The organism is Pseudomonas fluorescens (genome assembly GCF_902497875.1).
Taxonomy (GTDB): Bacteria; Pseudomonadota; Gammaproteobacteria; order Pseudomonadales; family Pseudomonadaceae; genus Aquipseudomonas; species Aquipseudomonas fluorescens_BR.
The window spans coordinates 57,672-173,014 of sequence record NZ_CABVHY010000004.1 but is presented as its reverse complement, the minus strand read 5'-3'; the positions used below and the strand labels follow the sequence as shown (position 1 = coordinate 173,014).

At 57.0% G+C, this 115,343-nt stretch carries 98 protein-coding genes, 9 pseudogenes and 1 riboswitch (2 of these 108 cut by a window edge); of the genes and pseudogenes, 57 read left to right on the top strand and 50 right to left on the bottom strand.

The window, feature by feature from the left end; all coding sequences use genetic code 11:
- From F8N85_RS05280 to F8N85_RS05255, 6 genes are all read left to right on the top strand, one after another.
- Positions 1 to 370: the 3' portion of a TauD/TfdA dioxygenase family protein gene (locus F8N85_RS05280; protein ID WP_150802608.1), read on the top strand. The gene continues 479 nt to the left of window position 1, outside the view; only the last 370 of its 849 coding nucleotides appear in the window; its start codon lies off the left edge, out of view; the stop codon is at positions 368 to 370.
- Between the two features lie 72 nt (positions 371 to 442).
- Positions 443 to 1,495: a 3-keto-5-aminohexanoate cleavage protein gene (locus F8N85_RS05275; RefSeq protein WP_150802607.1), complete on the top strand. Its 1,053-nt coding sequence runs from the start codon at positions 443 to 445 to the stop codon at positions 1,493 to 1,495.
- A gap of 101 nt (positions 1,496 to 1,596) precedes the next feature.
- Positions 1,597 to 2,928, top strand: a complete 1,332-nt coding sequence (locus tag F8N85_RS05270) for an MFS transporter (RefSeq protein ID WP_150802606.1) — start codon at positions 1,597 to 1,599, stop codon at positions 2,926 to 2,928.
- A complete protein-coding gene (locus F8N85_RS05265) occupies positions 2,925 to 3,590 on the top strand; it encodes a DsbA family oxidoreductase (protein WP_150802605.1) in 666 nt (221 codons plus the stop codon). The genes F8N85_RS05270 and F8N85_RS05265 overlap by 4 nt, the downstream gene beginning before the upstream one ends.
- The gene (locus F8N85_RS05260; RefSeq protein WP_150802604.1) at positions 3,587 to 3,913 is read left to right on the top strand and encodes a Rieske (2Fe-2S) protein; all 327 of its coding nucleotides are present in this window, start codon (positions 3,587 to 3,589) and stop codon (positions 3,911 to 3,913) included. Before F8N85_RS05265 ends, F8N85_RS05260 begins: the two co-directional genes overlap by 4 nt.
- Entirely contained in the window at positions 3,910 to 4,920 is a 1,011-nt protein-coding gene (locus tag F8N85_RS05255) for a YeiH family protein (protein WP_150802603.1), read from the top strand. Before F8N85_RS05260 ends, F8N85_RS05255 begins: the two co-directional genes overlap by 4 nt.
- Positions 4,921 to 5,163: 243 nt before the next feature.
- Here F8N85_RS05255 and F8N85_RS05250 read toward each other — a convergent pair whose 3' ends face one another.
- Complete coding sequence (locus F8N85_RS05250) at positions 5,164 to 6,177, bottom strand: AraC family transcriptional regulator (RefSeq protein ID WP_150802602.1); 1,014 nt, start codon at positions 6,175 to 6,177, stop codon at positions 5,164 to 5,166.
- Between the two features lie 382 nt (positions 6,178 to 6,559).
- Here F8N85_RS05250 and F8N85_RS05245 point away from each other — a divergent pair, with 382 nt between their 5' ends.
- The 10 genes from F8N85_RS05245 to F8N85_RS05195 all read left to right on the top strand — a co-directional run bounded on the left by F8N85_RS05245 (position 6,560) and on the right by F8N85_RS05195 (position 20,696).
- The gene (locus F8N85_RS05245; protein ID WP_150802601.1) at positions 6,560 to 7,126 is read left to right on the top strand and encodes an RBBP9/YdeN family alpha/beta hydrolase; all 567 of its coding nucleotides are present in this window, start codon (positions 6,560 to 6,562) and stop codon (positions 7,124 to 7,126) included.
- A 128-nt stretch (positions 7,127 to 7,254) separates the two neighbouring features.
- Entirely contained in the window at positions 7,255 to 9,267 is a 2,013-nt protein-coding gene (locus tag F8N85_RS05240) for a DUF1302 domain-containing protein (protein ID WP_150802600.1), read from the top strand.
- Positions 9,268 to 9,306: 39 nt separating this feature from the next.
- Positions 9,307 to 10,665, top strand: a complete 1,359-nt coding sequence (locus F8N85_RS05235) for a DUF1329 domain-containing protein (RefSeq protein ID WP_150802599.1) — start codon at positions 9,307 to 9,309, stop codon at positions 10,663 to 10,665.
- Positions 10,666 to 10,791: 126 nt separating this feature from the next.
- Complete coding sequence (locus F8N85_RS05230) at positions 10,792 to 11,865, top strand: WD40/YVTN/BNR-like repeat-containing protein (protein WP_150802598.1); 1,074 nt, start codon at positions 10,792 to 10,794, stop codon at positions 11,863 to 11,865.
- Between the two features lie 31 nt (positions 11,866 to 11,896).
- Complete coding sequence (locus F8N85_RS05225) at positions 11,897 to 14,362, top strand: efflux RND transporter permease subunit (RefSeq protein WP_150802597.1); 2,466 nt, start codon at positions 11,897 to 11,899, stop codon at positions 14,360 to 14,362.
- A gap of 98 nt (positions 14,363 to 14,460) precedes the next feature.
- A complete protein-coding gene (locus tag F8N85_RS05220) occupies positions 14,461 to 16,239 on the top strand; it encodes an acyl-CoA dehydrogenase C-terminal domain-containing protein (RefSeq protein ID WP_150802596.1) in 1,779 nt (592 codons plus the stop codon).
- A gap of 50 nt (positions 16,240 to 16,289) precedes the next feature.
- Positions 16,290 to 17,936 carry a fatty acid--CoA ligase gene (locus F8N85_RS05215; protein WP_150802595.1) on the top strand — a complete coding sequence of 549 codons (1,647 nt, stop codon included), beginning with the start codon at positions 16,290 to 16,292 and terminating at the stop codon, positions 17,934 to 17,936.
- A gap of 238 nt (positions 17,937 to 18,174) precedes the next feature.
- Positions 18,175 to 19,497, top strand: a complete 1,323-nt coding sequence (locus F8N85_RS05210) for a DUF1329 domain-containing protein (protein WP_150802594.1) — start codon at positions 18,175 to 18,177, stop codon at positions 19,495 to 19,497.
- A gap of 748 nt (positions 19,498 to 20,245) precedes the next feature.
- The gene (locus tag F8N85_RS05200) at positions 20,246 to 20,437 is read left to right on the top strand and encodes an antitoxin (protein ID WP_150802593.1); all 192 of its coding nucleotides are present in this window, start codon (positions 20,246 to 20,248) and stop codon (positions 20,435 to 20,437) included.
- Positions 20,427 to 20,696, top strand: coding sequence for a type II toxin-antitoxin system RelE/ParE family toxin (locus F8N85_RS05195; protein WP_150802592.1), 270 nt, complete (start codon positions 20,427 to 20,429; stop codon positions 20,694 to 20,696). The genes F8N85_RS05200 and F8N85_RS05195 overlap by 11 nt, the downstream gene beginning before the upstream one ends.
- A gap of 59 nt (positions 20,697 to 20,755) precedes the next feature.
- Here F8N85_RS05195 and F8N85_RS34845 read toward each other — a convergent pair whose 3' ends face one another.
- Positions 20,756 to 21,121, bottom strand: a complete 366-nt coding sequence (locus tag F8N85_RS34845) for a hypothetical protein (RefSeq protein ID WP_224795648.1) — start codon at positions 21,119 to 21,121, stop codon at positions 20,756 to 20,758.
- 139 nt (positions 21,122 to 21,260) lie between these two features.
- Between F8N85_RS34845 and F8N85_RS34840 the strand changes: the two genes are divergently transcribed.
- From F8N85_RS34840 to F8N85_RS05180, 3 genes are all read left to right on the top strand, one after another.
- The gene (locus tag F8N85_RS34840) at positions 21,261 to 21,563 is read left to right on the top strand and encodes a group II intron maturase-specific domain-containing protein (RefSeq protein ID WP_224795640.1); all 303 of its coding nucleotides are present in this window, start codon (positions 21,261 to 21,263) and stop codon (positions 21,561 to 21,563) included.
- Positions 21,564 to 21,922: 359 nt separating this feature from the next.
- Positions 21,923 to 22,588, top strand: coding sequence for a c-type cytochrome (locus tag F8N85_RS05185; protein ID WP_150802591.1), 666 nt, complete (start codon positions 21,923 to 21,925; stop codon positions 22,586 to 22,588).
- Positions 22,585 to 23,568 carry a c-type cytochrome gene (locus F8N85_RS05180; protein WP_224795639.1) on the top strand — a complete coding sequence of 328 codons (984 nt, stop codon included), beginning with the start codon at positions 22,585 to 22,587 and terminating at the stop codon, positions 23,566 to 23,568. The genes F8N85_RS05185 and F8N85_RS05180 overlap by 4 nt, the downstream gene beginning before the upstream one ends.
- Positions 23,569 to 23,781: 213 nt before the next feature.
- On the opposite strand, the gene F8N85_RS05175 is transcribed toward F8N85_RS05180, so the two are convergent.
- Positions 23,782 to 24,687 carry a LysR substrate-binding domain-containing protein gene (locus tag F8N85_RS05175; protein ID WP_150802590.1) on the bottom strand — a complete coding sequence of 302 codons (906 nt, stop codon included), beginning with the start codon at positions 24,685 to 24,687 and terminating at the stop codon, positions 23,782 to 23,784.
- Positions 24,688 to 24,809: 122 nt separating this feature from the next.
- Here F8N85_RS05175 and F8N85_RS05170 point away from each other — a divergent pair, with 122 nt between their 5' ends.
- The 8 genes from F8N85_RS05170 to F8N85_RS05135 all read left to right on the top strand — a co-directional run bounded on the left by F8N85_RS05170 (position 24,810) and on the right by F8N85_RS05135 (position 32,054).
- Complete coding sequence (locus tag F8N85_RS05170) at positions 24,810 to 25,637, top strand: transporter substrate-binding domain-containing protein (protein ID WP_150802589.1); 828 nt, start codon at positions 24,810 to 24,812, stop codon at positions 25,635 to 25,637.
- A 44-nt stretch (positions 25,638 to 25,681) separates the two neighbouring features.
- Positions 25,682 to 26,401, top strand: coding sequence for an amino acid ABC transporter permease (locus tag F8N85_RS05165; RefSeq protein ID WP_150802588.1), 720 nt, complete (start codon positions 25,682 to 25,684; stop codon positions 26,399 to 26,401).
- Positions 26,401 to 27,201 (top strand): amino acid ABC transporter permease, encoded by an 801-nt coding sequence (locus F8N85_RS05160; RefSeq protein WP_150802587.1) that lies wholly within the window; start codon positions 26,401 to 26,403, stop codon positions 27,199 to 27,201. The genes F8N85_RS05165 and F8N85_RS05160 overlap by 1 nt, the downstream gene beginning before the upstream one ends.
- Before the next feature lies 1 nt (position 27,202).
- Positions 27,203 to 27,952, top strand: coding sequence for an amino acid ABC transporter ATP-binding protein (locus F8N85_RS05155; protein WP_150802586.1), 750 nt, complete (start codon positions 27,203 to 27,205; stop codon positions 27,950 to 27,952).
- Positions 27,953 to 27,979: 27 nt separating this feature from the next.
- On the top strand, positions 27,980 to 28,990 hold the full coding sequence (locus tag F8N85_RS05150) for a C-terminal binding protein (RefSeq protein WP_150802585.1): 1,011 nt from the start codon (positions 27,980 to 27,982) through the stop codon (positions 28,988 to 28,990).
- A 49-nt stretch (positions 28,991 to 29,039) separates the two neighbouring features.
- A complete protein-coding gene (locus tag F8N85_RS05145) occupies positions 29,040 to 29,705 on the top strand; it encodes an RraA family protein (protein ID WP_224795638.1) in 666 nt (221 codons plus the stop codon).
- A 105-nt stretch (positions 29,706 to 29,810) separates the two neighbouring features.
- Positions 29,811 to 30,746, top strand: a complete 936-nt coding sequence (gene lhpI, locus F8N85_RS05140) for a bifunctional Delta(1)-pyrroline-2-carboxylate/Delta(1)-piperideine-2-carboxylate reductase (protein WP_150802584.1) — start codon at positions 29,811 to 29,813, stop codon at positions 30,744 to 30,746.
- Positions 30,747 to 31,412: 666 nt separating this feature from the next.
- Positions 31,413 to 32,054: a dTMP kinase gene (locus F8N85_RS05135; protein ID WP_150802583.1), complete on the top strand. Its 642-nt coding sequence runs from the start codon at positions 31,413 to 31,415 to the stop codon at positions 32,052 to 32,054.
- Between the two features lie 357 nt (positions 32,055 to 32,411).
- Here the strand turns inward: F8N85_RS05135 and F8N85_RS05130 are convergent, their stop codons facing one another.
- Entirely contained in the window at positions 32,412 to 32,915 is a 504-nt protein-coding gene (locus tag F8N85_RS05130) for a hypothetical protein (RefSeq protein ID WP_150802582.1), read from the bottom strand.
- 321 nt (positions 32,916 to 33,236) lie between these two features.
- Between F8N85_RS05130 and F8N85_RS05125 the strand changes: the two are divergent.
- Positions 33,237 to 33,454, top strand: a pseudogene (locus F8N85_RS05125) (IS5/IS1182 family transposase); the annotation flags it as partial.
- A 677-nt stretch (positions 33,455 to 34,131) separates the two neighbouring features.
- On the opposite strand, the gene F8N85_RS05120 reads toward F8N85_RS05125, so the two are convergent.
- The 7 genes from F8N85_RS05120 to F8N85_RS05090 are packed head-to-tail and all read right to left on the bottom strand — an operon-like array spanning position 34,132 to position 38,783.
- Positions 34,132 to 35,136, bottom strand: a complete 1,005-nt coding sequence (locus tag F8N85_RS05120; RefSeq protein WP_150802581.1) for an ArsJ-associated glyceraldehyde-3-phosphate dehydrogenase — start codon at positions 35,134 to 35,136, stop codon at positions 34,132 to 34,134.
- Between the two features lie 35 nt (positions 35,137 to 35,171).
- The gene (locus tag F8N85_RS05115; RefSeq protein ID WP_150802580.1) at positions 35,172 to 35,678 is read right to left on the bottom strand and encodes a cyclin-dependent kinase inhibitor 3 family protein; all 507 of its coding nucleotides are present in this window, start codon (positions 35,676 to 35,678) and stop codon (positions 35,172 to 35,174) included.
- Between the two features lie 13 nt (positions 35,679 to 35,691).
- Positions 35,692 to 36,408, bottom strand: coding sequence for an arsenical resistance protein ArsH (gene arsH, locus F8N85_RS05110; RefSeq protein ID WP_150802579.1), 717 nt, complete (start codon positions 36,406 to 36,408; stop codon positions 35,692 to 35,694).
- Positions 36,409 to 36,412: 4 nt separating this feature from the next.
- Positions 36,413 to 37,474, bottom strand: a complete 1,062-nt coding sequence (gene arsB / locus F8N85_RS05105; RefSeq protein WP_150802578.1) for an ACR3 family arsenite efflux transporter — start codon at positions 37,472 to 37,474, stop codon at positions 36,413 to 36,415.
- Positions 37,475 to 37,489: 15 nt separating this feature from the next.
- Positions 37,490 to 37,960 (bottom strand): arsenate reductase ArsC, encoded by a 471-nt coding sequence (locus tag F8N85_RS05100; RefSeq protein WP_150802577.1) that lies wholly within the window; start codon positions 37,958 to 37,960, stop codon positions 37,490 to 37,492.
- Positions 37,961 to 38,005: 45 nt separating this feature from the next.
- Positions 38,006 to 38,362, bottom strand: a complete 357-nt coding sequence (locus F8N85_RS05095; protein WP_150802576.1) for a metalloregulator ArsR/SmtB family transcription factor — start codon at positions 38,360 to 38,362, stop codon at positions 38,006 to 38,008.
- Positions 38,363 to 38,369: 7 nt separating this feature from the next.
- Positions 38,370 to 38,783, bottom strand: coding sequence for an arsenate reductase ArsC (locus F8N85_RS05090; RefSeq protein ID WP_150802575.1), 414 nt, complete (start codon positions 38,781 to 38,783; stop codon positions 38,370 to 38,372).
- Positions 38,784 to 39,130: 347 nt separating this feature from the next.
- On the opposite strand from F8N85_RS05090, the gene F8N85_RS05085 reads away from it, so the two are divergent.
- From F8N85_RS05085 to arsA, 3 genes are all read left to right on the top strand, one after another.
- A complete protein-coding gene (locus tag F8N85_RS05085) occupies positions 39,131 to 39,478 on the top strand; it encodes an ArsR/SmtB family transcription factor (protein WP_150802574.1) in 348 nt (115 codons plus the stop codon).
- A 37-nt stretch (positions 39,479 to 39,515) separates the two neighbouring features.
- Entirely contained in the window at positions 39,516 to 40,601 is a 1,086-nt protein-coding gene (locus F8N85_RS05080; protein WP_150802573.1) for a flavin-containing monooxygenase, read from the top strand.
- Positions 40,602 to 40,863: 262 nt separating this feature from the next.
- A complete protein-coding gene (arsA, locus tag F8N85_RS05075; RefSeq protein WP_150802572.1) occupies positions 40,864 to 42,639 on the top strand; it encodes an arsenical pump-driving ATPase in 1,776 nt (591 codons plus the stop codon).
- A 54-nt stretch (positions 42,640 to 42,693) separates the two neighbouring features.
- On the opposite strand, the pseudogene F8N85_RS05070 reads toward arsA, so the two are convergent.
- A pseudogene (locus F8N85_RS05070) lies at positions 42,694 to 43,846 on the bottom strand (TrkH family potassium uptake protein).
- A 237-nt stretch (positions 43,847 to 44,083) separates the two neighbouring features.
- On the opposite strand from F8N85_RS05070, the gene F8N85_RS05065 reads away from it, so the two are divergent.
- The 4 genes from F8N85_RS05065 to F8N85_RS05050 all read left to right on the top strand — a co-directional run bounded on the left by F8N85_RS05065 (position 44,084) and on the right by F8N85_RS05050 (position 45,727).
- A complete protein-coding gene (locus F8N85_RS05065) occupies positions 44,084 to 44,416 on the top strand; it encodes an ArsR/SmtB family transcription factor (RefSeq protein WP_150802571.1) in 333 nt (110 codons plus the stop codon).
- Entirely contained in the window at positions 44,406 to 44,840 is a 435-nt protein-coding gene (locus F8N85_RS05060) for a YeeE/YedE family protein (RefSeq protein WP_150802570.1), read from the top strand. Before F8N85_RS05065 ends, F8N85_RS05060 begins: the two co-directional genes overlap by 11 nt.
- 2 nt (positions 44,841 to 44,842) lie before the next feature.
- A complete protein-coding gene (locus F8N85_RS05055; protein ID WP_150802569.1) occupies positions 44,843 to 45,262 on the top strand; it encodes a DUF6691 family protein in 420 nt (139 codons plus the stop codon).
- A 99-nt stretch (positions 45,263 to 45,361) separates the two neighbouring features.
- On the top strand, positions 45,362 to 45,727 hold the full coding sequence (locus F8N85_RS05050) for a YidH family protein (protein ID WP_150802568.1): 366 nt from the start codon (positions 45,362 to 45,364) through the stop codon (positions 45,725 to 45,727).
- Positions 45,728 to 46,246: 519 nt separating this feature from the next.
- Here F8N85_RS05050 and F8N85_RS05040 read toward each other — a convergent pair.
- The 4 genes and pseudogenes from F8N85_RS05040 to F8N85_RS05025 all read right to left on the bottom strand — a co-directional run.
- Positions 46,247 to 46,495 (bottom strand): annotated as a pseudogene (locus tag F8N85_RS05040) (inorganic diphosphatase); the annotation flags it as partial.
- Positions 46,496 to 46,529: 34 nt separating this feature from the next.
- On the bottom strand, positions 46,530 to 46,853 hold the full coding sequence (locus tag F8N85_RS05035) for a DUF190 domain-containing protein (RefSeq protein WP_150802565.1): 324 nt from the start codon (positions 46,851 to 46,853) through the stop codon (positions 46,530 to 46,532).
- 10 nt (positions 46,854 to 46,863) lie between these two features.
- Complete coding sequence (gene crcB, locus F8N85_RS05030; RefSeq protein ID WP_150802564.1) at positions 46,864 to 47,247, bottom strand: fluoride efflux transporter CrcB; 384 nt, start codon at positions 47,245 to 47,247, stop codon at positions 46,864 to 46,866.
- Between the two features lie 142 nt (positions 47,248 to 47,389).
- A riboswitch (Fluoride riboswitch) is annotated at positions 47,390 to 47,451 on the bottom strand.
- A 239-nt stretch (positions 47,452 to 47,690) separates the two neighbouring features.
- Positions 47,691 to 48,149: a hemerythrin domain-containing protein gene (locus F8N85_RS05025; protein ID WP_150802563.1), complete on the bottom strand. Its 459-nt coding sequence runs from the start codon at positions 48,147 to 48,149 to the stop codon at positions 47,691 to 47,693.
- Between the two features lie 319 nt (positions 48,150 to 48,468).
- On the opposite strand from F8N85_RS05025, the pseudogene F8N85_RS35700 reads away from it, so the two are divergent.
- Positions 48,469 to 48,567: pseudogene (locus tag F8N85_RS35700) on the top strand (serine dehydratase); the annotation flags it as partial.
- Between the two features lie 444 nt (positions 48,568 to 49,011).
- Here F8N85_RS35700 and nhaA read toward each other — a convergent pair.
- Positions 49,012 to 50,179 (bottom strand): annotated as a pseudogene (nhaA, locus tag F8N85_RS05015) (Na+/H+ antiporter NhaA).
- A gap of 393 nt (positions 50,180 to 50,572) precedes the next feature.
- On the opposite strand from nhaA, the gene F8N85_RS34835 reads away from it, so the two are divergent.
- The 3 genes from F8N85_RS34835 (at position 50,573) to F8N85_RS05005 (ending at position 54,696) form a co-directional block, all read left to right on the top strand.
- Positions 50,573 to 50,923 carry a hypothetical protein gene (locus tag F8N85_RS34835; protein ID WP_224795636.1) on the top strand — a complete coding sequence of 117 codons (351 nt, stop codon included), beginning with the start codon at positions 50,573 to 50,575 and terminating at the stop codon, positions 50,921 to 50,923.
- Positions 50,878 to 51,063: a hypothetical protein gene (locus tag F8N85_RS35695; protein ID WP_224795645.1), complete on the top strand. Its 186-nt coding sequence runs from the start codon at positions 50,878 to 50,880 to the stop codon at positions 51,061 to 51,063. Before F8N85_RS34835 ends, F8N85_RS35695 begins: the two co-directional genes overlap by 46 nt.
- A gap of 2,262 nt (positions 51,064 to 53,325) precedes the next feature.
- Positions 53,326 to 54,696 carry a class I SAM-dependent methyltransferase gene (locus tag F8N85_RS05005; protein ID WP_224795635.1) on the top strand — a complete coding sequence of 457 codons (1,371 nt, stop codon included), beginning with the start codon at positions 53,326 to 53,328 and terminating at the stop codon, positions 54,694 to 54,696.
- Between the two features lie 51 nt (positions 54,697 to 54,747).
- Here the strand turns inward: F8N85_RS05005 and F8N85_RS05000 are convergent, their stop codons facing one another.
- Complete coding sequence (locus F8N85_RS05000; RefSeq protein ID WP_150802562.1) at positions 54,748 to 55,380, bottom strand: trimeric intracellular cation channel family protein; 633 nt, start codon at positions 55,378 to 55,380, stop codon at positions 54,748 to 54,750.
- A 198-nt stretch (positions 55,381 to 55,578) separates the two neighbouring features.
- Between F8N85_RS05000 and F8N85_RS04995 the strand changes: the two genes are divergently transcribed.
- The 3 genes from F8N85_RS04995 (at position 55,579) to F8N85_RS04985 (ending at position 57,034) form a co-directional block, all read left to right on the top strand.
- Positions 55,579 to 56,007 carry a hypothetical protein gene (locus F8N85_RS04995; protein WP_150802561.1) on the top strand — a complete coding sequence of 143 codons (429 nt, stop codon included), beginning with the start codon at positions 55,579 to 55,581 and terminating at the stop codon, positions 56,005 to 56,007.
- On the top strand, positions 55,989 to 56,648 hold the full coding sequence (locus F8N85_RS04990) for a hypothetical protein (RefSeq protein WP_150802560.1): 660 nt from the start codon (positions 55,989 to 55,991) through the stop codon (positions 56,646 to 56,648). The genes F8N85_RS04995 and F8N85_RS04990 overlap by 19 nt, the downstream gene beginning before the upstream one ends.
- Before the next feature lie 200 nt (positions 56,649 to 56,848).
- On the top strand, positions 56,849 to 57,034 hold the full coding sequence (locus F8N85_RS04985; protein WP_150802559.1) for a ribbon-helix-helix protein, CopG family: 186 nt from the start codon (positions 56,849 to 56,851) through the stop codon (positions 57,032 to 57,034).
- A 53-nt stretch (positions 57,035 to 57,087) separates the two neighbouring features.
- Here the strand turns inward: F8N85_RS04985 and F8N85_RS04980 are convergent, their stop codons facing one another.
- Positions 57,088 to 58,758 (bottom strand): SulP family inorganic anion transporter, encoded by a 1,671-nt coding sequence (locus tag F8N85_RS04980; RefSeq protein ID WP_150802558.1) that lies wholly within the window; start codon positions 58,756 to 58,758, stop codon positions 57,088 to 57,090.
- A 141-nt stretch (positions 58,759 to 58,899) separates the two neighbouring features.
- Between F8N85_RS04980 and F8N85_RS04975 the strand changes: the two genes are divergently transcribed.
- The gene (locus tag F8N85_RS04975; RefSeq protein WP_150802557.1) at positions 58,900 to 59,130 is read left to right on the top strand and encodes a hypothetical protein; all 231 of its coding nucleotides are present in this window, start codon (positions 58,900 to 58,902) and stop codon (positions 59,128 to 59,130) included.
- Positions 59,131 to 59,595: 465 nt separating this feature from the next.
- Here F8N85_RS04975 and F8N85_RS34825 read toward each other — a convergent pair.
- Positions 59,596 to 60,017: pseudogene (locus tag F8N85_RS34825) on the bottom strand (group II intron reverse transcriptase/maturase); the annotation flags it as partial.
- A gap of 553 nt (positions 60,018 to 60,570) precedes the next feature.
- Here F8N85_RS34825 and F8N85_RS04965 point away from each other — a divergent pair.
- The 4 genes from F8N85_RS04965 (at position 60,571) to F8N85_RS04945 (ending at position 65,358) form a co-directional block, all read left to right on the top strand.
- Complete coding sequence (locus F8N85_RS04965) at positions 60,571 to 61,815, top strand: malic enzyme-like NAD(P)-binding protein (protein ID WP_150802556.1); 1,245 nt, start codon at positions 60,571 to 60,573, stop codon at positions 61,813 to 61,815.
- A 365-nt stretch (positions 61,816 to 62,180) separates the two neighbouring features.
- Positions 62,181 to 62,942: a YoaK family protein gene (locus F8N85_RS04960; RefSeq protein WP_150802555.1), complete on the top strand. Its 762-nt coding sequence runs from the start codon at positions 62,181 to 62,183 to the stop codon at positions 62,940 to 62,942.
- 203 nt (positions 62,943 to 63,145) lie between these two features.
- Complete coding sequence (locus F8N85_RS04955) at positions 63,146 to 63,976, top strand: universal stress protein (protein ID WP_150802554.1); 831 nt, start codon at positions 63,146 to 63,148, stop codon at positions 63,974 to 63,976.
- Between the two features lie 368 nt (positions 63,977 to 64,344).
- Complete coding sequence (locus tag F8N85_RS04945) at positions 64,345 to 65,358, top strand: isocitrate dehydrogenase (protein WP_150802553.1); 1,014 nt, start codon at positions 64,345 to 64,347, stop codon at positions 65,356 to 65,358.
- Positions 65,359 to 65,465: 107 nt separating this feature from the next.
- Here the strand turns inward: F8N85_RS04945 and map are convergent, their stop codons facing one another.
- The 3 genes from map to F8N85_RS34815 form a co-directional block, all read right to left on the bottom strand.
- Entirely contained in the window at positions 65,466 to 66,233 is a 768-nt protein-coding gene (gene map / locus F8N85_RS04940; protein WP_150802552.1) for a type I methionyl aminopeptidase, read from the bottom strand.
- A 406-nt stretch (positions 66,234 to 66,639) separates the two neighbouring features.
- The gene (locus F8N85_RS04935) at positions 66,640 to 66,870 is read right to left on the bottom strand and encodes a hypothetical protein (RefSeq protein ID WP_150802551.1); all 231 of its coding nucleotides are present in this window, start codon (positions 66,868 to 66,870) and stop codon (positions 66,640 to 66,642) included.
- 1,126 nt (positions 66,871 to 67,996) lie between these two features.
- Positions 67,997 to 68,263 carry a hypothetical protein gene (locus F8N85_RS34815; RefSeq protein WP_224795634.1) on the bottom strand — a complete coding sequence of 89 codons (267 nt, stop codon included), beginning with the start codon at positions 68,261 to 68,263 and terminating at the stop codon, positions 67,997 to 67,999.
- Positions 68,264 to 68,426: 163 nt separating this feature from the next.
- Between F8N85_RS34815 and tnpB the strand changes: the two genes are divergently transcribed.
- The 4 genes and pseudogenes from tnpB to F8N85_RS35690 all read left to right on the top strand — a co-directional run.
- Positions 68,427 to 68,675 (top strand): IS66 family insertion sequence element accessory protein TnpB, encoded by a 249-nt coding sequence (gene tnpB / locus F8N85_RS04920; RefSeq protein ID WP_224795633.1) that lies wholly within the window; start codon positions 68,427 to 68,429, stop codon positions 68,673 to 68,675.
- A 183-nt stretch (positions 68,676 to 68,858) separates the two neighbouring features.
- Positions 68,859 to 70,328, top strand: a complete 1,470-nt coding sequence (gene tnpC, locus F8N85_RS04915) for an IS66 family transposase (protein WP_191636111.1) — start codon at positions 68,859 to 68,861, stop codon at positions 70,326 to 70,328.
- Between the two features lie 327 nt (positions 70,329 to 70,655).
- Positions 70,656 to 71,066, top strand: a pseudogene (locus tag F8N85_RS04910) (transposase); the annotation flags it as partial.
- A gap of 161 nt (positions 71,067 to 71,227) precedes the next feature.
- Positions 71,228 to 71,456, top strand: a pseudogene (locus F8N85_RS35690) (IS3 family transposase); the annotation flags it as partial.
- Between the two features lie 44 nt (positions 71,457 to 71,500).
- Here F8N85_RS35690 and F8N85_RS04900 read toward each other — a convergent pair.
- The 5 genes and pseudogenes from F8N85_RS04900 to F8N85_RS04880 form a co-directional block, all read right to left on the bottom strand.
- Positions 71,501 to 73,186: a methyl-accepting chemotaxis protein gene (locus F8N85_RS04900; RefSeq protein WP_150802549.1), complete on the bottom strand. Its 1,686-nt coding sequence runs from the start codon at positions 73,184 to 73,186 to the stop codon at positions 71,501 to 71,503.
- A gap of 63 nt (positions 73,187 to 73,249) precedes the next feature.
- Complete coding sequence (locus F8N85_RS04895) at positions 73,250 to 74,317, bottom strand: HD-GYP domain-containing protein (RefSeq protein WP_150802548.1); 1,068 nt, start codon at positions 74,315 to 74,317, stop codon at positions 73,250 to 73,252.
- The gene (locus F8N85_RS04890) at positions 74,301 to 77,780 is read right to left on the bottom strand and encodes a PAS domain S-box protein (protein ID WP_150802547.1); all 3,480 of its coding nucleotides are present in this window, start codon (positions 77,778 to 77,780) and stop codon (positions 74,301 to 74,303) included. The genes F8N85_RS04895 and F8N85_RS04890 overlap by 17 nt, the downstream gene beginning before the upstream one ends.
- 484 nt (positions 77,781 to 78,264) lie before the next feature.
- Positions 78,265 to 78,390: pseudogene (locus tag F8N85_RS04885) on the bottom strand (hypothetical protein); the annotation flags it as partial.
- Between the two features lie 128 nt (positions 78,391 to 78,518).
- On the bottom strand, positions 78,519 to 79,427 hold the full coding sequence (locus tag F8N85_RS04880) for a universal stress protein (protein ID WP_150802712.1): 909 nt from the start codon (positions 79,425 to 79,427) through the stop codon (positions 78,519 to 78,521).
- 249 nt (positions 79,428 to 79,676) lie between these two features.
- On the opposite strand from F8N85_RS04880, the gene F8N85_RS04875 reads away from it, so the two are divergent.
- The 5 genes from F8N85_RS04875 to F8N85_RS04850 all read left to right on the top strand — a co-directional run bounded on the left by F8N85_RS04875 (position 79,677) and on the right by F8N85_RS04850 (position 83,772).
- On the top strand, positions 79,677 to 80,081 hold the full coding sequence (locus tag F8N85_RS04875; RefSeq protein ID WP_150802546.1) for a hypothetical protein: 405 nt from the start codon (positions 79,677 to 79,679) through the stop codon (positions 80,079 to 80,081).
- Between the two features lie 195 nt (positions 80,082 to 80,276).
- On the top strand, positions 80,277 to 80,765 hold the full coding sequence (locus F8N85_RS34810) for a hypothetical protein (RefSeq protein WP_224795632.1): 489 nt from the start codon (positions 80,277 to 80,279) through the stop codon (positions 80,763 to 80,765).
- A gap of 291 nt (positions 80,766 to 81,056) precedes the next feature.
- A complete protein-coding gene (locus F8N85_RS04860) occupies positions 81,057 to 81,281 on the top strand; it encodes a hypothetical protein (protein ID WP_150802545.1) in 225 nt (74 codons plus the stop codon).
- A 196-nt stretch (positions 81,282 to 81,477) separates the two neighbouring features.
- Positions 81,478 to 82,818 (top strand): putrescine-ornithine antiporter, encoded by a 1,341-nt coding sequence (potE, locus tag F8N85_RS04855; RefSeq protein WP_150802544.1) that lies wholly within the window; start codon positions 81,478 to 81,480, stop codon positions 82,816 to 82,818.
- 48 nt (positions 82,819 to 82,866) lie between these two features.
- Complete coding sequence (locus F8N85_RS04850) at positions 82,867 to 83,772, top strand: amino acid ABC transporter substrate-binding protein (RefSeq protein ID WP_150802543.1); 906 nt, start codon at positions 82,867 to 82,869, stop codon at positions 83,770 to 83,772.
- Between the two features lie 547 nt (positions 83,773 to 84,319).
- Here the strand turns inward: F8N85_RS04850 and F8N85_RS04845 are convergent.
- A complete protein-coding gene (locus tag F8N85_RS04845) occupies positions 84,320 to 85,288 on the bottom strand; it encodes a DNA-binding protein (RefSeq protein WP_150802542.1) in 969 nt (322 codons plus the stop codon).
- Between the two features lie 181 nt (positions 85,289 to 85,469).
- On the opposite strand from F8N85_RS04845, the gene F8N85_RS04840 reads away from it, so the two are divergent.
- On the top strand, positions 85,470 to 86,417 hold the full coding sequence (locus tag F8N85_RS04840; protein ID WP_150802541.1) for a site-specific integrase: 948 nt from the start codon (positions 85,470 to 85,472) through the stop codon (positions 86,415 to 86,417).
- A 335-nt stretch (positions 86,418 to 86,752) separates the two neighbouring features.
- Here F8N85_RS04840 and cueR read toward each other — a convergent pair whose 3' ends face one another.
- The 21 genes from cueR to F8N85_RS04735 all read right to left on the bottom strand — a co-directional run.
- Positions 86,753 to 87,253, bottom strand: a complete 501-nt coding sequence (gene cueR, locus F8N85_RS04835; protein ID WP_150802711.1) for a Cu(I)-responsive transcriptional regulator — start codon at positions 87,251 to 87,253, stop codon at positions 86,753 to 86,755.
- Positions 87,254 to 87,349: 96 nt separating this feature from the next.
- Complete coding sequence (locus tag F8N85_RS04830; protein WP_150802540.1) at positions 87,350 to 89,908, bottom strand: heavy metal translocating P-type ATPase; 2,559 nt, start codon at positions 89,906 to 89,908, stop codon at positions 87,350 to 87,352.
- A gap of 84 nt (positions 89,909 to 89,992) precedes the next feature.
- A complete protein-coding gene (locus F8N85_RS04825; protein ID WP_150802539.1) occupies positions 89,993 to 91,474 on the bottom strand; it encodes an efflux transporter outer membrane subunit in 1,482 nt (493 codons plus the stop codon).
- On the bottom strand, positions 91,471 to 94,647 hold the full coding sequence (locus F8N85_RS04820) for an efflux RND transporter permease subunit (RefSeq protein WP_150802538.1): 3,177 nt from the start codon (positions 94,645 to 94,647) through the stop codon (positions 91,471 to 91,473). The genes F8N85_RS04825 and F8N85_RS04820 overlap by 4 nt, the downstream gene beginning before the upstream one ends.
- A complete protein-coding gene (locus F8N85_RS04815; protein WP_150802710.1) occupies positions 94,644 to 95,810 on the bottom strand; it encodes an efflux RND transporter periplasmic adaptor subunit in 1,167 nt (388 codons plus the stop codon). Before F8N85_RS04815 ends, F8N85_RS04820 begins: the two co-directional genes overlap by 4 nt.
- A gap of 247 nt (positions 95,811 to 96,057) precedes the next feature.
- On the bottom strand, positions 96,058 to 97,212 hold the full coding sequence (locus F8N85_RS04810) for an iron-containing alcohol dehydrogenase (protein ID WP_150802537.1): 1,155 nt from the start codon (positions 97,210 to 97,212) through the stop codon (positions 96,058 to 96,060).
- 17 nt (positions 97,213 to 97,229) lie between these two features.
- Complete coding sequence (locus F8N85_RS04805) at positions 97,230 to 98,384, bottom strand: iron-containing alcohol dehydrogenase (protein WP_150802536.1); 1,155 nt, start codon at positions 98,382 to 98,384, stop codon at positions 97,230 to 97,232.
- Positions 98,385 to 98,393: 9 nt separating this feature from the next.
- The gene (locus tag F8N85_RS04800) at positions 98,394 to 99,041 is read right to left on the bottom strand and encodes an ATP-binding cassette domain-containing protein (RefSeq protein WP_150802535.1); all 648 of its coding nucleotides are present in this window, start codon (positions 99,039 to 99,041) and stop codon (positions 98,394 to 98,396) included.
- Complete coding sequence (locus F8N85_RS04795; RefSeq protein ID WP_150802534.1) at positions 99,038 to 99,832, bottom strand: ABC transporter ATP-binding protein; 795 nt, start codon at positions 99,830 to 99,832, stop codon at positions 99,038 to 99,040. The genes F8N85_RS04800 and F8N85_RS04795 overlap by 4 nt, the downstream gene beginning before the upstream one ends.
- Positions 99,829 to 100,773, bottom strand: coding sequence for a branched-chain amino acid ABC transporter permease (locus F8N85_RS04790; RefSeq protein WP_150802533.1), 945 nt, complete (start codon positions 100,771 to 100,773; stop codon positions 99,829 to 99,831). The genes F8N85_RS04795 and F8N85_RS04790 overlap by 4 nt, the downstream gene beginning before the upstream one ends.
- Entirely contained in the window at positions 100,773 to 101,672 is a 900-nt protein-coding gene (locus F8N85_RS04785; protein WP_057005333.1) for a branched-chain amino acid ABC transporter permease, read from the bottom strand. The genes F8N85_RS04790 and F8N85_RS04785 overlap by 1 nt, the downstream gene beginning before the upstream one ends.
- Before the next feature lie 71 nt (positions 101,673 to 101,743).
- On the bottom strand, positions 101,744 to 103,063 hold the full coding sequence (locus F8N85_RS04780; protein WP_150802532.1) for an ABC transporter substrate-binding protein: 1,320 nt from the start codon (positions 103,061 to 103,063) through the stop codon (positions 101,744 to 101,746).
- Positions 103,064 to 103,093: 30 nt separating this feature from the next.
- Positions 103,094 to 104,425: an ABC transporter substrate-binding protein gene (locus tag F8N85_RS04775; RefSeq protein ID WP_150802531.1), complete on the bottom strand. Its 1,332-nt coding sequence runs from the start codon at positions 104,423 to 104,425 to the stop codon at positions 103,094 to 103,096.
- Positions 104,426 to 104,797: 372 nt separating this feature from the next.
- On the bottom strand, positions 104,798 to 106,147 hold the full coding sequence (locus tag F8N85_RS04770) for a sigma-54-dependent transcriptional regulator (protein ID WP_150802530.1): 1,350 nt from the start codon (positions 106,145 to 106,147) through the stop codon (positions 104,798 to 104,800).
- Between the two features lie 7 nt (positions 106,148 to 106,154).
- Positions 106,155 to 107,870, bottom strand: coding sequence for a HAMP domain-containing sensor histidine kinase (locus F8N85_RS04765; protein ID WP_150802529.1), 1,716 nt, complete (start codon positions 107,868 to 107,870; stop codon positions 106,155 to 106,157).
- Between the two features lie 97 nt (positions 107,871 to 107,967).
- Positions 107,968 to 108,231: a hypothetical protein gene (locus tag F8N85_RS04760; RefSeq protein ID WP_150802528.1), complete on the bottom strand. Its 264-nt coding sequence runs from the start codon at positions 108,229 to 108,231 to the stop codon at positions 107,968 to 107,970.
- A 96-nt stretch (positions 108,232 to 108,327) separates the two neighbouring features.
- A complete protein-coding gene (locus tag F8N85_RS04755; protein WP_150802709.1) occupies positions 108,328 to 110,106 on the bottom strand; it encodes an acyl-CoA dehydrogenase C-terminal domain-containing protein in 1,779 nt (592 codons plus the stop codon).
- A 318-nt stretch (positions 110,107 to 110,424) separates the two neighbouring features.
- Complete coding sequence (locus F8N85_RS04750; RefSeq protein ID WP_150802527.1) at positions 110,425 to 111,435, bottom strand: YeiH family protein; 1,011 nt, start codon at positions 111,433 to 111,435, stop codon at positions 110,425 to 110,427.
- Positions 111,432 to 113,948, bottom strand: a complete 2,517-nt coding sequence (locus tag F8N85_RS04745; RefSeq protein WP_150802526.1) for an efflux RND transporter permease subunit — start codon at positions 113,946 to 113,948, stop codon at positions 111,432 to 111,434. Before F8N85_RS04745 ends, F8N85_RS04750 begins: the two co-directional genes overlap by 4 nt.
- A 22-nt stretch (positions 113,949 to 113,970) precedes the next feature.
- Positions 113,971 to 115,050 carry a WD40/YVTN/BNR-like repeat-containing protein gene (locus tag F8N85_RS04740; protein WP_150802525.1) on the bottom strand — a complete coding sequence of 360 codons (1,080 nt, stop codon included), beginning with the start codon at positions 115,048 to 115,050 and terminating at the stop codon, positions 113,971 to 113,973.
- 102 nt (positions 115,051 to 115,152) lie between these two features.
- Positions 115,153 to 115,343, bottom strand: partial view of a DUF1329 domain-containing protein gene (locus F8N85_RS04735; RefSeq protein ID WP_150802524.1) — the 3' end only. Its footprint extends 1,168 nt past the window's final position; the window shows 191 of its 1,359 coding nt (coding positions 1,169-1,359); its start codon lies beyond the right edge, outside the window; the stop codon is at positions 115,153 to 115,155.

The window sequence follows — 115,343 nt, the reverse complement described above, 5'->3', positions numbered from 1 at the left end:
GGTCATGCCGATCGAAAAACGCCTGGCGCTCAAGGCCCAATACCCGGACGCCGAGCATCCGGTGGTACGCACTCATCCGCAAACCGGCGAAAAGGTGTTGTTCGTCAATGCCTTCACCACCCATTTGAGCAACTACCACACCCCTGAGCGGGTGCGCTTCGGCCAGGATGCCAACCCGGGCGCGGCCGACCTGCTGCGCTACCTGATCAGCCAGGCCTACATCCCCGAGTATCAGGTGCGCTGGCGCTGGAAGCCCAACAGCATTGCCATCTGGGACAACCGCAGCACCCAACATTACGCCGTCATGGATTACCCCGCCTGCCATCGCAAGATGGAGCGCGCCGGCATCATTGGCGACAAGACCTACTAACGAAGCCATCGGCACTCGTCCCGCGCTGGAAAATACTTCCGGGCGGGAAACAATAAAAATGAGGAGACATTCATGCAATTCTTCGACGATTCCCTGCACCCCGAAAATATGGAAAAGGTGGTAATCACCGTTGCCCCGTACGGCCCAGAATGGATGCCGGAAGACTTCCCCGAAGACATTCCGGTGACCATGGACGAGCAGGTGCAGAAGGCTGTCGATTGCTACGAGGCCGGTGCTACCGTGTTGCACCTGCACGTGCGTGAGCTGGACGGCAAGGGCTCCAAGCGCCTGTCCAAGTTCAACGAACTGATCGCCGGTGTGCGTGAAGCTGTACCGGACATGATCATTCAGGTCGGCGGTTCGATTTCCTTCGCCCCCGAAAGCGATGGCGAAGCGGCCCAGTGGCTGAGCGATGACACCCGTCACATGCTGGCCGAGCTGACGCCCAAGCCTGACCAGGTCACCGTGGCCATCAACACCACCCAGATGAACATCATGGAGCTGTTGTATCCGCAATACCTGGAAGGTACTTCCCTGGCCAACCCGGCTTACCAGGCGGCCTACAGCGAGATGACCGTACCGGCAGGCCCGGCCTGGGTCGAGGAGCACCTCAAGCGCTTGATGGCCAATGGCATCCAGCCGCATTTCCAGCTGACCGGCATGCACGCCATGGAAACCCTGGAGCGCCTGGTGCGCAAGGGTGTCTACAAGGGCCCGCTGAACCTGACCTGGATCGGCATCGGCGGCGGTTTCGACGGCCCGAATCCGTTCAATTTCTTCAACTTCATCCACCGCGCACCAGACGGCTGCACCCTGACCGCCGAGTCGCTGCTGAAGAACGTGCTGCCGTTCAACACCATGGCCCTGGCCATGGGGATGCACCCACGCGTGGGTATCGAAGACACCATCATCGATCAGAAAGGCAATCGCTTCTCGTCCGTGCAGCAGATCGAGCAGACCGTGCGCGTCGCCCATGAACTGGGCCGCGAAATCGCCTCCGGCCAGGAAGCGCGCGAAATCTACCGCATCGGTGTGGAGTACTCGAGCATCGAAGAAACCCTGTTGGCCAACGGCATGGCGCCAAACCGCAAGCCTGGCCAGAAAGGCGTGCCGCAGCGCCGCTGATCGCCGAGGGGCAGGCGGCGAACGTCGCCTGCCTCGTCGCGATGCAACACGTGATACCTGCAAGATAAAAATAAATATAAGCAATTCCCCGAGGAGGCAGCATGGCCTTTCACCACAGCTCGGCAGGCGATGAGGATCAAAACCCCGTCACCGTTGCGCGCAGTTACGCCTGGGTCGTCTTTGCGCTGACCTTCGGCCTGTTGATTTCCGATTACATGTCACGGCAGGTACTCAATGCCGTGTTCCCGATGCTCAAGAGCGAATGGGGGTTGAGCGATGGTGAGCTCGGCCTGCTCAGCGGCATCGTCGCCTTGATGGTTGGTCTGCTGACGTTCCCCCTGTCGCTGTTGGCCGACCGCTTTGGCCGGGTCAGGAGCCTGGCGCTGATGGCTCTACTGTGGAGCCTGGCCACCCTTGGCTGTGCCCTGGCCGAGAACTACCAGCAGATGTTCATCGCCCGCTTTATGGTTGGTGTCGGCGAGGCGGCCTACGGCAGCGTCGGCATCGCGGTGGTGATTTCGGTATTTCCCAAACATATGCGCGCCACGCTCGCCAGTGCCTTCATGGCGGGCGGTATGTTCGGCTCGGTGTTGGGCATGGCCCTGGGCGGGGCGCTGGCAGCCAAGCTGGGCTGGCGCTGGTCGTTTGCCGGCATGGCGTTGTTCGGCCTGCTGTTGGCGGTGCTATATCCGATCATCGTCAAGGAAGCGCGAATCGCGCCAAAACGTGCGGTCGCCGCCGCGAACAAGGCAGCCAACGCGGTCAAGCGTCCGTTGCGTTCGCTGTTTGGCAGCCGTTCGGTGATCGCTGCCTATATCGGCAGCGGCCTGCAGCTGTTCGTGGGTGGCACGGTGATCGTGTGGTTGCCCAGCTACCTGAACCGCTATTACGAAATGCCTACGGACAAGGCCGGTGGCGTCGCGGCGATCATCGTACTGTGCAGCGGCGCGGGGATGATTCTCTGCGGCATGCTCAGTGACCGGCTGTGCCAGGCGTCGCCTGAGCGCAAGATCGCCCTGGCTATCGCCTATTGCCTGGGCAGTTGCCTGCTGTTGTCGCTGGCGTTCGCCTTGCCGCCAGGGCCCGCGCAACTGGTGCTGATCTGCCTGGGCATGCTGATTGCCGCAGGCACCACGGGCCCGGCCGGTGCCATGGTGGCCAACCTGACCCACTACTCGGTGCACGGTACCGCCTTTGCCACGCTGACCCTGGCCAACAATATGCTGGGGCTGGCCCCGGGGCCGTTCCTCACCGGCAAGTTGTCCGATCTTATTGGCCTGCAGGCGGCCTTCCAGTGTGTGCCGCTGGTGAGTATCGCGGCGGCAACAGTGTTCTTTTATGCCAAGTGTTATTACCGCACCGACATTGCTCGCCTGCAGGGCGAGGTGGTCAAGGACCCGGTCGGCGAAACAGCGTCAGAGGTGAGATCGTGAGTCGTCGTTTGCATATCGAAGTGTTCTTCGATTTTATTTGCCCTTGGTGCCTGATCGGCAAGCGCCAGCTGGAACGCGCGCTGGCGCAGTTGCGCAGCGAGCAGCCGGATGTCGTGATCACGCTGCAATGGCAGGGGGTGCAGTTACTGCCGAACCTGCCGCCCGAGGGCGAACCGTTCGCCGAGTTTTACCTCAAGCGCCTGGGCAGTGCCGAGAATGTGCGTCTGCGTCAGGCCCAGGTGCAGCAGGCCGCCGCAGCGGTCGGTGTGAACATCGACCTGAGCACCATCCAGAGAATGCCCAATACCGCCAATGCCCATCGACTACTGGAACATGCCACCGCGATTGGCAGCCCACAGCAGTGTGAAGCCTTGCTCGAACTCCTGTTCGCCGCCTATTTCCATCTCGGTGAGAACCTGGGTTGCAGCAACACCCTGGTGGATATAGGCGAGACATGCGGCTTTGACCGTGCAGCGTTGATCGACTGCTTGCGTGCAGATGCCACGCCCTTTGTGGGCCAAGCGGCAAGTGGCGTCAGCAGCGTGCCTTGTTTCCGTCTCAACCGTGAGCGGATGATCGCCGGGGCACAAGCTGCCGAGGTGCTGCTCGGCGCCATGTGCGAAGTGCTGCAGCACAACGTGCCGCAGCGGCAACTGTCATGAGCCTGCGAGTACCGGTGCCTGCCGGCAAACTCCCGGAGGCCGGAGGCCGATCGCTGTTTGAATTCGATGGCAAGAGCCTGGCGCTGTTCAACATAGAGGGCAGCCTCTATGTCATCGATGACAGCTGCCCGCACCAAGGGGCGTCACTGTGTGGTGGGCGCCTGGATGGGCGGGTGATTCAGTGCTGCGCCCATGGCCTGCGTTTCGACCTGGCCAGTGGCTACCTGCTCAATTCAACCAAACTCAAGGTCGCCAATTACCCGGTCGAGCTCGTCGACGGCCAGGCGTTCATCGTTATCGTTCCAGAGGTGTCCGCGTCATGACCGCCATTGCTCTTACCAATATTCATAGCCGGGTGCGTGAATTGGCGCCGGGCTTCATCGTCAGCCTGATCGTTGCCGCAGCGGCGAGCTTCCTGTCCGAACACTACGGTGCCCCGGTCATGTTGTTCGCCCTGTTGCTGGGCATGGCGCTGAACTTTCTCTCCGGCGAAGGCACTTGCAAGGCCGGCATCGAGTTCACCGCACGCAGCGTGCTGCGCCTTGGCGTGGCCTTGCTGGGCATGCGCATCACCCTCGAGCAGATTGCGGCCCTGGGCTGGAAGCCAGTGGCCCTGGTGGTGATCCTGGTGGTGGTGACCATCTGCGTGTCAGTGGTGGCGGCCAAGGCCATGGGCTTCCAGCGCCTGTTCGGCATGCTCACCGGCGGAGCCACCGCGATCTGCGGTGCATCGGCGGCACTGGCGCTGGCAGCGGCGCTGCCCAACCACCCACAGAAAGAACGCGCCACATTGTTCACCGTGATCGGCGTGTCGGCGCTGTCGACCACAGCGATGATTCTCTACCCGATGATTGCCAACTGGTTCCATTTGTCGCCACAAATCGCCGGGGTGTTTCTCGGCGCGACCATCCATGATGTCGCCCAGGTGGTCGGTGCCGGTTACAGCATGTCGACCGAGACCGGCGATACGGCCACGGTGGTCAAGCTGATGCGTGTCGCCATGCTGGTGCCGGTGATTGTCAGCGCCGCCATGATCACCCGCATGCAAGGCGCCGACCCGACGGGCAAGCGGCCGCCGCTGTTGCCCTGGTTCGCCGTCGGCTTTGTCATCCTGGCATGCATCAACAGTACTGGCTGGGTCGCTCCGGCAGTGCAGGGCGGGATCAACGAACTGTCGCGCTGGGCCCTGGTGATTTCCATCAGCGCACTGGGCATGAAAACCCAGCTCAAGGAGCTGGCCTCGGTCGGTATCAAGCCGATCCTGTTGATGGTGGGGGAAACCGTGTTCCTCGTCGCCCTGGTGCTGCTGTTGCTGCACTGGGGGATGTAAGCCCTGGACGAGATCGCGCTGTAATAAATTTTGCAAGTGGCGCCGCGCTACGTTTACTCCGTGACGTAGCGCGGCACTCGACCGGTGTCACAGACACCGGTTTTTTTGGCGGGAACTGTGACGGCAGTTCCCGCTTTTTTTTTGCCTGCAACCTACTTGAAAAGCAGGACGCAGCCTGACGGCAGCTGCATCAAGGTCCGCAGGACCTCCATTTCTCGGCTTCCCTCACGCACAGTGCGTCGTTCACTCAGGCTGGGCATTCTTGTGCGTGCTGCGCCAGGAGGCCGGCGGCATGCCGAACTGGGTGATGAACCAGCGGGTGAACGAACTCGCCATGGAATAACCGAGCATGTCGGCGATACGCCCCAGCGAATAATTCGGGTTTTCCATGTAACGCAGTACCAGGTCACGGCGTACGTCGTTGATCACGTCGTTGAACGTGCAATTGTCTTCTTTGAGACGTCGCTGCAAGGTGCGCACGTTAACGCCCTGGATCTGGGCGATCTGCTCGATGGTGGCGCGCCCCATCGGTAGCAGCAGATAGATGGCCTTGCGTACTTCGAACAGGGTCGACGGCCCTTCATCGCCTAGCAGCGAGTCGAGGTAACGCTGGGCGTGGCGCGCCATCGCAGGGTCGGCGTGGGGGTTGGTAATGTCCAGGTTGGCGTTGGGGCAGACGATGCCAGTGAATTCGCTGCCGAATTCCAGCTTGCAGCCGAACAACCGTCGATGCAGCTGCAGGTTGTCCGGCGCCTGGTGCGTGAAGTTGACGCTGTAGGGCTGCCAATGGGCGCCGAGCAGGGCGGCGCAGAGCCGGAACATCACGCCGATCGCCAGTTCATTGGCCTGGCGGCAGGGCATGGATGACTCGGGCACCACTTCCTCGCGAATGATCACCATCTTGCCGGCCTCTTCAATGAAGATCGCCAGCGAGTCGTTGAGCAGATGGCGGTAATTGACCAGCACCTGCAAGGCATCGCGCAGGGTGCGCTGGTGGGTGAGCAACAGACTGACGACACCGAAGTCCGAGAGCGGGCGCGACTCGGCCATGCTCAGGCCGAAGTACTGGCAACCGCTGGCAGCGGCCGAATCCTCCAGCAATCGCACCGCCGCATCGATGGCAATACGGTGCTCGGGCGTTTGCAGCTGGGTTTTGCTCAGGCCCACGCGGGCCAGCAGGTCGTGCGGATTGAGCCCCAGGTAATGAGCCACTTCCAGGTAGTTGGTCAAGACAGCAGCGCGAACGAGCTTGGTCATGCAGGAGCTTTTCCTGGTGTTGTTTTTTATGGAAAAAAGCGTTCCTGACTATAAGCCAGCGAGTCATCAAATGAAAAGTATTTGACGCGATCTGCGCGGTTCACGCCGACGTTCTTCAGTACTTTCTGCTTCCCCGAAACCCCCAAGGAAGCAACCATGCGAGTCAATACCGCGATCACTGACCAGGAACGACCTGGAGGCCACGGCGCACTCTTTGCACTTGCTGGTTGAACGTTTCAACGCATGAGTGGTCGTGCATTTGTCATGAAAAGAAAAGCGCCTGACGTCTAATGAAAAGCGCACCGGCTGGGGGCTCTTTAATGTGAGCTCAACAAAAAACTTCTGGCCAACGAGCCAGTCGAGCCCTCAAGAAGGTGAGCAAGTGGACACACTAGAAACTGTCGCAACCGTTCTGATCGTACCTGGCTTGCGCGACCATGTTGCCGAGCATTGGCAGACACTGTTACAGGCCAGACTGCGCAAAGTGCACAGCGTGCCGCCACTGGAAACCAACAAGCTCGACTGCGCTGCCCGTGTTCAGGCCATCGAGAACGAACTCGCCCGGATCGACGGCCCGGTGATTCTGGTCGCCCACAGCGCCGGTGTGTTGATGGTGGCCCACTGGGCCGCCCGTCACAGCCGCCCGATCAAGGGCGCGCTGCTGGCCGCACCGCCGGACCTCGATGCCACCTGGCCAGAACACTATCCATCCCCACAAGCCCTGCGGGCCAATGGCTGGGATCCGCTACCCAAGGGCGCGCTGCCGTTTCGCAGCATCGTGGCCGGCAGCACCAACGATCATTTGGCCAGCCTTGAAGCTGTCACCGGGATGGCCCGGGGCTGGGGCAGCGAACTGGTCAACCTCGGTCAGGTTGGCCACCTCAATCCGGCATCGGGTTTTGGCCACTGGCCGGGCGCCGAAGCCCTCCTACAGGAACTGGATTGCTAACCCGGCATGTGCCCGGTCGCAAGACTTCCATAATTGCTCTAACGCTTGAAAAACGTTGGCCCCTTCACCAGGGCTTGCGCAAGGACGGCTGCGCTTAAACACAAGTACAACACGGCGGAGACAACGTAATGCATAACAATAAGAGTCACAGCCACAAACCCTCGCATCGCAGTCTGCTGGCCTTGGCCACCCTTGCTGCTTCCATACCGGCTGCCCATGGGTTCGAACTCGATACCGGCAACCCCGACTGGGCTGTGCGCTTTGACAACACCGTCAAGTACAACTATGGAGTGCGCACCGAAAGCGCCGACAAGCGCATGCTGGGGACGCCGAACAACAACGATGGCGACTACAACTTCCGCCATGCCGGGACCAACATGACCAACCGTGTTGACCTGTTGACCGAGATGGATGTGGTCTACAAAGACAGTATGGGTTTTCGCGTCAGTGCGGCGAGCTGGTACGACAAGGCGTATGAAAACACCGGTTCCAATTCAAATCCGTTCGTCAATGGCAATGGTGAAACGTCGGGGCTGGTCGCCAATGACCCACGCCTGGCGCCAGTCACCAACGACAATGTCGGCAATGGCAGCCCCCATCTGAGTAACTATGCCCAGCGTTACTACTCAGGTCCTTCCGGTGAGATTCTGGACGCCTTCGTGTTCTACAGCACTGAAGTGGGTGAGGAGTCGCTGTTCAGCGCCAAGGCCGGTCAACACAACGTATTCTGGGGCGAGACCATTCTCAACCCGGTGCATTCGATCAGCTATGGCCAGTCCGGCCTGGACCTGGCCAAGCTTGCAGCGTCGCCCGGTACCGAGGCCAAGGAACTGTTCGTTCCACGTAACCAGGTTTCGATGTCCTTTACCGTCAATCCCGAGTTGACCGTCGGTGCCCAGTACTTCCTGGATTGGGATGCTGCTCGTCTGCCTGAGGCCGGTACTTACTACGGCGGTTCCGATCTGGTGGGCTTCGGCGCGCAATCGTTCCTGCTGGGCAACACCAACTCGGTGACACCCGGCAGCCCGCTCGGTTGTGGCGTGGCACCCTGCAACGCACTGACCAACGTGCGTCGCGGTGATGACCTGACACCGGACAATCGTGGCGACTGGGGCGTCATGGCCAAGTGGTCGCCGGCATGGCTGGACGGCACGCTCGGCGCCTATTACCGCCAGACTTCGGACATCCTGCCTCAGGCCTGGCTCGACGCTAGAGGGATCACTTCGTCCAATCCTAATGGCACGCCGCCAGCGGGCTTGGGGGCGGGTGTCGTCAACACGCTGAACTCGTTGAACACCGCTACCTATCAACTGGCCTATTCCGACAAGATCGATATCTTCGGTCTGAGCCTGTCCAAGGATGTCGGCGGCATCAGTGTTGGCAGTGACTTGAACATCCGCCACAACATGCCGCTGGCCAGTATCCCGGCGATCGTCAGCACGTCCAGCCCCCGCGGGCTGGGTAACGGCCTTGGCCTGCTGCCTCCACGTTCGGCGGCCACCGGTATCGTCTACGACACCCCGAGCGATGGGGACAGCATGAGCGCCACTGGCGACACGCTGCACTGGACAGTCAACGGTCTGATGACCCTTCCCAAGACGCCCGTGTTCGATCAGGCCGTCGTGCTCGCCGAGTTGTATTACAGCAACCTGCTCAAGCTCGATGACAAGAATTCGGCGCTCTACAAGGGTAAGAGCAGTTACCACGGCATCGATGCATCGACCCGCGACAACTGGGGTATCGCGGTCAACTTCATCCCCACCTGGTACCAGGTATTTCCCGGCGTGGACATGAGCATGCCGATGTCCGTCAACGTGGGCATCGACGGTGTTTCACCGGTATCGGGCGGTGGCGCCAAAGACACCGGCAACTATGCGTTCGGCGTCGGTGCCGCCGTTTACAACAAGTACTTTGTCGACCTCAAGTACGTGGACTCCTTCGGCAAGACCGACAAGTGCAACGCCAGCGGCAACAGCACCGGTGCTGCGAATGCCGGTAGCGGCGACGGATCGACCCCCAACGCCTTCAGTGGCAACGAAAACTATGCGTGCTTCGCCGGTGGCTATTCGGCTTTCTCGGGCGGCGGTGCGACCACAGAAGACCGTGGCGCAGTGTACCTGACGCTGAAAACCACCTTTTGATTCACCCATTGCTTAGTCATCAAGCAGGAGAACAATAAAATGAAATTCGTCAAGACACTGCTGGCCGCGTCCCTGGCCATGACCCTCGGCGCACAGGCGCAAGCCGCCGTAACAACCCAGGAAGCTGCCAAACTGGGCACCAGCCTGACCCTGGTGGGCGCTGAAAAAGCCGCCAATGCCGATGGTTCGATTCCCGCCTATGCCGGCGGCCTGACCACCGCACCGGCCAGTTTCAAGACCGGTGACAGCATGCGCCCGGACCCTTACCCCAATGAAAAGCCGCTGCTGGTGATCGATGGCAAGAACGTCGACCAGTACAAGGGCATGCTCACGGCCACCACCGTTGAACTGGCCAAGCGCTTTCCCACCTATCGCATCGATGTCTTCCCGACCCACCGTACCGTGGCATTGCCCCAGGCCGTGCTGGACAACAGCGTGAAGAATGCCAACGGCGCCAAGTCCCTCGAAGGCGGGTTGGCCATCGACAACGTTCTGCCAGGCGTGCCGTTCCCGATTCCGCACACGGGCAGCGAGGCGATGTGGAACTTCCTGCTGCGCTACCAGGGCGTCAACATCAACTCCAAGTACGACTCCTGGAACGTCGACTCGGCCGGCGTGGCGAGCCTGGCCACCACCGGGCAGGCGTTCATTACCTACCCGATCTACGAGAACCTGTCGCAGCCGATCAGCAGTGCCGACGTGTACTACCAGATGAAGCTGTACTACACCGGCCCCGCACGTCGAGCCGGCGAAGCGCTGATGCTCAAGGACGCGGCCAACCCGCTGGCGCAACCGCGCCGTGCCTGGCAGTACCTGCCTGGCCAGCGTCGGGTCAAGCTGGCACCGAACCTGGCCTACGACACGCCTAACCCGGGTACCGCCGGTGCCGGTACCTTCGACGACGTGTTCGTGTTCAACGGCGCGCTGGACCGCTACGACTGGACGCTGGTGGGCAAGCAGGAAATGATCGTGCCCTACAACACCTACAAGTTGACCTACGTCCAGGATCCCAAGTCGCTGACCACCCCCAACCACCTCGCACCCGATTTCGTGCGCTGGGAGAAACACCGCGTCTGGGTGGTGGAAGGCAACCTCAAGGCCGGTGTACGGCACATCTACCAGAAGCGTCGCTTCTACCTCGATGAAGACAGCTGGGCCGCTCTGGCTTCCGATCAGTACGACGCACGTGGCCAGCTCTACCGCGGTTCCTTTGCATTCCTCAGCCAGAGCTATGACAAGCAGGTGCCGGACTCGACGCCTTTCATGATCTACGACCTGGTGGGTGGCTCCTACAACATCAACGGTGTGGTAGGCCCTTACGGCGGCATCCGCTACATCGACTCGCTGTCCAAGGCGCAGTGGGCGCCGGAATCCCTGGCCGGGGCAGGCATCCGCTAAACACCCTGTGACAAAGCGCCCATGCGGTCCACCGTCGGTGCGGTGGCCGCACGACCCGGGCGCCCGACTCCAACGGCGGGTTCACCCCAGGGTGTTCCCGGCGCAGTTTCCTCAAGAGGATGCAATATGGGTTCGTACAAGAAGTGCGCGTTGCTGGCGCTGGGCGCCACGCTGGTGCTGATGCAGGGAAACGTTCAGGCCGCCAGCTTCGTCGACGTGCTGGACCAGCCGGCCCGGCTCAGTGCCCTGGCCGTGCGCAGCCCCTTGCTGGCCACGGCCCGTGCAGGTGAACGACTGGTTGCCGTAGGGCAGCGTGGCCACATTCTTTATTCCGATGATGCCGGCACGAACTGGCTGCAGGCCAGCGTGCCGGTCAGTGCCGACCTCAACGCCGTGTCCTTTCCTTCGGCACGGCAAGGCTGGGCCGTCGGTAGCGATGGCGTGGTGCTGCACAGCAACGATGCCGGCGCGACCTGGAGCAAACAGCTGGATGGCCGCGAGATCGGCGACTTGCTGGTCAAGCATTACGGCGCACTGGCTGCGGCCGAACCTGGCAACGAGCAATGGGCGCAGCGGGTCGAAGAAGGCCAGCGGTTGACCAAGGAGGGCGCCGACAAGCCGCTGCTCGACGTCTGGTTTGCCAATGACCAACTCGGTTACGTGGTGGGTGTGTTCAACCTGATCCTGCGCACTGAAGACGGTGGCAAGCACTGGACTCCCTTCCAGGACCGTACCGATAACCCGCAGGGTTTTCACCTCAATGCCATCGCCTCCACCGGCGATGCGCTGTACATCGCCGGCGAACAGGGGCTGCTGCTCAAGTGGGATGACGCCCGGCAGCGTTTCCTGGCCGTGCAAACGCCTTATCAAGGCAGCTTTTTCGGTGTGGTCGGCAAGCCTGGCGAAATCCTGGCCTACGGCCTGCGCGGCCATGTGTTTCGCAGCACCGATGGCGGCTCCCGCTGGAGCCCGATCAATACGGGCCTGCAGGTCAACATCACGGCCGCCACACTCGACGCCGGCGGCCATTACCAGCTGTTCACCCAGGCCGGGCACAGGCTGGTCAGCCAGGATGACGGGGGGGCCTTGAAGTTGATGGCGCAGCACAACCCGTCACCGGTGGCCGGCGCCGTCCAGGCCGCCGATGGCGCGCTGGTGTTGGTCGGCAACCGTGGTGCACGCGTGCTTTCACAAGAATAAGAACTGCAACAATTAGAGCGAGAACCCTGACATGGGCAATATCCAGCAAGACACCATGCCGGTGATCTGCGACCTGCATGACTTCGATCGTAGCTCCGGTAACCGGCTCGAACGGTGGGTGTTCAATCACCGTCCGCTGTTCATGCTGTGCATGGCGCTGATCACCCTGGTGCTGGGCTACATGATGGTGACCCGCCTGGAGCTGCGCCCCAGCTTCGAAAAAATGATTCCCCAGAGCCAGCCGTACATCAAGAATTTCCTGGAAAACCGCAAGTCCTTGCGCGGCCTGGGCAGCTCGGTGCGGGTGGTGATCGAAAACACCCGGGGTGATATTTTCGACCCCGAGTACCTGGCGTTGCTCAAGCAGGTCAACGACGAGCTGTTCCTCACCGAAGGCGTCGACCGCGCCTGGATGAAGTCACTGTGGAGCCCGGCGGTGCGCTGGACCGAAGTGACCGAGGAAGGCTTCCAGGGCGGCCCGGTGATGCCGGATACCTATAAGGGTTCGGCCGAAGATATCGAACAGCTGCGCCAGAACATCAACCGCGCCGGCATCGTCGGCAGCCTGGTGGCCAGCGACTTCAAGTCGACCATGTTGATCGTGCCGCTGCTGGACAGAGCCTCGGCCACCGGCCAAGGCATCGATTACCATCAGTTCGGCCAGCAGCTCGAAGAGAAGCTGCGCGACAAGATCGAGTACGGCGGTGACAGCGCGGCGCGCAAGGGCGCGGAGGAGGGCGAGGGCAAGTACAAGGTCCGCGTGATCGGTTTCGCCAAGTTGGTCGGCGACCTGATCGATGGCCTGATCCAAGTGATGATGTTCTTCGGCCTCGCCGTGGTCACCTCGTTCGTCATTATCTACGGCTACACCCGTTGCATCCGCAGCACCTTGCTGGTGATCTTCTGCTCGCTGACGGCGGTGGTCTGGCAGCTGGGCATCGTCGCCTGGCTGGGTTACGCCATCGATCCCTACTCGGTACTGGTGCCATTCCTGATCTTCGCCATCGGCGTGTCCCATGCGGCGCAGAAGATGAACGGGATCATGCAGGACATTGCCCGCGGCACCCATAAACTCATCGCCGCGCGTTACACCTTCCGCCGTCTGTTCATCGCCGGTGTCACCGCATTGCTGGCCGACGCGGTGGGCTTCGCCGTGTTGATGCTGATCGACATTCCGGTGATCCAGGACCTGGCGATTACCGCCAGTATCGGCGTGGCCGTGTTGATCTTCACCTCACTGCTGCTGATGCCCGTAGCGCTGTCCTATGTCGGCGTTGGCGCCAAGGCCGCCGCGCGTGCATTGAAGATCGACAACCGGGCCGCCGAGAGTCGCGGTTTCGGCAAACTGTGGGATCTGCTCGACCGTTTCACCACCCGCAAGTGGGCGTTGGGCACCGTGTTGGGGGCCCTGGTGCTCGGCATTGCAGGTTTCGCGGTCAGTACACATCTGAAGATCGGCGACCTCGACAGCGGCGCTCCGGAGCTGCGCGCCGATTCGCGCTACAACCGCGACAACGCCTACATCACCGGCCACTACGCGCTGTCCAGCGACCTGTTCGCGGTCATGATCAAGACCCCGGCCGAAGGCTGCCTGGACTATCAGACGCTGATCCTGGCCGACCGCCTGGCCTGGGAACTGCAACAATACCCGGGCGTGCAGGCGACCTCATCGCTGGTCAATGCGGTACGCCAGATCACCGCCGGTTCCTTCGAGGGCAACCCCAAGCTCAACAACATCCAGCGCAACCAGGACGTGTTGAACTATGGCGCGCAACAGGCCTCGGTCAATGCCCCGGAGTTGTTCAATAACGATTGTTCGGTGATGCCGGTCATCGCCTTCCTCAAGGACCACAAGGCCGAAACCCTGGACGCGGTGGTGGCGATCGCCGACAAGTTCGCCCAGGAAAACAGCAGTCCGGATCGCCAGTTCCTGCTGGCCGCCGGTACCGCGGGCATTGAAGCTGCGACCAATATCGTGGTGCGTGAAGCCAATCGCACCATGCTGCTGTACGTCTACCTGGCGGTGACCCTGTTCTGCCTGATCACCTTCCGTAGTTGGCGAGCGACGGTAGTGGCGCTGCTGCCCCTGGTACTTACCTCGATTCTCTGCGAGGCGTTGATGGTCGCCATGGGCATCGGCGTGAAAGTCGCCACCTTGCCGGTGATTGCCCTGGGTGTGGGCATTGGCGTGGATTACGCGCTGTACCTGCTCAGTGTGCAGCTGCACTTCCAGCGCAGCGGCATGCCACTGTCGCAGGCGTATCGCAATGCAGTGGCCTTTACCGGCCGGGTGGTCGGCCTGGTGGGCATTACCCTGGCCGCCGGCGTGGTGTGCTGGGCCTGGTCGCCAATCAAGTTCCAGGCCGACATGGGCATCCTGCTGACCTTCATGTTCATCTGGAACATGCTCGGCGCGCTGATCCTGATTCCTGCTCTGTCGTACTTCCTGCTGCGCGATACCGGCATGAAGGCTTCTGCCAGCGTCACCGCCACTTGATGGCAACCCTAGGGATTCATTAGCGCCGCCCCGAGCGCATGAGATTTTTACACATCGGGGCTGATTCATTGCCCTGCCATAACTTGAGTGTTTCGATCATGTCTGATTACAAAGCTCCCCTGCGCGATATGCGCTTCGTACTCAATGAAGTCTTTGAGGTCTCCCGGTTGTGGGCCGCAATGCCAGCCTTGGCCGAGGTGGTGGATGAAGACACCGCCAATGCCGTGCTCGAAGAAGCCGGCAAGGTTGCCGCGGGCCTCATTGCCCCCCTCAATCGCAGTGGCGACGAGCAGGGTTGTTCCTGGAGCAACGGGGAGGTCACCACTCCGGATGGCTTCCCGGCCGCTTATCGTGCCTTTGCCGAAGGCGGCTGGGTCGGCGTGGGCGGTGATCCGGCCTACGGCGGCATGGGCATGCCCAAGGTGATTGGCGCCCAGGTCGAGGAAATGATCAATGGGGCCAATCTTTCCTTCAGCCTGTACCCGATGCTGACCGCCGGTGCCTGCCTGTCGCTCAAGGCCCACGCCAGCGAAGAACTGAAGACCCTCTACCTGCCGAACATGTATGCCGGCGTCTGGACCGGCTCAATGTGCCTGACCGAACCCCATGCCGGTACCGACCTGGGCATCATCCGTACCCGCGCCGAACCCCAGGCCGATGGCTCCTATAAAGTCAGCGGCACCAAGATCTTCATCACCGGCGGCGAGCAGGACCTGACCGAAAACATCATCCACCTGGTACTGGCCAAGCTGCCGGACGCACCGGCCGGGGCCAAGGGCATTTCGCTGTTTCTGGTGCCGAAGTTCCTGGTCAATGCCGACGGCAGCCTGGGCGCGCGCAACCCGGTCAACTGCGGTTCGATCGAGCACAAGATGGGCATCAAGGGTTCGTCCACCTGCGTGATGAACTTCGACGGGGCGGTTGGCTATCTCGTCGGCGAGCCGAACAAGGGCCTGGCGGCCATGTTCACCATGATGAACTACGAACGCCTGGGTGTCGGCATCCAGGGCCTGGCGTGTGGCGAACGCTCCTACCAGAATGCCGTCGAGTACGCCCGCGATCGCCTGCAGAGCCGTGCGCCAACCGGGCCGCAGGCCAAGGACAAGGTGGCTGACCCGATCATCGGCCACCCGGACGTGCGCCGCATGTTGCTGACCATGAAAGCGCTGAACGAAGGCGGCCGTGCGTTTTCCACCTATGTGGCCATGCAACTCGACACCGCCAAGTACAGCGAAGACCCGGCCGCACGCAAACGCGGCGACGAGTTGGTCGCCTTGCTGACGCCGGTCGCCAAGGCCTTCCTCACCGACCTCGGCCTGGAAACCACCGTGCACGGCCAGCAAGTATTTGGTGGCCACGGTTACATCCGCGAATGGGGCCAGGAGCAATTGGTGCGGGATGTGCGCATCACCCAGATCTACGAAGGCACCAACGGTATCCAGGCGCTGGACCTGGTTGGGCGCAAGGTTGTAGGTACCGGTGGTGCCTTCTACCAATTGTTCGCCGATGAAATCCGCCACTTCACCGCCACCGCCGGTGCGCAGCTGGCCGAATTCACCAAGCCGCTGAACGCTGCCCTGGACAACCTCGACGAGCTGACCGCCTGGGTACTGGATCGGGCCAAGGGCAATCCGAATGAAATCGGCGCAGCCTCGGTCGAGTACCTGCAAACCTTCGGTTACGTGGCCTATGCCTACATGTGGGCATTGATGGCCAAGGCTGCGATGGGCAAGGAAGCGCAGGACGAGTTCTACGCCAGCAAGATGGGTACCGCGCGCTTCTATTTCGCTCGCCTGTTGCCGCGTATCCATTCGCTGGCAGCATCGGTCAAGGCCGGTAGCGAGTCGCTGTACCTGCTCGATGCAGGGCAGTTCTGACCCAACACACTGGCGATGAACGCCTAACCACTGAATCAGGACGAACCACTGTGTCGAAAACAAAAATAATCGCGCCCGCCGAAGGCGCCTACAGCTACCCCTTGTTGATCAAAAGCCTGCTGCTCTCGGGTGCGCGCTACGCGCCCGATCAGGAGATCGTCTATGCGGACAAGCTGCGTTACAGCTACCGCACGCTCAATGAGCGGATCCGGCAGTTGGCCAATGCATTGGTCAGCGCAGGGGTCAAGGCAGGGGATACCGTTGCGCTGCTCGATTGGGACAGCCACCGCTATCTGGAGTGCTTCTTCGCCGTGCCGATGATCGGCGCGGTGTTGCACACGGTCAACATCCGCCTCTCCCCGGAGCAGGTGCTCTACACCATGAACCACGCCGAGGATGACGTGGTGCTGGTGCATGATGATTTCCTGCCCTTGATGGAGCAGATTCATGGCGAGCTGACCACCGTCAAGCACTATATCCAGCTCAGTGACGTCGGCGCACCTGCGACCGAACTGCCCGTGGCAGGCGAGTATGAAGCGCTGTTGGCCCAGAGTGCGTGCCACTTCGACTTCCCCGATTTCGACGAGAACTCGGTGGCGACCCTGTTCTACACCACCGGCACCACGGGCAACCCCAAGGGCGTGTACTTCAGCCACCGCCAGTTGGTGCTGCACACCCTGAACGCGGTCGGCACCCTGGGCGTCTACCAGGGCTTGCCGTTGTTGCGCTCGGACGATGTGTACATGCCCATCACGCCGATGTTCCATGTGCACGCCTGGGGCGTGCCCTATGTCGCGACACTCATGGGCATCAAGCAGGTTTACCCGGGCCGCTACGAACCCAACAGCCTGGTCAGGTTGTACCGCGATGAGAAGGTCAGCTTTTCCCATTGCGTGCCGACGATTCTGCAGATGATCCTCGATTGCAAGGAATCGGCGCAGACCGATTTCAGCGGCTGGAAAATGCTCCTGGGCGGCAGTGCCTTGACCCATGGCATCGCTGCCCAGGCGACGGCAAAAGGCATGCGTGTCCATAGTGGCTATGGCATGTCCGAGACCTGTCCGTTGATTTGCCTCACGCACTTGCGCGAAGCGGACTATCAATTAAGTGCGCAAGACCAGGTGGCCACTCGGATCAAGACAGGGGTCGCGGTGCCGATGGTCGACATGAGGATCATCGATGCCCTCGGTAACGATGCACCTCACGATGGCGAAGCCCAGGGCGAGCTCGTGTTGCGTGCGCCCTGGCTGACCCAGGGTTACCTGAAAGAGCCGGAGCAGGGCGCCCAGCTTTGGGAAAACGGCTGGATGCACACCGGTGATATCGCCTCGATCGATGCGCTGGGTGTGGTGGAAATAAAGGACCGGATCAAGGACGTCATCAAGACGGGTGGGGAGTGGATCAGCTCGCTGGAGTTGGAGAGCCTGATCAGCGAGTACCCGGGCGTCACCGCTGTGGCGGTGGTGGGTATTCCTGATCCGCAGTGGGGGGAGCGGCCGGTGGCCCTGGTGGTGCGCGCGCCGGGACAAGACGTTGACTCCAAAATGCTGGAGGCCCATCTGCACCAGTATGTTGAAAGCGGCCGTATCAACAAGTGGGCGATTCCCAGGCAGATCCGATTCGTTGCCGATATCCCCAAAACCAGTGTCGGCAAGATCAACAAGAAGCTGATCCGGGAAAACGAGTTGTCTCGGTAAGCTGCACATCGAGTGGTTTACTCAAAAGGCTCCGTTCTCCGGGCGGGGCCTTTTTTGTTCGTGAGTCATTTTCCAGCTTGTCGCTGCTCAGTGCGCCCAGACGGCAGCCGCTCTGAACTGTCATCAATAGCAAAGTAACTGTCGTCAAATGAAAAGCGCACCGGAGGAGGAGTCCCTAATGTCATAACTATAAAAATCTCACGAATTGCTTAGTCAATCTAAGCAGGAGAATAAAAAGATGAAATCCGGGAAAAGTCTGCTGGCTGCTTCGCTGGCCATGACGGTGGTCATGGGTGCTCAGGCGTCCGTGTCCAGTCAGGAAGCGGCCAGGCTGGGCACCAGCCTGACCCTGGTAGGTGCCGAAAAGGCAGGTAATGCCGATGGCTCCATTCCGGCTTATAACGGTGGTCTGACCTCTGCTCCGGCCGGTTTCAAGACGGGCGACAGCATGCGCCCGGACCCTTTTGCCGGCGAAAAGCCGCTGCTGGTGATCAATGGCAAAAATGTCGACCAGTACAAGGGCATGCTGACTGCCACCACGGTGGAACTGGCCAAGCGCTTCCCCAGCTACCGCATCGACCTGTATCCGACCCACCGCACTGCAGCACTGCCGCAGGTGGTACTGGACAACAGTCGCAGGAATGCCACCCATGCCAAATCCCTGGATGGCGGGGCGGCCATCGATAACGCACTGCCCGGTGTGCCGTTTCCGATCCCGCAATCGGGCGCCGAGGCGATGTGGAACTTCTTGCTACGCTACCAAGGCGTCAGCATCCACTCCAAGTACGACTCCTGGAACGTCGACTCGGCCGGCGTACCGAGCCTGGCTGTCACCGGCGAAGCGTTCATCTCCTTCCCGATGTATGAAAACATGTCGAAGCCCATCAACAACACCGACATTTACCATCAAATGAAGTTGTCCTACACCGGCCCTGCGCGTCGGGCCGGCGAGTCGATCATGCTTAAAAACGCCATCAACCCACTGCAACAGCCGGGGCGCGGCTGGCAGTACCTGCCTGGCCAGCGCCGCGTCAAGTTGGTATCGATCCTGGCCTACGATACCCCTAACCCCGGTACCGCCCGTGCACTGGATCTTTACAACTGGACGCTGGTGGGCAAGCAAGAAATGATCGTGCCCTACAATACCTACAAGCTGACCTACGCCCAGGATCCCAACTCGTTGACCACTCCCCACCACCTTGCACCCGATTTCGTGCGCTGGGAAAAACACCGCGTCTGGGTTGTGGAGGGCAACCTCAAACCCGGTGCACAGCACATCTACCAGAAGCGCCGCTTCTACCTGGATGAAGACAGCTGGGCCGCTCTGGCCTCCGATCAGTACAACGCAAATGGCGAGCTCTACCGTGGCTCCTTCGCCTTCCTCAGCCAGAGCTATGACAAGCTGGTTCCGGATGCCACACCTTTCATGACCTACGATCTGTCGCTCGGCACTTACAACATCAATGGTGTGGTAGGGCCTCACGGCGGTATCAAGTACATCGAACCGCTGTCGGTGGCGCAATGGTCACCGGAGTCCATGGCAGGTGCCGGCATTCGCTAGGCACTTTGTGATAGAGCGCGTATTTGAATGATCAATAGACCGCTTTATTGATGCCAGCCTTTGGGGCAACGCTGAGGTAGGTTTGCCTTCAGCGAGGTCTCATCCAAGAGGCTTTCTCACGGGTCAGCAGCCGCAAAAACCTAAATTTGCTAGAGCGAGGAATGACTCTCCCAACGCTTGAGAAACTAGAGGAACTGTGTGCGGTCATCCAGTCACGTTGGTTGCGGGGTGTTACATGCGAAAGGAAGGTTCAACCGATATCGTAACCTTTCTAGATTACATGAGAAATGAGCTACAACCCCTTGATCCGTTGTAGAAAGAAACTGTTGGAGGAGGGTGGTCGCGACCATCACCCAGGCTTGGGTAAAAAAACAGCCGGACTCACGAACGAGTAGCCCTGGTCACTCAGGAATAGCTGTAGTCCTACCTCAGCCCCGGATGCGCTGAGCGTAGTGCGCAAGGTCGAGCAGCCTGAAGTAACCGCCAGCCTGATCCTATGCAAAGCTGTTGCAGGTGGCGTGAGCCGGATATTGATATAGCCTCGATCACGTTGCATGGGGTGGACGTGTAGAAAAATCGAGGGATTTTCTGACGGTTTTTCAGGGTTGGCCGTCGGAAGCGGGGCGTTTACGATTTGACTTGGTTGGAGTGACCAACCCGACGCCTGGCGGGGCGTACTTCATCTAGACAGCGACGACAACGAGCCACATACCGATTAGACTGGTACGCATTGATCCCGGAGGTCACTATGAGTGCCCAACTTTCTCCCATCGTTTCAGAGTTCGACACCGAAGAACAGGCCGCCAGCTATGACCGTTGGTTCCGGGCCAAGGTACAGGCTTCGCTGGATGATCCGCGCCCAAGTATCCCGCACGATCAGGTGATGGCTGAAATGCGAGCCCTCATCGAATCAAAGCGCAACAAGCACGATGCTGGTTGAGTGGCGGCCCGAAGCGCGGGCCGAACTCTGGCAAATCCTGGATTATATTGGCGACCGTCACCTTGTAGCGGCTAGTGAGCTGTACCAAGCCATTGAGGCTGCTACATCAGCCCTTCCCGAACATCCTTACCTCTATCGATTTGGCCGACTACCAGGTACTCGGGAAATAGTTGTGCATCCCAACTACTTGGTGGTTTATCAAGTGACGGATCGAATCGAGATCGTGAGCGTTTTGCATGCAAGACAGGAATACCCCTAACGCCACCAGCTTGAGCTTTGGGGGCTCCGCGAGCGCGGCGTTACGCGTGGTCACCTCGTTCATCGACCCCACAAAACTTCGTTCGTGGCTCTTCCCACAGAATATCGCCCGAAGTGGCCGGCCTCCATCTTCGTCTGGGCGTTCAAGAAGCAAACGTGAAGATAATCGCCTGAGCGCTTAATTGAATAGTCGTAGCCGACTCGAAAGAAACCTCTATCTGCCCCGTGAGAGGTGTTCAGCGTGACCTCGATTACGAGTTTGCTTTGCGGATCGTAATTGGCAAAATCGGCGGCATGACTTCTGCCCCCTCTCTCGACAAACTGAATCCTGAACAACTGCGCACCCTGGCGGCGCAATTGATGCAGTGTGTCGAGAACCTGGATCAACACGTCGAAAAGCTCGGCTGTTTCGACAATATAAGCCATGACTGGTTGATCGCCACATCCCTATGGATACGGCGATTTTGCAGAAATAGCTCAAGGCGGGTTACGTCTACCAGAACGAACTATTCCCCAGCCACGCCGGAACTCCGCAAGGAGGCATCATTTCCCCGATCTGGCCAACATGACACTGGATGGTTTGGAAGCGATGCTGGCGAAGAAATTTCCCTATGCGAAGTGGACAGCCCGAAAGATGCGCGTGGTGCGTTATGCAGATGACCTCATCATCAGTGGTTGTTCGAAAGGGTGGCTGGAGTTTTTACGGGGTTGGGCGAACTACCATAGCCATGTGGTTGCCAAGAAAGTCTTCAACCAGGTAGACAGCGAAGTCTGGACAATGCTTTGGCGTCAGGCGGTAAGAAGGCGTCCGCGCACCGGATACGCCGATCGTGCGGCACAAGATCAAGGCCGTCGTCTATCCGCATGAGCCCAACTGAGATGAGTATTTCGAGTCCCGCTGGGGCAGGAAAATGCTCAAATCGATACAGGGCCGCGCGAAGATGTATCGCGTAGGCGCGGCAGAGAGGCGGCGGCGTGGCACTCCACAGAAGGTGTCCGGTGAAAACCTGTCCAAATTGGCATGTTCATGTCGTGAACGAGATCGATCGAGCCTCAAATCAGCTGAATGTTGGTGGTACAGCCTGGTTTTTCGATATACTCTAAGAGTATAAGGATATTCCAAATAAATATTACGGTGCAATCTAAAGCCCCCTGCCCGCAACTCTCGTGCCGGGGGCGTAATAGTCGATTGACGCTGTGAATTAGCCGGAAAAGGAGTTCAAAACCATGAATCTTGCCAATCGATTTGGTCTCAAGACCAGCGTTAGCGTGTGTGTTTTTATGCTTGCAACAGCAGCACATGCCGTCCCCCAGGGACAGAAAATCTACACTCAAGGGGGCGAGTCACCTGCAGCCATGGCCTGCGCCACCTGTCATGCAGATAATGGGATGGGCACCGCTAGCGCCGGGTTTCCCCGTTTGGCGGGCCTGCCGCAAGGTTATCTGGTCAAGCAGCTTGAGGATTTTCGCTCAGGCAAGCGGACCAATGCCGTGATGCAACCCATCGCATTGGCGCTTACCGATTCCGAAGGCAAGGCTGTTGCGAGCTATCTTGGTGCTTTAGATACCGCGGCTTCGAGCGCTGATTTAGATTCCACAGGAAGTATTGGCAGCGCCGCTGAAAGGTTGGTGAAACAAGGAGACTGGAGTCGCAATATTCCTTCATGTGTAGCGTGTCACGGGGTGGGTAGCACTGGAGTGGGAGAAAGTTTTCCTCCGCTCGTTGGCCAGTCCGGTGTCTACATCGCGGCACAGTTGAATGCCTGGCGTAGTGGTACGCGCAAGAATGATCCCAATGACTTGATGAGTCATATCGCGCGCTCGCTGAGCGACACTGAAATTAAAGACTTGTCAGCCTATTTCGCCAACCTGAACGGGGAGGCCAACCAATGAACTTTCCAGCGAAGATATTGCTCAGCGTAGCGATAGCTGTACCTCTTTTAGCAGCGAAGACGTTTTACGAAGAGCGCGACATGCTGCCAGTAGCGATGGACTCGGTCACGCGTCCAAAAGTTGAAAATGCTCACAACGATCCTGTCGCGGTTGGTGAGCCGGCCAAGCCATTCAGCCCTTCGGTTTTTACTCCGCCTCAAGAAGCGGAGCTTCCAGACAACGCATTTGGAGAGATGGTGCGGGAAGGGCGAGATATTTTCGTCAACACCCAGAAAAATGCACCTGAGTTTGTTGGTAATGGACTTAGCTGCAGCAACTGCCACCTCGATCAAGGTCGTATGGCGAATTCAGCTCCTCTTTGGGGAGCTTATGGCATGTACCCTGCCTTTCGAAAAAAGAACAACAAGGTCAATACGTTTACAGAGCGCCTGCAGGGCTGCTTCGAATTCAGCATGAACGGCAAGGCACCCCCGAGTGATAGCCATGTAATGAAAGCGTTAAGTACCTATGCTTATTGGCTGGCGACCAAAGCGCCTGTGGGTGTGGACTTACCAGGACGCCTCTATCCTGTTATCCCTGCCCCGGAAAAAGGTTTTGATCTGGTTAAAGGGAAACAAATTTATGCCGAGCAATGCTCCATCTGCCATGGCGGGGAAGGGCAGGGCCAAAAGTCCGCCGGGAAATTCGTATTTCCACCACTTTGGGGTAAGGACTCTTACAACTGGGGGGCGGGCATGCACCGTATCAATACTGCTGCCGGCTTTATCAAACAAAACATGCCTCTAGGTAAAGGCGGTTCGCTGACCAATGACGAAGCCTGGCATGTGGCTGCTTACATCAATAGTCATGAGCGACCTCAGGACCCACGCCTGGTCGATGGTTCCGTTGAAAAGACCCGCGAAAAATACCACAAGGGTGATGGCGTAAACTTGTATGGAGAGTCCGTTAACGGCGTGAAGCTGGGGCAAGGTATCAACTAACCACATGAAAGTCGGCAGGTGTTCAGTCGATCCATGCACCACAGGTTGGACATCAACTCATAGCGCCTAAGGGCTGACGGCATTGGTGCTGTGTAGTAGTCAACAATACGATGACCGTGGCCGGGGCCCTCTCTGGCAGCGGCTCCGTCAGCCAGATCGGTAGCCATGTCGAATCGGCCACCGGTCAGGCTTTGCAATACTTTTGATTGAGCGTCAGCCCCGTAGCTGATGAAAAGCTGCTAATGCCAGTTCTTCCTTTAGAAATGCGACAAAACTGTCGCTCAGGCTCGATTTGCTCGCGCTCCTGGAGCGTATCAGCCATATGTCGAACAGAACCTGTGGCTCGAACGCACGCACCACAATGCCCATGCCGAGGTTCTCTGAGGCGCTGATCGGATCGACGACAGATACGCCCAGCCCTTCGGCGACAATTGCGCAGGCCGCGTCGGATTGGCCGGTTTCTATACGCAAGCGACGGGGGATTTGCCTGTCATCAAAGATTTTATCGATCAGTACCCGGGATTGGTCATGAGGCCCTAAAGAGATAAAGGGTTGGTTCGCCAGGTCGCTAGCGTGGATCGTTTGCTTGGATGCCAATGGATGATCGGCTGGAAGTATGCAAACGGCTCTCAACGCCATCAGGTGCTCGCTCTCTGTTTCCTCGCGGTCGGAAGGGATGAAGCTCAGTCCGATTTCCATCTGTTGGGTAGCCACTGCGTCGATCAGGCTTCGTGAGCGCATGCTCTGCAGGTGAAACTGCACATCGGCGCGGTCCCGGCAATAGCGGGCGACAATCCGCGGGAGCAGATTGCGCGCAATGATGGGAAATGAAGCGATGCTTAGCGCCCCCCAATGCTGTTCCCGTAGTGATGCGGCCACACGAGCCACTCGCTTGACGCCTGCGAACATGGCTTCCACTTCCACAAGGAGCGCTTGGGCTTCCCGTGTCGGTTTAAGACGATTACCAACCCGCTGAAAAAGTTCAAGATCGTAAAAACTTTCCAACTGATAAATGAGCTGACTGACAGCCGGCTGTGACACGTGCAACAGCTCGGCGGCACGGCTCACTCCGCCACTTGTCATGACAGCACGGAACGCTTCCAGCTGGCGGATGTGCATAGACACCTCTCCATAAGATTAACTTATTCACCATTAACTAAATAATATTATCTCTAATGATCATTGGCTGCCTATGATCTTCTCCATCGAACATTCACAAAAATCATAAAAGGGGTGTCGAAATGCTCGAAGTACTCAAGAAGTTGTGTGTTGGGGTGGTCGCGATGGCATCGGTTAGCGCAATCGCGATGGCCGACCAGCTGGAGGATGTTAGAGGCCGCGGCACGTTGACCGTCGGAATCAAAAACGACTATATGCCCTTCGGTTTTCTTGATCGCGAAGGCAATCTCAAAGGCTTTGAAATTGATCTCGCCGAGGCTGTGGCCAAAAAAATTCTCGGCCCGGCGGGCAAAATTGAATTTGTACCTGTTGTGGCCAGTAATCGTATCGAGTTGCTCAAGGCCGGTCGCATCGACCTGGTTCTCGCAACGTTGGGCGAGACGCCCGAGCGCGCCAGGGTAGTGGATTTTACCGACGCCTATTACTCCATGGCCGGCATCGTACTGCTGGCACCGAAGGAGACGACGGTAAAGACCTGGGACGACACCAAAGGCCGAAAACTCTGCGGTGTTCAGGGAAATATGTTTAACCGCATCCTCTCGGAAAAGTACGGGGCGCAGCCCGTGTTGTTCTCCGGAACTTCCGAGTTGTTCAACGCCTTCAAGGATGGTCGTTGCGAAGGGATCGCTTTCGACGGACCGATTCTGCAGCAAAAACTCAGCGATCCTGATTGGGCCGGCAAGTACAAGATCGCCCTTGAGACCTTCAGCTACATCCCCATCGCAGGTGGCGTGCGCAAAGGCGAACCGGCCTTTCTCGAAGCTGTAAACAAAGCCATCCGCTCTGCAGCAGCCGACGGCGTCATGGTGAATGCCGAAAAAAATTATTCGATGGGCACCAGCGACTATGTGACCAAGCGGGCTGACGACGCCAAGGCGTCAGGATTCTAAATAGCGAACCGAACAGTGGCCCATTCACAGTAGGTATGTCATCGATGTTACTTGGACTCGATTTTAGCTGGCTAGCGGATCCGGTGTATCTGCGCTGGTTCGCCACGGGCCTGGGCACCACACTTGCGCTAAGCCTTATTGGCACCCTGTGCATGTTTATCGTAGGCATCGTCGGGGTGGCGACCATGCACTTTAAAGTACCGGTACTGGCGCAATTGACGGTGATTCTGGTTGACCTCTTTCGCAATACCCCGCCGCTGGTGCAGTTGTTCTTTCTCTATTTCATGCTGTCGGACCTGGGCGCGACTGTCACTGACCCGTTGAGCGGCGGATCCATTCCCTTGTTCAGCGGGTTCACCTGCGTAGTGATGTCGTTGGTGCTATTTAATGGTGCGATCGCTATTGAGGTGCTGCGCTCGGGCATTGGCGCCGTGCCCGTGCAAACGGTCGAGGGGGCTCGCAGTCTGGGGTATACCCGCCTGCAAATCTTTCGATTGATCGAACTGCCACTCGCGCTGCGCCTGACTATTCCGGGGATGACCAACAACATTGTCAGCCTGATCAAAACATCGGCCCAGGCATCGCTGGTCGCGGTCGCGGACGTGATGTACTACGCCACCCAAGTCATGCTCGAGACCTTCCTCAATATTGAGGTAATGATCGTCCTTTGGGTCGTCTATCTGTCTATCGCTACGTTGGTAGCGTTGGCCGCTCGAATGATTGCGCGCTCGGTAATGATTCCTGGTGTTGGGGTACAGCCATAATGAACGGGTCAATCAGATATAGCGGATTAGGTTTCTTTGGCGTGATTGCCTTGATCGCCGGCATCTTTTATTGCGCTTATGGCAAGGACAGTGCAGAAGCTTTTCAAGTACTGGTATCGCGCTCTTCGTTACTACTGACGGGAGCCGCTAACTTCGAAAGTATGGGAGGAGGATTTACCGCCAACATCTTGATCAGCCTATGTGCAATGGCGATTTCTACTGTACTGGGAGTACTACTTGGCTCAGGCATGACTTCGCACAACGCGGTGATACGCGCGCCTTGCGTAGTGCTGATGAACATCATGCGAAACTCGCCGTGGCTGGTGGTGCTTTACGCAATGCTTTACCTGATTCCGTTCCGCATCAGCGTAGGGGGCGTCGAGTTCTGGGTCTCGCCATTTTTCAAGGCCGTGGTCGGCTTGTCGGTGCCCGTGACGGCGTACATGGCTGAAGTTTTCCGTAACGGGATTCAGACCATTCCCTCGGGTCAATGGGAGTCGGCTTTGTCGTTGGGGTATCGGCGGGGGGCCATTCTGCGGCGCATTGTCCTGCCACAAGCCTTCCCGCAGATGTTGCCAAACATCATGACCACCTACGCCATGCTGTTCATTGGAACCAGCCTGGTGGTCATCACCGGAACCTCCGATGTGCTGTCCATCGCCAAGACCGTGATTGCCAGCGATGGCGATCGTTTCGCCACCGCCATCTACCTCTACATCCTGTTGATCTTCTTCAGTTTTTGCTACCCGATTTCGGTGGCAAGCCGTGCCCTTGAAAGCCATCTGAGACGGAATCGCTGACATGAACAAAACTTCAACGCCCATCGTATCGCTTTCCGGCGTCCGTAAATCCTATGCAGATATCGAAGTGCTGCGCGGCATCTCACTGGAAATCGACGCTGCAAGCGTGGTGTGCATCGTCGGCCCATCGGGCTCCGGAAAGTCGACGATTCTTCGCTGCATCAACGGTTTGGTGCCGATCGACAGCGGCAGCATCCGGGTCGGGGCACACCAGGTAGAGAGCTTGCGAACAGAGAAGTCTCTGGTCCCGCTGCGTCAGGAAGTGGCGATGGTGTTCCAGCAATACAACCTGTTCCCGCACCGCACGGTACTGGAGAACATCATGATGGCGCCCATCCAGGTGCTCAAGCATGCCCGTGATGAAGTCCGTGGACGAGCGCTTCGGCTGCTGGAAAAGGTACAGCTATCAGACAAAGCGGATTGTTACCCCGGTTCGTTGTCGGGGGGACAACAGCAGCGAGTCGCTATCGCTCGTGCGCTGGCAATGGAGCCAAATATCATTTTGTTTGATGAGGTGACCGCCGCGCTCGATCCCGAAATGGTCAAGGAAGTACTCAACGTCATCAAGGACCTGGCCGATGGCGGCCTGACCTGTGTGCTGGTCACCCATGAAATGCGCTTTGCGGAGGAAGTGGCCGATCACGTGTATTTCACGGACAAGGGGGTGATCGTTGAACACGCACCGCCCTCCGAGTTTTTCCACAACCCTGTCGATCCGCGCCTCAAGGCGTTCCTGGACAAGGTGCTCTGACTGCAACCCTCAAAGCGGAGAAAACCTATGGGATTCAAGATATTGGTGCCCGACGCGCATCTGCGCGACCTGGCGGTCGAGCGACAGGTTTCCAAAGAGTTGTTTGATTACACCGTCTATGACGAAACCAGTGCGCACGCGATACCCGAAAGTGACTGGCGGGATTGCGATGCCGTGCTGCTCTGGCACCGAATGCAGATCGACAAGTCAGTCGTCGAGATGCTGGACAACTGCAAGCTGATCGTTCGTGTCGGTGTGGGCTTTGACAACGTTGATATCAACGCCTGTCGCGAGCGGCACATCCCGGTATCCAACGTGCCTAACTACGGCACGACAGAAGTCGCCGACCATGCCGTGGCCATGTTGCTTTATCTGGTACGCGGCCTCGGAACATATGAGCGCAGGCTCAAGGCAGACCCGGTCAATGGGTTCGTGGCAGAGAATGTGCCTGTCGTGCGGCGTATTCGGGGGGCAACCTTTGGTGCTATCGGCATGGGCCGTATCGGCACAGCCGTGGCGCGCCGCGTTGCCGCGCTGGATATGCAGGTCATTTACCACGACCCCTTGCTTCCCGAGGGGCATGAGTTGGGCCTGGGTTTCGAACGGGTCAAGACGCTCGAAGAACTGTTGGCACGGGCGGACGTGGTCAGTCTGCACGTGCCCCTGTCGAGCAGCACGCGAGGCATGGTGGACGATACCTTCCTTGATATGTGCAAAGACGACAGCATCCTCATAAACATCGCTCGTGGTGGGTTGGTCGACATCAATGCGGTTGAGCGCGCATTACGCAGCGCGAAGCTGGCAGCCGTCGGGCTGGATGTGTTGCCCAATGAACCGCCGGTACCGCTGCCCGCGCTTCTTGAGGCATGGCGCAATGAGGAGCCGTGGCTGGCTGGACGCCTGGTCGTGACACCGCACTCAGCGTTTTACTCGCAGGCTGGTTACTTGGACATGAGGTGTTTTTCTGCGCAGATCCTGGTGGATTACCTGGTGCACAAGACGGTGCGCAACAACGTAAACCCCGGTTGGCAGAAGTAAGCGGTAGAGCAGGGCGCCACTCCATAACTGATCAAGAACTCTGGATAGAATGACTATGGCTTTCGAGCGGATAGATGCGCAATTTCGCAAACTGACAGTCGATGAACTTAACGCTTGGCGCTCCATTGCGCCCGCGGTTGCGTCCGATTGTATGAACAGAACCCAGGTGATGAACTCGACAATCAAGTCGATTTCCTCCGGCGCCATCCTGTGTGGGCAGGCGCGAACAGTCACCACAATGGTCGGCGACTGCGCCAGTGTGTGCGAGCTGATCAGCATGGCCTTGCCCGGTGAGATCGTTGTAGTCGACGCCGGCGGCGTGGAGGACACGGCCGTGTGGGGCGGCATCATGACCGAGGAAGCGGTACAGCGCGGTATTGGCGGTGCGGTGGTATACGGCGCGATACGCGATGTGGCTGACATGCGCGAATTGGGATTCAACATGTTCTGCAAGGCCATAGTGCCACGCGGACCACATCACGGGTTCGGTGGCGTCATCGATGGACCTATCGCGGTTGCCGGTGCAGTCGTACGTCCGGGTGACATCGTGTTGGGTAATGACGACGGTGTCGTCGTCGTACCATTGGAGCGAGCAAGCGAAGTATTGGCTGCGGCCCAAGCCCACATCGCCAAAGAAGTCGATTGGATCGCGGCCATCAGACGCGGGCAAACTATTCAGGATGTGTTCAACTTTTCGAAATCGCACGTTCGCTAAGCCTTTTCCAATTCGTTTGAGCGGTTGCCAAGGGGGAGGGGATAGACCCTTGGGTTTTAATATCCGGTCGTTCGAATTATTTCTTTCTGTGGAGCGAGTCTTGGAATGAAATGCACACCCGATTTTGGCACCAAAAGTGTAATCGTCTACAACCAGGCGCAAACAGCGAAATTGCTGGATTGGCACTCGCTGGTTGACGCGTTGAAGATTGCCTCCCGCGAATTAATCAGCGGGGAAATTTTAAGCCCTGAGCGGATGGTCGTACCGTTACCCAACAATGGCGTATTGTTAAGTATGCCAGCTGTTGCAGCGGATATTGCGACGCACAAACTAGTCAACGTTCAACCTGCCAATAAGCGAAATGGGTTACCGACCATCCACGGGCAAGTCAGTGTTTTCAATGCTCAATCAGGGGAACCACGTTTTATTCTCGATGGGCCCGAGGTGACAGGGCGGCGTACAGCCGCTGTATCAATGCTCGCGCTAGAAACCTTCATGAACAGAACTCCAGAATCCATTCTGATTATTGGGGCTGGCACCCAGGCTGCCTATCACATCAAAGCGATCAATGCGCTATATCCTGATGCTAAAGTCTGGGTGTGCGGAATTGACTATGATGAGACGAGTATCTTCTGTGAAGCAAATAAAACCACTCATCATAACCTTGAGGCGTGCGCAGCAAATAAAATGCCTGATACCTCGTCAGTCATTACCCTGACGACCAGCAACGTAGCTGTTTACAATGAAAGGGCGCGCACAGGGAAGTTAATAATAGGTGTAGGGGCATTTACGCCGCAGATGTGTGAAATAGGTAAAATTACGTTAGCGGGTAGTGACCTGTATGCCGATGATCCAGTGGGTGCCCGGCATGAGGCTGGTGATTACATTCAAGCCGACGTTGTTTGGGAAAAGGTGCGTTCTTTGGCCTCGGCATTAGATGTTCCACCCGTGCTAGATCGTCCCGTCGTATTTAAAAGCGTGGGCACTGGCGCGTGGGACTTGGCTGCATGTCGTGTAGCCAACGCCGCTCTAGGGTTCTAAGGGTATATTTTAAATAACTCGAATAAATCGAATCTGCGGGGTGAAATCATAACTCCCAATTTTCCGTTCGATCGCAGTTGATTGCCTTTCGGGATGCTCTTGGTCTACCAGTAAGGTGTGCGGCGAGCGGAGTGAACATCGCAGAACGACGCGTTGCCAGGATCGCCAAGTCGATCTAACCACGCTCGAAACGCTTGGGAACGGCGAGAAATTGGGTATGGCAGAGCTCATCCGATTCGAATGCTCGGCATTGGGAGGGAAAGGTTTTGAGGAACATTGGGATCGTAGGGATTACTGAAGATTGGCCGAGGGACGATTTCCATACACGCGGTGGTGCAAGGTGACACAATGCGCGAGATGGAGCATGCAATGCATTGAGGAGACCAGGATTCCGGTTAACCCTTTACCAGTCCGATTAATTGTCAGTGCTCACAGTACTAGAAGGCTGGCAGAGCGTCGATTCACCATGAGTGTAATACACGATTTAACTTATGGGAGATGACCGGCTGTAAGTCTTGGTTTTGAGACTCGTGAGCCAGAAACCAGGTTAGAGTGTTCATCAATGTCTGTTAATAAGGCCCCTCCACTCGATTCACGTAGTCGCGCCAAGCGGTTCCAGCGAACGAACAGGGCAAAAAAAACCGTATATCAATCGTTATGTGAAGAATGAATCGTCCGCTGTTTGTTTCTCTAGATGGGCCCAAGGGAACCGGCAAAACCACACTGTTGGAGGCCGTTACGAAAGTACTGAGGGCAGACAACAAAAAGGTGATCCGACTTTGCGAGAAAAAAAGCGATCCCTATAGGGGTGAAACAATGGCCCTCGTTAACAAACTCGTCAGAAATCCCACCCAGGATTTGGCGTTGGAGGTTTGTGAGCGCTTTGCTGAAAGCCGTGCCTGGATTTCCCAGCACGTGCTGGCTAAACAGCCACCAGGCAGCATCATCTTGATCGATCGTTGGTACCCGTCTGATGCCGCGTTTCGCTGGACAGTCCCGTTTGCAGAGATTCTACAGTTGAACATTGATCGAAACGTGCGAGTGCCAGACCTGCATGTCGGGGTTGTCACCGCCCCTGATATTTCATGGGCGAGGGCAGCGGCACGACGGCGTGGGCTGAGCAGTACTGTGATCCATAAGCTGGAAGAACATGTCGCTTGTACCAAGGCGTTCGAGCGAGCGATTGCAGATCACGGCTGGGTTTTATGCCGTAATGAAGGAACGATCGAAGACGCAACGATGCAGGTGATTTCTGAGATCTATAAAGTCCTGATGCCCCGTAGGCGAAGTTCGCTGCGCCGGCCTTGATGAGGTTGAGATAGCCGTAGATATAGATCCTTAGCAGGATCGAAGGGGTTATTTGTCGCCGCAGCGGTAGCCGGCTGACGCTTTGATCTGGGTGCCTGTCATCGAACTCTGAGCCGAAGCTGCCCGGGGTGGGTCTTACATGATCAGACGGTTCGAGCGTCGATTGCTGGAGATGTATGCCAAGAGGAAAGCGGACGGTAGGGAAACGGACAGGACCTATGCGCACCTGTAGAGTAATACCTGATTTAACATAATATACATTATGCGTAGTGCTGTATGCTGACGTGGGGGGCTCGGGTGGTCAGATTTGAAGCCTAGGGCTGGCCTTCGAGGTCGTCCAGGAACGACTCCTCAACGTTAGGCCTGAGCGCGCCGTAGAACTGAATGAACATGTGTTGGCATCCACGCTTGCGGTAATGCTCGACGACCTTGCGAATCAACTCGGCGAGTACCCGGGTCAGAATCGTATCGTAGGACCTCGCGCTGGATCGTAGAGACCTTTCGATATTGATCAATCAAACTCTCGTAGCGATCAAGGCCGACACGGCGGCGCGTAGATTCAGGAATCGCATGGAACAGCGTTAACACGTCGTGCTTGTCTGGTTTATCGGTCAGCACCTTGCCCAATTGCTGGTGATCGGCATGCGCGGCGTTGATCAAAACCATATCAAGCTTATAAATTTCGTTAGCTTTTCCAGCGTTATCATCTTGAGTCGAAACAAAGCTACTCAGAAAAATCTCCATGCCCGCCACGGCATTCACCAGGGCTTCATCCTTTTGCAGAGAGTCCTGCTGCGATACCTCGGCAGCCTTCAAATAGCGATAATCGCTCTCGACCATCCAGCCTGGAAAATGCTCCATTACAGCCTTCTCTTTTAGTATGGGGAGCCGCTAGTCTAACGGAACGAGTTTTCCCTCGGCGCAAGAACTGGGCAAGTTCACCCCTCCATGCATGCATTGCTAATAACCAAAAGTTATAACTCAACTAAACAGCTATTTAGTTGAGTTAATAGTTAGCGTATTTTCACCGTAAAACAGGCTTTGCCCGAGTTAGACTATGCAGTGTCGAGTTAGCGAGTTAAACGCCATGCTGTTTTCGCTGCTCGGTTTAAATGCTCATCTCTCATACAAGCTCCCTCCTCCTTATTCGCTTGAGGTTATAGGCCAGCAGGTGAAGGCCACACAGCAGTCGATGACAAACACCACCTGATCATCGCGGTCACCAATATTGGCAATGACCGAGCACAACTGAGCAATACGGCGAATCAGGCGCGTGAAGAGATCGGGTCGAGTCACTGACGATGGTTGCCGATCGATGCTATTACAAGGGCATGGAAATCGTTGCCTACGAGCAAACTGGTATCACCACTTTCGTACCGAAACCACTGACATCCAGCAGCAGCCGCTTCGCTCCAGGATTCAACCATCGACATGCCACAGACTCAGTGAAATCCATGTAGGTGGCGGATGCTCCCGTAGACCTTTCTCACTGCCAATTAACCGCGCCATAGCACACAGTTAATGGGCTTCAAAAGTTATGAAGATCTCAAGTCGTATTTGGACCACCCTCCCCTGAATCGCGTAGGTAAAATCTGTACGCGATTGATGAGGAAAATCTGTGGAGAACGACTTCCAAGCCTCGATACACCTATATCCGAATAACGGGTTACGGTGACCTGTCGATTGAGTATGTGAGTTACTGAATCGGCTGGAACCGCCTTGGTCGAGAGGTCCGGGAACCGGTCAGGTCTTCCCTACCCTTTATGCTAGAACGAGTTTCAGCTGCGCAGCGATGGAGACCGTGTTTCAAGGCGTGCCGAACGCGCCAGGCTACAAGCTCTATGCGAAAGCGAAGCTGCAGGGGCACCTGCATTAGATGATCCGGACTGAGAGGGCGATGAACCTGGTCGACCTGACCACCAAGTCATTGCGGCGGCTGGGCATCGAGCGCGCGGACTTGATCAACACAGGCCGAAATCACTATCCCTTCACCCGCAGCGGCGTTTTCTATTAAAGACTGGGTGCCAGAAATCACTTGCGGGGAAAGGGCTGACAACGCGTTCATGATCGCTCCCTGTTAATCGGCCAAACCGACCAGTTTGGCCAGCTCAACAGCGCGGTTGGCGTAACCCCATTCGTTGTCGTACCAGGCATAGATCTTCACTTGAGTGCCATTGATCACCAGCGTCGACAGAGCATCGATGATCGATGAGCGCGGGTCAGTGCGGTAGTCGATGGACACCAGTGGGCGCACTTCATAGCCGAGGATATTTTTCAGCGGGCCTTCTGCCGCCGCCTTGAGCAACGCATTGACCTCATCCACCGAGGTGGCGCGCTCCACTTCGAACACACAATCGGTGAGCGAGGCGTTGGCCAGCGGTACGCGCACCGCATGACCATTCAGGCGGCCACGTAGTTCGGGGAAGATTTCCGCAATCGCGGTGGCCGAGCCGGTGCTGGTCGGGATGAGACTCATGCCCGAGGCACGGGCACGGCGCAGATCCTTGTGCGGTTGATCGAGAATGCTCTGGGTATTGGTCAGGTCGTGAATCGTGGTGATCGAGCCGTGGCGGATGCCCAGGTTCTCGTGGATCACTTTGACCACGGGTGCCAGACAGTTGGTGGTGCAGGAGGCCGCCGTGACAATACGGTGCTGCGCCGGGTCGAACAGGTGCTGGTTAACGCCCATCACCACGTTCAGGGCGCCTAGCTCCTTGACCGGCGCACAGACCACCACACGCTTAACGCCCTGATCCAGGTAGGCCTGCAACACCGCCACAGTCTTCATCTTGCCGCTGGCCTCGATCACCAGATCGCAACCTGACCAGTCGGTGTCGGCAATCGCTTTGTTCGCGGTGACCTTGATGCGCTTGCCGCCAATCACTACATGATCGCCTTCTGCGCTGGCTTCGTTGTGCCAACGACCATGCACAGAGTCGAAGTTGATCAGGTGCGCATGGGTTACTGCATCGCCTGCCGGGTCGTTGATTTGCACGAACTCGAACTCTGGCCAGCCCCAGGCTGCACGCAAGGCGAGACGACCGATGCGACCGAAACCGTTGATACCTACTTTGATGCTCATGCTGTTGCTCTCTTGGGGCTACTGTCTGCGGGCAATTACGACTTGGCGATGTCGAATTGGCTGATGTAGTTGATATGCACAGGGTGCTGAATCGCACGCGGACGCAGCGTTTGAACTTCGCTTACCGCCTCGCGCAATGGCACTGCGCATTCGATCAGCAGTTGCGCGGCAATCAATCCGGTACGGCCCGAGCCGCCCTTGCAGTGAATGGCAATAATCTTGCCTTCGGTGAGCAGTTGCTTGATCCGCTCACGATTGGCCTCCCAGGCAGCCTGAAACGGCTCAGCAGGTGCTTGATCGTCTTCCACGGGCAGATGAAACCACTCGATGCCGTGCTGTTGGCATAGCTCTGGCAGATTCTCGACTTCGTTCTGGCTCAACTCTTCGGTGGGCATCAGCGTCAGCAAGGCCGAAGCACCTGCAGCCTTCAGAGTGTCCAGCGCCTCAGCGACCGACGCGTCTTGGGTGCCTGGGCAAGGCGTGAAGATCAGTTGGCCTTGCACAGCTGTCGTGGTGAGCACGGAGTACGGATGTTGGTGCACGATCAGGCGTCCTTCAGACAGAGCGTTGATCAACGCGTTTGGAGAGTTCTTCCGCCGATTCCTTACGTTCGGAATAGCGGTCGACCAGATAGTCCTGCCGCTCACGCAGTAGCAAAGTGAATTTCACCAGCTCCTCCATCACATCCACGACACGGTCGTAGAATGCGGAGGCCTTCATGCGCCCGGCTTCATCGAACTCCAGGTAGGCCTTCGGCACCGAGGACTGGTTGGGAATGGCGAACATACGCATCCAGCGACCCAGCACACGCAGCTGGTTGACCACGTTGAAGGATTGCGAGCCACCACAGACCTGCATCACCGCCAGCGTCTTACCCTGGGTTGGGCGCACCGCGCCCATGGTCAATGGAATCCAGTCGATCTGCGCCTTGAACACCGCGCTCATCGAACCGTGGCGCTCGGGGGAGCACCAGACCTGACCTTCTGACCAGAGCACCAGTTCGCGTAGCGCTTGCACTTTGGGGTGGCTGTCCGGCACGTCATCCGGCAACGGCAGCTCAGAGGGGTTGAAGATGCGTGTTTCTGCGCCCAAGTGCTGCAACAAACGTGCAGCTTCCTCGGTCAGCAGGCGGCTGAACGAACGCTCACGGGTCGAGCCGTAGAGCAGTAGGATGCGCGGCTTGTGCGTGGCCGACAGCGTACTGCCGAGCTTATCGAGGGTCGGCAGATCGACCAATTCGGCATCGAGATTGGGAATATGTTCATCTGTCATACATTTACTCCTCAGCGAGGGCGCCCTTTGGGTGATCGAACCAGCGGCGCTTGAGCCAAAGGGCCACACTGACCAGCATGATCAAAACCGGCACTTCAACCAGTGGGCCGATCACCGTAGCGAACGCCACTGGCGAGGCCAGGCCAAATGTGGCGATGGCCACAGCGATGGCCAGTTCGAAGTTGTTGCTGGCGGCGGTAAAGGCCAGCGCCGTGGGTCGTGGATAGTCAGCGTGGAGCACCTTGCCCATCCAGAAGCTGATGAAAAACATCACCACGAAGTAGATCGTCAGGGGTATCGCGATGCGCAACACATCAAATGGCAATTGCAGCACCACGTCACCCTTGAGGCTGAACATGGCAACGATGGTCAGCAGCAGCGCGACCAGCGTCAGCGGGCTGATGCGCGGAATGAAGCGTTGGCTGTACCAGGTCTCGCCTTTGCGGCTGATGAGGATCTTGCGCGTCAGGAAACCAGCCAGGAATGGGATGCCCAGGTAGATCAGCACGGACTCGGCGATGCTGACAAAGTTGGTGTCAATCACGCTGCCTTGCAGGCCGAACAATGGCGGCAGCAGACCGAGAAAGATCCACGCATACACACTGAAGAACAAAATCTGGAAGATGCTGTTGAAGGCCACCAGCCCAGCGACGTATTGGTTGTTGCCACCTGCGATTTGATTCCACACCAGCACCATGGCGATGCAGCGCGCCAGGCCGATGAGGATCAGACCGGTCATGTACTCAGGCTTGTCGGCGAGAAATACGATGGCCAGTACGAACATCAGCACTGGGCCAATCACCCAGTTCTGGATCAGCGATAGCGCCAAGATGCGCTTATCCTTGAACACCTCCGGCAGCTCTTCGTACCTGACCTTGGCCAACGGCGGATACATCATCACGATCAGGCCGATGGCAATCGGGATATTGGTCGAACCCACCGAAAGGCTGTCAAGCCAGGCCGGCAGCCCCTCGTACAGACTGCCCAAGCTGACACCAATCGCCATGGCGAGAAAGATCCAGACCGTCAGATAGCGATCCAAAAAAGAAAGACGGCTTTTACTCATCGTCATGCTCCGGTGTCAGAGGGTGCCGATCAGGGCCAGTTCGGCCTTGAGTTGTTCGGCACTTAACTGCTTGAGCGGTAAAGCCAGGAAGGCTTCGATACGGGTTCTGATCTGTTCCAGGGTGGCTTCGAAAGCGGCCTCGATTTCTTCTAGAGTCCCTTGGTATTCCGAAGGGTCTGCCAAGCCCCAGTGGCCCTTGATGGCCGGCCCGAAAAGCACCGGGCAGGCTTCGCCGGCAGCCTTGTCACACACCGTGATGACGAAATCAGGCGCCAATTTCTCGTAGACATCGCTGGACTTGCTATAGAGCCCTGCGGGCGAGATTTCAGCCTTATCCAACGTTTTCAGACTCAGCGGATGCACTTCACCCTTCGGATGGCTGCCGGCGCTGTAGGCGTGCATATCCGTCGGAGCCAAATGATTGAACATGGCTTCACAAAGAATGCTGCGGCAGCTGTTGGCGGTGCACAGAAACAGAATCTTCATCAGGCTATCTCGTAAAGGCCGAGCGCTGCTCGGGCAGGCGTTAACTCAGCAGCAAGCGGCTAGGCGCTGAGGGCAATCACCCATTACGTCGAGGCGTTTGGCGTCGGGACTGAGCCAATGCTGGTTGGCGTCAAGCGTGGTTTTCAGTACGGCGATCACCCAATCCGGCAGACTGGGATGCAAGCGGTAATACACCCATTGACCTTGCCGACGATCCGCCAGCAAACCACAGTTGCGCAGTTGCGCCAGGTGGCGGGAAATCTTCGGCTGGCTCTCATCGAGTGCGCAGGTCAGTTCGCAAACACAAAGATCTTCCTCACGGGTGATGAGCAACATAAGGCGAATGCGGGTTTCGTCGGCCAGGCATTTGAATACGGTGGTCGGTGTCAGATGGTCAGCCATAGGGGTCTCAACGTTTGGTTTTCACCAGCACGAACATCTTGATGCGTTCATGGATCTCGTGAAGGGTGTGACGGAATGCATCGTGCTTGGTGCTGGTCACCGGATCCTCAAAGTTCCAGGCCAGCACCTCTCCGGCGCCTGGCAGGGCATGGCATTCCAGAGACGATTTATCGCACAGCGTGATGACGTAATCGAAACGCTCTCCCACAAACTCATCGATAGACTTGCTGTACAACCCTTCGGTACTTACACCTAGGTGCTGAAGCGATCCCAAGGTGCGGGGATCGATCTCGCTGGGCGCGGTACCTGCACTGAAGGCCACGAAATGTTCGGAATCAGTGTGGCGCAGCAGCGCGTCAGCCAGCTGCGAGCGGGCAGCATTAGCCACACAAACAAACAGCACGCGGGTCTTATCGATCATAGCCAAGTCTCAAATTAGATATGGTTTTTAGAATATACGTTTTTCCATATATCAGGTAAAGCAGCAAGGCCAGTTCCCCTGAAAATAGCCAATTTTAAGCACCAAACGCTCATGAACCTAAGGGATTGCGGCCAAATGCACGCCTCCAGCCGCTTAACATCTGTATATTCACATATCAGCATCTGGTATTTAAACTGTCATTGGGTGTCTTGAGGCTCTCCCGCACCTCAACCCCAAGCAGGAACCTTGCGATGAAAAACTGACCCTAACTGCTTTTTGCTAAAGGGGCTGTGCCAGCCTCCAAACAGGGCTTTACATGTGCATCAACATGCACATATATTCTCGACATGAACGTCACCCCTAACCGCTCTCAAGCCATTGAGTCTGCCATTGAGTCTCTCGACGGCACATTTTTCAAAGCCCTCTGCGAGCCGCCAAGAGTCGCGGTGCTGAAGCGCGTGATGCAATTAGGTCGAGCAGATGTGACCGCGATTGCAGCTGACCTACCCCAAGAGCGTTCTGTGGTATCTCGTCATCTTCAGGTGCTGCTGGACGCCGGGATCGTGCGCGCCACCAAGGTGGGACGTCAGATGTTCTATGAGGTGGACGGCCCCGCCATCGTCAAGCGACTGGAGGACATCCTCCATCACACCAAAAGCATTGCTTTATTGTGCTGCCCAGGCGGATCTCGCTGATTTTTTCTTATCTTAATATGTGTATAGGTGCGCACACATGAACACAACAGAACACCCATTTGATGTTGTCGTAATAGGCGCGGGGCAAGCAGGGCTCGCCTGTGGCTGGCATTTGAAACAGCAGGGGCTCGATTTTCTTATCTTGGATGAGCAGCAGCAACCTGGTGGTAACTGGCGTAACTACTACGACAGCCTCGAACTGTTCTCGCCGGCAGCGTACTCCTCACTACCGGGGCTGCCATTTCCTGGAGAACCGGGGCACTACCCCTCCCGCGATGAAGTAGTGCGCTACCTGGAGCAGTACGCCAGCTTTTTCCAGTTGCCGATTCTTCCGGGGATACAGGTCATAAAGGTGAATCAAGAAGCTGGGGGGTTTCAGATAGTGGCTACCAACGGGCAGCGCTTCTTCACCAGGGCGCTGATCGTGGCATCGGGGGCATTCAGTCGCCCCTATACACCTGAAGTTCCTGGGCTCGAAAGCTTCCAAGGTGTTTGCATTCACAGTGCCGAGTATCGGAATGTGGAAATGTTCAGCGGGCAACGCATCGTAGTGATTGGAGCGGCGAACTCGGCAGTGCAGATTGCTTACGAGCTAGCCAAGGTGGCCGAGGTCACGCTTGCCACGCGCGAGGCGATCCGATTCTTTCCGCAGAAGCTACTCGGCGCGGATTTCCACGCTTGGCTGAAATGGACAGGTCTGGAAAGAACCCGCTGGATCAATGATCAGAGCACGCCGGTATTGGATGACGGGACTTACAAAAAAGCGCTGAAGTCAGGCCTTTTCAACCAGCGGTCGATGTTCGGAAAAGTAACCCCAACCGGAGTTGTTTGGGCGGATGGTCACCACGAAGCAGTTGATTGCCTAGTCTTCGCCACTGGGTTCCGCCCAAATATTTCCTTTCTTGAAGACCTCGCGGTGACGGATGATCGAGGGCGATTGATGCAGCGCGATGGACGAGCACTGCACATCCTGGGCCTGTACTTTATGGGGTTACCAAAACAGCGCAATTTCGCTTCAGCAACCCTCAGAGGTGTAGGGCCTGACGCTGAAGTCATCCTCCCACATTTGCTACGCCATCTGCGTTCCACAGACACAGAACTGGTGATAGCAGCGCAGCGATGAACCACTAACGCAATGAAACACCATGCGACCCCTGCTCAGGTGCCTAATACACTTGCGGCTAATACTCAAAGCTTGACGAGTATCAGATCGTGTCATCCACACAGGGACTAGACTCAGGACGCGCTATCAATACTGATCGCTGGGCATAACGACTATCAGGTAAGCGCACTAATCAGTGTGCGGGTAATGCTCTGATTAGTAAAAAGGGTCAATGGCACTCGTGCGTACGAGTTCTGACTGTCGAATCGCTAGGGAAATACTCATGCAGTTTCTTGAGAACGCACCACGTTTTCTGTTTTTTACTGGCAAAGGCGGTGTTGGCAAAACGTCGATTGCCTGCGCTACAGCGCTGCAGCTGACGGCTCAAGGCAAACGCGTCCTGCTGGTGAGTACCGACCCGGCGTCCAACGTTGGACAAGTGTTTGGCATCAGCATTGGCAACAACATCACCCCTGTACCTGCTGTTGCTAATTTGTCAGCGCTCGAAATTGACCCCCAGGCCGCAGCTCAGGCCTACCGAGACCGTATTGTCGGGCCTGCGCGAGGCGTGTTGGACGCCGATGTGGTCAAAGGCATGGAAGAACAGTTGTCTGGAGCCTGTACAACAGAAATTGCATCCTTTGATGAGTTTACCGAGCTCCTGGTGGGCTCCAGGCACACTGATGGCTTTGACCACATCATCTTTGATACAGCCCCTACCGGTCACACCATTCGCCTGCTCCAACTACCGGGAGCCTGGAGTGGTTTCCTAGAGGCTGGCCAGGGTGATGCCTCGTGCTTGGGGCCATTGGCTGGTCTCGATAAACAGCGCGATCAATATCGTAAGGCCGTTGAAGCCCTGTCCGATCCCGCACGTACTCGGCTCGTACTGGTTGCTCGCGCCCAAACGGCCACACTGCGTGAAGCCGCACGCACCCACGAAGAGCTCGCAAGTATTGGCCTGAGCAAGCAATACCTGGTGGTCAACGGCGTGTTGCCCAGCACTGAGGCCGAGAAAGACTCTTTAGCCGCAGCAGTGTATGCACGGGAGCAGGCGGCCCTTACCGGGATGCCGGACGAGCTCAAGGCCCTGCCCTTTGATCAGCTTCCCCTGAAAGCCTTCAATCTAGTCGGCGTTGAAGCACTGAAACAGTTACTGAATGAAGATAGCCAAGCCGTTGATGAGATTGAATCTGCAACGGTCGAGATTCATGCGCCAAGCCTGAGTGATTTGGTCGATGAAATTGCCGCTGATGGTCATGGACTGATTATGGTCATGGGTAAAGGTGGAGTCGGCAAAACAACACTCGCGGCGGCGGTGGCAGTCGAGTTGGCACACAGAGGGTTACCGGTTCACCTCACTACGTCCGATCCAGCGGCTCATCTGGCAGAAACCCTGGATGGGGCGATGAATAACCTGACCCTCAGCCGCATAGATCCTCACGTTGAAACTCAACGCTATCGTGATCAGGTAATGGCCTCTAAAGGCGCAAAGCTAGACGAGCAGGGAAAAGTGCTTTTGGCAGAGGATCTTCGCTCGCCCTGCACTGAAGAAATCGCAGTCTTTCAGGCCTTCTCGCGCGTTATTCGGGAGGCGGGCAAGCAGTTTGTGGTTATGGATACAGCGCCGACCGGGCATACCCTTTTGTTGCTTGATGCCACGGGTGCCTATCACCGTGACATCGCTCGGCAAATGCAAGGCAGCAATACCCGCTTCAGTACGCCAATGATGCAGCTTCAAGACCCAAAGCAAACCAAGGTTTTACTGGTTACATTGGCCGAGACGACTCCGGTACTTGAAGCTGCCAATCTGGAAGCCGATCTACGCCGCGCAGGCATTGAACCTTGGGCGTGGGTGATCAACAACAGCATCGCGGCCTCCAGGACTCAATCACCGTTACTTCGCAAGCGAGCGCGAAATGAGCTCAAAGAAATTGAGCATGTGGCCAGTGAGCGCGCCCAACGCTATGCCGTGATTCCCTTGATGGCTGAGGAGCCTGTTGGGGTAGAACGCTTGCTCCGACTAAGTGGGAGACAGAGCTGCCCAATACCCTATTGAAACTCGCCTACGGAGTTCAACAAGGTGGGTGATACAGTTCAATAGCGGGGAAGGTTAATATCTCCAAAAAACTGGAGTCACAAGCACCAACACAGTCAGAATTTCCAGCCTCCCAAGGAGCATGCCAACGGTCAGTAGCCATTTGGCGGCATCAGGTAATGATGAGACATTACCTGCCGGCCCAATGATCGTGCCAAGCCCTGGCCCGACGTTACACACAGCAGTAGCGGCGCCACTCAAAGCAGTTGTCCAATCCAGCCCAATGAGAGCCAGGCCCAAGACAATTACTGCAATAGTGACGGTGAAGAAAAATGAGAAGGTCAAAAGCGAACGCAGGATCTCCTCGTCAATGGGATGACCGTTGTACTTCTTTTGAATCACGGCTCGTGGATGGATCAGTTGCTTCAAGCTACTCACGAGCAAGGCAGCAGCAACCTGAAAGCGGAAGATTTTAAGGCCTCCAGCCGTTGAGCCTGAGCATCCACCGACAAAGGTCAGATAGAAGAACAACAGAACAGCAAAACTGCCCCAAAGTGTGTAATCGCCAACCGCAACTCCGGTGGTCGTGACAACCGACGTTACATTGACTGCCACGATACGAAACGCATCCCACCCTCCGTAATCACTGTGAAAGCACAGCCAAGTACCCACCACGAAATTTGGCGGCCATATGAGAGCGTGGAGTTACCTTCTCCGACCAGTCCGATGACTCTGTCTGGAATAGACGCATGCCACCTACCCGTAACAACGGAAGGATCGCCACAGCCATGCCGATGAAACCGATGCCACCCAGCCAGTGAAGCATAGAGCGCCAGATCAACAATCCCGGTGAAGCGGTATCCAAACCAGTCAGGACAGTCGAGCCAGTGGTTGTGATTCCAGACATCGTTTCAAAGAAAGCGTCGGTGTAGCTGATGTGATGGATGAATACCATTGGCAATGCAGCGAAGGCGCACACCACTATTCAGCTGGCAGTCGTCAGCAGATACATGTCTCTCGGACGAAGCTGGGAGGTTTCTGGGCGCCCTCGCACGATCATCAAAAGACCACAGACGAAGGTGATCAGGCTCGACCAGAGAAAGGCCGACAGATCATCGCTGCGCTCGTAGACCACCAGCGTAATCATAGGAATAGCCATGCTTACGGCCAGCGTGATCAGAAAAATACCTAAGATGAAACCGATAAGCCGCATTGCCGCGAGGGACATAAAAAGTAGCCTGCCAAATTAGCGCCGCGCAGTATCGAATGTTCAACCTCAATACCCACGTCATTTTTGCGTAAATTTTCTACGAAAATAAGCCAACCAAGGATCCCACCTTACGTAGCAGAACCTAGCTCGCCCTTCATGCATTCAAATGCAGACTGTGCCTGTCTAGACATCGTAGCTCTAGCCAATAACTCTACACATATATAGATTATAAAGATCTTAAATGTGTGAGCTCCCATGATCCTCTCCGAAAATGAACTCGATATCCTGCAGTTGCGGGCTAACGCTGATGCCGCTGGCAAGCTAATCAAAGCACTAGCGAACCCTGATCGACTGCTCCTTCTCTGTCAATTGTCGAAGGGTGAGCTCAACGTGAGCGATCTAGAGGCGTTGTTGGGAATTCAGCAACCTACCCTATCTCAGCAGCTCGCGGTTTTGCGGCGGGAGGAGTTAGTGAAAACACGACGTGAGGGGAAGCAGGTCTATTACCGGATCAGCAGCTCTGCTGCGCTCGCTGTGATCCATGTCCTTTACCGTCACTTTTGTGCAGGAGATGCAAATGAGCATTGATTGGATCAACTTCACACCTTGGTCTTCGTTAAGCGGCGGGGCCCTCATAGGGCTGGCGGTTAGCTTGTTTGTTCTCGCCAATGGCCGTATTGCTGGAATCAGCGGCTTGCTTGGCAGTCTGATGCAATTTGACAGTGAAGGCTGGAGCGAAAAGACACTGTTTCTTCTTGGCCTTTTGCTTGCGCCCTTGTTATGGGGAGTGTTTGCCGTCTTGCCGGAAATCGAGATCCAGAGAGAGTGGCCTGCCTTGGTTATCGCGGGTCTGCTCGTCGGCGTAGGAACCCGTTACGGCTCCGGCTGTACGAGTGGTCACGGGGTTTGTGGTATTTCTCGATTGTCTCCACGCTCCATCGTGGCAACGGTGTGCTTTATGGCAGCAGGGTTCGCAACGGTGTATGTCACTCGTCATGTATTGGGGACTTAAAGATGGCTAAGCTGACTGCATTTTTTGCCGGATTGATCTTTGGGCTGGGTTTACTCCTGGCAGGTATGGCAAATCCAGCCAAGGTGTTGGCTTTTCTTGATTTGGCTGGAGCGTGGGATCCTTCTCTTGCTCTGGTCATGGGAGGGGCCATCGCAGTGGCGGTTATCCCCCTGAATTGGGCACGTAAGAAGAAGCGAAGCTGGCTTGGTGCCTGCATGCAGTTACCCGTCAAGCGGGAGCTAGACTCCCGCTTGATTGGTGGCAGCTTGGTGTTCGGTATTGGCTGGGGAGTTGCTGGAATCTGTCCTGGGCCGGCGGTAGCTATTCTGCTCACAGGGCACTGGCAAATCATCGTTTTCGTGTTGGCTATGTTGGCCGGTATGTATGTGTTCTCTGTGCTAGAAAGCCGACGCATGTGTTAATCAGAAAATAGTCATGGAAGCGAATGGCGGAAAACCCGACCGATTTCTGCACCATCTGACCAGAGCGAGTTCATATATTTTTCGGCCAAGGAGAATTTGATGTCCGACCTGAACGATCCACGAGTGTTCTTTGCCGCTGAGAGAACCTTGCTGGCATGGAACCGAACCAGTCTTTCGCTTATGGCATTTGGCTTTGTGATTGAACGATCCGGGCTACTGCTACAGATGCTAAAACCCGGTGTTTCGGGCAGCCCAGAAAAACACTTTTCCTTCTGGATCGGACTGGCTTTTCTAATGCTCGGCTCATGGGTTGCATACTGGTCATCCAGGCAATACAAACGCGTGGTTAAGGCTCTGAAACCAGTTGAAATCCCAGTGGGGTACAGCATCAATTCCGGCCCTGTAGTGAATGTGTTCACCGCAGTGCTGGGGGTCTTACTCATGGTCTATCTTGCCATGATATGAGCAAAGCTCAGCCTCAAAGCTGTCCAGGAAAAGGCGTGAGCAGGACACCTGCTATTGAGACACCGCCAGAATTGATTCGGCTTTCTGATTCACCAATTTTGGGGAATACCTCGCTGGCTGGCTCAAATCTACGCCATCGAGTTCTTGAGGAGTTAGCGGAGCTACTTGGTCAGCCAGAATCAAGGCAAACATCAGAACGGTAAAGCCTACTAATACGGGGAATGAGCCGCACCAGAAAACGATACGTCGGCGGCGGCGCTGGTATGCGTTCATTTGTGCTAGCCCCTTTCAGCTCTGGCGAGTTTGCCTCGCTCACTTATAGCTACTCGCTCAATGTAGTTTCTGTCGTCGATGATTACCAGCCCTCGAAAAAAAAGGGAGTGGAGCCAGCGTCAAATTGTGGAATCCCCTCCGCCCTGATTTAGGAAATGGCCGAATATTGACTCGGTTCATTCATGGGATTATTTCGCAACAAATCATTCGACCCCATTACCTGCTTTTCTCCTACCCATTTGCAGCGCCCGGAGAAGCCGGGAAAGAGCAGATCAGCAGGACATTCAGAGGGTCTCCATCATCACCGAGTGGGTTTGGAATAAATCCGTAGTTGGCCGGATAGGACATCTGTGTACTGAGAACGCGGTCAACGAATAACTGTCCGCTTGGTTTGCCCACCCCGTACTTGATGGGAGAGTGGTTTGCAGGGATCTCGATAACAGTAAAACAGTCATCGGTAATCGCGTTACCAACCGGGATATCCGCACAGCTCATATTCATAGCTCCACAGATTTAGGAAAGATTCACGCTAATTGGCCTTCTTACCGACGGTGCCCATCTCGATTGGGGTCTTTATGAAAAACACGGAGATTTCCTCGCCCTCCAATCGTTTGAACAATCTTTCTGACTCGTCCTCGGTGATGGCCATGCGAATCTCTGTAGGCTGATCTGCCAGCTCAAAAAAATGCGAAGAGTGCAACCGTCCGGTGTGCCCAAAGCCTTCAATACCTGTAGACAAGGTCGCACCACGCAACCCCATTTCTTTGGCCACATCGACGATCCAATCACCAAGCATCTTTCCCTGATAACGACGGTTCTGCTGAGTAAAGAAAATCACCAGAAAACCTTTCATGTTCATCTCCTCAGCGCGTGCCAATCATTTGGTAGAACAGAAGCCCGGCAGCGGTCATCACCAACGAGCCTAAGACGTGCAATGAAATTGAACCGAGCGCCCAGAGCAGTCTGCCCTCCTGAATCAGGGCAACTGTCTCGGCTGAAAACGTAGAAAAGGTGGTCAAACCACCACAGAAGCCCGTGATGATCAGCAAACGCCACTCAGGGCTTAGGGTGGGCGAAGCGGCCAAGAATGCGATGGCCACGCCAATGATGTAGCCCCCGATCATGTTCGCCACCACAGTGCCTGGGGGAATGGTCGGGAACAGCGCGTTAAGCTTCATGCCTAAGAGCCAACGCAGCCAGGCACCAAGCGATGCGCCGATAGCGATGACTAGAAGTGGTTTCAGCATGGTTGCATGTCTCCTCTGGGCTGGTATAGCCGAGGAGGTGCTGATAACCGCACGCCAATAGAGGGAGCTGATATGAGATTGGAAGTCACGATCCTGTCCTGAATTGGAGGACAGGGAGACACACCTACGCACCCTGTCCAGGGTTCACGTAGGCATCATCAGCACAAAGGCGGTTAAAGGAGGAATGCCATCTCCTGATTTAATCCTATAGCAACGCCCCTTGCACATTCAAGTCACTTCGAGCTCGAATTGCACCTTTTACACAAAGGGTGTTTAGCCGTGTCTGCGCAGGAACTTAGGGGTTGGCCATAATTTAATGGCATGCAGGGCAAGCCTGCCGAGTCAATGAAGCTCGGGGTGAGTCACCTGGTGTCCACCCAATTACTTTGTGAGCTCGAGTATTAAGTAGCAGCCCACTTTAAGAGAGATGGTGATAGCTCCGATTAATGCCACTGACGCTTTATTTCCTGCCACTGGATGTCTGACAGCCATTTATCTGCCATCGGAAAGAAAATGCTCTCCTCGGCATCCATATGATCGTAGTATTTCTTGATGAAGTCATCGATGGCGTCAGCGATCACTCTCGTCTCCTGAGTTGATTCCTCCAACATCTTGAGTTGTCCAGCAATGCGCTCAAATGCCAGATGATCTCGCTCTATATCCTTGACCCGTTGGTGGATCGGTGCTTCAGTCGCTAGCAAGGCCCGCCGAATAAGCTCTTCATTTGCATGGTGGTGTCGCTCTGCTTCACCATGCAAGGCTTCCAGCATCTTAAACAATAGCTTGCAGTCATCGGCACCAGCGGATTCATGCCTCACCCTCCCCAGCAATGCTTTGATCTGAGTAATCTTGCTAGCCACCTCATGATGATAGGCGTGCAGCTCATTCAACAAGACGTTCATATAAAACCCTCACTAACACACCGAACCATCACAATAAAATTTATTAAACTCCAACCTCCAAAAACAACCAAATATATAAATCCCAATAATTATAGCGCCTCCACCCGAAAGCACTCACCATCGCGCGTTTAACCTTTTTAGTATAGCTGAGCGCAAAACTCTCGCCCAAAAATATCTACCACCCTTGGATGAATTTGAAATATCAAGTAAATATTCATATGCGCTATTTGATCTACTTAAAGGACGCGCTGCGAAAAAAGCCAACCACCTCCTTGGCATACCGAGCACCTTCAATCAAGCACGCCACAAGGCAATGACTGAACCTCTGCTATGGACTGGGCATGCCACGCTGATTGATGAAGTAGCTGAAGCTGGTCAGAAGCCCGATGCCGTAGTGCTCTCGGTCGGTGGCGGTGGATTTGCGGTACAGCCATCTCCCTGGCCTCTGACCATTCTGCCCTTAGTCAATACAACAACGTCTTGATGGTGGTGTGCGGAGGAGCGACCGCAACCTTGGCGCAGACTCGCGAGTGGTTGGCCAAGCAATGAATCGAACTCTGGCTTTTTTCGGTATCTCGTGAGGAGTACCCATAGGGGCAGTGACCTTTGCTTCCTCTGTGTATCCATCGTGATGGGATGTCTAATCGGCTACCCCATTTCCACACAAGACAGCGCAGGCATCTCGACAAACTTGCTCATGGCGTGCCTCCGACATGTGCTGGTTCAGGCTCTGCCAACTCCTTCACGCGCGCGCAGCGCGCACCAACACCTGCTGATGCCAGACTGGGTGACAGGCCGCACTGCGCCTATAAACCACAGTACCTCTACATTTCAAAAATACTGTGGCCTATCCAAGCAAGGATCACCTAGCTACGGTTGCTCCTGCGAGAACGCTAGCGCGTCGAAGGACTATGACTCCAGCAACTGCAACACCCCAACTTTGACTTCATCGACCAAATGCGGCGTGCCAGGGAATGCCAGGTTGCCAATAAACAGGCTCATGGTGAAACCAATGCCGCACAGGAGCGCGACGCCGTAAAGCTGTAACCAGTTACTGCCCTCCGGCAACTTAGCCAGGCCCATGCGTATGGCCAGCGCAGCCAATAGAAAAATACCGACCTGTTTGCCCACCAGTAGACCCAGTGCTACACCCAGCGGAACCGGGTCGACCAGGTTTTCCATGGAAATGCCGGCCAACGACACTCCCGCATTGGCGAAGCCAAAAATCGGCACTACCGCAAAAGCTACCCAAGAATGCAGTTTCTCTTCCAGGAACAGCAGCGCAGATCTAGCTTCTTCTTCCCACTTACCCATGGGAATACACAGTGCCAGAGCCACGCCCGCCAGCGTGGCATGTACACCCGATTGCAGCACGAAGAACCACAACACGCCCCCGACCAAGAGATACGGGGACAGCCGTCTTACGCCGAGTCGATTCATCGCGATCAGAATGACCAGGGTCGCGAGCGATGCCAGCAACATCGGCATGGAAAGGCCAGACGTATAGAAAAAGGCGATGATCACCACAGCACCGAGGTCGTCAATGATCGCGAGGGCTGCGAGGAACACCTTCAGCGAAGTGGGGACTCGCTTACCCAGCAACGACAAGACACCCAAGGCGAATGCGATGTCGGTAGCCGCTGGGATGGCCCACCCGCCCATGTTCTCGGCATTACCCCAGTTGATTGCGATGTAGATGAGCGCAGGCACAACCATGCCACCCACGGCAGCAAATCCCGGTAACGCACGCTGACCCCATGTCGAAAGCCCACCAGCAAGCACTTCTCTTTTGATTTCTAGACCGACCATCAGGAAAAAGACCGCCATCAGTCCATCATTAACCCAGTGCTCAATCGACATGCCCAACCAGACCGTGTGCAAGGCTGCAAAATAACTTTGGGATAAGGGAGAATTAGCAACAATCAGAGCAGCCAGAGCTGCGGCTATCAGCACAAGACTTCCGAGGATAGGAAACGAGCCAAAATTGCGGCTGCTCTAGGGGTTTCGGCTGGAGCTTGATGCTTGGTCATCAACATCCTTAGGGGCAGTTAAAAGGCAATATATTAACATCTTCCCTACGCAAGCATGACTGCGCTAAATGCGCCTTGGCTTGCGCATCCGCCCGATGAAAATATCTTAGAGACTCGTTTAGAGTTAACGAGCCGGTAGGATCTTCGAGAGCTTAATGATGTCGTTGACTGTGTCGTCAGGTGTTTAGTCTGCGCACGCAAACCAAATCTGGGATTTCGCACTAAGAATTGCTTACGGAGATCGATCTGGAGATGATGCGCTGGGTCTAAATTTAACAACTTTTGGACGAGTCGGCTCTTAATTTGTCCAAGACAGGATTAGCCAACTATGGTCAAGGCAGTTGCATTCGATATCTACTGAACGTCAATCGAACTCATGGCGCGCTAGGCCCATTGACCCAACTGATTGGTGAGAAAGCTGGCGTCGTGGCGAAGACTTGGCGACAGAAACAATTGGAGTACAGCTTTCGCAGAGGGTTAATGCGTGATTATTGTGACTTTTCTGTCTGTACTCGCCAAGCATTGATCTTCGCCTGTCGTGAGCAGTTGATAGAACTTGATAGTGCTGATATCCAGTTGCTCATGGATACCTACTCAGAGCTTGACGCATACGCTGATGTAGGCGAAGCGCTGGAGAAAATGGTAAGCAGTGGTTTGCATTTGTACGCGTTTTCAAATGGTGGCAATCAGTTGAGCGGCTGCTACAGCACGCAAATGTACGCGCGTTCTTCACGGAAGTTGTAAGCGTAGAAGCCGTGCGCTCCTTCAAACCTGCGCCAGAGGTCTACGACCATCTAATCGACGTATGTGCCCTGCCCTGCGCAGAAGTTTGCTTGGTTTCAAGCAACCCCTTTGATGTTCTGGGGGCAATGACTCGGGCTTGAAGTACGCCTGGCTTAATCCTGACTCAGCGGCACAATTCGATCCTTGGGGAATTGAACCGCACATCGTCTTGGATGGCTTAGCAGGTGCCTGCCATAAACTACAAGGTTTGATTTGTAAATAGTCCCCCTATGCAGTCAGGACGTATCTAAAGGAGGCCTGATTAATGGCCGCCGATTTTTAAGGCATCCCCTGCCTTAGGATTTTGGCGAACACTAGCAATCCACTCTGGGATGACCGAATTTACGGGAATGCACGGGCCATGCAAGCCGGCAAAGTGATTATTTTCGCGTCTACTTAATGTGTCCACCATCGCCCTAAACGTTGGGATCAGAAAAGTGTGTTGTCCGGACGCTTACAGTTAGTCGCAGTGTACGAATACAGAAGCCAAGGTATGAAATACCTCGCCGCAACGCACACGACACGCTGAACAATCGTCCTATCTCAAGGATCGCCAACGTTGATTTGAGTCGTATTGTTAACCTTTTCGAACTTGTCCAATACAGTAGCAGGTTGGACTTGCGATGCCCCACCTGTTTTTTTACAACTACTCCTACAAGAACGAAATGAGTCGGCACAGGCATGAAAACATGCTGGCTTCGCCGAATCATCCAATTTGCCGCACTGCTGCTCGTGGCACTGCTTCCTTAGATCAAAACAATAAGTACAAGGTGTCGCAAGTGCAGAAGTGGCAGAGAGCGTCAAGAGCAGCAGACTTACCCTGAGCGCCAACATAGAAACCTCCGTATAATTACGCACCGAAACACCAGGACCAGTTCAATCCAAGCAATTTAAGCAGATCGCATCAGAACCTATATATCATTTTGACATCAAGGCAATTACCAATTGCAATTTGCTTTTCTTCAGGCGCTTATAATGTTAGTTCGCGATTAAAACAACCAGGCCTAAATGATTATTTTTATATACGTTTATTATGCACTCAGCGGGAGATATCCACCACACACTCTTCGGCGTTACCTGGCGCCATGAACATCGGCCAAGAGCAATAGTAGATAGATCTAGAAGCCTTCCAAAAAATTACATAATATTCAGTTAGTTAGCTTCTATAATCAGTTTTGATCGCTGACGTTGAACTACCGCTATCGCCGATGAGGGCCCAGGCGGCGACGATAGCCAGCATCCGAGCGCAACTCCTCTAACCCTCTCGGGACAGCACGATGCGACCTTGAATATTAAGGACACAATAAATATATAGCGATTGGAAATCAGGCCAATTAAAAAATATTATAAAAATATTACATTTAAATGCTTTACTTGCTGAATACTAAATCCGCTTTTGTAAACTTAACAAGAATACACCAGTTGGTAACCCTTCAGGTGCGGAGGGATAGTTGATCTGAGTGAAAATAATCGGCAACGAGCGATCTGCCTTGCGTGAGGGTGTAAACCATGATGCTGCTAAGGGTTTATTTATTCCTACTCTTGGGTGCGCCATTATTTGCTTTTGCGGAATGCCAATCATGTTCTGTGGGTTTGAACAAATGCAAGAGCAGCTGTTCAACCTCACCATCATTGAACACTTATGACAGACTGAAGTGCCAGGACATGTGCCAGGCATCATTTCATTCGTGTTTCAGCAATTGCTCAGGGTCGGTAATTTCCCAACCCCAACCCCAATCCCAGCCTCAACCTCAACCTCAACCTCAACCTCAACCAAAGTCGGCACTCGATAAACTGGATAAGTTTAACGATGCTGTTCAGTCGCTTTTTGGAAAATAAAATTTTAATATTTAAGGCTTATTTTTTAAGTTGTAATCTGCGTCGGCGGGCAGTTCGGCCTTTTAACGATCTGCCATCTTCCGGTCATGACCTCGGTATAAATGTTTTAAAGGAGGAACGCCATGCAAGCTCGATCAATGTTCATTGCACTCTTGTTAGGCTGGACTTTTGTGGCAACCGCTCAAGATTGCAACGCCTTATGCAGTGACGCCGCTACAAAATGCTTACTCAGCTGCCCGAGGGTACCGGCAGGCATTCCTGACATTAAAAACCAAAAATGTCGTGAATGCACCAACCAAAAATTCAAATCTTGCACAGACCAATGTAAAACTGAAAATCAATCGAAGTACAATGTTGATACGTCGAGCAAAAAACCTTAGTCTAAATATTGGTGAGATCCTCATACAAACTGTGCACCCAGTCATCGATCGCGCATCAACGCCGTGCACGCGAAAGAAAGCAGTCACGTCGTACGATCAATACCGGCGTTGTGCCTCGTCATTACGCGCAAAAAGGATCTCATCGTGGCTCACAACGAGGGACAGAGTGATCAAGCTGCAATGGCCGCCTCTGACCTGCTCAAGCTGCTTTTTCGTGCCTATCGCGGCGGCCTTGGCGTACGGTTGTGGAACGGTACAAGCATGCGACTCGGTAAAGCCGCGGAACAAGCGCTTCCCCCATTCATCCTGATATTTCGTAGCCCACAGGCAGTACTGAACCTGGCAATTGGGCGTGCCCCACTGCGCTGGATTGATGCCTATCTTTGTGAAGACATCGATATCGACGGCGATCTGTTCAGCGCCTTGGCACTGAAAGACCAGCTGGGGAACGTGAGCATTCGCGGTCTCGATCGACTTGAAGCGATTACCGCGGCGCTGCGCTTAAAACTGGCGATCCTTCGCAGTAAGCCGGCTGGTCACCATCACCCGAGGCTCCATTCACGTCGAGTTAACATACGGTCCCGAACCGAAAATCTGGAGACCATCGCCTTTCACAACACTTTGCCGAGCGCTTTCTACCGGTTGTGGCTGGATGAGTCGATGGTCTATTCCTGCGCATACTTCAAGCGCATCGACGACGAACTGGAAAAAGCGCAGCAGCAAAAGCTGCACCTGATCTGCCGTAAACTGATGCTCAAGCGCGGCGATCATCTGCTTGATATCGGTTGTGGTTGGGGAGCACTGATCATTTATGCCGCACGTAATTTTGGTGTACGCGCCCATGGCATAACCACCAACCAGCAACAGATGGACATTACACGAGAAAAAATCTGCGAAGCGGGCCTGCAGGATCTAGTCACCGTCGAGGTCGCTGACTACCACACTCACCCGGGCGAAGAGATTTACGACAAGGTAACCAGCCTCGGCATGTTTGAGCACGTCGGCTTGGAGAATCTGCCACTGTATTTCACGGCCGTGTATCGACTCTTGAAACCCGGCGGTCTTTTCCTCAATCAGGGGATTACTCACGATGTGCATGGGTGGAAAGAAAACCTGTCCACCCTGTTCATCGATCACTACATTTTCCCCGAAGGCCAACTCGATACCGTCAGCCATATCCAGCAGGCGATGGAGCATTGCCTATTCGAAATCGCCGACGTCGAAGCGCTACGCCACCATTACGCACTGACGCTCAAGCGTTGGGTTGAGCGGCTCGAGGCGAACAAGGATCAGGTGTTGGGATTAGTCAGCAAGGTCACCTACCGCACATGGCGTCTGTATATGACTGCGTGCGCACTCGAGTTCGAAGCCGGTGACCTGGGGGCCTACCAGATAATGTCGAGTAAACGTGCAGGTAGCTTTTTAGCCCTTCCCTTGACGCGCAATCATCTAATGGCGAAGGAAAAAAAAGGCTGCAGGAGCAGCCTCAAGGATGGGGGGGCAGAGATGACTTAGCGTCACTCATGTTTTCTTATAGGGCGTAGCTTTATCGGCCAACCAACAAGATCAATCGACTACATGGAACCTCGGTAGCATCCATTTCCAACGAATGGCGGCAATACGGCTGACAAAAACGAACGCAATGGCGATTGCAGACGCTACTTCAAGTGAAATCTGCAAATCCAGCAGCGTGATGTAGGCGACGGCGCCCAAAATACTGATGGATGCATAAACCTCACGTCTAAACACCAACGGTATTTCGTTACACAACACATCACGCATCACACCCCCAGCGACTGCGGTAGCTACACCCATGATCACTGCGATGCTGGGAGGGAGGTTTTGCTGAAGAGCCATATCTGTTCCTGTGACCGTAAATACAGCCAATCCAAATGCATCGGCTACCAACAACACCCTCTCGTTGAAGGTTTTCAAAGTCCTTGCCCAAATCATGGTTCCTAGCGAAGCACCAACCCCTACCAAAAAGCCATTCTCATTGGAAACCCACTCGATCGGATAATGAGCCATCAGTACGTCACGCAAGGCACCGCCGCCTAAAGCGGTGACTAAACTGATGGTGATTACGCCGAACCAGTCCAACGATTTTCGCCCTGCCATCAGGGTGCCGGCCACTGCGAAGGCTGCGACGCCTAATAACTCACAGTAATAGATCACCCAACCAGCGTGGTAAGCCTTCATCTACGGAACCAGCCTGTACTGCAAATGGGAAAGGCCCTTGAAATGAGGCGCCTTCAAGAGCACACATTAGGATCTAATTACATTATCATAGCATTATAATAAAAGTACAACTGAAGCGTGCGATGAAGACAAAGCCAAAAAACACAGCGGCGTATCGTCATGAGGATTTCCTCTTGAAAAACCGCCGTTGAACCAAGCGTGCGGGTCGAAACGGTCGGCGATCTAGCAATGGCGTATAGCCCAGGGGTGGCGCAGCCTTGCTTGGCAATAGCGAAAAATCCGGATGAGGCTTACCGCTTTGCGGGTAAGGGCAATCTCGTCGCAATCATTTCCGACGGCTCGTCAATTCTGCATCTGGGCAACCTGGGGTCTCTTGCCCGCAAGCCGGTGATGGAGCGAAAAGCGCTCTTGTTTAGACGCCTGGCCAAGATCAACGCGGTAGATGTCCAGGTCAACACCAGCGAATCGGCAGCATTCGTTGATACGGTCGTTCGCATTGCCGACACCTTCGGCGGCGTACATCTGGATGGCATGGCTGAGTCTCAGAGCCTGGAGATCGAACAAGCGCTGATCGCTCGATGCGACATCCCGGTGGAATGGCAATCGTTGTGGCGGCCAGCCTGCTGACGGCATTAAAAGTTCAGGGCAAAAAACTTAAAGACGTCAGAATCGTCTGCGGCCTGCACGGGCGTGCGGCGGTCGAGTGTGTGCTACTGAACTTGGGAGCCCACAAATCCCGTATTGTCGTAACAACCGGCTGTGTCCGCACGATCGCGCCGCTGGGGCTTATTGTTCAGAATGGACTCACACAGCACTCGCCCGCGGCAATGAAGGGATCTGACGTTTTTATTGGTGTTGCAGATCCAGACTGGTTAACACCGGAAGCAATTCTGTCGATGGCAAGCAACCCCATCGTGTTTGCCTACGCGGGCCCCTATCAAGCGATTTTGCCTTGGCAGGCTCGTACAATTTGGAAGGATTTGATTCTCGCCACCGACAGCTTCGAACATCCAAATGAATTAGCCAGCTGCCTGGCTTCGCCCTTCGTCTTCCGAGGAGCCCTGGAAGTCAGAGCGCAACGTATAAATGAAGCCATGAAAATTGTGGCGATCCGTGCTTTGCACATGCTCGCTTTGCAACCGGTGCCGTTAGACGTACTGCGAACCCACAACGTCGACAGACTGATGCTGGGAAAGCATTACATTTTATTCCCAGGATGGGTGCTTGCATTCGGTGGTTGCCGGCACAGTGGCCAGGGCGGCTATTGATTCGGGAGAGGCCAGAATCAGTTCCCCTGCCCATTACCCGTCTATCAATCCCTTCGTTTACCCGTTTCTGGAAGACGTACCGTCGCCACTTTTTGATCACGGTCAATCTAGCTAACTGTAACGAACCTAACCGGTGACAAATAAACCTCCGCCTATTATAATTTGATTATCATTGACCGTTTTAGGGTGCCGGCAATTCCATGGAAAATAAGACTGCACGATTAACTGTGCTCATCGATCCCGTCAAGAAAAAAGCGCTTGAGGAGCTTTGTGCGTCTCAGGATCTGACGCCTTCTCAGGTCGTTCGTCAGCTTATTCGGGACTACCTGGAGACGCATGGTGCTTCCTATTCTACCAAAAGCAAAATGGCGGCCAATGGTAAGTGATTCATCTGCGCATGAGCGGGCACGACGAATGCCTGCTCATCGCGCCTTCTAGCTTACTGCACCCCATCTCTAGCATGGGTCTTGTCGATCTCGACATAACTGCCCAGTGCACCTCTGAAGTCGGCATGATAATGCTCTGAGCCGAGTGCCTGAAGAATCCCTGCCCTGTCGAGCTTGCCAAGGACTTTCTCGTTGGCTTCACACAACTTCACGACGATGCTGCGCTTGCGCAGCTGCTCAATGACTTCGAGAAGAGTTTGTAAGCCCGTGATATCCATGAACGGCACGCGCTTTAGTCGAATAATCAAAGTCCCAGGATCAGTGTGTGTCTGAGCCAAAACGCGCTCAAAGGTTTCTGCTGCGCCAAAGAAGAGAGGCCCCTCAATGGTATAAACCAAAGTACCGGGTGGAAGATGTACATGTCCATTCATACGCAACTCTACCTCCAGCTCTTTCTCGACCATTAGCTGTACCTCCACAGAAGACGCCATCCGACGCATAAATTGCAGCATGGCGAGAATGACCCCAATGTTCACCGCAATCGCCAGGTCGCTGAAAACGGTCAGGCTGAAGGTGATTAACAGGATGGCAACGTCCGCTTTGGGTGCTCGTTTGACCATACGCTGGAAGTGCTTCAGCTCGCTCATGTTGTAAGCGACCACGAATAAGATCGCGGCCAACGCGCACAGCGGGATATCCGAAGCCAAGGGCGCCAAGAAAAAGATCAGTAAAATCAAAGTGAGGGCGTGTGCCAAACCCGCGATTGGGCTGTTGCCACCATTGCGGATGTTGGTTGCTGTTCGAGCGATCGCGCCTGTCGCAGCAAAGCCACCAAACAGAGGCGTGACCAGGTTAGCAATGCCTTGTCCGATTAACTCCTGATTAGAGTCATGTTTGGTACCGGCCATCCCGTCGGCAACAACAGCAGAGAGCAGCGACTCGATCGCCCCCAGCATCGCGATCGCAAACGCAGGGCCAATCAACTCAATGACCTGCGGCAGCGTTATTTCAGGAAGGCCTATTTGGGGAAGCCCTTGAGGAATGCCCCCAAATGCACTCCCGATCGTGGCCACGCCGTCGAATTGAAAATAGGAATGCAATGCCGTCACAACGACCATGGCGATCAGGGGGCCAGGAACACGCCTTACACCGGGCAGCTTAGGCGCGATGATCACCAACACCAGGCTCAACAGGGCTAACAGTGTCGTGGGCACATGAAGGCTGGGTAGTGCCTGGATGAGGTGCCACAGCCGCTCGTGGAAATGGTCACCACTGATTTTCGGCAAGCCCAAAAAGTCTTTCCATTGCCCGACCCAAATGATCACCCCGATGCCGGCGGTGAATCCCACAATCACGGGGTCAGGGATGAACTTGATGAGTGCGCCGAGCTTGGTGATACCGAGCAGTAATAAAATTGCCCCGGCCATCATTGTCGCGATCTGCAAGCCATCAACGCCGTACTTGGCCGTCACGCTGGCCAGAATGACGATGAACGCCCCTGTGGGGCCAGCAATCTGAAGCCGGCTTCCGCCGAACAGCGAAACCAGCAAACCACCCACAATGGCCGTGTAGATCCCCTGTTCCGGCTTGACGCCAGAGGCGATGGCAAATGCCATGGCCAAGGGTAGCGCCACGACGCCGACGATGACCCCTGAGACGATATTTCGAAGCCAGTGCTCGCGCCCTAACAAGCCCGCTTTCCACGCTTCTCGTATCGCAATCATGACTAGCCTCGCCCTGGTAGCATGTGCATACTATTCACACCTAGTGATAATAGCAAAGCAATTGGCCTAGCTGCGGTACGACACCTGCGACGCTATAGATTCGGTGCTCAGAGAGCTAAACCATATGCCCGGAGACCCCGCATGAAACGCGAAGACGTCAAAACCAAACACGGTGAAGGCATGCACTTCGACACGCATGTGATAGCCAATCCGGCCAACACGCACGAGTGGATCATTCTTTTCAAAAAGGATGCAGGGAGAAGCTATTTTTTGGTCAATGACAACGAGGAGATTGAGTCATTTGGACGCCTCGATGATCTGATCCATGAGCTTCGCGAGCTGGGTATCAAGTCCGCCGAAGTTCATTTCTGATAGTTGCACTCAGGGAGTTTGATCATGTCCGTATAGGTTGAGTATCTGACCAGCCAAAGCGAGGAGCTTTGGTCTGTTTGTTTCGGTAGCCGCAGTATTCAATTTCGTACTGAGCAAGGGGCGAAGGACTATGCGGCCACACTTAAAGAAAGAATCGACGCACCGCATACCTTTCCGCGAATTCACCACGCCTCGCCTAACCCAGACCACTGATCAACGCTGATCTGGACCTCACGACCCACGCAGAGGCCCTTATGTAACTGGGTCACGAACTCACGCAATTGTCGAAGTACGCGGATCAAATCCAAGACGCGATGAGAAAACTCTGAATCCCAATGTGCCGCGCTTAGGGCGTGGCACATTGGCCATTCGACGCGATCGGCATAGGGGACGGTCTTCATAGACTGTACCCCTGCCACACCACCCGGCATGCGGGTCCGCACCGGGCGGTTCGAGAGATTGAGGTCAGGAGAAGCGTGGTAGTCCCAAGCTGTTGAACCACGCAATATCAAGCACTCGGTTCATTTCCATGCGGCTGTTGCGCCACCCGCTGCGCGAGTTCCCCGCAACTCTGCGTGCGCTTTCCTCGCGTGCACCCAGTGCTCGCAGCTCTCTGTAGATCGTCGTTCCACGCTTCCAGTGTTTGAGTTGGATAGCTCGCAGTCGATGTCGTCTCCATTCGTCCAGCTCTCGCCAGACTCTCGGGACTTGCGACCAAACGCGCTCGTCACTGCACCCTTGCTCGTATTGACGCTCAGGTGCAGCTTTTCATACAGACGCCTTAGCAAAGACATTACCCGTTGCCCCGCCTTTTGACTGCGGACATACACATTCGCATCATCGGCATAGCGCACGAAACAATGACCTCGTCGCTGACGGGACTTCTCACGGTTTCACCGCTCGTTGCCTCAATCCGCCCCGCGTTTGGCAGGCATGTGACTTCCGGTCTTTCGCATCAGCATGGCCTATAACACTTTCTCTCGTTCGGCCCTTCGTCATAAAGAAAAGACTACTACGGCCTCTGCTGACTTCTCGCTCCGGCTGACGCCCTTTCAGGCATGAGGCGAGATCTCCCCAGGTAAGAACGCAATCCTTCCCCGCACAACCGCCGAATCTACGCTGCCGCCCTTTGACCACAAGAGTTTCGCGGTTATTGGCCCGCTCACCTACAAGATTGCGCCCATGCTGGGCGCACCAAAAAAATGGCCACACGAGGTGGCCTAAGACGGGTTCAAGCATAGGAGGATCTCTATTGACCAAGAAATACAGGCCCGTTCTGAAGTCTTAGGGCCAATAGAGTCGGTCCGCTGGCTGACAAACCCCTTCATCAGCAGCGTTCAAGCCGGCAATTTGACCCTGGTCTGTGGGTCAGGATCTCGTTGCCTTGCATTATAATAGTGTTAACATAGCATTGTAATCAACGTCTAATCAGGGGATCGCATGACTACCGACTTCAAGAAGGCTGCACTGGATTACCACGAATTCCCAACCCCAGGGAAAATCAGCATTGAGCTGACCAAGCCCGCCGACACAGCAGCCCAACTCGCACTGGCGTACAGCCCAGGCGTAGCCGAGCCCGTTCGCGAAATCGCGAAGGATCCGGAGAACGCCTATCGCTTTACTGGAAAAGGGAATCTGGTGGCCGTGATCACCAACGGCACGGCCATTCTGGGGCTCGGCAACTTAGGTCCCTTGGCCAGTAAGCCGGTCATGGAAGGCAAAGCATTGCTGTTCAAGCGTTTTGCCGGCATCGATTCAATCGATATCGAAGTCAATGCGGAGAGCTCCCAGGCCTTTATCGATACCGTCGTGCGTATTGCCGACACCTTTGGTGGCATCAACCTGGAAGACATCAAAGCCCCTGAGTGCTTTGAAATCGAAGAAGCACTGATCGAACAGTGCAGCATCCCGGTCTTCCATGACGACCAACACGGTACTGCCATCGTCACCGCTGCCGGCATGCTCAATGCGCTGGAGATTCAGGGCAAAACCCTGGAGAGCGCGAGAATTGTTTGCCTCGGCGCTGGTGCCGCAGCCACGGCCTGCATGCGTCTACTGCTGAGTCTCGGCGCTCAAAAAAGCAATCTGTACATGGTCGATCGCACCGGTGTCATCCACTCCGCACGGGAAGACCTCAATCAATACAAAGCACAGTTCGTTAACGACGGTGGCCCTCGTACGCTGATGGAAGCCATGAACGGTGCTGACGTGTTTGTCGGTCTGTCTGGAGCCAATCTCCTTCCGGCTGAAGCACTGGCAGCGATGGCACCCAATCCGATCGTGTTTGCCTGCTCGAACCCGGACCCTGAAATCAGCTACGAGCTGGCCATGGCCACACGTGATGACCTGATCATGGCGACCGGTCGCTCTGACTACCCGAACCAGGTTAATAACGTTCTGGGCTTTCCGTTCATCTTCCGCGGGACCTTGGATGTTCGGGCAACCCGGATCAACGAAGCGATGAAAATTGCGGCGGTGGAAGCACTGCGCCAATTGGCCAAAGAGCCAACCCCTGTGGAAGTGCTGCAAGCGTTCAACGTCGATAAACTTGAGTTTGGGCGCGATTACATTCTTCCCAAAGCACTCGATGCTCGCCTGCTCGGAGCAATAGCTGGCGCAGTGGCCAAGGCCGCTATCGACACCGGCGTTGCGAAGCTGCATTACCCGACGCACTACCCGCTGTAAGCTGGCGTCAATCATGCTGATGTGCCGCACCTGCACGACCTTTTGCACGGTTGGCAGCGGTCGCACTTGGGGACCATCCAGCCGCTGCACCTCCTGAATATCGACAGCCCGCCATTTGCAAGATCATCCGCTCTTGGCTGATCGCGGGGTGACGCTTTAGGAATCGCCGTCTACTCCCCCAGCAGGTAATCACCACACAGGGTTGCCATCCCAGGCAATCCTGATCACCGATCAGAAGAAACGACAGTCAGCGGCTTCAACACTCAACGAGCAGACCCGTCTAAATCGCGAGGACCTGGTGATATCAGATGTGCATAATCAGTTGGCTTTCTTACTCCTCATACGCTTGGGACAGAGGTGAATGAATGCCGATCAAATATGTTAGGAGCCTCACTGGGCGACGGCGTACCACAGACGCAAACCGACATCTTGGATTTGCCCTGGCCTTCGTAGCAGGGGCGATCAATGCCGGTGGTTTCCTGGCGGTGCATCAGTACACCTCACACATGACCGGTATCGTCTCCTCGATGGCAGATAATAGCGTGCTGGGAGCCTACGACCTGGTACTCAGTGGCGCCGGCGCTCTGTTGTCCTTTCTGGTTGGGGCCGCATGCTCGGCGGTGATGGTCAATTACTCCCGACGCAGACGGATGCACAGTGAGTTTGCGGTGGCGCTCTTGTTCGAAGCCTTTCTGCTCATCTGCTTTGGCTTTCTGGGCGCTCGGCTATCCACCGTGGATGGTTTGTTCGTGTCCGTCACCGTGATGCTGCTGTGTTTCATTATGGGACTGCAAAACGCGGTGATCACCAAAATTTCCAAAGCCGAAATCCGAACGACGCACATCACCGGCATCATCACGGATATCGGTATTGAGTTTGGAAAACTCTTTTATTGGAATGCCGTCAGCACATCGACGCATCCAAAAGTTCTCGCCAATCGGACCCGGCTCAAAGTACTGATACTGCTCGCGCTGAATTTCTTCTTCGGCGGCGTGGTGGGTGCCTTTGGGTTCAAGCACATTGGTTACATCTCAACGGTACCGCTCGCGATGGTTCTGGTGACGCTGGCGATCGTGCCGGCCGTTGATGACGCCAGGCTTTATGTCCGCCGCGTCATGCGAAAGTGAGCAGCTTGCCAGCAAGCAGCTTTCCAGGCGTTGCTATACTGGAATTTCACTACGTTGATCGTTTCTATATATGACGTGCCCAGTGTCCAGCGACTGATCCCACTCGTTGGCACGCTAAAAGCGGCGCCCTCCCCGAGCGGGTATTTTTCGTTTATAGCCCGCGTGGTGATCGGCTCTTCAAGATCATCGAGATGAGGGTTGTGATGACCCACATATTGGCCTGTATCGACAGTTCAAATACATCTCCGGCCGTCTGCGACTACGCCGCTTGGGCCAGTCTCAACTTTGTATTGCCATTAACCCTCCTGAATGTTGTAGAACGCCCCGCTGGCGTAGAGATACGGCCCGGTAGCCTGGCGCACGTGCTAGAAGCTATGTCGCTGGACGAAAAGCGCCATGAGCAGGCGTTGAAGCAAGGCTTGATAATGCTGCAAAACGCTCGAGAAAGAGCGATCGCGGATGGCGTAATGCAGCCGGAACTTCGTCAAAGCGACGGAGAACTGTTGGGTCGGTTACTCGAGATGGAAACTGACATGCGCTGGCTAGTCATGGGAAAACACAGCTCGTTCTGTCTCCGACTCAACCAGCTCGAAACCATCATCCATGCTTTGCACAAGCCGATCCTGCTCACCCCTTGTTCCTTCAACCCACCACGAAGCCTGATGCTTGCTTATGACGGGAGTGAGGACACGCACATGGGGGTGAAACTGCTGGCAGCGAGTCCAGTTCTCACAAAGCTGCCCGTGCACCTGGTCATGGTCGCAGCCAACACGCCGAAGAATCTGGAGCGACTCGATGCGGCAGGAGCCATTCTGCAAATCGCCGGGTGTGACGTTCGGACCGCGATCTGCGGTGGGAGAGTGGAACTCGCCTTACAGTCCTATCAGACTGAACACGATATCGATCTGATGGTCATGGGCGCTTTTGGTCATTCGCGAGTCCGCCGATTTTGGTTTGGCAGTACGACTTCAAGAATGATCCGAGCCACAACTCGTCCTCTTTTATTCCTGCCTAAAAGCTACCTCAACATGTAACACACAGACGTTCCAACACCCTAACGTCATCAAGATGAAAACGCTCCTTGCCAACACATACGATTAACATTGTATGTTAATGTAATGCGCGTCTTCGATGGAACAAATGACTGCACGCTTGACCCAGTAGCTCGCCCGTAAAAACCGCATCCTTGACTAGTTTTGTGCGGCGCGAGAACTGACACCCACTCAGGTCGCCCGTCAATTGATCCGCGATGACCTGCGCAGTCACGGCGCGGAGGATGAAACTCAGCACACTGCTGCGGTGAAAGCCGTCAGACAGTCAATGCCAATCAGCAGACTCGTGACACCAGTCTCAATGACCCAATCAATACAGCGGCTGACAACGCGCTGTTAAGGAAGAGACCATGAGCAAAACTATCGCAATCATCAAGGGTGACGGCATCGGCCCTGAGATCATGCAAGCGACGCTACGCGTACTCGATGCCCTTGACTGCAATCTTCAGTACGACTTCGTTGAGGCCGGTTTGGAGGCCTTGCAGCAGCATGGGCAACTGATGCCGCCTGCATCCATAGAGAGGATCGCCAAACATGGTGTCGCACTCAAAGGCCCTCTGACAACGCCGATTGGTCGCGGCTTCTCCTCGATCAACGTCCACCTTCGCCGTCATTTCGATCTCTACGCCAATGTCCGACCAGCGATCAGTTTCCCAGGGACCCGTTCGCGCTACGAAGATGTCGATATCATCACGGTGCGCGAAAATACTGAAGGGGCGTACCTACCAGAAGGACAAAGTATTTCGGAGGACGGCGAAGTCGCTCTGGCGAGCATTCGCGTAACACGCATAGCCTCCGAACGCATCGTGCGGTACGCGTTCGAGCTGGCTCGTAGCAAAGGCCGTAAAAAAGTTACCGCGGTGCACAAGGCCAATATCATCAAGTCTTGCTCCGGTTTGTTCCTTGAGGTTGCGCGTGAGGTCGCCGCAGGTTATCCGGAAATCGAATTCCACGAGATGATTGTCGATAATGCCTGTATGCAGCTGGTGATGAATCCCCATCAATTCGATGTCATTGTCACCACCAACCTGTTTGGCGACATCCTTTCAGACTTGTGCGCTGGCCTGGTGGGTGGATTGGGCCTGGCGCCCGGGTCCAACATCGGCGCCGAAGCGGCGATCTTCGAAGCGGTTCACGGCTCGGCACCGGACATCGCCGGCAAGAACCTCGCGAACCCATGCGCATTGTTGTTGGCCGCCGCGGACATGCTTGATTACCTGGGCATGGTGGACAAGGGGACACGCGTTCGTACCGCCATCCGCGTTGTTCTGGAAAGCTCCCGCGATCAAGTGACACCGGATATGGGGGGGACCGGTACAACTGAGTCCTTCGCTGACGCCTTGGTAGCCTACTTGCGTGACTAAATAGAGAATCAAGAAACACGCACTCCGTCCAAGTCGCCAGCTCAGTACGAGCTGGCGATTTTCTACATGTGCTCCACTCTGACCTACCAGCAGGACAGTCTGCTGGATTAAATCTTCTTATACTCCACGGGCTGATCCGGCCACGCAGTCAACACCTCAAAGCCATCGCGGGTGACCAAGACCATATGCTCCCACTGGGCCGAGAGCGAAAGATCCTTGGTGATCACGGTCCAGCCATCCCCCAGCGTTCTTACACCGTGCTTTCCAGCATTGAGCATTGGCTCGATTGTGAAGATCATGCCCGGTTTCAGTCTCATACCTTCACCAGGGTTGCCATAATGACGGACCTGTGGCTCATCGTGGTAAACCATGCCAATGCCATGTCCACAGTAGTCACGCACTACGCTATACCCTTCACGGTGCGCCACGGTTTGAATGGCGTGACCAACATCACCGAGCGTGGCACCGGGGCTTACTGCATGAATGCCGGCACACATCGCCTCATAGGTCGTGTCCACCAGCCGACGAGCCTCTGCGCTTGGCTCGCCGATAAAATACATGCGGCTTGTATCACCGAACCAACCATCCTTTCGCACCGCGACATCAATATTGAGGATATCGCCATCCGAGAGCTCTTTATCTGACGGGATTCCGTGGCATACGACATGATTGATGGAGGTGCACAAGGTTTTGGGAAAACCGTGATAACCGATATTGGCTGGAGTGGCCTTCTGCACGTTGACAATATAGTCATGGCAGAGCTTATCAAGCTCATTGGTCGAAACCCCGGGTCTGACGTGAGGCGCAATCATGCTCAGAACCTCCGCAGCCAACTTTCCCGCAGTTCGTGACATAGAAATTAGTGCAGGCTTCATAGTGGTACTTTTACCCTCATCATGAACACCAGAGACTGGTTGGGCGGGTGCTCATTCGCCGAATGCTGTGCAATTGCAGGAACGCAGCATGAAAATTAATTCGACTTGCTAAGTTCCACAGCACTCTACGAAAGAAACAATATTTTGTTACCGTAACTTTAGCGTTAATAGAAAGTCATCAAGCATTATTACTTGCTGCAACCGCGCGTGTAGGCGGACGGCAATGCACGAGGGTATGAGTGCGGAGCTTCAATACGCTCTTTTAGCTTTGCTGCGTAATCTTTTGCACCCTGCTCATTGCGGAATTGAATGCGCCTGGTTCCAATACACACGGACCATAGATCTTCACTCAGACTAGACAGATGCTCGATACTGACGGACATGACGACACTCCAAGGAAAAGAATTCAAAAATGAATTTCAGCAACCTTGATACCGATTTCTCGCAGCTCATGAATCAAATCATCAAGGTACCGAAAGGGTTCGATTTCTTCGTTGTCATTGACCAGGAAGAAGCTTCTTCCTGCATCCTTTTTAAAGAAGGCGATCCACTCCTGGATATTGGCCGGGTTGGCAATCAAATGGGTATCAAACTGAATGCCTTCAGCGTGTTTGGTTTTTACGTCCTCACGTTTCATACGGGTCTCCAAGCGCTCACGTATTGCTGTTCTCATGCATGTCTTTGCCTCCCGGCAATCGATCAAAAGACCTCGCCCCTGCCTGAAGCAAGGGCGATTAGATTGCCTTTCCATTATCATTGCATGATAATAGTATGCACATATTAGCCCTTGGAGGCTAGCCATGAGCAGGACTGTCGAAGCACCTGAGCCACGTGGGTCCGAGGGGGTCCACCCAATGCCGTGGCTTTGAAGGCGTACCACAATGCGGCCGGTTTTTCGCGATAACAGGATTTGCCGGCCAGATCAAGAACAAGTGGAACCAAAGGGCACTCACAATGAGTTGCGTGCTATCAATTCCAGGCCTTGAAGGTGATTGTCTGCACAGGCTCCGAAATGACTTACTTGACCGTGATGATTACCACCTTGAAGAACACATATGGCGTCATGCGCAAAGGCTCCAGATGAGTACCTCGCAGCGGCGGATCTCCCTTGCTTTTGATTCAACGCGTACGGTTTCTGAATGTTAAGGACGACAGTCATCATGCGGAAAACAGAAATTGAGAAGCGCCTCCCGCTCAATGCTCCGACCCTGGAGCCAGGGCAACGACTGTTGGTTTGCCTTGAGCAATGCGTCGTCGTCCAGCAGCGAGAAACGATAATCTATCAAGTTGTATTCGACTGCAAATCACCCAAAACAATTCGAATTTTTTGGGCAGAAGATGAGTGGATTTTCATCGGCAGGCATAAGCAAAATGCTGAGAAAGATCCTTCATTGGAGACCTTTGTATCAACGCTAAGAACTGGGCTAAAGACTGTCTGGCGATAGATACGGCTCTGATCTATAGCGGTAAATCAAGGCGCATGCAGTTGACGGCTTACTACTGATTTTTCTTCGCCTGCCCAAGTGGCACAACGTTGGAGCTCGAAAGCGCCCGCTCCAATTCGGCAACATGATTCTGGCAGTAGGCTGGCAAGGTATCGCGTTGCTGCACAACCGCTCCCATTCGCTCCCATTCGCTCCCGGAGGCTGCGGTGCTTTTTACGAGCTGTAACTCTGACCTGATGAGCGGATTCCGGTCGAACATCAGGATGGGCTTCTACATACTTCTGAGTTTCAACGGCGAGAGTGGGGAAACGAGTTTTTTTAACGCTGATGGGTCGCCCCTCCTCCTTGGCCTGATCCCACAGCGTATGTAGAAAAGGCGATCACCGTCCCGGCCAGAGGGTCAAAGGAGGGAAAGAAAATGACATTGAAAACTAATGCCGCCATCAAGTTACAAACCGTGAAGTCGTACCATTCTAAGGTTGTAGCTATAGAGCTGGCTGCCGCTAGACGGCGCATTTTAGCGCCGTCAGCTGCTTTGGGAATTGCTTCCGCTTCAGTTCCCAGAGGTAAAGTAGACGTATTCATCCGCGCACCTCCTCTGCAGAATATTGAGACACAACTTGATAGCGACCCAATTCATGACTTTCGCCAACAAAATACTTCGTAAACGCTCCATAAACCCCACATTCAAAGTCACCGCCTGACCCCCGATGCTGTGCTCCCGATTCCTTTCCGGAGCCAGCACCTCATGATGCGTCCCGATGCAAAAGTCTATCTCTACCCCAAGCCCGTCGACTTCCGAAAATCCATTGATGGCCTCGCTGCTCTGGTCGAACTGGACATCAAGGTCGCGGTGTTTGACCCGGTTCTTTTCGTGGTCCTCAACAAGCCTCGAAACCGAGTGAAGATTTTGTACTGGGAGCGCAATGGCTTCTGCCTTTGGCTAAAGCGCCTAGAGTCCGAGCGTTTCAAAACATCGCCGGATTGTTCGGATTAGGCCATTGTGCTGACGGTTCAAGAACTCAACTGGTTATTGGACGGTTTTGATTTGTGGCGCAACCGTCCGCATCAAATTTTGACGCCTCGATTCGTCGCCTGATTCGGTATAATCCAGAGCATGATTTCCATGCCCAAAGACCTTCCTGACGACCCTGTTTTGCTCAAGCAACTGCTTGAGTAAATGCTGAGTGAGCGCGAGTCGGATAAGGGCAAGATCGTTCATCTTGAAGAAGAAAACGCACTGTTGCGTCAGCGCCTTTTCGGGCGCAAGTCAGGGCAGACGGCCGATCCCGCGACGCCGCAAATGGCCTTGTTCAATGAAGCTGAAAGCGTGGCCGAGTCTGTCGACGAAACGGTTGAAGAAGAAGTCGTAGCTCCGACCAAGCGACGGGGCAAACGCAAGCCTCTGCCTGCCGATCTTCCGCGCATCGAAGTCATCCACGAACTGCCCGAGCACGAGCTGACCTGCGCCTGCGGTTGCCGTAAACACAGCATTGGCGAGGAAATCAGCGAGCAGCTCGAGATCGTGCCGATGCAAATCCGCGTGATCAAACATGTGCGCAAGGTCTACGGTTGCCGCGATTGCGAAACCGCACCGGTTACAGCGGACAAGCCCGCTCAACTGATTGAAAAAAGCATGGCTAGCCCAAGTGTCCTGGCGATGCTGCTGACGACCAAATACGTCGACGGCCTGCCACTGCATCGCTTCGAAAAAGTACTCGGTCGCCACGGCGTTGATATTCCACGACAAACCTTGGCGCGCTGGGTTATCCAGTGCGGCGAACACCTGCAACCGTTGCTGAATTTGATGCGCGACCGGCTGCTGGAAAGTCGCGTCATCCACTGCGACGAAACCCGTGTACAGGTGCTGAAAGAGCCAGATCGAGAGCCCACCAGCCAATCCTGGATGTGGGTGCAAACCGGCGGGCCACCGGATCAGCCGGTGATCCTTTTTGACTACTCGACCAGCCGGGCGCAGGAGGTTCCATCGCGCCTGCTCGAAGGTTATCGCGGCTACCTGATGACCGATGATTACGCGGGTTATAACGCCTTGGGCGGGCAATCCGGTGTCGAACGTTTAGGCTGTTGGGCGCATGCGCGACGCAAGTTTGTCGAGGCGCAAAAGGTGCAGCCTAAAGGCAAAACCGGGCGTGCCGATATCGCCCTGAATCTGATCAACAAGCTGTACGGTATCGAGCGAGATTTAAAAGAAGTCGGCGATGAACATCGCCACGAAAGCCGACAGCAAAACAGCCTGCCGGTGTTGGCGCAGTTGCAAACATGGCTGGAGAAAACCCAGCCACAAGTGACGACGCAAAATGCACTGGGTAAAGCCATCAGCTACCTGGCCAGCAACTGGATCAAGTTGGTGCGCTACACCGAAGCTGGTTACTTGCCGATAGACAACAATGCGGCAGAGCGCGCGATCAGGCCCTTCGTTATCGGGCGCAAGAACTGGCTGTTCAGCGACACGCCCAAAGGCGCGATGGCCAGCGCTCAACTTTACAGTTTGGTCGAGACGGCTAAAGCCAACGGCCAAGAGCCCTATGCGTGGCTGCGCCACGCACTTGAGCGCCTGCCACAAGCCTCGAGCGTAGAAGACTTCGAGGCTTTGCTGCCGTGGAACTGCACGCCGCAAATTCCAAGATAGCCATAGATCCCCATCTTTAAAATGTGGGGTTCATGGAGCGCTTACGCTTCAACTGGCAGCTTTGAATGTGTGCACGGTGGATCGCTTACAATGAATTAACCGCTCACTCCACTAGGCGTGACGCACCAGATAGGTGCGATGATAAATAACGTTATAGAATATATAAGGGTTACTCTGGGAAAGACGGGAACATGTTGTGAACATTCTGGATTCAATCAGATGCTTTAAATATTTGCTCGGGATAGCTCGGGTATACCCAGGATTGGGCTACGGTCAGTCTTCTGTTTCCCCACCGCAGCCTCTATGGCTTGTGCTTAGGGAGCGACGATGCAGCTTGGTGGGATCGTCACGGATACCAATCCGGTGCGCGTCGTCGACGTCTTTGTCGACGAACTTGACCTGGTCAAACTGGGTTTTGAAGGCGCCGTACCGGCAGATACTGGCCGGCCGGCTTACCATCCCGCCGTCCTCCTGAAGATCTACATCTACGGCTATCTGAACCGCATTCAGTCGAGCCTGCGCCTTGGGCGAGAAGCCCGGCGCCACGTCGAACTGATGTGGCTGGCCGGGCGTTTGATGCCGGATTTAAAGACCATCGCCAACTCACGAAAAGACAACAGCAAGGCCATCTGAGGCGTTTGTCGCCAGTTCATTGTGCTGTGTCAGCGGTTGGGACTATTCGGAGAAAATCTGGTTGCCATCGACGGCAGCAAATTCATGGCAGTCAACCGCGATCGCTAACGGCGTAAAAACCGGCCTGTTTTCCTACTCTCCTGATGATCTAACGCGTTGCTAACCCGGTTCAGCTCACGAGGAAAGTATCGTACCCTTGAGCAGGCTACGAACGATGACTGCCTCTGAGGTCCAACCGACGCGTTCATAACGAACATGCAGTGAAACCAAGCATGTCCCGCAAAGGTAACTGCTACGAGAATGCGACTATGGAACTTCTTCGGCACGCTGAAATCCGAATTCTTTTACTTGAACAAATTCAACAACCTCGATGAGCTTGAAGCCGGGCTGAGGGACTACATCGCCGGGCTGAGGGCGTCCCGACATCGACCCAGGCGCTGTAAAACAAAGGCGAACATTAAGTCGCGACGAAGGCCTCAGGAGCCTATGCTCTAGGCTGAGCTGGTGCCGCTCGCCGCGATTACTGTTGCAATCATTATTCATACTTTGAATTGCCCCACTAGCGCTTGCAGTTGAGCGCCCAGATTACTCAACTCGCGAGCTGTCTGCGCGCCTTCTACAGCGTCGATTGCGACACTGTCCACGGCGACAGCTATCTGATGAACGCTACGATTTATCTCCTCGGCAACTGCTGTCTGCTCTTCCGCAGCGCTGGCAATTTGGGCATTCATTGAGTTAATCGTTGCGACTAACTGGGCCATGGCGTCCAGCGATGTCCCGGCAAGATTGGAGTGCTCCTGAGTGTCCTCCCCCACCTGACTGGCATGCTGCATGGCTTCAACAGCTTTGCCGGTAGCCGTTTGCAAGCGATCAATCATTACCTGGATTTCACCCGTGCTGTGTTGAGTTCTGCTGGCCAAGGCGCGTACTTCGTCAGCAACCACTGCGAAACCACGTCCTGCTTCACCCGCTCTTGCAGCTTCGATCGCTGCGTTGAGCGCCAACAAGTTGGTCTGCTCGGCAATTGATCGGATCACGTCCAGAACGCTGACGATGCTCTGCACATCCTGGCGCAATCTATCCATGGTCTCGCTGGTGCCTCGAACTTCGGTCACCAACTGGTGGATTTGAGCGATGCTTTTATTCACCACTTGCTTGGCCGCTTGCCCTTCCTTGTCCGTTTCACTCGCTGCGTCGGCAGCTTGCTGAGCACTGTGCGCGACTTCATGGGCGGCAGCGGACATTTCATTGATCGCTGTAGCGACCTGGTCTGTTTCGTGGCGCTGCGCACTGATTGCCTGCTCGGAACGATGGGCTTGATTGCTCACCGCGGTGACGAGCGTAGAGAGTTTGCCGGTGGTGCCCGCGACCTGTTCTACCAGCACATGAATCTTTGCAACAAACAGGTTAAAGGAGTTGGCTAACTCCCCCAGTTCATCCTGGCTCGTCACCTGCAAGCGCTGAGTCAAATCGCCCTCGCCAGAAGCCATATCGTCCAGATTTCGCTTAATTCGTAGTAATGGATTGAGTAAGGTATTGCTCATCATGACGGCTAATACCGCCATGAAAATCAGCAACCCTGTCGCAGAGCCGATCATCACCATCAAGAGGCTGTCAACATGAGTATCAAAATTACTGCGTGCGATTTTTACTTGCGCCTCTACATCATCAAGATTGACGGATGTGCCAATAACCATGTCCCACTTGGGGAGAGAGAGAGCATAACCTACTTTGGGCACCAGAACATTGCCATCACTCAAAAGAAAGCTGTAATGGACATAGTGACTATTGTCTCGCCCCGCACTGATTAACTGACGAATTGCATACACGCCATTAGGATCTTTATACTCATAGAAGCTCTGACCAATTTTTTCGTCAGCGCTGCCTTGAAAAATACGTATGGCATGACTGTCATAACCCCAGAAATAACCATTCTTACCATAGGTCAAACGCTTTAGTAGCGTGACGGCCTGATCACGCGCGGCCATGTCGTTGTTGTCCGCCCCTTCATAAATCGGTGCAATGGCATTCATCGCCAACTCTACGTATTGTTTGATTTCGATGCGATGATCTTCAATAAGACGTTTGCGTGTCTCAGTTTCCTGCTGATCCGCCAGTTGTTGCAACTCCTGGACAGCGATCGCGCACACGATAAAAGCCAGCACACAAATGGGCACCAACGTTAACAACAACAGCTTACTTCTCAATCGTAAATGAGCAAGCACGGCAGCCCCCCTTCCAGACACTAATGATTGTGCAGGTAAATTAAATGGATTCACCGCAGTCGCTTAGCGCTCCTGAGGTTCCATATGACTATTATGAATATCAAGAATAGCAGCCCAGTTCGTGTAGAAGTGCTCAGCCACTATCGGGTCAAAGTGCTTGCCGGCATTGGCCCCGATATAAGCGGCCGCCTCCTCTACCGGCCAGGCTTTCTTATAGGGGCGTGATGACGCCAAGGCATCAAAGACATCAGCCACCGCAACAATACGTCCGGCTTGAGGTATAGCATTACCCGCCAACCCGTTAGGGTAGCCACTACCGTCCCATTTTTCGTGATGACTTAACGCAATAACCCGCGCCAGGCAAAGTAATTCTGAATCCCCATGTTCCAGAATTTCCGCACCAATCGCTGCGTGAGTTTTCATCACCTCCCATTCGTCGGGTTCAAGCTTTCCGGGTTTGAGCAGAATCGCATCTGGGATGCCAATCTTGCCGACATCGTGCATCGGACTGGCGTGCAGAAGTAGCTCGCAATCACTGTCCGTCCATCCCAAGCTCTTGGCCAACAGTGCCGAATACAGACTCATTCGGACAATGTGCAACCCCGTTTCGTTGTCCCGATATTCCGCCGCACGACCCAGACAATGGACCACCTGTATACGTGCCTGGTACAGAGCATCCGTACGATGCTGCACCATGCGCTCTAATGTTGCTTTTTGAGCGTGCACTAACCGATGAGCCAAATGGGCATCAAGCAAGTTGCGAACACGCATGATGAGTTCGATTCGTGTAAAAGGTTTCACAACAAAATCGCGGGCACCTGCAGCGAGCGCTTTAAGCATATAGTCCTGGCCGCTCTGAGCGGTCAGCATAATGATGGGAGGAAGCATAGGGTCTTCCAGCGCCTTAAGTTTCTCCATTACCTGGTAGCCATCTAGGTGCGGCATATTGATATCCAGCAAAATCAAATCAGGTCTTAGTTCAATATAGCGGTCAAGTACTTCACGCGGATCCTGTATTAAGACTAGATTGGAATACCCTTGATTGACCAGTATCTTGTGCAACAATTTTAGATTGGCAGGCTCATTGTCAATGACAAAAATACACGCTTGGTTGTCAGGCTGTATACTCATGTCTGAACCTCCTACGGTCTGCCAGACAATCTTCTACCGCACTTATAAGCAGGTCGAAATCAATGGGCTTGGTGAGGCATTTTGCGAAGCCAACGGAAAGGGCTCTTTCGATCTCATGCGGCATGGCATTAGCGGTCAGCGCGATGATCGAGATATTATCAAATCGCTCTTCTAGTAAATTCAGCACTTTATAGCCGTCCATATGTTGCATATTCAGGTCTAAAAGTATCGCATCAGGCTGATAGGCTAACGTCAACTCAATACCTGACTGTGGTGTGGTGGCAGTGAGCAGGTGAATATGGCTATGCCGTGCAAACAGCCCCTCCATCAACTTTACATTGACTAGATTATCATCAATGTAAAGCACGCACTCTTGAGGTTGCGGTTCAATGCCGTGGAGTGCCGCATTGCCAGGGTCTTGGTTCGTCTTGAACTCGACGAAGGGGTGAACGGGCAGTTCAATCCAGAAAGTAGTCCCCGTTCCGACCTCACTGGAAGCACCTATCGTCCCTTGCATGAGCTCTATCAAGCGCCGAGCAATAGTGAGCCCGATACCGGTACCTTCTATATCACTGTGCTCTGCACCCAGACGATTGAAGGGTTGAAACAATTCGTGAACACGGTCGGATGGAATGCCAGCACCCGTGTCTGCAATGGTGATTTTTAGCCGCTCGTCGTCAACAGGCTGTACGCTGATGCTAATGTTGCCGCCCTCACGGTTATATTTAACAGCGTTTGAAAGCAGGTTCAGAAGGACCTGTTTCAACCGCATGCGATCTGCACACACTGCGAGCTTCGCAGGCACATTGAAGTGCATAGTAATGTGCCTCGCTTCGGCGAGAACTTGGATAAAACTCCAACATTCCTTGAGAATACTGGCGAGCGCCACTGTCTCGAGCGAGAGGATGACATGCCCTGATTCGATTGTGGCTAAATCAAGCACTCCATTAATCAGATCGAGTAGGTGTTTACCGCCTTTTAGGATTTCCTGAACACTGTCCTTTTGATCGGCACTCAGGTCGCTGTCAGATTCAAGCATTTGCGCGAAACCTAGCACCGAATTCATGGGCGTGCGTAACTCGTGACTCATGCTCGACAGAAAATCGGATTTAGCCTGGTTTGCTTGATCCGCTGCCATCCTGGCGGCGGCGAGCTCATCGCGGCGAGCGAGCTCTTCACTAAAATCGGTGAAAATATTAAATATATTCTGAAGTTCTCCTTGTTCGCCCTTGACGAAACCAATACTACTTACGGAGATATAAACGCTACCGTCCTTACGACGTATTGGAATGTATCCTACCCAGCATTTACCCGCAGCCACTGAATTTAATAGTTCAGTCGCGTACATCTCAGCACTGTCCTCAGATAGAAAAATAGTAAAGGGTTTTCCAATACACTCCTTATCGGAATACCCCAATTCTTTAGCATGCGTTTGATTTTGGTAAATAATCAGCCCTTGCCCGTCGGCAATACTCACACATTGACCGCTGGCATCGAATACATTTCGAAATAGAGTTAAACGTTGCTCGGCATTTTTTTGAGTTGTAATGTCCTGCACTTGATAAATAAAATGAACATGCTGCCCCTCATCATTTTGCACCGCCGAAATATTGAGCGACACCCATACGGTACGTCCCCCCTTAGCGTAGTAACGCTTTTCACACTGCCAACTCGATATCTCGCTACTAAGCAGTTTATTTCGAAAATCTTGATCGACCACGAAGTCATTAGGGTGGGTTAATGTTTTGAAGTCGGTTGTGAGCAGCTCATCCTTGCTAAATCCGAGCATTGAACACAAGGCGTCATTAACCAATAACCATGCGCCTGACAACGATATCAGAGCCATACCAATTCCCGAGGCTTCGAACATCCCGCGAAAACGGGTTTCACTCTCGGCTAACGCAATTTCAGCCCTCTTGCGCACCTGAATATCTTGCACAAAACACAGCATATGAAGAGTCCCGTCGGCCTCGTCAGAAACAACAGCTCCTTTTTCTTGCAGCCAGTGCATGGTGTTGTCTGGCCACTCCACCCTGAATTCAACTTCATAGGACGAGCGACATTCAATACTGGCGTTAATCGTGCTGATAAGTGCTTGTTGATCATCAGCATGCACCATAGAGAGAAAATCTTCGCGGTTATTTTTTAGCCTCCCTGCCGGATAGCCAAAGAGTTGCAGTGAACGGTCCGAACAGGAAACATTACCATTCGCCAGGTTTATGTCCCGGGTACCAATGCTATTGACGACCTGGCTTAAGTGAATCCGCTCGTGGCTTAAGCGTAGCGCCTTTTCACTGAGCTTTAATGCGGTAATGTCCGTGCGAACGGACATGTACTTAATCGGATTTCCAACACTATTTAAAAAAGGGACGATCGTTGCGTCAACCCAGTAGAGTTCCCCATTTTGAGTCTTATTACATATTTCGCCGCGCCATACTTTACCGGCACTGATAGTTCGCCACAGCGTTTGGTAAAAGGTTGAAGCGTGAATGGTTGACTTGATCAACCGATGGTTTTTCCCCACCAGTTCTTCTCGGCTGTAGCCACTGATCTGACAGAAGCGGTCATTCACATGCACAATATCGCCCGCTACGTCAGAAACACTAATAATGGCGTGTTGATCAATCGCAAAGCGCAACTCTTTAAGACGTCCATTCGCTCGAAGCGCATCCCCATGTACCCGGACAAAGGCACGCTGCACAGCCCGATAACCCAATGCTTGCGATGAAAGGGTCGCCACTAATAACTCTACGCCTACGGGCTCGACTAAAAAGCAAACACCGCTCAAGGCCTTGCTCCGCTGCATCGTCTCAACGTCAACGGCTCTGGTTAGAAAGACGATCGGCAATGAAGCCTTTTCAGGCCGTTGCCGTGCGATGACCAAGAACGCCCGAGTTGATAAGAATGGCAAATCCGCACTCGCCACCAAAACATCCGGATTGAAATGATTAACAGCCTCCAACGCTACGAGAGGGTCTTGAGTAGCGAACACATCGATACCGACATCTCGTAAGGCGTCTGCCTTTGAGGTCAAGCTTGACGGATTGGGCTCTAGCAAGATGACGCGTAATGAGTGCGCGCCACAGTGAGCTTGAGCGGTTTCGATGAGCGAAGCGACGTAATCAACATCCAGCGGATACTGGGAAAAAAGGCTGACCCCGAGTCGCTGCCAATCAATTTGATCATGGACGCTATCAGCAACGTCGGATAGCACAATCCATTCGGCAGCATCACGCGCGCGCTCACTTAACTCCCCACGCTCTTTTAATGAAAGTGTGCGAAGCCAGGACTGCTCTGTCAGCAGCACGTCATACCTGGTCAAAAGCGACGAGAGTGATTTTAGACTGCCAAATGCACTGACCTGAATGCAGCATGCACCCAAACGAGTGATAAGCGAAGGTAAATCAATGGAAAACTCACCTAGCGTGATCGTGCGTAAAAATTTGCTCTTAACGTTCATCATCGAACCACACTAGAGGAAGGGGGCTGGCGGATCAGGCACATATTTCCTCTGTTAAATATCGAGCCATTAGAATGGCTATTTGCCATCTTGTCCATCGCTAAAAGCAACTCTATCGCGGCAAAGCCGTAGACGACTATCTATCTGACACTGCAAATAACACGGACTAACTTACTTGCTGTAACCCATTGAAATACATAGATTAATAATTAATACTCGCTAATATACTCACCTCTTAGATGGCCGGCATCAGCATATTAACCTTTCGTCTATAAGACTTTAATCTAATTTGAATAGTCGAGCTCTAACGGAGGACTTCATGTCGTCAACGTTCATTATCGCAACCCACCTGAAACCAGTACGCCTATTTATTACTCGTGCGCGTCGCGACCAGAGCTTGCACACGAGCAGACAGGGTATCCGCCGAATCCCCTACGTAACCGCCAGGACTACAAACTCATCACCGCCGATCCGCGCGACAACATTGCAGTTTGAGGGGCGTGCGCAACAATGGGTTGTCCTTGAGGTAGATCTGGCCCACTGCAAGGTAATTGGAAGCCCGCCAATAAGCGTCGATACCGTGCAACTGATCGGCACTCAGAAAATCACTCATGAAGTCCTCCTTCCAGTCTGGATCAGGGACGTCGGTTGCCGCTGGATGACACGTTGATTTTCGTGCTAAAGGGGGCGATTGTCGCTGATGTAATGAACATCGATCACGCCCCCGGCCTCGCATGGCTATTAATGGCTCGGTGGTTTGACTGCCAGGATGCTGCCCGGCACCGAATACAGGGCACGCTCCGTGGTGCTGCCCAAAAATCTGTCGATTCCAACGCGATGCACGGTGCCCATGACCACCACATCGGCCAGGTACTCCTCCACAAACTCACTGATTACGCTGACTGGCAGCCCCATGATGAAATGCCGGCGCTCGGGCGGTACACCATATTGATCGGCCAGCGTCACGAAAGCCGCGTGCAATGCCTCGCGCAACTCATCCATCAAATTGGAGCCCCATGAACCGCCGACAAGCGGTGCATCGCCATTGAAGGCAGGAGTCAGGTCATAGGCATACAGCAGGTGCAGCGGAGCATCACATTGCAGGGCCAGTGCGTTGGCAGTCTGGATGATTTTGTCGTTGAGGCCACAGATAAGCGTCTGCGGGTTGGAGGGGTCCACCGCCGCCACGACCCTGCGCGGCAGCCCGTGCCGGACTTGATTGACCAGATGGACAGGCACCGGGCACTCGCGCAACAGGTGGCAATCAAGCGGTGTAACGAATACCCGCTTGAGTACCGGTTCCAGCGTCACATCCTTGATCAGCATGTCGGGCTGAAACTCTTCAACATACTGCAGCATGTCCAATAGCGGTTGAGTGGTCCAGACCACCTCCGTGGTCACCTCCAGCCCTTGGCTGCGAAGCCGTCCGGCCTCGTCCAGCAACCATTCGCGATACCTTTGCAGGTAACGCTGGCTTGCCGCCTCGTCCGTTACTTCCTCCCATAAATGATTTCGCGGTGGTGGTTCGACAAAGGCACAAAGGTGCAAGGCCGCGCCGCAAACCCTGGCTAAAGCGGCAGCTCGCAGCATCGCCGGAGATTGATGCAAGGTTTGATCGATAATCAGCAATAAACGTTGGTATTGCCCCATCACACACCTCGATTCGAGTAGCGCCGTGAGCGAATGAAACAGGCGGATCGCGTTGAAACGACCAGCACGACATCGCCTCAAGACTGCGCCCAAACACCGGCCTTGCCTTGATTTACATCAAACTTATGGGGTTCTGGTGTGGCTTGCGCGACGTCTGATCCAGATCAAATTCTGGCTGCACCCAAGGTGTACAACATCATCAACCGCGTGGACTGTTGCCACGCGTGTTGCTCCCCTTTGGAGATTGCCATGCATACCTCATTGAAATGGATTCTCACCACCCTGCTCGTGAGCAGCCCACTCATGGTCTCGGCCGCCGATGAAAAAAACCCGGAGCAGACGCCGACCACGTCAGCTCAAACAAGCGAAGCTGCAACGCCTGTGCAGAGCAAAGCCATGGCTGAGCAAATGCAAAAAATGCAGACTGCACACGATAAGGTCGCAGCCGCCAAGACCCCTGCCGAGCGACAGGCCGCCATGCAGGAGAGCATTGAGACGATGAAAGACAGCATGACCCTGATGCATAAAAACTGTCATGGCATGGGCATGGGCATGTCCAGCAATAAAGACGGCATGGGGATGGGAATGATGGACATGATGATGAAAATGATGGATCAGCAGTCAAGCATGATGAAGATGCCGATGAGCGAGTGATACGAACAAGCCGGTTTGGTGCAACGGCGTTATCACCTTAGCCAATATGACGGGGGAAACCTGCGAGTGCTGATCCTCTGTCCGACGCGTTGCCAGAGATTATTCGCCCTGGAGTTACCAAATGGGCAGCCACATGCCGGTGAAACCACCATGATGTTCTATGGTTAAACAGACAGTCACCGACAGCAGACTTCTGTGCCGACCACACCTGCGGGGCAGCGGTTGCGCTTGTACGATACCGATGATCTCAATGGCGTAATGCAAACGATGGCGCGCCATGCGGCAACTTTGCTGCCGGCGTCTCAAGCAGCCCTGATCGGCATACAACGCCGCGGCGAGCCTTTGGCACGACTTTTACAGCAGCATCTCTCTCGGCAGACCGGCCAGCCTGAAATGCCGACCGCTGGAGCCGGTCAACGGCCGCGAGGTCGCCGTGCCTGCCAGAAGGCAGGGGCCATTCGCTTGCTCGCTGCAGCCACCCATGGTTTGTTCACCGGTGGCAGTGATCTGCTCGACAGCCCGCTGTTTGAACGGATCACCATCTGTGACAGCGTGCCGCCGTTTCGCCTGCCACCCGAACAGGTGACCCAGCGCTTGCACGTGCTCGACAGCACGGCCATGGTTGCCACGCTATTGGCTGAAAATGGAGCCTGGGTTTCAGAGGATCTGCTCCAGTTCCTCTGAAACCAGGCCCCATTTCCGCCTGGTCTGGGCGCTCATGAACAACCATAGGTCGGACGCCATCAGCAGTCTCCTGCGACATTGATTCAGATCAAACCAATGAACCCGCATTGCACCACGATTGGGTAACAGCCATTCGCTCGATGCGTCATGGTTGCCGGGTACGACCGCAGCACTTTGTGCCCATACGGGAGGTTACCGCTGAACCACGCAAGTCTCCCCAGCAATATCATGACTTGAAGGAACACAAGGAAAAGTATTCAACCTTCCAGTCCCGCCAGAAGGAATGCTGCCATGACCATGAACAGCGCCATCAACCTGAGCAATCAGCTCTTCTTTGAAGCAGATCAACTCAGCGCTCAAGCCTATGCGCTCTTGAGCGAGCAACCTGTTACGACTCAGACCCTGCAAAGGTTTTCCGAGATTAAAAAACAGGCTGATGAAAAATATCGGCAAGCCAGGCAGCAATGGCTGCGTACCAGGGACAAGACCCCTGAGCGTATGTCGATGGCCGACTGACCCTTGCCGCCAGCCCTCATTGGCACCATCAAGCACTGCAGCCGCCGGAATCAACTACCGTTGAACCAGACAGGCAGGCTTCAACGCCATGGTATGACCTGACCTGGACAGGCAGGCCACCGACGTATCAGAACCTCGCTCTGCTGACACCGCTGGACTCAGGGTCAATGCTTTTGGGCAGAGCAAGGAGTTTCCGATGGCCGACTCAAGCAAGAAAATGAGCCTCATGGGGCTCACCACACTGGTGACGGTCAACATGATGGGCTCGGGCATCATCATGCTGCCGACGAGCATGGCCCAACTCGGGGCTGTTTCGCTGCTGTCATGGATCGTCACTGCCATCGGTTCCATGGCTATCGCCTACTGTTTTTCCCAGTGCGGGATCTTCTGCCCGCGCTCGGGCGGGTTGTCCGCCTATACCGAAGAGGCGCACGCGAAGTCAGGCTTCTTCCTCTGCTCGTACCTGTACTTCCTCTCGCTGGCCATCGCCAATGTGGCCGTCGCCATCTCGGCAGTGGGTTACATGACGTCGTTCGTGCCATGGCTGGGCAGCGGCGCCACTCCGTTGTTCATCGGTACGGCTGGCCTGCTCTGGTTGACCACCGTCGCCAACTTTGGTGGCCCCAGCATCACCGGCAAGATGGGTGCGATTACAGTCTGGGGTGTGATCATCCCGGTGGCCGGTTTGAGCATCATCGGTTGGTTCTGGTTCAAGCCCGATGTGCTGGCTGCCGCCTGGAACCCGAACAACCTGCCAATCTCCGAAGCCATCAGCAAGGCTATTCCCCTGACCCTGTGGGCTTTTCTCGGCATGGAGTCGGCGGCGCAGGCCTCCGATGCGGTGGAAGATCCCAAGCGCACGGTGCCACTGGCCTGCCTGTTCGGGACCCTGGGGGCGGCGGCCGTATACGTGCTGTCGACCACCGTCATTCAGGGCATCATACCCAATGCAGAGCTGGCCAACTCTTCGGCCCCCTTCGCGCTCGTCTATGCGCACATTTTCAATCCCACAGTCGGCAACATCATCATGGCGCTGGCGGTCATGGCCTGTGTCGGTTCGCTGCTGGGCTGGCAGTTCACCCTGGCGCAAACGGCCAAGATGACTGCTGACCAGGGTATGTTCCCGAAACTGTTCAGCAAGGTCAGCGCACTGAATGCACCCATCGTCGGCATGCTCGTCTGCGGCGTGTTGCAGACCCTGATGGCGCTGTCGACCATTTCGCCCAATGCCAGCGCCCAGTTCAGCAAACTCGTCAGCCTGGCGGCAGTGACCAACCTGATCCCTTACGTGATGGCGCTCACCGGCCTGCTGGTCATGATGTACAAAGCCCGGGTCAATGCAGGTGTATTCACCCGCAACACGACGTTGTTACTGATTGCCGTGGCTTATTCTTTGTATGCCCTCTATGCGTGCGGCAAGGATGCCGTATTCGGCGGCACCCTTGTCCTTGCATTCGGTTACCTGCTCTATGGCTTCCTCGCCAAGCGCTTTGTCAATGAGTCTCCAACCGCTCAGCCCAGGGCCGGCAATCCTTAGGCGTTGTCTTCAGGACCGCACAGACATCTGAATACGGGGAACCAGGATATGAACGTACAACTGACCAAACCCGCAAGCCTGCTACTCGCCGGCCTGCTTGCGCTGATGCCGCTGATAGCCAATGCCAATACCCTTGAACGCGTGCGAGCCAGTAACACCCTTACCCTGGGCTACCTGCCGGACTTCGCACCCTTCAGCACCCAGGAGGGCGACAAGGCCAGCGGCTATGCCATCGACCTGTGCCTGAAAGTCGCCGATAAGGTCAAAGCCGAGTGGGGCCTGCCCACGTTGCAGCTGCACTATCAGCCGGTCAAGGTCGCCGATCAGATCAGCGCCGTCAGCTCAGGCAAGGTCGACATCCTCTGCTCGCCTACCCCGGCGACACTGGAACGACGCAAAACTGTCAGTTTCTCGATACCGATCTACACCGCCGGCCTCTCGGCGGTGGTGCGCAAGAACGCACCCGAGGCGCTGCTCAATGTACTCAATGGCAAGGTAGCGAATGAAGGCCCGACCTGGCGCGCGACCGTCAACCGTGGCCTGTCCAATCAGACCTACGCCGCCACAGCTGGCGCCGTCACCGAGCAGTGGATTCGTGAACAAATGCGCTTGCTCGGCGTTGTCGCCACGCTGGTCACTGTCGAGAACACCGCCGCAGGCCTCAAGCTGGTTGCCGAGGGCAAGGCCGATGCCTTTTTCTCCGAACGCATGCTACTCAAGAGTTACCTTGCCAAGGACTATGCCGATGCCAAGCTGATGCTGCTGGACCGTAACTACGAATATGCACCGGTCTCGATGGCGGTGGAGCGCGGCGATGAGGACTTCCGCTTGCTGGTCGATACCACGTTGAGTGATATGTACCACTCGGGTGAAATCGAGCAGGCCTACGACAAATACCTTGGAGGCGCCAGCGATACGGTCAAGAAGCTGTTCAAGGCCTATGCGCTACCTTAGTACCGCGCCCACCTCGCCGAGTACGCGACAAACACACCATCAGCACCCTCAAGCAGCACCTGGCCGCACTGGCTCAGAGGCACATCACTCAGGGCTTTCCCTTGCATCCGGCCCAAGAGAAACAGGCCGCCCCCCTCCTTCTCCTGCACCTCGAACAAGCGGTAGGTCTCCGTAGCTTGGACAAGCGTGGCCGACGTCGTCGAAAACGTAGCAGCAGCTTTGCAAAAAAGTCAGTTTTACGCTTTCAATATGGGGGATGTCGCGACCACCCTGCCCCCGCAGTTTCTTTTCAAGAAGGGTCAAGGATTTGTAGCTAATTCCTCATATGACTAGAAAGGTCCCAATGATCAGTGTCTCGATCTGAGCGACCTGCGCCATTACCTCGCCGATTTCTCTAGCCCGGTCGGACGTCCGTCGATTGATCCTGAACGTTGCGCTTTGTCCCAGGGCGACATAGAGACACCCAATGACATTTCAAGGGCATGCAGATGCGTTAGATACGGCAGCAATTGCGTGAGCGCCTCAGGAAACTCAACCTATTCCAGCCTTAGCCATCAACTTCCTTCGTGATGGATTTGCGAACAGCATCTAGTGCTTCTGCCAGTTCCGTTATCTCTCGCGCCCTCTTCTCTAGAGCCTCTGTAAGTTCGTTGACGTCGCGCTGCAAACTGCTGACCTGCTCCAGCAACACCTGTTTGCCGCCCTCGCCTTGCGCCACCAGCGTTTTGAGCGAGTTTATTTGACCGGCTTGGCGTTCCTTGGCTGCTTCCAGGTCCAAATACGTTTTCTGCTGCTGCCTGGCCTCCGTCAGGAGGCGTTCGTTGTCCCGGTTCAACTGAGTCAATTCATCTTGCTTGATGATTAGCGTCTGTTGCAGGTGACGCAGTTCCATCTGGACGTGTTGCAGCTGCCCCTCATGCCGGCGCTGTTCCTGCTCACGTTGTTCCTTGATCGCACTGCGATAGTGCTCCAGCGCATCTCGCGCATGCAGGTGCTTCTCTTCCAGCGAGTCAATCTGTTCGTCTTTTTCCTTCAGCCGCACTTCAAGGTCCAGATTGGACTGACTGAGTCGCGCATTGCGGGTCTGTTCGACCTGTAAGGTCGTACGGCAGGTCTGCAATTCGCTCGACTCCGTTTCCAACGCGCTACGCTGGATAGCGAACTGTTGCTGCAGCTGGCCAAGGGTGGTCTGACTGGTTTTCAGCTGCTCGTTCAATTCGACTTTATCGGCGTCCGCAGCGGCGAGCGCCTGCTCAATCTGCTCCTCACTCTCCTCTTTTAAGCGCTGCGCCAGGCGCACTACCAGCTCACCCAGTTCGTCACTGAGCCCCAGCTGGGGCGCTCCACGGCGTTTATCGACCTCGTCCAGTTCCTTCAAATAACGATGAATCGTGGTTTTTGAGCCGGTATTCCCAAGCGCTACGCGCACGGCATCGATGCTCGGATTCTCCCCACGAGCCAGCAGCGCTTCACGCGCTTTCTGCACAATTGCCTTGTTTACGCCGCCACGGGCCATTTTTTGCTCCTACGATTTCGTACTGTTTTACATACCATGTATTTACGTACTATTTTATAATGAAGTAAAGACCTCAAAAGCATCAATCATCTGGTAAAATAATTGAGCGTTATCGCATCATAGAGTTGGTTTACGTCTTTTCCGTCGCTGGAAAAGGTACGTTTGGCGTGGAAGGGTCGAGATGAACAAGGCGGATCGCTACCTGCAGGCGGGTACCCGGGAAAACACCCGGCGCAGCTACCGCGCGGCGGTGGAACACTTCGAAGTGACCTGGGGCGGGTTTCTCCCGGCGACCGGCGACAGCATCGTGCGTTACCTGGCCGAATACGCAGACAAGCACACCATCAGCACGCTGAAGCTGCGCTTGGCCGCCCTGGCCCAGTGGCATATCACTCAGGGATTCCCTGATCCCACCAAGACGCCCAACGTTCGGCAAATGATCAAGGGCATCCGCACCTTGCATCCGGCCCAGGAGAAGCAGGCAGCCCCTCTTCTTTTACTTCACCTCGAACAAGCCGTCGGCTGGCTCGAGCGCGAAGCGGCTCTTGCGGCCGAGCGTGGCGACTTCAGAAGTGTGATGAAGCATCGACGCGACATCGCCTTGGTACTGATCGGGTTCTGGAGAGGATTTCGCGGTGACGAGTTGGCACGCCTGCAGGTCGAGCACACCCAGGCACAAGCCGGTGCCGGCATCACCTTCTATCTGCCTCACACCAAAGGTGATCGACAACACCTGGGCGCGACGTTCCATACCCCTGCCCTCAGGAAGCTGTGTCCCGTGCAGGCTTACATCAACTGGATCACCGTGGCTGGCATTGCGCGTGGGCCAGTGTTCAGGAAGGTGGATCGCTGGGGCAATCTTGCCGACGGCGGCATCAACGCCAACAGCCTGATCCCGATGCTTCGCCGTATTTTCAAGCAGGCAGGTGTCCCGGCAGACCTGTACAGCAGCCACTCAATGCGTCGAGGGTTTGCAACCTGGGCCTCATCCAATGGCTGGGACATCAAATCTCTTATGAGTTACGTCGGTTGGAAAGACGTGAAGTCGGCCCTGCGGTATGTCGATGCTGGCGCGTCGTTCGCGGGACTCGCCGTTCGAGTCCCGACACCACAGGTAGAGAGCTTGTAGCCCGAACCCTCAGCCGCTTTTGCCTGCAGAACTGCTTGCGAGATTAGCTTTAGGCCCTGGGGATCACACAGCATGATGGGACAGTTATCGCTTCAATTAGATCGGTCATTTATGGCTGATATCCCTGAAATTGAAACTCCTCGCCACTCCCCCGCTTTTACGTCGGGTTGGCATTGCTCACGATAGCGTTTTTTCCGATCGGTGCGCCCGGATAAATCAACCTTGTTGCGCATGATCGGGTGAGGCCGCTTGCGTCGCTTCGGGACGTTGCTTGCCAACGCTTTTCAACGATTTTTTTACTTCGACTTCAAGGGTGGGATGTGTGCTCCACATGCTCACGAATGAGTCACCGTGGTAGCGCGCATGCGTGACGAGGCTGGCATGTAGACCCCAAACCGCGGCGTCCTATGTGAATCCCGTGAATGCTGTTGCGCCGCGGCTACAGCGGTGCGCTCAGCCAAACCCGCAATGATCGGGCAATCCGGGCGGTCATTGCCGTTGCAGTGATCGGCCAGGGGCTCAAGGGTTTGCGCCATCGCTTGCAGCTCGGCGATCTTCGCTTTCAATCCGGCGATATGGGAGAGCGCCATCGCCTTGACGTCGGCGCAGGCACGGTCAGGGGCGCCCCACAAAACCAGGAGTTCCGAGATCTGCTCGACAGAAAAGCCCAGGTCACGGGCGCGACGGATAAAGCGAAGGCTGTCGGCGTCCAGCGGACTGTAATTCCGGTAGCCGGCATCTGAACGGATCGCTTTGGGGATCAAGCCAATCTGCTCGTAGTAGCGAATCATCTTCGCCGAAACGCCAGAGAACTTGGCCACTTGACCGATATTCATCATTCTCTCCTCCTTGGTGGGCTCATCAGACGCACAGGGAGCGGCCCGGCATGCTGCTCGCACAAACGGGGCCTCACCCGGGATCAATGCTCGTTGTTATGCTGCCCCGCTCCCCTGCGTCTCGGTGCGGCTTTCGACACCCATGGGGGCTTGGAAGCGCTTGAGCCGCAGCGCGTTGCCGAGCACAAAGACACTGGAAAGCGCCATCGCGGCGGCGGCGAAGATTGGCGAAAGCAACGTGCCGTTCAGCGGGTAGAGCACGCCCGCAGCCACCGGGATCAGCAAGGCGTTGTAGGCAAAGGCCCAAAACAGGTTCTGCTTGATGTTGCGGATCGTCGCCTTGCTGAGCGCGATCGCATTCGGCACGCCACGCAGGTCGCCCGACATCAGCACCACGTCAGCGGCCTCGATCGCCACATCGGTTCCCGTGCCGATGGCGAGCCCAACATCCGCTTCGGCCAAGGCCGGCGCGTCGTTAATGCCATCACCCACGAAGGCGACCCGCGCACCATTGACCCGGAACTTCTTCAGCGCCGCGACCTTGCCGTCGGGCAAGACCTCGGCCGCGACTTCATCGATCCCCAGTTGCTTGGCAATCGCCGCCGCCGTAGCCGCATTGTCGCCGGTAATCATCGCGACCTTGAGTCCGAGTGCGTGCAACGCCCTGATCGCCTCAGGAGTCGACTCCTTGATCGGATCGGCGACCGCGATCACCGCCGCCAAGCGGCCGTCGATTGCGGCATAGAGCGGGCTCTTGCCCTGTTCGCCGAGACGCTGGGCGGTCGCCAGGAAACTCGTCACATCCAGGCCGAGTTGGGTCATGAACCGGTCCGCGCCGACGGCGACGGTCCGACCGGCGACCTTGGCCGACACGCCAAAGCCCGGTGTTGCGTCGAAGCTCTCTATGGGTGCAAGTGTGATGTTGCGCTGCTTTGCCGCCAGGACAATCGCTTCGGCAATCGGGTGCTCGGAGCGAGTTTCGACCGCCGCCACAAGCGCCAGAACTTCGTTGTATTCGAAGCCCTTGGCGGGAACCAGGTCGGTCAGCTCGGGGCGCCCTTTGGTCAGCGTACCGGTCTTGTCGAGTGCGATGACGCTCACATCCCGCAGCGCCTGCAAGGCTTCGCCCTTGCGAAACAGAACACCCAGCTCGGCTGCGCGGCCGGTACCGACCATGATCGATGTCGGCGTGGCCAACCCCATGGCGCACGGGCAGGCGATAATCAGTACCGCGACCGCGTTAACCAGCGCAAAGGTCAGCGCCGGGGTCGGACCGAAGATCAGCCAGATCAGGAAGGTCAGCGTGGCCGCTGCCATCACCGCCGGAACGAACCACATGGTCACCTTGTCCACCAGCGCCTGGATCGGCAGCTTGGAGCCTTGCGCTTCTTCGACCAGGCGGATGATCTGCGCGAGCACCGTATTGGCGCCGATCTTGGTGACGCGGAAGCTGAAAGCGCCGGTCTTGTTGATCGTGCCGCCGATGACCTCGCTGCCTACCCCCTTCGATACAGGCACCGGCTCGCCGCTGATCATGCTCTCGTCAACGTAAGAGGCGCCCTCGACGACCTCGCCATCGACCGCAATTTTCTCGCCCGGACGCACAAGCACGACGTCACCCGTCGTTACCTGATCGAGCGGTATCTCGATCGTTTCGCCGTTGCGCTGAACGCGCGCGGTCTTGGCCTGAAGCCCGACCAGCCGCTTGATCGCCTGGGAAGTTCGCCCTTTGGCGCGGGCCTCCAGCGTCCGTCCGAGCAGGATCAAGGTAACGATGACTGCGGCGGCTTCGAAATAGACGTTGGCCGTGCCCAGGGGCAGCACTCGGGGGATGAAGGTCGCGACCACCGAATAGCCGTAGGCCGCCGCCGTCCCGAGCGAGACCAGCGAGTTCATGTCAGGAGCACCACGCAGCAACGCCGGTATGCCCTTGTGGAAAAAGCGCAGCCCCGGACCGAACAGGACAAGGGTGGTGAACGCGAACTGCACATACCAGTTCGTCTGCTGACCCAGGACCTCCATCACCCAATGATGCATGGCGGGAATAAGGTGCGAGCCCATCTCGAGGATGAAGACGGGCAAGGTAAGAATCGCGGCAATGACCAACGAGCGCCGCAGCCCCCGGGCCTCGATCTCACGGCGCTCGGCGTCCTGATCACCCGCATCCGCCGTTTCGGCGGACAAGCGGCGGGCTTTGTAACCCGCTTGTTTGACCGCCGCTTCACGGTCGGCCGTGGAGACGGCCCCGGCCAGGTGTCGCACCCGCGCGCGCTCGGTTGCCAGGTTGACAGTGGCTTGCAGCACGCCCGGAACTTGCGCCAGCGCCTTCTCCACCCGGCCCACGCACGAGGCGCAGGTCATGTCCTCGATCGCCAGTTCAGTGGTCTCTTCCCGCACCGAGTAGCCCGCGCGCTCGATGGCATGGACAGCCGCCTGCGGATCGGCCAAGCCGGTGAAGGTGATGTCGGCCCGTTCGGTGGCCAGATTGACCGCAGCCATCTGCATGCCGGGGACCGCGTTGAGCGCACGCTCGACCCGACCGACGCATGATGCACAGGTCATGCCTTCAACCGGCAGGCTCAGGCGACTGCCTGAGGGCATGGATGGATGGGAGCCTGATGGACTGGAACCTGGTTGCACGGCGACGAAAGCCATTGAACTACCCCTTAAACGCCCTTGAATACTGCTGTTGAAGAAAGCCTGCGACTTCCCATAAGGGTAAGGTCAAGGCTTGAGGGGTCATTTTTTTGCGATAGGTAAGTTCCCAATGCCCTTGGCCCCACCGCAGTCTTGATCCACTTGCGTACACATCTCCCAACCCCCGCCCAGTGCCTTGTAGATGCTGACCACCGCAAGGCGCTGGTTGGTGCGAGCAACTGTCAGCGCACGTCGGCTTGCAAAGTCGGACCGTTCAGCTTCGAGTACGTCCAGGTAAACGCCCTCGCCTTCGGAAAACCGAACCCGGGCAAGACGCGCAGCCTCGCGATTTGCCGCGGACTCAAGCAAGCGCAGCCCTAGCGTACTGCCCGCAGCGCCATGGGCGTTGAAGGCATCGTCGGTTTCCTGCAATGCCCGCAGCACGGTCTGGTCGTAGACAAGCAACGCCTCCTGGGAGCGTGATTCGCTGGCGGCAATCTGCGCTCGCACGCGCCCGGTATCGAGTAGATTCCAGCGAATGACCGGGCCGATGAAGCTGGACTGCATTCCAGCATCACCCAGTGCATCCAGACTCCCTGCAACGAGCCCGATTGAACCTTGCACCTGGACCTCGGGGTACAGACCCGCCGTCTCTACGCCAATCTGCGCCGTCGCCGCCGCGAGATTGCGTTCGGCCGCCGCGATATCGGCGCGCCGTGAGAGGAGACCCACGGGATCGCCCACGGCAATGCTTCGAACGGCCAATACCTCACGCTCAGGCATGGCCGCAGGCAGTCTGAACGTCTGGGGCGTTTCACCCATAAGGATCGCCAGTGCGTTGCTGGAGGCCGCACGACGGCGCTCCAGGTCCGGCGCCGTCGCTTCGACATTGCGCAACAATGCCTCGGCGCGGAGTCGGTCGAACTCGGTGGCAGAATCGGCGCTCAGCAGACGCTCGACCATCCCCAGGCTTTCACGCTGGCTTTGGCTGATATCGGCGACCACCGCGAGTTCGGCGTCAAGACCGCGCAGCTCGAACCAGGTAGCGGCCACCTCACCCGCGACGCCCGCCTGCACATCGCGCAGCAGCGCTTCGCGGGAGCCCGCTTGCGCCCGCGCCGCCTCCACGGATCGCCGCACGCGGCCAAAGAGATCGATCTCCCAGGAAGCGTCGACCGCGCCACGATAAGTTTCGCTTTGGCGCGGCTGGCCTGGCGGCATCTCGACTTTACTGCCGCGACGGTTCTCATAGCTGAGCGCCGGACCACCACGCGGCACAAAGCCCTGGCGGCTCTCGCGCAGCATGGCCTTTGCCTCTTCAAGCCGCACGGCAGCGATGCCGATGTCATGATTGGCCGCCAGCGCCCGCTCGATCAAAGTGGTCAGTGCAGGTTCGTCGAGGGTACGCCACCACTGCACCTCGACGGCGCCCGAACCGAGACCCGCCGGTGGAGCGCCAAAGCTGCCAGGCAACCGTGAAGCAGGCAGCGAGGGCTGTGAGTAGTCAGGACCGACCGCCGCGCAGCCGGCCAGCAGGATGAATGCACTGAGGGGCAGTACAACGGTTTGATAAAGACGTCTCATGACGTGCTCTCCTCCATGTGAGGCTTGAATCTTGAACTGTGGCGCTCGAAGCGGGACGCCAGGCCGCGCATCAGCACATAGAAAACCGGCGTCAGGAATAACCCGAACAACGTCACGCCGAGCATGCCTGCGAACACCGCGATGCCCATGGCCTGGCGCATCTCAGCCCCGGCACCGCTGGCCAATACCAGCGGCACGACGCCGGCGACGAAGGCGAGCGAGGTCATCAGGATAGGCCGCAACCTCAGCCGACACGCCTCGATGACCGCCTCCAGCGCGCTGGCTCCCTCGGCTTCGCGACTGCGTGCAAATTCGACGATGAGGATGGCGTTCTTAGCGGCCAAACCGACCAGCACGATGAGCCCGATCTGGACGAAGACGTTGTTGTCGCCGCCCACCAGCCACACACCTATGATCGCGCTCAGTAGACACATCGGCACGATCAGCATCACCGCCAAGGGCAGCAGCCAGCTGTTGTACTGTGCGGCGAGAATCAGATAAGCGAGCAACACGCACAGCGGAAAAATGAACAGCGCCGAGTCTCCGGCAAGCTTTTGTTGATAGGTGAGGTCAGTCCATTCAAAGCTCATGCCTTCAGGCAAAACCTCGCTGGCCAAGCGCTCCATGAGCCCCACCGCCTGCCCTGAACTGACGCCCGCCATCGCACCGCCCGAAATATCGGCCGAGGGGTAGCCGTTGTAGTGCGTCACCCGGTCCGGGCCGGAACTTGGCGTGATACTGACAAACGAGGACAACGGCAGCATATCCCCGGCCGCGTTGCGCACTTGCAAGCGGCCAATGGCTTCGGCCTGCATGCGGTGGTCCGCATCGGCTTGGGCTGTCACCTTGTAGGTGCGGCCGAAGCGGTTGAAGTCGTTGACATAGAGCGAGCCCAGATAGACTTGCAGCGACTCGAACACATCCGCCAGATGGACGCCCTGGCTCTTGACCTGGGTACGATCGATGGCGACGTCAAACTGAGGTGCATTGACATCGACACTGGTCATAAGCCCGGCCACCTGTCCCGACTCGGTGGCTTTGGTCATCAGCATCCGGGTTTGCCGGACCAGGGCCTCAAGCCCCACACCGCTGCGATCCTCGACCTGCATCTTGAAGCCACCGGTAGCGCCCAGGCCGGGCACCGGTGGTGGTGGGAACACGCCGAGGAAACCGTCGGGGATGCTGGCGAATTTCCCTTGCAGGCGCCCGGCAATCGCGTTCGCCGCGAGAGCGGGCGTGGTGCGATCCTTGAACGGGTCGAGCATGACGAACATCACCGCGGCGTTCGGCACATTGACGAAGCCGTTGATCGAAAGGCCCGGGAACGCAACGACGCTTTCGACGCCAGGTTCAGCCAGCGCAATCTTCGACATCTGCCTGACGACTGCGTCGGTGCGATCCAGGGAAGCGCCGTTGGGTAGCTGGGCGATCCCCACCAGATAATACTTGTCCTGCATCGGCACGAAGCCAGGCGGCACGGCCTGGAACCCAAAGAAGGTCAGCCCCAGAAGCCCGCCGTAGACCAGAAGGGCCAGGCCACTGCGCCGCACCACTTTGCGCACCGTGTTGCCATAAGCCTGCGGTGCACGCTGGAACGGTCGGCCAAGCGCCTCAATCAATCGGTCGGCGCGGCCACGCAGGCTGCGTGGATCACGCACGATCGCAGCCGTGCGAGGTCGCAGCAAGAGTCCGGCAAGCGCCGGGCTGAGCGTGAGCGAGTTGACCGCCGAGAGAATGGTCGAGATGGCGATCGTGAGCGCGAACTGACGATAGAACTCACCCTGCAGGCCACTCAGGAAGGCGGTCGGGATAAACACGGCGGCGAGCACCGAGGTAATCGCGATGATGGGACCGGTGACCTCGTCCATGGCCCGCCTTGCGGCTTGCGTGGGCTCCTCGCCATTTTCGATGTGCCGTTCGACGTTCTCGACCACGACGATCGCGTCGTCCACCACTATGCCGATCGAAAGCACCAGGCCAAACAACGACAAGGTGTTGAGCGAGAAACCCATCAAATGCATGACGGCGAAGGTGCCGATCAGCGACACCGGCACGGCCATCAGGGGGATGAGCGAAGCGCGCCAGTTGCGCAGGAACACCACGACCACGATGACAACAAGAAGGATGGCCTCCAACAAAGTGATTGCCACCGACTCCAGCGAGGCACGGACAAACACTGTCGGGTCATAGGCGATGCGCGAGGTGAGCCCTGCCGGGAAGTTGCCTTCAAGCCGCTGCATGGTGTCACGCACTGCCTGCGCCACATCAAGCGCGTTGGCGCCCGGGCTCTGGATGATCTGCAACGCCACCGCCGGCTCACCGTCGAGCAGGCTGCGCAGTGCGTAGGCATCGGCGCCCATTTCGACGCGGGCCACATCGCGCAAACGCGTCACCTGGCCGCCACCGCCCGTGCGAATAATGATGTCGCCGAACTGTTCCTCGCTGGTCAACCTGCCGAGCGTGTTCACCGTCACCTGGAATGCGGCACTGGAATTGGGAGCCTGGCCGACGGAACCGGCCGCTACCTGCACGTTCTGCTCGCGCACTGCGGCAATCACGTCGCCAGCCGTCAGCCCGCGTGCGGCGATCAGGTCCGGATCAAGCCAGAGCCGCATACTGTATTCGCCAGCCCCCCAAATCAGGACATCGCTGATCCCCGGGATGCGGGACAACTCGTCGCGCACCTGAAGGTAGGCGTAATTCGAAATATAGAGAGGATCGTAGCGTTTGTCGGGCGACAGCAGGTGAACCACCATCAGGATGTCCGGCGAGGTCTTCTGCGTGACGACCCCCTGGCGCTGCACCTCTTCAGGCAAACGCGACAACACGCGCGAGACCCGGTTTTGCACCTGGACCTGTGCCATATCGGCATTCGTCCCCTGAGCGAAAGTGACGGTCAGGATCATTCGGCCATCGGTTGCCGATTGCGACGACATGTACAGCATGCCCTCGACCCCAGTGATTGCCTGCTCAAGTGGCGCCGCCACCGTTTCAGCGATCACCTTGGGATTGGCGCCCGGGTAGGAGGCGGTCACTTGCACGGTCGGCGGCGTCACCGCCGGATATTCGCTGAGCGGCAACTGAAAGAAGGCAACGATTCCGGCGATCATCATCAACACCGAGAGGACGATGGCAAAGATCGGGCGATCAATAAAGAAACGCGGAAAAGTCATTGCATGACTCCCACGGTTTGAGGCAACGCAGTCGGCGTACCGTCAATTGCGGCGGTCTGTGGCGTGACCTGCATGCCCGGGCGCACCAGCCCCTTGACGACGATGCGCTCGCCCGGCTGCAGACCTTGCTCGATCACGCGTAAACCGTCGACCATCGTGCCCAGTTCGACGGGCCGGTAGTGCGTCGTGTCGTCCTTGTCGACGACCAGCACATAGCGGCTGCCCTGATCGGTGCCAATCGATTGATCGGAGACCAGCACCCTGGCTTGCGGCGCCCCGGTATCCAGTTTGACCTTGGCAAAAAGCCCGGGGGTCAACTGCCCATCGGGGTTGTCGACAACAGCGCGGATACGCACCGTTCCCGTCCCCCGATCGGCGGTGTTGGACAGGAAGTCGAGACGGGCAAGCCGCGAATACGTCTTGTCGGTGAGCAGCGCCACCATGACCTTTGCCGCCTGTGCCCCATGGGGGGTCGCCTTGGCTCGGCCCGCGGCGAGCGAACGCAAATACGTGCGCTCGTCGACATCGAAATAAACATGGAGCGGATCGATCGAGACGATCGTCGTAAGTGGTGTCACACCACTGGCGACGTAATTGCCCTCGGTGACGAGGGTTTGGCCGACACGCCCACTGATCGGCGCCGTGACGTGCGTGAAACTCAGGTCCAATTGCGCAGCATCCAGCCCTGCCTTGGCGGCGTCGACCTGCGCCTTGCCCGCATTCAGCGAGGCGGTTGCGGTGTCGAGGCGATCACGAGCGACGACCTTTTTGGCGAACAGCTGTTCGGCTCGCGCATATTCCGCCTGGGCGAGCATCGATGCTGCTTGCGCCTCGCGCAGGCGCGCCGTCGCGGCGTTCTGCGCGGCCTGGAACACCCGTGGATCGATGAGAAAGAGCCGCTCGCCCTTCTCAACGAAGCGTCCCTCGGGCACGCTCACATTCTGAATGTAGCCGGCGACCCGGGGGCGCAATTCCACCCGTTTGACCGCGGTCAGCGAACCGGTGAACTCGACAAAGGGGGTCACCGGGCGAACGATCACCTCGGCCACCGGAACCCTGGGTGGCTGCGCAGGTGCGGCAATGGGCGTGGCCTCCTCACATCCGGCGAGAGTGAGCGCGACGCTTATCGCCGCAGTTATCAGGGGTACACGTTTTACGTTCATCATTTGGCCTTTCGCAACTGGAGTCGACGTGCTTTTGCTGGGACAAAGCAGCTTTCGTCGCAGTTATCCGACTTGCCACGCTTGGAAGGTCAAGGGATTTTTGAAGTAAAAAGCGCATAAAACCCTCCCCTCCGCGTTGGCAGACGAGGTGAACAAAAGGTGGGGGGCAAGCGGATACGCGCCGTCGAATGAGGGCGCGTATGCCTTCAGCCTACCGCCCGTTAACGGGCGGTACGCGTCAGTAAGGTTAGAAGATACTGCGGTAGAGGGCTTCTACATCCTGCTCGGTCATGTCCTTGGGGTTGCTGTCGATCAGGCGACGCAGGTTCACCACCACCGCGTTGGCCATCTCGGCGAGGGCGGGTTCGTCCACCTCGAGTTTCGACAGGCGGGTTTCCAGGCCGCTGTCGGCCACCAGCGCTTCAATGGCCTGGACAAAGGCTTCGGCGGCCTCGGCCTGGTGCTCGAAATGACGGTCCGGCAACAGGTACGCCGCCAGCTCCGCGTATTGGCTTTGCGCCGCGCTCAGGTTGAAGCGCAGCACCGGTGCCATCACCAGGGCGTTGGCGTGACCGTGGGGAATGTGAAAGCGCGCCCCCAGCGGATAGGCCAGCCCATGGATCGCCGCCACCGAGGCGTTGACGAAGGCCATGCCCGCCATCAGCGAGCCTTGCAGCATCGCCGTACGCGCCGCTACGTCCTGACCGTTGGCCAATACTTTGCGCAGGTTGGCGCCCAGCAACCCCAGGGCGGCGGTGGCCAGGCCATCGGCAATCGGGTTCTTGCGGGTGCGACTGGTGTAGGCCTCGATGGCATGAACCATGGCGTCCAGACCGGTGGCAGCGGTGACCTTGGCCGGCAGACCGAGTGTCAGTTGCGGGTCCAGCACCGCCACGTCCGCCATCAGTTGCGGCGAATACACCGCTTGCTTGCGCTGTTGCTCGTCAGTGATCACCGAGACCCAGGTCACTTCCGAGCCGGTGCCTGCCGTGGTCGGCACCAACACCAGCGGCACCCGCTGCCCCCGGGCTTTGTCGGTGCCATACAGCTCTTCCAGGGACTGTTCGCTGTTTATCAGCAAAGCCACCAGTTTGGCGGCGTCCAGGGAACTGCCGCCACCGAGGCCCAGCACGCCATCGGCCTTGAATTGACGGGCCTGCTCGGCGGCCTCCTTGACCACGGCGGACGACGGATCGGGAACCACTTGATCGAATACGGTGACCGCGCAGCCCGCCGCTTCCAGCGCCGCCTGGGCCTTGCCTGCAAAGCCGAGGCTGACGATGCCCGGATCGCACACCAGCATCACCCGTTGTGCACCGAGGCTCTTGAGTTCCGTGCCCACGCTGTGCAACGCACCCGCTTCGCAGACAATGCGCGGCACGCTTCTGAATTCATAATTCATCGGTCAATCCTCTCTGTTTACAGCACCGAGGCATAAATGGCGCGGGCATCGTCGCGGGTTACCAGGCGCGGGTTATTGATGAGCAGGCGCTCGACCTTCATCGCGTCATCAGTCAGGCGATCCAGGTCGTCGGCAGTCACGCCCACGTCCCGCAGCCGCTGGGCAAATGGCATGCGTTCCACCAACCGGGTCATGAACTCAATGAAGGCATCGCAGGCCAGTGCCTCGCTGGCAAAGCGCTGCCCCGGCAGCACCGCCGCCGCCAGTTGCGCGTACAGCGCCGAGGCTGCGGGACGATTGAAGTTCAGCACCGGCACCAGCACCAGGGCGTTGCTCAAACCGTGGGGTACATGGAAGTGGCCGCCCAACGGATACGCCAGCGCATGCACCGCCGCCACCGGCGAGTTGGCAAAGGCCATGCCCGCGAGCATCGAGCCCAGGAGCATGTCGGAACGGGCCTGCAAATCACCAGGCGTAGCCAGGACCCGATCCAGATTGCCCGCCAGCAGGCGCAACGCCTGCACAGCCAGGCCATCGGACAGCACATTCTTCTTGTGCACGCTGGTGTACGCCTCGATGGCATGGACCATGGCATCGACACCGGTCATGGCGCTGACGGCGGCAGGCAAGCCAACGGTCAGGCGGGCATCCAGCAGCGCGATATCCGGATACAACAAGGGGCTGACCACGCCCTTCTTCTCATGACTGGGGGTGGTGACAATCGCCACCGCCGTCACTTCCGAGCCCGTACCCGCCGTGGTCGGCACCTGGATCAATGGCAAGCGCGGGCCTTGGGCCAGGTTGATACCGTAGATCGACTCCAGCGCCTGTTCGCGGCCACAGAGCAAGGCCACCAACTTCGCGGTGTCCAGGGAGCTGCCGCCACCCAGGCCGATCACTGCTTGGGCGCGGCAGTTACGCGCGGCATCCACTGCGTCCTGCACCGATTCCGACGGCGGATCGGCCTGCACATCGCTGTACAGCGTCGCATCGACTCCGGCTTCGCGCAGGGCGCGCAAGGGTGCATCCAGCAAACCGGCGCGCAACAGCCCCGGATCGCTGACCAGCAATACCCGCTCGGCCTTCAGCTCGCGGCACAAGGTACCCAGGCGTAATGCGCCATCGATCTCGCAAATCACCCGAGGCGTGGTTTCAAAGTTAAACGTCGACATTTACCTGCCCTACCCTGCTGTCACGCTGCCGCGCTCGATGCGAAACAACGCATCGACCAGGTCGGCAGAATGTGTGTCATCGGATTCGGAGATCAGCACGCACAGGCCTTCCTGGCCCAGCTTGGCGATCACCTCGCTCAAACGCCGGGACAACACCGGCGCCACACCCTCGAAAGGTTCGTCCAGAATCAGCAACTGGTTGCCCGGCATCAGCGCCCGGGCCAAAGCCACCAGCTTCTGCTGGCCACCGGACAACTGCATGGCCTTGCGGTCACGGAACTGGGCGATTTCCGGAATCAGGCTGTAGACCCATTCCAGGCGCTGCTTGCTGTCGGCCAGTTTATTGGCCCACACCGGCAGCATGATGTTCTCTTCCACGGTCAGCGCCGGGATCAGGCGCCGGTCTTCCGGCAAGTAGCTGATACCCGCCGCCGCACGAGTAAAGGCCGGTTGCACGCAGAGGTCCTGGCCGTCGAAAAACATTTCGCCGTTGTCAGTGGGCAACAACCCCATGATGGCGCGGATCAAGGTGGTCTTGCCGGCGCCGTTGTGGCCGATCAAGCCGACCATTTGCCCGGGGCCTACGTACAGCGACACGTCATTGAGGATCGGTATGCCTTCAATCGACACATTGAGATTGCGAATTTCCAGGCTCATTTCACGGCCCTCCTTTGCGCCTTGTCGTGGGCCTTGTCGTGGGCTTTGGCGCCGCCGGTGACGAACTCCTGCACCCGAGCATTGGCCAACACCTCTTGCGGGGCGCCGTCGGCGAGGACTTCACCGCTGTAGAACGCCAGGATGCGCGACACATAGCGGCGTACCACGTCCATGTCATGTTCGACGAACAGCACAGTCACTTGATGTTCGGCGACTACCCGCATCACGGTGTCCATCAGCGCGGTTTTCTCTTCGGCGCTGACACCGCTGGTGGGTTCGTCGAGCAGCAACATCTGCGGGTCACCGATCAACGCCATGGCGATGTCGATGAGTTTGCGCACCCCTTGCGGCACCGCCGTGACCAGGGTGTCGCGCCATTGCGGTATGCCGAACTCGGCGAGAATGGCGTCGGCGCGGGCGATCCGTGCGGCGCTGCGCATGGGCGCCAGCAGCGCTGGGAACGGACTTTCTGCCGCCGCCACCGCGATCAGCAGGTTGTCCAGCACGCTCAATTGCGGGAACAGTTGGGCGACCTGGAACGAACGGGCCATGCCCGAGCGGGTAATCGCCCGTGGCGTGCGGCCAATGATCGACTGGTTATTGAAGAGGATCTCGCCCCGGCTCGGCTTCAAGTAACCCGTGACCATATTGATGAAGGTGGTCTTGCCGGCGCCGTTGGAGCCGATTACACCGACCACTTCCCCTTTGTTGATCCGTACATTGACGTCCTTGGCCGCCGTGACGGCGCCGAACTCTTTGCACAGGCCCTGGGTTTCGAGAATGCAGGTCATGCCTTGGCCCTCCTGGCGTTACCGGTAAACAGGCTCCACAAGCCCTTGGGCAGGAACACGATGATCGCCAACAAAGTGAAGCCCAGTATCATCTGCCAACTATGGGGCACCAGTTCGATGGCGTAAGTGCGCACCACGGCAAACACGATGGCGGCGATAAAGGGTGCGGCCACGTGGGCGGTGCCGCCGAGCAAGGCGATGAACACGAACTCGCCGGAGGTGATCCAGTAGGCCATTTCCGGGTCGATATGCCCGGCGGACAGCGCCATGAAACCACCACCCAATGCCGATACCGCCGCGGCGGCGACGTAGTTCATGTACAGCACCCAGCGCGGGGACTGGCCGAGGTACTCCACCCGCACTTCGTTTTCGCGGATGGCTTCGCACATCATCCCGGCGCTGCTGCGGCTGTAGCGATGCAGCAACACCGCCAGTACCGCCGAGCAGGCAATGATGATCATGAACAGCGCCAGCGGTCCTTGCCCGGCGGCCGGCGACCAGCCAAACAGGGTCCAGGCCTTGACGTTGAAGCCGTCGGTGCTGCCCAGGGCCGAGCTTTTCACCAGCACGCCGTAGAGGATCATCGAGAACGCCAACGACAGCATGGCGAAGAAAATCTCCCGATAACGGGTCATCAGCAGGCCGAGAATCATTGCCAGCAGCACCGCAGCGCCAACGCCGATCACCAGCAGCAGGGCCAGGTCGCTGATGTTGAGGAAGTGCCCGCTCATGCCCACGGCGTAGCCACCGACGCAGAAGAACAGGCCCTGGCCAAAGGTCACCAGGCCGGCGCGCATCTGCATCACCACGCCTTGCACCACCATGGCCTTGGCCAGCGCCATGGTCAGCAGGAACACCAGCCATTGCGGGGCAATCCAGCCACCGGCGGCCAGTAACGCTGCAACCGCCAGTAGAATCAGTTCGGTTTTATCCAGGCGCATCAGATTTTCCTCGCAAGCACGCGGCCGAACAGGCCTTGCGGACGTACCGCCAGAACCAGCGCCATGACGCCGTAAATCACAAAGAGTTCGAATTCCGGCGCGTAGTGCACCGCCGCCGCACGGCTCAGGCCTACCAGCAAGGCACCTACCGCCGCGCCTTCGATACTGCCCATGCCACCGATGACCACCACGGCGAAGGCCAGGACGATAATTTCCACGCCCATGCCCGGCACCACGGAAATCGCCGGAGCGGTCAAGGCACCGGCCAAGGTGCCGAGCATGGTGCCCAGCACAAAGACCAGGGTGAACATGCGCTTGACGTTGACGCCCATGGCCATGGCCACTTCGCGGTCGTGGATCACAGCCCGCAGGACCTTGCCCTGGTTGGTGCGTTCCAGCCACAGGTACAAGCCCAGCCCGAGCACCAGCGACACACCCACCAGCATCAGGTCGTAATTGGACACCTTCAATCCGGCCAGGGCGCTGCGGCCCATTTCGGCATAGGGTTGATAGGCGAAATAGGGGTTCACGCCCCAGATCATTTTCATGGTGTCTTCCAACACCAGCAGCAGCGCGTAGGTGATGATCACCATCAGCACTTCGTCGCGGCCGTACATGAACTTGAGCAGGCCGCGCTCGATAATCAGGCCGACGATCAGCCCAGCCACCAGGGCACAGCCAAGCATCAGCAGGTAACCGGCCCAGACCGGGCCGATGCCGTTGTTGAAATACCAGCCCACCAGCGAGGCGGCGGTGTAGGCGCCAATGGCATAGAAGCTGCCGTGGGCCATGTTCAGGATCCGCATGACCCCGTAGATCACCGTCAGCCCGGCCGCGACCAGAAACAGCCACGAGGCATAGATGGTGCCGTCAATCAGCACCGCGAAAAGACTCATCATAGAGGTCCTACCTTGGCAAAAAGGTGGCGGCGCCACAGGGCCGCCACTTCGGATCAATCAAGCGAGGTTGATCAGTTGCACTGGGCACCGGGGAAGCCAGCCTTGATCCACTCCAGAGCGGTGGTACCGTCCGGTGGGGTCACGCACTGACCAGAGAAAGCGATGACGTTTTGCACGCTGCCTTTCTTGCTGGCCTTGTCGTACTGGTACTCGCCATAGGAAATGCCCTGCATGGCCTGATGGCCGCCGGCGCGGGCCATTTGCACGGTGCCGGACACCGATTCAAAGGTCGCGCCCTTGAAGGCCTTGGCGATTTCCAGCGGCGCCGGGATCTTGCCCGATTCAACCTTGGCGTTTTCCGCCGCGTGCTTGAGGCCGAGAATGGCCTGGGCCATTTTGCTCGCCGGGTAAGTCGGCGCGGTGTTGTACGCGGTTTGGTACTTGTCCTTGAACCAGCGATTGAGTTCGTTATCCGGCGCGAACGCGCCGAACGGGCCCCGACCGCCGATAATCATGCCGTTCGGCGCCTGGTCCTTGTAGCGGTCCAGGGCAGACTCGCCGCAGGTCAGCACGGCGGTGGCGTCTTCCAGCAGGCCTCGGGCGTTGGCTTGCAACACCAGGGCTTCCATGTCGCCGCCCCAGAAGCTGGAGTGGATGATGTCCGGGCGCTTGACCGACAGTGCGGAAATCTCGGCGCCGTATTGGCCCTGGAAGACCTTCGGCATCTGCGACTCGACCACCTTGGCCTTGGGCATCAACTGCTCCATGGAGTGGGTGAAGTCGTTCCAGCTGTCCTGGCCCCAGGCGTAGTTCTGCTGGATGCCGGCAACTTTCTGCGCGTCCGGGCGGGTCTTGGTCAGGTAACGGGCTGCGCCGATATTGTCCACGGCCGCATCGAGGCTGGTGCGGAACACGAATTGCGGGGTCTTGTCTTCGTTGAACAACTGGGAAGTGCCGCAATCGTAGAACACGGTCATGGCGCCCAGCTCTTCGGCCACAGGCGCAATGGCCAGGCAGTCACCGGAAGAAATGTAGCCAACCACCGCATCAACCTTCTGGCGCTGCACCAGGTTACGGAACTCTTCGACTTGTTTGGCCGCGCCGCCCGCCTCGTCGATGATCACCACCTCGATTTCGGCACCGTTGATGCCGATGGTGTTGTAAGGCGCCGGGAGCTTGCCCTGGTTCAGCCCTTCGACCAGCACTTTGGCGGCGTTCGCAGACGGCTCACCGAACGGCCCGGCCGCCGGGCCCGAGAGGAACGTCACCACGCCAATGCGGAACTTGCCGTTCTCGGCAGCCATGGCCGAGGTGCCCACGGACAGGGCCAGGCCGGCGGCAATGGCGAGGGTCAAAGGGTGTTTTAGTGCGCTTTTCTTATAGTTGTTCATCTGTGCTTCCACTGTCGATTGATGAGTTGACTAAGGACTCTCGGGACGGCTGTTTTTCGAGTCGGGTTTTTCAGCGGCCATGCGACGCTGGAGGGTGGCACTGCTTTGCTGCAGTTCCTGGGCGGAATACACCGCCCAATTGCCCAGCATGACCTTGGCGGGCGGGTAGTCGTTGTCGAGTACCGGTGTGCCGATGGCCTGGGTCTGCTGGATCTGGTGGGTGTGTGGGTCGATCCGCGAGACAAACCCGGGTGGGTCTTCCGGCAGGGCGATCTCCAAACCTTCCAGGGCGCGGATCAACGCCTGGGTGTCGGTGCTGCCCGCCGCTTTTTCGTAGGCTTTGGCCAGCACCATGACCCCGGTATAGGCGCCTTGGGCGGCGTAGGTCGGGTAGCGACCGTTCAAGGCCTGGAAGCGCTCGACAAAGGAGCGATTGCGCGGCGTGTCCGGCCAGTTGTTGTGGTGCCGCGCCGAGAGGATCAGCCCGGGCGGTGCTTTGTCGCCCAGGGACACCAGGAAATCGTAGTTGCCACCGGTGTCGAAGTTGGCCAGGCGCGAGGTGGCGAACAATTGGGTGCCGGCCGCCTGCTTGACGAAGGCGTGGAAGTCACCGCCCCACAGGGCCGAGACAATGATGTCGGGCCTGGCTTGTTCCAGAGCGGCGATATAGGCCGAATAGTCAGGCTCATACAGGCGTGGCCAGAGCTCGGTGACGTCCTCGAACTTGACCCCCAGTTGGTCAAAGGCTTCGTGCAAGTCATCACGGGACACATGGCCGTATTCGTAATCCGGGCCGATGAACGCCAGGCGTTTCCAGCCGGTTTGTTGTTGCAGGGCTTGCAGGTAGCGGGCACCGGCGGCCATCGAGGTCCAGGTGTCATTGGTGACCCGAAAGTAGTACGGGTGGCCGTTTTCCAGGGTCATGCGCGAGGACGCATGGTCGGTGCCGATCATCAGCACCTTTTCGCGCTTGGCCAACTGGCTGACCGCCAGGCCCACGCCGGACGAGACCATGCCGCACAGCACTTGCACACCGTCCTGGTGGATAAAGTTTTTAGCAAGGCCTACGCCGTAGGAAGCCTTGGACTGGTCGTCGTCGATAATCACCCGCAGCCGCGGCACTTGCTGGCCGGCCTCGCGCTGGGCCTGCAACTCGCCTAGGGCGATCTGAATCCCGGCGATGCTGTCCTGGCCGTAGATCGCTGCGCGCTCGGTCATCGGGTACAGGCAACCCATGGTCAGGTCCGCCAGGGAGGCGGCCGCGCCCAACTCCACGCGGCCGACCTGGGCTGAGGCAACAACGCTCAGCAGCAGACCGCCCAATGCGAGCGCGCAATGAAACCATGGACGTGGCAGTGACATAGAAATCCTTTAGGGCGTTGGCAACGCCTCTTGTTAGTTAGCCAGAGGGATAGAGCAAAGGGTGTGCCAGGATGCTGGCGCGGACAGATTCCCTGTGGGAGCGCGCTTGCCCGCGATGGCGGTGGATCCGTCAGCTCGTCTGAACCGACTAGACCGCAATCGCGGGCAAGCCTGCTCCCACAAGGGATTTCCTGTGGCTACAAAATCTGGCTAACACAACGGACCAACTGTGGGAGCGGGCTTGCCCGCGATGGCGGTGGATCCGTCAGCTCATCTGAAATGACAGACCGCAATCGCGAGCAAGCTCGCTCCCACAGGGATTTACGGCGTGGTTGAGCGGTTAGCGCTCAACCTGCGCGCGGTGTTGAGCGGTTACCGCTCAGTAGAGCGATCCAGCCCCAGGCGTTGCAGGCGACGCTTGAGCGCGTGCCGGGAAATACCCAACAGCCCCGCTGCCAGGCCTTTATGGCCCGATGCGCGGCTCAGGGCATCGGTGACCAGATCACGCTCGGCGCGCTCCAGTTGCTCGCCCAGCACCAGCGGCTCGACCTGCGGGCCTTGCAGCGGCGCTGGCAGCATCGCCACGGTGATCGCCTGCCCCGGCGAAAGAATGGTCAGGCGTTCTACCAGGTTCTTCAGCTCGCGTACGTTCCCGGGCCAGCGGTGACGGGCCAATGCCTGGGCGCTGTCCGGCAGGAAGCGGATCGGTTCTACCCCCTCCTCCACGGCCTGGCGCCGGGCAAAATACTGGGCCAGCAACAGCACGTCTTCACCGCGTTCGCGCAGTGCCGGAATATCCAGGGTGATAACGTTCAGGCGATAGAACAGGTCTTCGCGAAACCGCCCCGATTGCACGTCATCGGCCAGATCCCGATTGGTCGCCGCGACTACCCGCACATCAGCGCTGCTCGCGGCACTGGCACCCACGGCACGGTAACTGCCGTTCTCCAGAAAATGCAGGAGCTTGGCTTGCAGCGCCAACGGCAGTTCGCCGATCTCATCGAGGAACAGGGTCCCGCCATTCGCCTGACTGACCAGCCCGGCACGCTTCTGGTGGGCACCGGTATACGCGCCCTTTTCCGAGCCAAACAACTCGGCCTCAATCAATTGCTCCGGCAACGCCGCGCAGTTGACCTCGATAAACGGACGCCCGCCCCGCCCGCTATGGTTGTGCAGGGCCTGGGCGACCAAGGTCTTGCCGGTGCCGGATTCGCCCAGCAGCAAAATCCGCGTCGCGGAACTACGGGCAATGCGCCCCACCGCTGCGTGCAAGGCGCCCATCGCCGGGCTATGCCCAAGCAGCCAGGCGGCCAGTTCATCGCTGACCGCCACTGTGGGCTCTTCGTGGTTGGCCAGCGACAGGGTGCTGGTGATGGTCGCCAGCAGGTCATCCAGTTCGAAAGGTTTGGTCAGGTAGTCGGTGGCGCCGCTTTTCACCGCCTGTACGGCGGCACGGGTGTCGCCGTGAGCGGAAATCATGATCACCGGCAGTTGTGCGTGACGCTGGCGTAAACCGTCCAAAGTGGCCATGCCATCGATGCCCGGCAGCCCGAGATCAAGCAGCACGATGTCGATGTCGGTGGTGTTCCCCGCCAGCAATTCCAGCGCCGCCTCGCCGCTGCCGGCCGTGCTGATGCGCATGCCTTCGCCGCGCAGGGCATAGCTGAGGGAGCGCACCAGCGCCTCTTCGTCATCAACGATCAAAACGTGAATGTCAGACATCGGTGGTTTACTTCGCCTCGTTCCCTGGGGGCGCGGGGAAGTCCAGGATCACCTGAGTCCCTACGCCAAGCGTGCTGATAATGTCCATGCGCGCACCGTTGGCTTCCAGCAGTTGCTGACTGATGCTCAGCCCCAGCCCGGTGCCCCGCGCCTTGGAGGTAAAAAACGGTTGGCGGATGCGTTGCAAGTCCGCCTCGCAGATACCGCAACCCTGGTCAATGACCATGACCCGCACTTGCCCACCCCACGCCTGGGCACACAGGCGCACGGGGCGTTGGTTGTCGCAGGCCTGGAAGGCATTCAAACACAGGTTGAGCAGTATCTGGCGGATCTGGTCCGGGTCGACGTACAACTGCAAGCCGGATTCTGTCTCGCACAGCAATTGCAGGTCGTCCGGCGCAACCAGCCGGGCGATCTGCTCGAACACCGGCGCCACGGCCACCACCTCGGGTTGAGCCGGGTGCGGCCTGCCGTATTCCAGCAGATCGCTGGTGACGTGGGACAGGCGGTCGATCTCCTTGCCCAGGTCGGTCAGCAAGTGGCGTCGTTCGGGCTCCTCCTCTCGACGCAGCAAGGCTTGCACCGTGGTTTTCATGGTCGCCAGGGGATTGCGCACCTCATGGGCCACGCCTGTGGCAAAAGTCCCCAATACCGCCAGGTTTTCCGTGCGCACGGTGTTTTCCAGCACGTCGGCCAGACGCGCGGCCATCACGTTGAATGCCCGCGCCACATGGCTGATTTCGTCGTCACGGGGCTGTTCGGCCAGGCGATAACTCAGGTCGCCCATGGACAACTGATGAGCGCCCTGCAACAAGGTGCTGACTCGCGAACGCAGCTGCCGGGACAGGGTAAAAAATACAATGAGGATAAACCCGATAAAACCGGCGGCCACCCAGTACAACCACCAGCGCGCATCGTTCAACGGCTTGAGGATAGCCCCCGGCTGCACACTGAACACCAGTTGCCAGCCGGGAATGATCTGCGGGCCATCACGCCACTGCTCAGGCGCCTCGACCGCGCGCCCGGTGGGGTCGATAAAGGCACCGCTCGGCACCCGCAACAATGGCGCAACCACCCCGCTCATCCCGGCACTGACCAGCAGCTCGGTCAGCGAAGCAAGGCGCAGGTGCAAGGCGATACGCACGCGGTGATCGGTGCGGCCATTGCGGATCGTCTTGCGGATCAAAAAGCCACCAGAGCGCCCGGGTTCGGCCAGCAATGGCCCAATCACCTCGATGTCACCCACCCACTGGATCGGCAGACCGGCGATGGACCAATGAGTGTTGGTCCAATAGGGCTCGCCGGAGGCGGCTTGCCCCGGCAGCACATTGATCAAGCGGTCGTGCTCATCGAAAAACAGCACGCCATAGAGGAACGGTAAGTCCGCTTCGAGCTTGAGCAATGAGTCCACGTCACTGCCAGGGCCAGACTGATCGGCGATAAACCCCGGCATGTTCGGGTGATTGGACAATGCCGAGAGCTGGTAGAAACGGTCATCGAGAAACGACGACAAGCGGTTAGCCGTGGACAGCGCCTGGGCGTCCAGACGTTCACCGGTCAGGCGATTGAGCAAATCCTTGGCCAATTGCTCATAGAGCACCGCCAGCGTGATGAGGGCAATGCCCATCACCAATACGGACAGCAAGGTATAGCGCGCCACCAGGCTGCGGTGTGGCCGCGCGAGCCACTTGCGTAGCCCGTAGAAGTAAGCAGTGCGGTTCATGGCTTTTTTGATTGTTTTTCTAAAGTCGCCGCCAGCATAGGGACGACGACTTGTATCTGTCCATGACTAAGCCATTTTAGAGATCAAAGCGCTCGCTTCATGCCGTAGGACGCTCGAAGAGGTTGGAGAAATACCGACCATAACTGGCGTCATACTCATTCTGGGCAGTCGTCGCCTGATCGCTTGTGACCAAGGTTTCAGCCCTGCCGTGTGGCCCACTTGCACGCAGGGAAGCGAAAGACTTGGGATTTTCTTCGGCCAACTGCGGGTCGGGGAAGTAGATCGCGTGGTGCTTGTACAGCGCGGCTTTTGTTTCAAAAAACTGGACAGGACTAATGTCCTGGAAAAAGTAGATTTCCATGTTTTTCACACCCATCAAGGGATTGTTGACCGTTATTAATGTGTTATCGGGCGGGTTCCGGGCCTTGATTACATCCAGAGGGTGCTCGCCCAAGGCTCAGAATTCAGCGGCGTCCAGCAAGTACAAGCTTTCGCTACCCGCCTTGACCGAAGCGGTCAGCGATTGGATCCGCGGCAGCAGGCGTGCGAAGAAGAAGCGCGCGGTGCCCAGCTTGGTCTTGTAGAAGACGTCCTGGTCCTGCTTGGCCAGCGCGGTACGCGCCATCAGGGCCCACATGTAGGCGTAGGCGGTATAGCCAAATACGTGCAGGTATTCGACCGAAGCCGCACCGATTTCATTCGGGTTGGATTTGGCACGCTTCAACAGATCTGCCGTCATTTGCTCCAGGTTGACGATGGCAGCTTTCAGCGGCTCGGTGAACTCTGCCAGCGAAGTGTCGGCGCATTCGATGAACGCTTTGATCTCTTCGGCGAAGTGGTTATAGAGCGCCCCGCCGCTGCCAATCACTTTGCGACCCACCAGGTCGAGTGCCTGGATACCGTTGGTGCCTTCATAAATCTGGGTAATACGGCAGTCGCGAATCAGCTGCTCCTGACCCCATTCACGGATGTAACCGTGACCACCGAAAACCTGCTGGCCGTGCACCGTGGTTTCCAGACCCAGGTCGGTCAGGAAAGCCTTGGCCACCGGGGTCAGCAAGGCCACCAGATCTTCTGCACGTTTGCGGGTGGTGGCGTCTTCGCTGAATTTGGCGGTGTCCAGTTGCATGGCCACGTAAGTCGAGAAGGCACGACCACCTTCGTTCGAGGCTTTCATGGTCAGTAACATGCGACGCACGTCCGGGTGGACGATGATCGGGTCGGCGACCTTGTCCTTGTTTTGCGCACCGGTCGGTGAGCGGCTTTGCAGACGGTCACGGGCGTATTCGACGGCGTTCTGGTAAGAACGCTCGCCGGTAGCCAGGCCTTGAATACCAACGCCCAGGCGCTCGTAGTTCATCATGGTGAACATCGCCGCCAGGCCGTTGTTCGGCTCGCCAACCAGATAACCCACAGCCTCGTCGAAGTTCATCACGCAGGTCGCGGCCCCCTGGATGCCCATCTTGTGTTCAATCGAACCGCAGCTCAAAGGGTTACGCGCACCGAGGCGGCCATCGGCGTTGACCATGAACTTCGGCACCAGGAACAGCGAAATACCTTTCGGGCCGGCCGGTGCATCCGGCAGTTTGGCCAATACCAGATGGATGATGTTCTCGGTCAGGTCGTGTTCGCCGCCGGTAATGAAGATCTTGGTGCCGCTGATCTTGTAGCTGCCATCGGCCTGCCCTTGGGCCTTGGTGCGAATGATCCCCAGGTCAGTACCAGCGTGCGGCTCGGTCAGGCACATGGAACCGGCCCAGACACCGGCGTACAGGTTCGGCAGGTACTTCTCTTTCAATTCTTCGCTGGCATGAGCGTTGATCGACAAGCACGCGCCGGCGGTCAGCATCGAGTACAGGGCGAACGACAGGTTGGCCGAGTTGAGCATTTCCTCGACCTGGGCAGAAATCACCTTGGGCATGCCCATGCCACCGAACAGTGGGTCACCACCGACACTGGCCCAGCCACCTTCGGCGTAGGTCTGGTAGGCCTCGGGGAAGCCAGTCGGGGTCTTCACCGCGCCGTCGATCCAGGAGCAGCCTTCTTCGTCGCCGCTACGGTTCAGCGGCGCGATGGTCCCCGCGATAAGTTTGCCGGCTTCTTCGAGGACCGCGCTGGCGGTGTCTTCGTCCACCACTTCGGCCAGGGCCGGCAGTTGGGCCCACAGTTTGGAGACTTCGAACACTTCATTGAGAACGAAGCGCATATCGCGCAGGGGAGCTTTGTAGTCAGCCATCATGAAATCGCTCGGAGGGTGTTGGGGTATCGCCCATTTCGGGTTTTGTTATGGGCAATATGATAGGGATGCTCAGGGACCATGCCTTGACCTTGCGGGACAACTGGCCGGGTGCTGATCAAGCGGTAGTCTCAACGCTCCAATACGTAACAGCCCGGCACGGCGTACAAGGGCGGGGCGTCTTGCCCACGGACTTGAACAGGGTACCGGTTGCGCTGAGCAGATCGACCGGTGATTCTCTTTGTCTTGTTCTCAAATCCCGGGCAGCGCACTGACAGCAAACACCCACCGGCAATCGCATGCGCGGCGGGTCGGCAGTCAGCGGCTCCAGTGCAGTAACAGCAGCACCAGTGCTGCCAGGAATACGGTTTCGCCGATCATCAACAGGATCGGCTTGATACCGACCGCGGCCAGCTCCTTGAGCTGGGTCTTCATGCCCAGCGCGCTGATGGCAATCACCAGGCACCAGCGCGACAGCTCATTGACCCCGGTCTGGATCAGCTGTGGCACCCAGCCGGTACTGTTGACGCAGGCAAGGATCAGGAAGCCGACGGCGAACATCGGTAGCAGCGGCGGTCGCTTGCCGGTCGGATCGGCTCCCTGTATGCGGGTGACCATGGCCGCGCAGATGATCACCGGCAGGAGCATGGCCACACGCATCAGCTTGACCACGGTGGCGGTATCTCCGGTCTCGGTGGACATGCTGTAGCCAGCGCCGACCACCTGGGCCACGTCGTGGATGGTGGCACCGAGGAACACCCCGGCCTCCTGCGGCGACAGCGCCGCCCAGTTGGCGATCATCGGATAGAGGATCATCGCCAGGGTGGACAGCGCCGAGACGCCGATCACAGTGAACAGGGTGGCGCGCTCTTTTTGCGGGTCGTTGGGCAATGCGGCGGCCAGTGCCAGTGCCGCCGAAGCGCCGCAGATAGCCGTGGCACCGCCGGTGAGCAGGCCGAAGATGCGTTTGAAACCCAGGAGCCTGGCCGCAACCACCGAGACCCCAATGGTCGCCACCACCACGATCACCACCAGTACCACTGGTTTCCAGCCCAGAGCGGCAATCTGCTCAAGCGTGATGCGCATACCCAGCAAGGCCACACCGATGCGCAGCACGTTGCGCGCAGTGAACTCGATGCCGGCCTTGCACTTGCCGTCGGCGGCGAGAAAGTTCAGGCACATGCCGAGCAACAGAGCGAACAGCATCACTGGCGCACCGTAATGCTCGGAAAGGAAGGTCGCCGCGGCGGCAACGATCAAACTGACGACAAAGCCCGGCGCCAGCTCGCGCGCGCGACTCTGGACACTGGCAAGCGCGATGCTGCTCATCGGGCGCACTCCTCGGCAACAGCGTCAGCTTGCTGTTGCGGGTCAGGGTCTGCAGGCAGCGTGACGGTTTGCTTGTTGCGCAGTTTGTCGTTCAACAGGAAATACGACAGCGCCGGAATCAGGATCAGCGCGCCGAGCATGTTCCACAGGAACATGAAGGTCAGCAGGATCCCCATGTCGGCCTGGAACTTGATCGGTGACCAGATCCAGCAGACCACCCCGGCCGCCAGGGTAATCCCCACCAGGCCCACCACTCGCCCGGTGAACGCCACGGCATTGCGGTAGGCCTCCGCCAGCGACATGCCCTGGCGTTGGTACTGCAGCTGCACGCTGAGCAGGTACAACGCATAGTCCACGCCGATCCCGACGCCCAGCGCGATGACCGGCAGGGTCGCGACCTTCACGCCGATGCCCATGGCCACCATCAACGCCTCGCAGAGGATTGAGGTCAGCACCAGCGGCAGCAGCGCCACCAGCGTCGCCCGCCAGCTGCGGAAGGTGATCAGGCAGAACAGCGTCACTGCCAGGTAGACGTACAGCAGCATGGTGCGGTTGGCCTCGCGTACCACGATGTTGGTCGCCGCCTCGATGCCCGCGCTGCCGGCGGCCAGCAGGAACTGGCGATCGTCGCTGCTGTTTTCCCGGGCGAACTGGTCGGCGATGGCCACCATGGCGTCCAGGGTCTCGGCCTTGTGATCCTTGAGGAAGGCGATCACCGGCATCAGCGAGCAATCGGTATTGAACAGTTCCGGGGCATTGACCGAGGCCTGCTGCGCCGCGTAGTTCAACACGTTCTGGTTGCGCTGGATGTTGTTGAGCTTGGGGTTGCCCTCGTAGGTGCCGGCGGTGATCTGGCGGACGGCATTGACCAGTGACACGGTGGCCTGTACCCCCGGGTGCTGTTGCAGCTCCCAGGCCAGGCGGTCGGCCAGTACCAGGGTCTGGTAGTTCAGGCAGCCTTCGGCCGGGGTCTTGATCATCACCGCGAACAGGTCGCTGGACAGTGCGTAGTGGCTGGTGATGTAGGCGTTGTCACGGTTGTAGCGTGAATCCGCGCGCAACTCCGGCGCCCCGCTGTCGAGGTCACCGATTTTCAGTTGCAGGCTGACCACAAAACCGCCGATCCCCAGCAGCACCGCCACCAGCACGGTGCCAGTGGCCCACTTGCGGGTGGTGAAACGGTCGAGCATATCCCACAGTTTGCCAAAGCCACGATGCTCGGCGGCGCGGGTGTCAATCTTCAATGCACGCTCGGCGGCCTTGCGCCCTACACCGATGTAGGACAGCGCCACCGGCATCAGCAGCAACGAGGTGAAGATCAACACCGCCACGCCGATACTGGCGGTAATCGCCAGGTCCTGGATCACCGGAATATCGATCAGCATCAGCACGGCAAAGCCTACCGCATCGGCCAGCAATGCGGTGACCCCGGCGATGAACAACCGGCGGAAGGTGTAGCGTGCGGCAATCAGCCTGTGGGTGCCGCGAGCGATGTCCTGCATGATGCCGTTCATCTTCTGCGCCGCATGGGACACGCCGATGGCGAAGATCAGGAACGGTACCAGCACCGAGTACGGATCGATGGCATAACCCAGCCAGGCGACAATGCCCAGTTGCCAGACCACCGCGATCAGCGAACAGCCGACCACCAGCAGCGTGCTGCGCGCACAACGGGTGTAGAGGAAGATGATCACCAGCGAAGTGATCACCGCCAGGCCGAAGAACATCATCACCTGGATCAGGCCATCGATCAGGTCGCCCATCAGCTTGGCGAAACCGATCACCCGTACCTTGTACTTGCCCTCGCCCTCCTCTGCGGCCTTGCGCGCGGCGCTGTCACCGCCGTACTCGATCTTGTCGCGCAAGCGCTCCTCGAGCAGCCGGGAGAATGTGTGGTAGTCGAGGCTCTGGCCGGTGGCCGAAGCCTTGTCCAACAGCGGCACGATCAACATGCTCGACTTGTAGTCACTGGCCACCAGGCTGCCGACGATGCCGGCGCGGTTGATGTTCTGTCGCAACTGCTCGATGCCGGCCGCATCGCCCTGATAAGCGTCAGGCATCACCGGACCGCCCTGGAAGCCTTCCTCGGTCACTTCGGTCCAGCGCACGGTCGGGCTCCACAGCGACTTCATCCAGGCACGGTCGACGCCTTCGGTGAGGAACAGTTCATCATTGACCTGTTTGAGGACAGCCAGGTATTCCGGATCGAAGATGTCGCCCTGGGTGTTTTCCACCACCACGCGCACTGTGTTGCCCAGGCCGCGCAGCGACTTGCGGTTCTCGAGATAGTTCTGGATGTACGGCTGGCTCTGCGGAATCATTTTCTCAAAGCTGGGACGCAGTTCCAGGCGAGTCACCGCCATATAACCCAGCACCACAGTGACCAGCGTCATGAGCAGCATGAACAGTGGACGATGGTTGAACACCAGCCGTTCCAGCAAATTGCCGGAGCGCCGATCAAAGTCCGACAGCTCGCGGATCACCGGCATGGTGTCTTGCGTCAAATTGCCCATGTCAGGGTACTCACTCTAATTCTTATTGTTGTTCGATGGGCAGCGCGCGGACGCCACGGCTGCCGACCAGCACCAGCGCGCCGTCGGACGCCAGGGTCGCGCCGGCTACCGGTGACTGGCCGGTTTGCGCAGCCAGCTGCAATTGTTTGTTGCTTTCATCGGTCAGCAGCATGTGCCCGGCCTGGGTGAACAGCCGGTAGTGCCCGCGGCTATCGAGGAGCGCGGCGCTAACGCTGACTTGCAGACCGCTGTCGAGCCGAGTCCAATTGGCGCCGCCATCGGTACTGCGCAAGACATGCCCACGCAGTCCATAGACGAGCACCTCGCCAGGTTGCCCGACGATGCCGAAATAGCTGCCCTGATACGGTGTATTCAGGGCGGCGAAACGCTGGTGCGAATCGTCCCATTTCAGCACCAGGCCCTGCTCTCCAGCGATGTACAGCGCATCGCCCGTCGAAGCGATGGCATTCAGGTGAAAGTTCTGCGGGTTGTCGGTGCGATCCTGGAACGGTGCCCAGCTGCGGCCGCCATCCTCGGTGCGCAGGATCAGGTTGAACATCCCGACCACATAACCGAGCTTGTCGTTGGCGAACCAGACGTCGAGAAACGGCTTGTCGGCGCCCTCCTCAGCCAGTCGCTGACCTTCGGCGGCCAGCCCGGCCCATTGTTCATTGTCCGGCTCGGCCATCGCCAGGGCGGTGTAATGCTTGAGCATCAAATCGCCGATTTGGCGGCCATCGAGCTGCTTGCTCCAGGTCGCGCCGGCATCGCTGCTGTGCAACACCACACCATCGTTGCCTACCGCCCAGCCTTGCCTGGCGGTTGGAAAATACACGGCATTGAGGTCGCTGCTGACAGGCACAACCGCCTGCTGCCAACGCTTGCCGTTATCGTCGGAATACAGAATGTGGCCACGCTGGCCCACAGCAACCAGACGCTGCCCCGCATGGGTCAGACCCAGTAACGGGCTGCGCATTGCCAAGGCGCTCGGCTTGGCCGGCAAATCCAGCACGTCAACAAAGCTGGCCGCCTGAACGACGCTGTGCAGCGTCAGCATCACGACCAGCGCCAGCTGCACGATTTTCTTATTGTAGGAGCACATAGCGCGCCCTCATGGCAAAAGGCGCCGGTTTGCACGCAAGCACAACCCGGCGCAAAAACTGTCCGATCACACATCGGGCAGCAGAGAGTGGCGACGAGGCAATTAGCGGATACCGGCACCCGCCAGCGATTCCGGTGCCCACTGGGTCTTGCTCAGCGCCTCGCTGTACTTGATGCCGCCGTATGGGCCTGGGAAGCCGACGGCGCTGTAGGTGCCGCCGATCAGGTCGTAGCTCAGATAAGGCGAGGCATCCGGCACCTGTTGGTCATAGCTTTGGCTGAGGAAGGTGTAGA

What these genes read in the sequence shown, in the direction of transcription:
- F8N85_RS05225 (WP_150802597.1), top strand. Translation starts at nt 11,897, where the DNA reads ATGGGCAATATCCAGCAAGACACCATGCCGGTGATCTGCGACCTGCAT.
- F8N85_RS05130 (WP_150802582.1), bottom strand. Translation starts at nt 32,915, where the DNA reads ATGGAGCATTTTCCAGGCTGGATGGTCGAGAGCGATTATCGCTATTTG.
- F8N85_RS04975 (WP_150802557.1), top strand. Translation starts at nt 58,900, where the DNA reads ATGAAACGCGAAGACGTCAAAACCAAACACGGTGAAGGCATGCACTTC.
- F8N85_RS05050 (WP_150802568.1), top strand. Translation starts at nt 45,362, where the DNA reads ATGTCCGACCTGAACGATCCACGAGTGTTCTTTGCCGCTGAGAGAACC.
- F8N85_RS05090 (WP_150802575.1), bottom strand. Translation starts at nt 38,783, where the DNA reads ATGATCGATAAGACCCGCGTGCTGTTTGTTTGTGTGGCTAATGCTGCC.
- lhpI (WP_150802584.1), top strand. Translation starts at nt 29,811, where the DNA reads ATGAAATGCACACCCGATTTTGGCACCAAAAGTGTAATCGTCTACAAC.
- F8N85_RS05250 (WP_150802602.1), bottom strand. Translation starts at nt 6,177, where the DNA reads ATGACCAAGCTCGTTCGCGCTGCTGTCTTGACCAACTACCTGGAAGTG.
- F8N85_RS34840 (WP_224795640.1), top strand. Translation starts at nt 21,261, where the DNA reads ATGACACTGGATGGTTTGGAAGCGATGCTGGCGAAGAAATTTCCCTAT.
- F8N85_RS34845 (WP_224795648.1), bottom strand. Translation starts at nt 21,121, where the DNA reads ATGGCTTATATTGTCGAAACAGCCGAGCTTTTCGACGTGTTGATCCAG.
- F8N85_RS05240 (WP_150802600.1), top strand. Translation starts at nt 7,255, where the DNA reads ATGCATAACAATAAGAGTCACAGCCACAAACCCTCGCATCGCAGTCTG.
- F8N85_RS05260 (WP_150802604.1), top strand. Translation starts at nt 3,587, where the DNA reads ATGAGCCTGCGAGTACCGGTGCCTGCCGGCAAACTCCCGGAGGCCGGA.
- F8N85_RS05135 (WP_150802583.1), top strand. Translation starts at nt 31,413, where the DNA reads ATGAATCGTCCGCTGTTTGTTTCTCTAGATGGGCCCAAGGGAACCGGC.
- F8N85_RS05275 (WP_150802607.1), top strand. Translation starts at nt 443, where the DNA reads ATGCAATTCTTCGACGATTCCCTGCACCCCGAAAATATGGAAAAGGTG.
- F8N85_RS05235 (WP_150802599.1), top strand. Translation starts at nt 9,307, where the DNA reads ATGAAATTCGTCAAGACACTGCTGGCCGCGTCCCTGGCCATGACCCTC.
- F8N85_RS04740 (WP_150802525.1), bottom strand. Translation starts at nt 115,050, where the DNA reads ATGTGCTCCTACAATAAGAAAATCGTGCAGCTGGCGCTGGTCGTGATG.
- F8N85_RS05000 (WP_150802562.1), bottom strand. Translation starts at nt 55,380, where the DNA reads ATGAAGGCTTACCACGCTGGTTGGGTGATCTATTACTGTGAGTTATTA.
- F8N85_RS04890 (WP_150802547.1), bottom strand. Translation starts at nt 77,780, where the DNA reads ATGATGAACGTTAAGAGCAAATTTTTACGCACGATCACGCTAGGTGAG.
- F8N85_RS04860 (WP_150802545.1), top strand. Translation starts at nt 81,057, where the DNA reads ATGACCATGAACAGCGCCATCAACCTGAGCAATCAGCTCTTCTTTGAA.
- F8N85_RS04845 (WP_150802542.1), bottom strand. Translation starts at nt 85,288, where the DNA reads ATGGCCCGTGGCGGCGTAAACAAGGCAATTGTGCAGAAAGCGCGTGAA.
- F8N85_RS04805 (WP_150802536.1), bottom strand. Translation starts at nt 98,384, where the DNA reads ATGTCGACGTTTAACTTTGAAACCACGCCTCGGGTGATTTGCGAGATC.
- F8N85_RS04965 (WP_150802556.1), top strand. Translation starts at nt 60,571, where the DNA reads ATGACTACCGACTTCAAGAAGGCTGCACTGGATTACCACGAATTCCCA.
- F8N85_RS05100 (WP_150802577.1), bottom strand. Translation starts at nt 37,960, where the DNA reads ATGAAGATTCTGTTTCTGTGCACCGCCAACAGCTGCCGCAGCATTCTT.
- F8N85_RS04980 (WP_150802558.1), bottom strand. Translation starts at nt 58,758, where the DNA reads ATGATTGCGATACGAGAAGCGTGGAAAGCGGGCTTGTTAGGGCGCGAG.
- map (WP_150802552.1), bottom strand. Translation starts at nt 66,233, where the DNA reads ATGAAGCCTGCACTAATTTCTATGTCACGAACTGCGGGAAAGTTGGCT.
- F8N85_RS05065 (WP_150802571.1), top strand. Translation starts at nt 44,084, where the DNA reads ATGATCCTCTCCGAAAATGAACTCGATATCCTGCAGTTGCGGGCTAAC.
- F8N85_RS05055 (WP_150802569.1), top strand. Translation starts at nt 44,843, where the DNA reads ATGGCTAAGCTGACTGCATTTTTTGCCGGATTGATCTTTGGGCTGGGT.
- F8N85_RS05210 (WP_150802594.1), top strand. Translation starts at nt 18,175, where the DNA reads ATGAAATCCGGGAAAAGTCTGCTGGCTGCTTCGCTGGCCATGACGGTG.
- F8N85_RS05220 (WP_150802596.1), top strand. Translation starts at nt 14,461, where the DNA reads ATGTCTGATTACAAAGCTCCCCTGCGCGATATGCGCTTCGTACTCAAT.
- F8N85_RS05170 (WP_150802589.1), top strand. Translation starts at nt 24,810, where the DNA reads ATGCTCGAAGTACTCAAGAAGTTGTGTGTTGGGGTGGTCGCGATGGCA.
- F8N85_RS04895 (WP_150802548.1), bottom strand. Translation starts at nt 74,317, where the DNA reads ATGAGTATACAGCCTGACAACCAAGCGTGTATTTTTGTCATTGACAAT.
- F8N85_RS05180 (WP_224795639.1), top strand. Translation starts at nt 22,585, where the DNA reads ATGAACTTTCCAGCGAAGATATTGCTCAGCGTAGCGATAGCTGTACCT.
- F8N85_RS04945 (WP_150802553.1), top strand. Translation starts at nt 64,345, where the DNA reads ATGAGCAAAACTATCGCAATCATCAAGGGTGACGGCATCGGCCCTGAG.
- F8N85_RS05145 (WP_224795638.1), top strand. Translation starts at nt 29,040, where the DNA reads ATGACTATGGCTTTCGAGCGGATAGATGCGCAATTTCGCAAACTGACA.
- F8N85_RS05200 (WP_150802593.1), top strand. Translation starts at nt 20,246, where the DNA reads ATGAGTGCCCAACTTTCTCCCATCGTTTCAGAGTTCGACACCGAAGAA.
- F8N85_RS05120 (WP_150802581.1), bottom strand. Translation starts at nt 35,136, where the DNA reads ATGAGCATCAAAGTAGGTATCAACGGTTTCGGTCGCATCGGTCGTCTC.
- F8N85_RS04955 (WP_150802554.1), top strand. Translation starts at nt 63,146, where the DNA reads ATGACCCACATATTGGCCTGTATCGACAGTTCAAATACATCTCCGGCC.
- F8N85_RS04765 (WP_150802529.1), bottom strand. Translation starts at nt 107,870, where the DNA reads ATGAACCGCACTGCTTACTTCTACGGGCTACGCAAGTGGCTCGCGCGG.
- F8N85_RS04780 (WP_150802532.1), bottom strand. Translation starts at nt 103,063, where the DNA reads ATGAACAACTATAAGAAAAGCGCACTAAAACACCCTTTGACCCTCGCC.
- F8N85_RS04795 (WP_150802534.1), bottom strand. Translation starts at nt 99,832, where the DNA reads ATGACCTGCATTCTCGAAACCCAGGGCCTGTGCAAAGAGTTCGGCGCC.
- F8N85_RS05085 (WP_150802574.1), top strand. Translation starts at nt 39,131, where the DNA reads ATGAACGTCACCCCTAACCGCTCTCAAGCCATTGAGTCTGCCATTGAG.
- F8N85_RS04850 (WP_150802543.1), top strand. Translation starts at nt 82,867, where the DNA reads ATGAACGTACAACTGACCAAACCCGCAAGCCTGCTACTCGCCGGCCTG.
- F8N85_RS04810 (WP_150802537.1), bottom strand. Translation starts at nt 97,212, where the DNA reads ATGAATTATGAATTCAGAAGCGTGCCGCGCATTGTCTGCGAAGCGGGT.
- F8N85_RS04770 (WP_150802530.1), bottom strand. Translation starts at nt 106,147, where the DNA reads ATGTCTGACATTCACGTTTTGATCGTTGATGACGAAGAGGCGCTGGTG.
- F8N85_RS05270 (WP_150802606.1), top strand. Translation starts at nt 1,597, where the DNA reads ATGGCCTTTCACCACAGCTCGGCAGGCGATGAGGATCAAAACCCCGTC.
- F8N85_RS04830 (WP_150802540.1), bottom strand. Translation starts at nt 89,908, where the DNA reads ATGGCTTTCGTCGCCGTGCAACCAGGTTCCAGTCCATCAGGCTCCCAT.
- F8N85_RS04760 (WP_150802528.1), bottom strand. Translation starts at nt 108,231, where the DNA reads ATGGAAATCTACTTTTTCCAGGACATTAGTCCTGTCCAGTTTTTTGAA.
- F8N85_RS05160 (WP_150802587.1), top strand. Translation starts at nt 26,401, where the DNA reads ATGAACGGGTCAATCAGATATAGCGGATTAGGTTTCTTTGGCGTGATT.
- F8N85_RS04985 (WP_150802559.1), top strand. Translation starts at nt 56,849, where the DNA reads ATGGAAAATAAGACTGCACGATTAACTGTGCTCATCGATCCCGTCAAG.
- F8N85_RS04935 (WP_150802551.1), bottom strand. Translation starts at nt 66,870, where the DNA reads ATGAAACGTGAGGACGTAAAAACCAAACACGCTGAAGGCATTCAGTTT.
- cueR (WP_150802711.1), bottom strand. Translation starts at nt 87,253, where the DNA reads ATGAATATCGGTCAAGTGGCCAAGTTCTCTGGCGTTTCGGCGAAGATG.
- F8N85_RS05155 (WP_150802586.1), top strand. Translation starts at nt 27,203, where the DNA reads ATGAACAAAACTTCAACGCCCATCGTATCGCTTTCCGGCGTCCGTAAA.
- F8N85_RS04840 (WP_150802541.1), top strand. Translation starts at nt 85,470, where the DNA reads ATGAACAAGGCGGATCGCTACCTGCAGGCGGGTACCCGGGAAAACACC.
- F8N85_RS05060 (WP_150802570.1), top strand. Translation starts at nt 44,406, where the DNA reads ATGAGCATTGATTGGATCAACTTCACACCTTGGTCTTCGTTAAGCGGC.
- F8N85_RS04820 (WP_150802538.1), bottom strand. Translation starts at nt 94,647, where the DNA reads ATGACTTTTCCGCGTTTCTTTATTGATCGCCCGATCTTTGCCATCGTC.
- F8N85_RS05095 (WP_150802576.1), bottom strand. Translation starts at nt 38,362, where the DNA reads ATGGCTGACCATCTGACACCGACCACCGTATTCAAATGCCTGGCCGAC.
- F8N85_RS05035 (WP_150802565.1), bottom strand. Translation starts at nt 46,853, where the DNA reads ATGAAAGGTTTTCTGGTGATTTTCTTTACTCAGCAGAACCGTCGTTAT.
- F8N85_RS34815 (WP_224795634.1), bottom strand. Translation starts at nt 68,263, where the DNA reads ATGAATACGTCTACTTTACCTCTGGGAACTGAAGCGGAAGCAATTCCC.
- tnpB (WP_224795633.1), top strand. Translation starts at nt 68,427, where the DNA reads ATGATGCGTCCCGATGCAAAAGTCTATCTCTACCCCAAGCCCGTCGAC.
- F8N85_RS04960 (WP_150802555.1), top strand. Translation starts at nt 62,181, where the DNA reads ATGCCGATCAAATATGTTAGGAGCCTCACTGGGCGACGGCGTACCACA.
- F8N85_RS04875 (WP_150802546.1), top strand. Translation starts at nt 79,677, where the DNA reads ATGCATACCTCATTGAAATGGATTCTCACCACCCTGCTCGTGAGCAGC.
- arsB (WP_150802578.1), bottom strand. Translation starts at nt 37,474, where the DNA reads ATGAGTAAAAGCCGTCTTTCTTTTTTGGATCGCTATCTGACGGTCTGG.
- F8N85_RS05080 (WP_150802573.1), top strand. Translation starts at nt 39,516, where the DNA reads ATGAACACAACAGAACACCCATTTGATGTTGTCGTAATAGGCGCGGGG.
- F8N85_RS05185 (WP_150802591.1), top strand. Translation starts at nt 21,923, where the DNA reads ATGAATCTTGCCAATCGATTTGGTCTCAAGACCAGCGTTAGCGTGTGT.
- potE (WP_150802544.1), top strand. Translation starts at nt 81,478, where the DNA reads ATGGCCGACTCAAGCAAGAAAATGAGCCTCATGGGGCTCACCACACTG.
- F8N85_RS05165 (WP_150802588.1), top strand. Translation starts at nt 25,682, where the DNA reads ATGTTACTTGGACTCGATTTTAGCTGGCTAGCGGATCCGGTGTATCTG.
- F8N85_RS04745 (WP_150802526.1), bottom strand. Translation starts at nt 113,948, where the DNA reads ATGGGCAATTTGACGCAAGACACCATGCCGGTGATCCGCGAGCTGTCG.
- F8N85_RS05255 (WP_150802603.1), top strand. Translation starts at nt 3,910, where the DNA reads ATGACCGCCATTGCTCTTACCAATATTCATAGCCGGGTGCGTGAATTG.
- arsH (WP_150802579.1), bottom strand. Translation starts at nt 36,408, where the DNA reads ATGACAGATGAACATATTCCCAATCTCGATGCCGAATTGGTCGATCTG.
- tnpC (WP_191636111.1), top strand. Translation starts at nt 68,859, where the DNA reads ATGCTGAGTGAGCGCGAGTCGGATAAGGGCAAGATCGTTCATCTTGAA.
- arsA (WP_150802572.1), top strand. Translation starts at nt 40,864, where the DNA reads ATGCAGTTTCTTGAGAACGCACCACGTTTTCTGTTTTTTACTGGCAAA.
- F8N85_RS05195 (WP_150802592.1), top strand. Translation starts at nt 20,427, where the DNA reads ATGCTGGTTGAGTGGCGGCCCGAAGCGCGGGCCGAACTCTGGCAAATC.
- F8N85_RS04785 (WP_057005333.1), bottom strand. Translation starts at nt 101,672, where the DNA reads ATGATGAGTCTTTTCGCGGTGCTGATTGACGGCACCATCTATGCCTCG.
- F8N85_RS04800 (WP_150802535.1), bottom strand. Translation starts at nt 99,041, where the DNA reads ATGAGCCTGGAAATTCGCAATCTCAATGTGTCGATTGAAGGCATACCG.
- F8N85_RS04815 (WP_150802710.1), bottom strand. Translation starts at nt 95,810, where the DNA reads ATGAACGTAAAACGTGTACCCCTGATAACTGCGGCGATAAGCGTCGCG.
- F8N85_RS05230 (WP_150802598.1), top strand. Translation starts at nt 10,792, where the DNA reads ATGGGTTCGTACAAGAAGTGCGCGTTGCTGGCGCTGGGCGCCACGCTG.
- F8N85_RS05150 (WP_150802585.1), top strand. Translation starts at nt 27,980, where the DNA reads ATGGGATTCAAGATATTGGTGCCCGACGCGCATCTGCGCGACCTGGCG.
- F8N85_RS04755 (WP_150802709.1), bottom strand. Translation starts at nt 110,106, where the DNA reads ATGGCTGACTACAAAGCTCCCCTGCGCGATATGCGCTTCGTTCTCAAT.
- F8N85_RS04775 (WP_150802531.1), bottom strand. Translation starts at nt 104,425, where the DNA reads ATGTCACTGCCACGTCCATGGTTTCATTGCGCGCTCGCATTGGGCGGT.
- F8N85_RS05025 (WP_150802563.1), bottom strand. Translation starts at nt 48,149, where the DNA reads ATGAACGTCTTGTTGAATGAGCTGCACGCCTATCATCATGAGGTGGCT.
- F8N85_RS04790 (WP_150802533.1), bottom strand. Translation starts at nt 100,773, where the DNA reads ATGCGCCTGGATAAAACCGAACTGATTCTACTGGCGGTTGCAGCGTTA.
- crcB (WP_150802564.1), bottom strand. Translation starts at nt 47,247, where the DNA reads ATGCTGAAACCACTTCTAGTCATCGCTATCGGCGCATCGCTTGGTGCC.
- F8N85_RS04880 (WP_150802712.1), bottom strand. Translation starts at nt 79,427, where the DNA reads ATGGGGCAATACCAACGTTTATTGCTGATTATCGATCAAACCTTGCAT.
- F8N85_RS04825 (WP_150802539.1), bottom strand. Translation starts at nt 91,474, where the DNA reads ATGAGACGTCTTTATCAAACCGTTGTACTGCCCCTCAGTGCATTCATC.
- F8N85_RS04750 (WP_150802527.1), bottom strand. Translation starts at nt 111,435, where the DNA reads ATGAGCAGCATCGCGCTTGCCAGTGTCCAGAGTCGCGCGCGCGAGCTG.
- F8N85_RS05175 (WP_150802590.1), bottom strand. Translation starts at nt 24,687, where the DNA reads ATGCACATCCGCCAGCTGGAAGCGTTCCGTGCTGTCATGACAAGTGGC.